Raw genomic sequence first — 112,863 nt, 5'->3', positions numbered from 1 at the left:
TCTTTATCGGCGCTTGGGTGAAAGGAGGAGGGGCGAAATCTCCCACGGATCTGTACTGCGTCAACAGTCAGAAGCCAGCCTAGTCCCTTCTCCTCCCTTCAAGTACTAAGCATACAAGCCAGCCTGCTGGCAATGGCAATCTCACAGTTGCCGATGCAACTGCAGACGTCCCCCAAACCTGTGGGAGCTGGCTTGCCAGCGATGGCGGCCTATGAGCCGACCAGTCTCTTGCAGATGTACTCAGTTCCCACTGTGAGCCAGCCTGCTGGCGATGACGCCCTGCCAACCAACCAACATCTACCGGCTGCACTCAATCCCTGTGGGAGCCTGGCTTGCCAGCGATGACGCCCTGCCAGCCAACCAATCCCCAACTGAATTCACACAAACCACCTGTGTGAGCCAGCCTGCTGGCGATGACACCCTGATATCCGACCAATCTCTCTCATGGATACTCAAACCCAATATAAAACCCGCCGAAGGTAAAGCCATTGCGCAGACACCTGGGTAACAGCCGAATATCACTCCAACGGCCCCATCACCTGCCGATATTTCTCCACCCCCTGCGCCGTCTGCCGCGTCAGCCGAATCTCCAACCCCAGCGGATCCTCCCGCCGATTCCCACTCAACTGTCGCCAACCCTTATCCGTCTCCCAAATCCGCACCTGCGCATCACTGACCTCATTCAACACCGCCACCCCCGCAGTCGGCGCCGGCAGCGGATAACGACTGCGACTCGGCGCCACCGCGCGATAGAGCGTGTCGCCCTTGAGCCACCAACGCACCCGCTGCAACGCCCCCGGCTGATCCGCAGCACTGCGAATAATATCCAGCCGAAACCCCGCACTATCGCTGCTACGCACAGTAATCGCAGGCGGCGCAGTCGAAGGCTCATCATCAACCCCAGCCTTCCTCGGCTCGCTCAACTCAATCCCCGCGCGCATCTCCACATCGCGCTGCAACTGATTCATCGCCCGCAACAAACTGTCACTCTGCTCACCGCTAGCCTGCAAATGACCATCCGCCCGCGTCACACTGTCCAGCCCACGCCAGGCAATCAAACTGACCACCGCCATCAACAGAATCGCCACCATCACTTCAATCAAGGTGAACCCACGCTGACTGTTCATTGCACACTAATCCGGCCAGTCGCATCCCGCAGCACACTCAGCCGATTCAGCCCGTCAGACAACGTCAATTGCAGCGGTGGATTAATCCACTCCGCGTTAAGCACGACTTTCTGTTTCGGCTCCACCCGCACCTCCATGTTCGGACTCTGCCAAGTGCGCGGCCGCAATTGCGCGTCCTCCGCGAAATGCTCAAAACCACGCCCGCTGTCACTGCGCCGACTGAAACGAAAACCCTTGGCATCACTCAGCCAGGCAATCGCCCGACCATCCGCCCGCGCTTCCGCCTGCGCCACCTGCAGCAACTGCGCCACACGCTCGGCGTCCTTGCGCAGCAATTGCAGCGGGTCAGGCTTGATACTCAAACTGATCGCCGCACTCGCGATGCCGATGATCACCAGCACCACCATCAACTCAATCAGCGTGAAGCCCTGTTGCTTGAAGGACTGTTGAAAAACCGTCATCAGATGCGCGCTCCTTTGCGTCAACGTTCATCCTGCACGGCCAACATGTAAGGCGTGTGAAATAAAACCGTGAGAATTGCCGCGTAGTCTGTCAGCAGGGACTAAAAGGAGATTCAGCCCATGAAATTCACCGCACGCTTTTCCCCACCGCAAATGCTCCAGGCAGCGGCACTTCTGGCCGGACTGGTCGGCATCGCGACCTGGTCGTCGCTGCTGCTGACCACCGCTGAATCACGCACTCCGGACGCGGCGCCGCAACTGCTTGCGGCGCGCAGTGACAGTCCGGCGTTGCAGTGGTTTTCCAATGAGACTGCGCCGGTGGAGATCAAGGTCAGCGGGGTGTTGGCGGGAAGTCGGGGGGCGGTGGCGATACTTAGCCTGAATGACGGGCCGCCGATGAGTTTTTTGCAAGGGGAGCGGGTGAGTGCGGGGGTGAAGTTGTTGTCGGTGGAGGGGGATGCGGTGGTGATAGAGCAGGGTGGGGAGCGGGTGCGGTTGGAGGTGGAGAAGTTGGAGGGGGTGGAGTTGCCTAGGTTGGTGAGGCCTTGAATTGTGGGATTGGAGTCAGTCACATTGATGTAGCAAATGTGATATCGGCTCACGCTCCTCGACGCACGACGAGGATGGATTTGCGAAGAATTTTCGCGATCGCTGTTCTGCCAAGAGCAGCCATTTACGACAGACCGCTATCGGCCAGAAGCGGACTTCCAGATAACTTGCTCCAGGTATCACTGCCCTTCAGAAGCTATGCTTGTTGTTTTTTCGAAAGGAGTGGGAGCAGTGTCAGACGAGTATTCGTTATCGGATGCGCTGGAAAGGATGTACCAGAATCAGCTCGGTTTGGAAGCGGCCCTGATGGTTGACGCTTCACGCAGAACAGCAAGGTTTGGCCGGCGTTGGTGAAAACGTCCGTGCCGCCTTGTAGACGATCGGCGAGAGCGCTGGTCACATCAAGCAGGGCTTGGCCAAGTTGAGGGGAAAGAGCGAGGGCTAGATTGAGTGTAGACGTCTGCCCAGATTATTCTCACTGGAATGAAGGTGCAAAATCATCAAAGCCATTTTCTCCAGACTTACGTACAGATCTTATAGGTTAAAGTGTTGGTCTCTACCACGTTCTTTAGCTATGTAAAGAGCTCTGTCGGCTCGGGCTAGCAGATCGTTACATGGGTGCAGAGGACTAAATATATGCACTGAAAAACCAACGCTTATAGTTAAGTATCCTGTCTTAGAAGCACACTGCGGTATTCTCAAATCTCGCACTAGCTGGCATAGAGTTTCGACGTGCCGAGCTGATTGCTCGATTGTCATTCCGCTGAAAAGAACTACAAATTCTTCACCGCCATACCTAGCTGCAAAATCTGAGCCTCGCTGGAAAGACTTATTCAAACTATCCGCGACACGCTTCAATACTTCGTCGCCAACTTGATGCCCGTAAACATCATTAAATAACTTAAAGTGATCAACATCAATCATGGCGAGAGTCAATGAATCACTGGTACGGCACGCGATTCTGCATTGAACTTCAAACTGCGTATCAAAAAAACGACGATTATAAATACCTGTCAACCCATCTTTTATAGATAATTGTTCGAAGTGCGCCTTCATCTCTTCAAGAGACTGATGCTCGTCGCGAAGCTGCTGCAATATCAGCATGCGAGGCGTTACATCTTTCTGTATACCCAAAAAATTTGTCACAACACCATTTTCATCATGAATTGGAGATATGCTCAGCTCATTCCAAAACATCGTCCCATCCTTGCGATAGTTACGCAATGTTACAAGGCAGTACTCTCCATTTTTAACGGCACTGGAAACAATTTCAAGCTCAGGCTGTTCTCGATCGTCTTTTTGTAGATATCGACAGTTAACATTCGTGATTTCTTCAAACGAGTAACCGGTCATGCGCTCAAAAGCAGGATTTACAAAAATCAGCGGATTGTCGTCAATACCATTGTCAGAGATGGTGATGCCGTCTCGTGAATCCATAACTGCCTGTTTAAGAATTTCAATTTTCATGCAAATTCCTTTGATAGGATTGGATGGAGGAGAGCTGTCTTAAAAGGGCATACCATCTAGACTAGAAAGTTAATTAACTTGACGAATGTATAAGTGTAGTCGTTGAAAAAATACAATGTCTGTTTTTTATGCTTTCGATAGCCGCTGCGCTTGACTTCAGTCAAAAGCTCCGCAGAAACAGCCCTGGCTGGCTGACTGCGACAGAAATGAACTGCATTAGGGCATCAGATAAAGGCTTAATTGGTCACTTCATTTTGCGCGCGGCCGCTTGGTGACCGGCAGCTTCTGGCCGATAGCTGCCGTTCACGATCGGTAGTTTCGGCCGAAGCACCTCGGCGAGTACCTGCGAGAGACGATTGAAATTATCTTGTCGCCGAGGTTGTCGGTTACAGCTGACAACCTCGGCCATTTTCCTTCCGCCTGTTGATCTACCGCGATGAGCCAATCACGTCTTCACCTCAACATTATCCAACGCCTGATTCACCGCTATTTCCCCCAGCATCACAATCTGTGCAATTCCCAGCGCGGTTTTGCGATGGGCGGGTTCGAGGGTTGCGGCGAAGTTCTGCAGCATTTCGCTGGCAGAACCAAGCGATTCGCTGGCGTTGGCCAGGAGGGATTCGGTGTCGTAGGCGGTGTTGGCGATGAACATGGGGTCGTGTTTGTGGTGGCTGCCCATGACTCGTTGTTGTGGGGTGAGGTAGTGGTCGAGGGCGCGTTCTGCGGCTTCGTTGAGGGTTCGCGAGTCGGGGAATTTGTAGGGGGAGACTGGATCGGTTTTTGTTTCTGGTGGATTCGGTGTTGGCTTGATCATGATGTAACTCCAGATGAAAAGTGGAGCCATCACCTTCGCGCTACCAAACGGAGGGTGGTGGCCATACGGAGGTTGGTAGACCGGTCACCTGGATACCCGGCGCGTCCGAGGACGCCCTACGCATGGCCACCATAAACAGAGGACGAAACGATCCCTGCAAAGGTTTGCTATGCGTCAGGTGAACCGGGCTACCAAACCCGATCGCTGCGTTTTACAGCGACCGGCCAACGATAGAACCCACGCCAAAAGCGCACAAGCCGGCGGATTCTGGCGTAGTCGTAGGCAATGACGCAAGGCGTTGTAGGCTTGGTGAAGTAACGGTGGGTGTCTTTAAACGTTGTGTGAGGAATTGGTTAAACGGGTGGATCAAAGGCTGGCCCTCACCCCAGCCCTCTCCCGGTGGGAGAGGGGGCCGACCGAGTTGTCTGGCGTTGTACATCGACCTGAGGAACCGAGTCGATTATGGATTCAACGCATCAGGACAGTCATCGGTCCATCGCGTAACCGTCATGGCATTGAACGGTTCGCGCCCGAAAAACCAGCGGTGAATCTATTTAAGCAGGGACGTAGCCGACCATCACCCTCGCGGGTGATGGGTTCGACGCATAACGCGGATTAGAAATTCGGCGTGTAGGAGAAGCTTTGTGACGCTTCGGTATCGGAGAACGGGATAACCGGCGTTTTCTTGTTGAACAGGCCATTGACGACTGAGCCTGGGAACATCTCGATGGAGTTGTTGAACAGTTCGACGTTGCGGTTGTAGATGGTGATGGCCGCGCCGACGTTCTCTTGTTGTTCGGCAATCTCACGCATCATGTTGTTCGCCGCTTCGGATGCTTTCAGATCCGGGTAAGCCTCGAAGGTGACGCGCAAGCCACCCATCAGCTCCCTTGAGGCGGTCTCTACGGTCGCGAGGGCATTGCCGTCCGCTCCAGCAGGCAGGCTGTGGATCGCGCTGCGCAGGCCGGTGATTTTTTCGAGCAGGCTGGACTCGAAGACCATGAAGTCTGCGAGCACCTTTTGCAGCTGATCGAGCACCTTTGTCTTCTGGCGTTCGTAAACGAGGACGTCCGACCAGGCACGTTGTACTCGGTTGTATCCCCCGATAATGCCGTTGTAGATGACGACGGCCGCTACGATGATGACGACAGCGATAACAACGGCGAGGGTGAGTGTGATGTCCATGGCTTACTTCTCTTGGCGGCTTGTCAGGGGGGAGGAGGCAAAGTTGTCATCGTGCAGTTCACTGAGTGCGTGGCTCCAATGGAGCACAGACACCAGGCGCGGCAGTTCGATACCCGCAGCAATCTCTGCGTAAAACTCGTTGGGTGAAGACAGCGAATATTGCGTACCGAACGTGAGTAGGTCGCTGCTGGCGAAGCTGAGGCACAGTTTTCCACTTTCGGCGAACTCCAGGTTCGGAACCTTGAGTACGTTGAATACTTTCAGCAAGTGCAGCACCGTCGAAGGTTTGATGAACTTCGCACAGGTCATCTCGCTGCGCCCGGTCAAACGGAACGCTTTATTGAAATCCGGAGAAGCGGTGTCCATGCGGCTCGGATAGTCGTTTTTTGATTGCCCATCAGTTCTGACCGATACGCCGGTGACCCATGGAAAGTCGATGACCAGACTGTAGCGGTCGTAGTGGTCATACACCACTCGAGTCTGTGTTTTGGTGCCTCCCTTGCCGTCGCTAACGGTGGTTTGTTCCGTTCGTTTGTCGACGTAGTGCAGGCGGTGGTACTCGTAAGGGAGGTTGTGCAGCGGGCCGGTAAATACACCCTGCATCGACTGTTGCAACTCGCGGCTGTAGTTACCCCGCCGGTAATCAGAAAATTGCGCATCCAGCTTGTTGAGGGTATAGCGCGGGTCTGCTTCCAGGCGGGTCAATCCGTTGTGGAAGTAGGATGACAGTCGAGCCATTTTGCTGCTGAGCGAAGGCAAGCGATCAGCTTTGGATTTCATCCATGCCAGACTGCCGCCGGTACACACGATGCCGAACACACAAACGGCTGTGCCGAACAAGTCGGGGTCAATTTGCAGACGGTAAAAAAAAGCAGCGACGGTATAGCTATGCACATACTTGGGAAAGGCCACGGTGCTCGCAATCAATAACAGGCCCGCGCCGAAAAACCACCATGCGCGTGCAAAACTGTATTTGAGCGGGCCATTGTATGAGACGAACTCATGGATCGTCTTTAACAGGTCGGCATTCGATTCAGCCGTGGCAAGACTGGCTTCGCTGTCAGCCAGCAACTTGTTTAATCTCGCGTTCTGCGATGTGTTGGCCATGTCAGGTATCCATTGTTTCAGGGATGCCTGGTGCGGGAGCAACGGCCCGGATTGAGGATTTGGCTTTGTTTATAAACTGTCAGAAATGTTGAAAAGGAGTGGACGATACCATTGTTGTGCCATCACCGCTTCTGGTGGATAGCAGGCTTTGGCAGTGGTCGAGCGGATGTCGGGATCGCCTGGTGATTGATTGGGTGTTCTTTCCTGGTACTCCGGAAGCGGAAGCGAGCCCTCACCCCAGCCCTCCCGAAACGTCGGACCGCCCGGAGGGAGAGGGGCCGACCGAGGTGTCTGGCGTTTTACATCGACCTGAGCGACCGAGTTGATTATGGATTCAACGCAGTTAGACGGGTTACCACAAGTGAGTGACTAACCCGCGTCGTCTGTAGCTGGTTTTGGAGGCGCATCAGGACACTCATCGGTCCATCGCGTAACCGTCATGTCATTGAGTTCTTCACCAATGGTGTCGACGCGCAGGCAGGCGCCTTTCTTTGAATAGAACAAGATGCAGCGCGAGCTATCAAAAGAGCAGGTATCGAGCTCCAGGAAATTGCGTGCAGCCAATTCCCGTTCCACGCCACTGTATTCATAGCCATCGCTGATGTGCATCGGGGTTGGGTTCCATCCTTGTTTGATCAACTTGGACCTGGCCGCCATCAAACGCTCGCCGACGGCGATACCTGCTGTCGCGCGCTTGTCGTTTGACGGCTGTGAGCCGTCGGCAAACGCGACGGTGGTACTCACGCAGTAAATCGCGACGAGCATGAGGATCGAAGCCTTCATGTGACAGTTTCTCCAGGTGGTTTATAGCTTGCCTTATGCGTCGCGCAGGATGCCTGAGGCGACTGGAGCGCTCGACAATTCTGACGTTCTCCAGCCGCCATAACCATTGATGATTTGAGCGCGAAGCCCGCAACTCAGAAAACCGGATTTCCCCTACAGCAAACACCGATCCATCCTGCATTCAAACCAGAGTCCGTTCGCCAAAGTCCCCCGTTTTCAGAACGGGACACGGACGTGACCAGACTCATCCCGCAAAGCGAGTTGCATGGCCAACGTGAGCAGATCCTCGATTCCTGCCAAGCCATGGAGGACTTCCGACAGGCAATGAATCGCCCGGACGATCTGCCCGGATTCGACGACCTGTTAAACGCCATGGGCCTGCATCGTTCCAACTACATGCAAAGCGCGAATCAGCGAAAACTCATCGATGCGGTGCGTAACGGTGATTGGGCACTGGTGAAACCTCGCGTCGCTGCGGATAACGGCGGCGCCTCCTGGAACGGCTTGAAGCCCAAACCCGAACCACCTCCTGCACAACATCTGGTGGAGGAACACGCCTACACCTTGCCGCAACCTGCTGAGTCGGGTTTCCACATCGTTCAGAAATCCATGACGCTCGAAGCACTCGAGCGGGAGCTTTACGAAATCAGGCCCGGCGACGCACTGCGTCGCGAATTCCGCTCACTCAATCGACATCTCGGTGAGCAGGTCAAGCCTGGGCAAATGGTCTTGTTCAGCGACTCACGCAACTACATGTGCCGGCGCGAAGAAGCACAGATGATGTCCGCTGCGGAAAAGGCCAACGAGGCGCTGGAAGAACTAACGGATGAAGAGGCTGCGTTCATGGTTGAGCACCATGAGGTGATTGAGCCGTTTCTGGAGGTGTCGGCGGGCGCGTTGGGCGTTGCGTCATTCATGATCGGCCACCATTTGGAAGGATTGAAAAACACCCTCAAAGAGTTGGAGCAACTGCATCAGCAGCAATACACCCAGCATCGCCATCTGCAATCCCCAGAGTTCTTTGCCAAACGCAAACGTCTGATGGCGAAACTGGATGCCAGCCTTGGCCCGCTGGTACGCAAGGGCACCGGTCTGCCAGATCATCCAAAACTCAAACGTGCACTGGGATTATCCAGCCGCCGAATTGTTCACCGATGGGGCAAAGCAGGTTCATCGGCGCAATTGCCCGGATATGCAACGAACATCACAGGCGTTGCCAGAGCAGCGAAGTACATGAAGGGGGGTGGCTATCTCGGCATTGGTCTGCAACTGGGCGCATCCAGCTCAAAAATCTACGAGGTATGCGCTTCCGACCGCGAGGCGGAATGCAGGCAAGTGAAGTTTGTCGAAGGAGGGAAAATGGTCGGCGGTACAGCTGGGGCTCTCGGCGGTGGATATATAGGAGGGAAAGTAGGTATGGCGGTTTGCGCGAAGCTGAAGGGAGTAGGGAAGCTTGTGTGTGTGCTTGTGGTCGGCGCGGCGGGATCAGTGGAAACAGGAACAAAGATGACCGAGCTAGGCGAGTTAGTGGGGCAAGAAATTCATGAGTATTCCGAATAATGGAGATCACCAGCACAGTATTCGCCTGGGGCTGTGGGGCGTTGATCCTGCTGGCCATAATCAACTGCGCAATGATTCTCTACGCCGTCTATACAAAACTCGACGCCCTGGAAAATCACTTTGATGAGTGGCTTCACCTGACCACGGACTGGCGGTCTTCAGGGGGGAGTTTTAACTGGAGAGCTCTACGAATGGCAGAAGTCAGCAGGTTGATAACATCCAAAAGTATCCAACGCCAGGAACCGCTGTTGATTGACGCCGTTCAACGCCTTCCCAAAGGTCTTAAGTTCTGGGCGACGCGTCCATTTCATGTCGGCTATTTCGTGTTCGGTGGGTCGACGGTGCTTTGGCATTATGGGAAATACAGAGGTTTTTTGTAGGAGGGCTAGGGTGAGGGGCTTTCCGCCCGCATCAACAAAGTCTCCAACCGCGCCAACGCCGGCCCATCCTGCCCCCGATCAAACACCTGGACCCCAACCCTCAACAACCGCCCATTCTGCGCCGCCCCAATCACCTGCTCACAGCGCAACAACAGCCGCCCCTGATCACACTCCATCGCCTTCATCCCCAACGGCAATCGCCCCTCAAGCCGCAACTCGGCCATACGACTCTGCGCCGCAATCAAGGCTATCGAGCGGTCGCGCAGCAGGCCGCTGCTCTGGGTCATGATTCCTGCCACGCGTACGGCGGCCGACATGGCCACGGCAATAATCGCCAGTGCCACCAGCACTTCAATCAGGGTGAAGCCCGCTTCTCGGGTACGCGCACGCATAAAAGGCCCAAAACCCAAACACAGCCCTCGACGCTAACCCGCGCGCTTGACGGCTTGACGACGAAAACACCCGAGGATTTTCAACATCCCTGACATATCTTCTTGCAACACTGCGCGTCGAATCGAATCAAGCCAGGGAATGTCGAGATGGATATCGCACCGTTCAAACAGCCTGCCCGACCGCCACGGATGCCGCGCGCCCAGCAGGGTTTTACGCTGATCGAGATCATGGTCGTGGTGGTGATCCTCGGGATTCTTGCGGCGATGGTCGTGCCCAAAGTGCTGGATCGACCGGATCAGGCGCGGGCCACGGCAGCCAAGCAGGACATCGGCGGGTTGATGCAGGCGCTCAAGCTGTATCGCCTCGATCACGGCAGTTATCCGAGCATGACCCAAGGGCTGAAAGTGTTGGTGGAACGTCCGGCTGACGCGAAAAACAGCAACTGGCGCTCGTACCTCGAACGCTTGCCGAATGACCCGTGGGGCCGTCCGTATCAGTACCTCAACCCCGGCGCTAACGGTGAGATCGACATCTTTTCCCTCGGCGCCGATGGCCAGCCCGACGGCGACGGCGTGAATGCCGATATCGGTTCCTGGCAGCTGTAAGGCCGGCCATGAATAACCATTCGAACCAGCAGGGGATGGCGATCATCAGTGCGCTGTTGATTGCTGCCGTGGTCGCGGTGATTGCGGCGGGCATGTTGACGCGGCAGAGCATTTCGAGCCGTGCGCTTGAGGCTGAACAACTGCGTGTGCAGGGGCGCTGGATCTTGCAGGGTGGGCTGGAATTGAGCCGGCAGATTTTGTGGGATGCGCGGCAGCGCGATCCGTTGACCCGGCTCGATCAGCCGTGGGCGCAGCGCTTGAATGCGCAAGGTTTTGAAGGTCGGCTTGAGGACGAGCAGGGTAAGTTCAACCTGCGCAATCTGGTGGCCAACGAGCGTGTAGATGAGGCGCAGGTGCAGGCGTTTCAGCGTTTGTGCGAGTTGATCGGAGTCAGCGCGGCGTTGAGTCAGCGCATCAGCCAGCGGGTGATTGCTTCTTATCCGAGATTGATCAGTCCGTCATCGGCGAACACCAACGTTGCAAAAAACACGTTCGACAGTGGCCGCAGCACCTCTCCCGATGCCGCACGAAAAGCGCAATCGCCGACGCTGCCGATGCTGCGCAACCTCGACGATCTGCGCAGTGTCGACGGGGTCAATGACGCGCTGATCCTCAAGCTCGCGCCGTACCTGACGGTGATCCCGGCGACCACTTGGCTCAACGGCAATACCGCCACCGCGCCAGTGCTGGCGGCGTATGTGCCGGGGTTGTCGCTGGAGCGCGCGCAGGCGTTGATCAATGAGCGTGACGCCGGGCGCTGGTTCATCAATCGCGGCGATTTCGTTAACCGCTTGCGTCAGCCCGAGCTGGATGTCACCAGCATCAAGGTCGGCATCACCAGTGACTGGTTTCGCCTGCGTGGCGAGGCGCGGCGTGATCAGCGGCGGGTCAATCTCGATGCGTTGTTGCATCGCAGTCAGGATCGACTGCCGCAGGTGATTTGGTCGCGGGTGGGCGTATGAGTCAGTTGCGCGTGAGTCTGCCGCCGCTGGCGCAATTGAGTGCGGACAGTCAGCTGGAATGTGTGTGGCTGGATCGGCAAAGTCAGTTCGTGCGCCAGGAATCAAAAAGCTTTGAGCAACTGCCGAAGCAGTCTGCGCTGCTGTGTTTTCTGCACCCGGCGGACAGTCTGCTGGCGAGCATCGAGTTGCCGCCGTTGCCTGCAAACAAAGTCGCAGCAGCCGTGCAGTGCGCGGCGCAGGCGTTGATGCTGGCCGACAGCGCTGACATGCACATCGCCCACGGCCCTCGCGGAGAAACGGGCCAAGTACAAATGGCCTGGCTGACAAGAAAGGATCTGCAACACCTCGGTCAGTTACTGCGCGAGACCGGCCTGGGCCTTAAAGGTCTGTACCCGGCGGCCTACAGTTTGCCGGTAATCGAGGGCGGGGTCGGCTGCCTGCACGACGATCATCTCTTGTTGCGCGAGAGCGTCCATGCGGCGCAAGTGCAGCCGCTGATTGATGACGACTGGCAGATGCAAACCGGTCTGCCTGCGCACTGGATCGGTGATCCGGCGCCGCAGACCGGGCAGTCGCTATTAGCCGATTCGCAGCGCTGGGCCGGGCCGCTACCAGGTTGGGGTTTGCATGGCGGCATCCAGCAACAACGTCGCGAACACCGAGGTTGGGGCAGGGCGGTCGGTTGCTGCGCTCTGGCGCTGGCGGTGTGGGTGATCGGCCTCAATCTGTATGCCGCGCGTGAGGCCGGGCAGGGCCAGCAGCTCAAGGCGCAGATGAGTCAGCGAGTGAAGCAGGCGTTCCCGCAAATTCCGGTGATCCTCAATCCGCTGCAACAGGCGCGTCAGCAGATCGCGGCGCAGAAGCAAGGCGCGGCGGACGAGCCGGGGCAGGATTTCAATCGGCTGGTGTTGCAGGCCGGCATTGGCATGCCGTTCATGGCCGGCAGCGTGCAGCGCCTGACATTCGCTGACGGCGCTTTGCAGTTGAGTCTGCTGGCCGAAGCGCGGCGCGGCGACAAGGAATGGCAAACCACCTTGGCCCAGGCCGGGATCAGCGTCAGCGCCAATGACGACGGCTGGACCTTGCGTCCAACCGGTGAAGCCACCGCGACCGAAGCCGAAGACAGCAGCGGAGCCGAAGATGAATAGCGCAGCGCGGACGAAATACCGCGCCTCCTGGCAACGCTTCGCCAGTCAATTACAGGCACGCTGGCAGCCTCTGGCATTGCGCGAAAAACGCATGGTTGGCGGCGTGGCCGTGCTGGTGATCGGCTGGCTGGTGTGGATCGCGTTGATTCAGCCACCGTTGAAAAAAATCAGTTACTGGCAAGCCGAAACGCCGAAGTTGCGCGCGCAGACAGAAGCGTTGGAAGTCTTGCTGCGTGAAGTGAGCGTGCGTCCGCAGGGGCAAAGCGTTGAGCAATCGCTACAACAAACCCTGCAAGCCAGCGGCCTCGGCGGGCATTTCCAGTTGGAAGCCACGCCATCCGGCGCCTGGCTGCTGACCTTCGACGCCGCACCCGCTGACGCCGCAATCGATTGGCTGTTGGCCAACCCTCGGCAATTTTCACTGCAAGTGGTCGAGGCCCGTTTGCAACGCGCAGACGAGGCCAAAACCGATGACACCGCCGGCACTTTGTCGGGCACCGTTCGCATGGATCAGGCGCTGGGCGCTAAGGAAGCTTCATGAGTGGGTCAGGATCCAACGCGAAACGTATGTCGCTGTCGCTGCTGTTTCTGGCATTGAGCGCGTGCAGCAACACCACGCCATCGAATCAACCGCCACTGCTGGTCGACAGCGAGCTCGGCCGACCGCTGGCCAACACCCAGCGCAGCGGCGATGCGGTGCTCGACCGTGAGCGGGCGCAAGCTCAGGCCCGGCCTGCACCGAAGCAGTTGCACAACATCAGCGAGCGCGGCCGCACCGGTGGATCAAGCCGTGGCGCGGCGCTGCCGAGCAACCCACTGGGCGATCAGCCGGTGACGCTGAATTTTGTCGATGCGGACATTCAAGCGGTGGTGCGGGCGCTGTCGCGTTCCACCGGCCAGCAGTTTCTGGTCGATCCGCGGGTCAAGGGCACTCTGACGCTGGTGTCGGAAGGTCAGGTGCCGGCGCGGCAGGCGTACGACATGCTGCTGGCGGCGTTGCGCATGCAGGGTTTCAGCGTGGTCGATGTCGGCGGTGTGGCGCAGGTGGTGCCGGAGGCCGATGCGAAACTGCTCGGCGGACCGATTTACAGTGCCGACAAACCGGGCGGCAACGGCATGCTCACGCGCACTTTTCGTTTGCAATACGAGAACGCGGTGAACCTGATTCCGGTGCTGCGTCCAATCGTCTCGCCGAACAATCCGATCAACGCCTATCCCGGCAACAACACCATCGTTGTCACCGATTACGCCGAGAACCTGACGCGGGTTGCGCAGTTGATCGAAGGCATAGACACGCCAAGCGCTATCGACACCGACGTGGTGCAGATCCAGAACGGCATCGCTGCCGACATCGCACCGATGGTTGCCGACTTGCTCGACGCACCGGGCAATGATCCGACGCAGAAAATCGCCGTGATTGGTGATCCGCGCTCGAACACCATCATCATCCGCGCCGGCAGCCCCGAGCGCACCGAGCTGGCGCGTAACCTGATTTACAAACTCGACAACGCGCAGAGCAATCCGAGCAATCTGCATGTGGTTTATCTGCGCAACGCCCAAGCGGCAAAACTGGCCCAGGCACTGCGCGGTTTGCTCACTGGCGAAAGCGACAGCGGCACCAGCGACAGTGCGCGTTCGGTGCTCAGTGCGATGGGTAGCACCAGCAATTCCGGCGGTGGGCAGAATGGCCAGAGTGGTACGCAGACCAATGGCGCCACCTCGACCACATCTACTTCGGGCAGCACCGGCGGCAGCTATGCGCAAGGCAGCACCAATGGCAGCAGCACCACCCAAAGCACAGAACAGAACGTCGCCTTCAGCGCTGGCGGCGTAACCATTCAGGCCGACGCTACCACCAACACCTTGCTGATTTCCGCGCCGGAACCGGTGTACCGCAACCTGCGAGAAGTCATCGACCTGCTCGACCAGCGCCGCGCGCAAGTGGTGATCGAAAGCCTGATCGTCGAAGTCGGCGAGGACGATGCCAGCGAATTCGGCGTGCAATGGCAGACCGGCAATCTCGGTGGCAACGGCGTGATCGGCGGCGCCAACCTGGGCGGCTCGGGGATCAATCTGAATGGCAAGACCAGCCTCGACGTGCTGCCGCAAGGGCTGAACCTCGGTTACGTCAACGGCACCGTGGATATTCCGGGGATCGGCAAGATTCTCGACCTGAAAGTGCTGGCCCGCGCATTGAAGAGCAAGGGCGGCACCAACGTGCTGTCGACGCCAAACCTGCTGACCCTGGACAACGAAGCGGCGAGCATTTTTGTCGGCCAGACCATTCCGTTTGTCAGCGGCAGCTACGTGACTGGTGGCGGTGGCACCAGCAACAATCCGTTCCAGACTGTCACCCGTGAAGAGGTGGGGCTGAAGCTCAACGTGCGGCCGCAGATTTCAGAGGGCGGCACGGTCAAGCTCGACATTTATCAGGAGGTCAGCAGCATCGACGAACGCGCCTCCAACAGCGCAACGGCGGCGGGCATCGTCACCAACAAACGCGCGATCGACACCAGCATTTTGCTCGACGACGGGCAGATCATGGTCCTTGGCGGATTGCTGCAGGATGGTTACAGCCAGAGCAATGACGCGGTGCCGTGGCTGTCGACCATTCCGGGGATCGGCGCGCTGTTTCGCAACGAGCGCCGAGCGATCACCAAGACCAATCTGATGGTGTTCCTGCGCCCGTACATCATCCGCGACAGCGCGGCGGGGCGCAGCATCACCCTCAACCGCTACGACTTCATGCGTCGTGCGCAGGGCGGGCTGCAACCAGAACGCAGCTGGGCGATGCCCGACATGCAGGCACCGCAATTGCCGACCGCTGCGCAGGGTGTGCCAATGCCGACTTCGGGGCCGCGCGCGACCATCAAAGCAGTGCCGATTCAATGAAGCTCCCGATGCTGAATCCAGTCTTCATACCTGTGGCGAGGGAGCTTGCTCCCGCTGGGCTGCGCAGCAGACCCAAACCCTGCAACCGAATGTTTGCAGGCACACCGAGCATGCTGGATTTACGGGTGCTTCGCCCCCGAGCGGGAGCAAGCTCCCTCGCCACAGGGGATTGTCTGGAGATTGGAGGATGAGTGTTTTGCCTTATGTCTGGGCCAAGGCGCAGCGCATTCTGTTGCGGGACGGGGTGTTGACGGTGTGCCCGTCCACGCCCGGCTGGTCGATCAGCGAGGTGCGCCGCCAGTTCGGCGCGGCGCCGGTCGAGCGGGTGCGGGATGACGAACTCGACGGCCTGCTCGCGGCGGCTTACGCTGACACCGGCAGTGCGGCAGCGGTGGTCGGCGCGGCGGAAAACGAGGTCGATCTCGACCGTATGCTGCAGGACATGCCGGAAATCACCGATCTGCTCGACACCCAGGACGGCGCCCCGGTGATTCGCATGATCAACGCCTTGCTTACGCAAGCAGCGCGCGATGAGGCGAGTGACATTCATATCGAACCGTTCGAAACCCATTCGGTTGTGCGCTACCGGGTCGATGGCACCCTGCGCGATGTGGTCTCGCCGCGCAAGGCGCTGCACGGTGCGCTGGTGTCGCGGATCAAGATCATGGCGCAACTCGACATTGCCGAAAAACGTCTGCCGCAGGATGGTCGCATCGCGTTGCGGGTGGCGGGGCGGCCGATCGATATTCGTGTTTCCACCGTGCCCACCGGCCACGGCGAACGTGTGGTGATGCGCCTGCTCGACAAGCAGGCCGGCCGCCTGCACCTCGAAACTCTGGGCATGGACGCGCAGGTGCTGGCCAAACTCGATCACCTGATCCGCCAGCCCCACGGCATCGTGCTGGTCACCGGCCCGACCGGCAGCGGCAAAACCACCAGCCTTTACGCCGCACTGGCGCGACTCGATGCAAGCACCAGCAACATCCTCACCGTCGAAGATCCGGTCGAATATGACCTGCCGGGGATCAGCCAGATTCAGGTCAACGCCAAGATCGACATGACCTTCGCCTTGGCGCTGCGGGCGATTCTGCGACAAGACCCGGACATCATCATGATCGGCGAAATCCGCGATCTGGAAACCGCGCAGATCGCGGTGCAGGCCTCGCTGACCGGTCACTTGGTGCTGGCGACCTTGCACACCAACGACGCGGTGTCGGCGGTCAATCGCCTGATCGACATGGGCGTTGAGCCGTTTCTGCTTGCGTCTTCCATGCTTGGGGTTTTGGCCCAACGGCTGGTGCGACGGCTGTGCAATCAGTGCAAACAGGAAGACCCTGTCGCGCCCGGAACCTGGCGCCCGGTCGGCTGCGCGTCGTGCAATCAAACCGGTTACAGCGGCCGCACCGGCATCCACGAATTGTTCTGCATCGACGACGACATCCGCACCCTGATTCACCAAGGGGCAGGGGAGCAGGCCTTGCGTGCGGCGGCGAACAAGGCCGGGATGTTCAGCCTGCGCGAGGACGGTGAGCGCTGGATTCGCAGTGGCGCCACCGCTCCCGAAGAAATCCTGCGCGTGACACGAGACGCCTGATGAATCGCTATCGTTTTGAAGCGGCCGACGCCAACGGCAAGATCGAATCCGGGCATCTGGAGGCCGACAGCCAGAGCGCCGCGTTCGGCGTGTTGCGCGGCCGGGGTTTGACCGCGTTATCGGTCGCCAAGGAGAGCAATGTCTCCAACCACAGTGGCGGCGGATTGTTCAGCGCCAAGCTCTCGGATAACGATCTGGCCTGGGCCACGCGGCAGCTGTCGAGCCTGCTCGGCGCCAGTCTGCCGCTGGAAGCCGCGCTGAGCGCCACGGTTGAGCAAGCCGAGAAAAAACACATCGCGCATACCCTTAGCGGCGTGCGGGCAGATGTGCGCAGCGGGATGCGTCTGGCCGAAGCGCTGGCGGCGCGGCCACGGGATTTTCCCGAGATCTATCGGGCGTTGATTGCGGCGGGAGAGGAGTCTGGCGATCTGGCGCAGGTCATGGAACGACTGGCGGATTACATCGAGGAGCGCAACAACCTGCGCGGCAAGATTCTCACCGCGTTTATCTACCCCGGCGTGGTCGGGCTGGTGTCGATCGGTATTGTGATTTTTCTGTTGAGCTACGTGGTGCCGCAGGTGGTCAGTGCGTTTTCCCAAGCGCGGCAGGATCTGCCGGGGTTGACGCTGGCGATGCTCACCGCGAGTGACTTCATTCGTAGTTGGGGCTGGTTGTGTGCGGCGGTCATGGCGGGGGCTTTCTGGAGTTGGCGCTTGTATCTGCGTAACCCGGCGGCGCGCTTGGCCTGGCATCATCGGGTGCTCAAGTTGCCTTTGATCGGGCGTTTCATATTGGGCCTGAACACTGCGCGTTTTGCCTCGACCCTGGCGATTCTCGGCGGCGCTGGTGTGCCTTTGTTAAGAGCATTGGAAGCGGCGCGACAAACCTTGTCTAACGACCGCCTGAGCCTGAGCGTGAGCGAGGCCACGGCCAAAGTGCGCGAGGGCGTTAATCTCGCGGCGGCGCTGCGCGTGGAGAACGTGTTTCCGCCGGTGCTGATCCACCTGATTGCAAGCGGCGAGAAAACCGGTGCGCTTCCGCCGATGCTGGAGCGGGCGGCGCTAACCTTGTCGCGCGATATCGAACGGCGGGCGATGGGCATGACCGCGCTGCTTGAACCGCTGATGATTGTGGTGATGGGCGCGGTGGTGCTGGTGATTGTGATGGCGGTGTTGTTGCCGATCATCGAGATCAATCAACTCGTCCAATAGTGGTGTGTCTGTTTACTTGATGTTGCCTGGGCTGACGCCATCGCTGGCAAGCCAGCTCCCACAGGTTTTTGTGTTGTGTAGGAGATTGCATTAACAGCGCTGACCACTGTGGGAGCTGGCAAGCCAGCTCCCACAGGTTTTTGTGTTGTGTAGGAGATTGCATTAACAGCGCTGGCCACTGTGGGAGCTGGCTTGCCAGCGATAGCGCCAGTTTGAGCAATAAAAAATTCAGGTTTATTTCACCAGCCTGAGCATCACCCGAGCGCCGATCCGGCCATCCTCGGGTTCACCTTTGTGTCATCTGCAACGGCCCTTCAAGGCCTGTGGCTGATCTGCGCGAAAACATTGCGACAGACCCAGCGAAGATCCCCACAAACACCCGAGAAACCCCCTCGAAAATCACCTCGCAGCTCCCGAGGTTTTTTCCTTTATCTGTCACCGGAAACTGCGAATTTCTCAGTGCGACGCAACCATCCCTGTGTTCCAAAAAACCGAGTTGAAAAGGAGATTCTTCATGTTCAAGCGCACTCTGATCGCAGCCTCACTGACTGTCGCCGCTCTGGCATCCGCCCAGGCCATGGCCGTAACCGGTGGTGGCGCTTCACTGCCTGCCGCTCTGTACAAAGGCTCTGCCAACAGCATTCTGCCTGCCAACTTCAGCTACGCCGTAACCGGTAGCGGCATCGGCAAAAGTGCTTTCCTGACCAACACCGCTTCGCAGTTCGGCACCACCGGTACTGTGCACTTCGCCGCCAGCGACTCGATTCTCAGCACTAACGAACTGAGCACCTACGCCACTAACTTTGGTGCCTCGTTCGGTCCGCTGATCCAGCTGCCATCGGTAGCGACTTCGGTGGCCATCCCTTACAAAAAAGCCGGCAACACCACCCTCAACCTGACCAGTGCTCAGCTGTGTGACGCCTTGTCGGGCACCAAGGTTACCTGGGGCGCGCTGTTGGGTACCTCCGACACCACCCCAATCCGCGTTGTTTATCGCACCGCTTCGAGCGGTACCACCGAAATCCTCAGCCGTCACCTGAACTCGATCTGCCCGACCAAATTCGCGGTCAACACCACGTTCACCAACGCACGTCTGCCAGCGGGTTCCGCTGTGCCGTCCAACTGGGTAGGCGTGGTCAACACCTCTGACGTTGCCACTGCGGTGAACGCGGTTGACGGCTCCATCGGTTATGTCGGTCCGGACGGTGTCAACGCTTCGAGCAACGCTGTGGTTGCCCGCATCAACGGCGTTCAGCCAACCAGCGCCAACGTCAACGCTGCACTGGCATCGGTCCCGGTACCGGCCACCGCAGTCAACGCTGCCGACCCGTCCAAGTGGTCTCCGGTAGTTGCCAACCCTACCAGCGGTTATGCAATGGCCGCTTACACCAACCTCATCTTCGGCCAATGCTACAAGGACGCAGCCGTGGCCGCTGATGTCAAAGCGTTCCTGACCCAGCACTACAGCACTCCGGGTAACGCTGCGGCCACCGCCGCTCACGGTTTCATCCCGGTTCCAACTGGCTGGAAAACTGCAGTGACCGCCAACTTCGTCACCAACTCCACCGGCTTCAACCTGGACATCAACAACACCAGCGTGTGCAACGCTGTTGGTCGTCCTTTGTAAGCATTGTTTCAAGCTGGACCCAAAGACAGCAGCCCTCGGGCTGCTGTCTTTTTTTCGCCGATTTACACCCCGATCATGAAGATTGTGTGACATCCGTTCGGTCGCGCACCTCGCCAACTGCCTATGTCGTAACAGCAGGTTTTTGCTTGGCCTGCAGCTTCGTGTGGCAATCAAAAAGGATCTCGTAGTGATGCTCGCTCGCCCATCCCGTCGCAGTACCCGTGCCCAGATGCTCAAGCGTGAGCTCGCCGACCCGGCGCTGTGGCTGCTCAAGCCACTGGCGCACGCGGTGGCGTTGTGTCTGGTGGCGGGCAGTGCGCAGGCGCAAACGGCGTTTAATTCGGGATGGTTTGCCGCCAAGGGTGCCGCACAACAGGCAGCCGCCGCGCGGCCAAGTGTTGGCGGATTGCCGGGGATGACGCCACCGCTGGCCCAGCAACAGAGAGCCAATCAGCAATTGCAGCGCTCATTGCAGACCCTTAACAACACCGTGGCGGCGATTGCGGCGCAGCAGGCCGCACAAGCCGCCGGGCGTGCGGCAGCCTTGGGTTCAGTCCAGTTGGTGCCGGATGGTCTGGGCGCGGGTGGTTTGCAGGTCGATAACAGCCTGGCGCAGGGTTGGCAGAACGCCAAAGGCCCGCAGCAAACCCAGGCTGACGGCAAGACCACGGTGAAGATCGAGCAGACCGCGGACAAAGCGATTCTCAACTGGGAAACCTTCAACGTCGGGCGTAACACCACGGTCGAATTCGCTCAACAAGCAAACTGGGCGGTGCTCAACCGGGTCAACGATCCGGGCGCGCGCGCCAGTCAGATCCAGGGCCAGATCAAGGGCGACGGCACGGTGATGCTGATCAACCGCAACGGCATCGTGTTCAGCGGCAGCAGCCAGGTCAACGTGCGCAATCTGGTGGCCGCTGCGGCCAATATCACCGACATCCAGTTCCGCGACCGTGGTCTGTACTTCGACAGCAACGCCAGCCAGCCGACCTTCACCGACGCCGCCGGCAAAGTGCTGGTGGAGCGTGGTGCCTCCATCCAGACGCATAAGCCGGCGCTGTCCACCGACGCGGGTGGATATGCCTTGCTGTTGGGCAACGAAGTGCACAACGACGGCAGCATCAGCACACCCAAGGGCCAGACCGTACTTGGCGCCGGTGATCGCTTCTACATCCGCAAAGGTTCGGGCACCGAAGGCAATGCGCTGTCCAGCACCTTCGGCAACGAAGTCAGACCTGGCTTCAAGGCCGGGGCGGTAGCCGGCAAAGTCAGCAACAGCGGCTTGATTCAGGCCGCGACCGGTGACATCACCCTGACCGGTCATGAGGTGCTGCAGAACGGCGTGTTGCTGGCCAGCACTTCGGTGGCGACGCGTGGCACCGTGCACTTGCTCAACCCTGCATCCGACGCTGATGGCAGCGTGACGCTCGGCCAGGCCAGCGTCACCGCAATCCTGCTCGACAGCAGCGATCTGACCGCCCTCGACAGCCAGCGCGACGCCGCGTTGAGCGCCGTCAGCGCGAACAACCGGATTCGCAGTGACCAGTCGCGTGTGGAGATCGGCAGCGGTGGCAGTGTCGAGTTTCAGAACGGCTCGATCACGCTGGCCACCGGTGGCCAGGTGGCGGTGGCGGCGGGGCGCCGCAGTCTGGTGCGCGACGGCGCGGTGATTGATGTGTCGGGCGCGGTTGGCGTGAAAGTCGCGATGGAAGCCAACAACATCAAGATCAATGTGCAGGGCAACGAGCAACGCGATGCGCCGCTCAACCGTGAGGGCGGTGCGCTCAACAGCAACGATATCTGGGTCGATGTGCGGGAGCTGGTGTACGTGCCGGCCGGCACTAATGGTTACGCGACAGACCGTTGGTACACCGCCGGCGGATTGCTCGAAGTCGGTGGTTATCTCGGCACCCAAAGCCACCGCATCGGAGAGTGGATGGCGCAGGGCGGCACCGTGAATTTCAGCGGCAACGACGTGGTGAGCGAGAAAGGTTCGCTGATCAACCTGTCCGGCGGCACCCTCGATGTGCAGAGCGGCGAGATTCGCCAGAGCTGGTTGCGTGGCGCCGATGGGCATTTATATGAAGTGTCGCGAGCACCGGGGGATCTGCTCTACACCGGGCTGTACAAAGGCTATGAAGACAGCAGCGAGCGCTGGGGCCAGACGCAGGTGTTCTACAACCCGCTGATCGCCCCGCGATCGCGTCGGGAATCGGGCTATACCGTCGGCCGCGATGCCGGGCAACTGGTGATTGGCACGCGCAACGCGCTGGTGGATGGCCAAGTCGTCGGCGAAGTGTTCCAGGGCGAACGCCAGACGCAAACCCCGCGCGCCGTGCTCGACGGCTATGAGCAGAGTCAGACCGCACTGGCGCGCCGGGCGCAGTTGATCGTCGGTCAGTACGATCCGGCCTGGTCGGCGACGGCTGGCGGTCTGCTGTACGAATTCGCGCCAGTGCTTGATCAGGTGCAGATCGGTGGCGAGCACGCTGCCGCACTCACGGTTCCCGGCCTGAGCGATGCCGTGGCCCAGGCGCGTCTCGGCAAGCTGTTTCTCGACAGTGATCTGGTCAACGGCTTTCGCCTTGGCGCGCTGAAGGTTTCGGCCAGGCAATCCATCGACGTCAACCAGACCGTGACGGTTGATGCGGGTGGCGATATCACCCTGTTCGGGCCGCAAGTTCAGGTCAATGCTGACCTGATCGCGCGGGGTGGCAGCCTGCATCTGGGCGATGTCCTGGCAGGCAATGCCGGGATCACTGTGCCGAGCGGAACCCGCGCCAGTGTGGCGGTTGCAGAAGGTGTGCAACTGGATACTCGCGGTCTGTGGAGCAATCTGCGCAGCAACCCGAATGACGTGAACAGCCTCGCCTATCTCAACGGCGGGCTGGTGTCGCTGCGCAGCAGCGGTGACATCAGCCTGGCCGCGAGGAGTCTGGTGGACGTGTCCTCGGGCGGCGCGGTGTTGGCCAATGGCAAGACCCGTGGTGGCAAGGGCGGCGATGTGACCCTCGAATCCAGCGCACTCACAGCGCCGGGGCAGGCGCAATTAAGCCTTGACGGTGAGGTGCGTGGTTACGGCGTGACGGGCGGTGGCAGCCTGACGCTGCAGGCCAACAGCGTACGCATCGGTGAGTCCAGCGATGCACTGGCCGAGCGCACTCTGCAACTGGCGCCGAGTCTGTTCAGCAAGGGTTTTTCCGCGTACAGCGTCACCGGTCTGAATGGACTGCGAGTGACTGACGGTACGCAAGTCGATGTAGTGATGCCGGTCTACCGTTTTGGCGACGCGGCGGCGAGTCAGGCCAGTGGCGTCGATCCACACACCGCGCTGCAGTTGTGGACGCCAAGCCTGGTTCAGGAAAACCCGATCAAAGGCGTTCTGACTCAGCGCGGCGGTGCCAGTCTGTCGCTGCAAGCCGGGCCGAGCGTAGCCAGCCTGATCGATCCTGCCCATAGCGCGCTGTCGGTCGGCCAGGGCGCGCGGATCAGCGTCGATCCCGGTCAACGCATCACGTTGCGCGGTGCCGGACAGATCACCGTTGACGGTGAATTGAACGCGTGGGGCGGCACCATTGATATCCGCCAGCAACAATTTGGTTCGATGGACGTGGCCAGCGTCTTGCAGAACGCCGACCCGATCGCCCACAACCGTTCGATCTGGATCGGTGAGCACGCGGTGCTGGATGTCGCCGGACGCGCGTTCACTGCCAGCGATACGCTGGGCCGGGTTTACGGTCAGGTGGGCAAGGGCGGCAGCATCATTGTCGGCGGCGAGATCGACTCGAAGAAGATCACCGCGACCTCTGCCGATGCCTACGTCATCGTGCGCGACGGTGCGCGTCTGGATGCCTCCGGGACGCAAGCGACGCTGGATATCGCCGGCGTCGGGCCGACCGTCGTCGCCACCGATGGCGGCCGCATCGCCTTGAGTTCTTACAATGGCTTGTTCATTGACGGCCAGTTGAAAGCGACTGCGGGAGGCGCAGGCAAGTCGGGTGGGCGCCTCGAAATCGCCCTGGAAGCGCCGTTGTACAACCGCAACCTGGCGAGTAACGAGGTGCGTGCTCCGCGTGAAATCATCATTGGCCAAGGGCCGGGCGGCGCGTTGTTGCCAGCGGATTTGCAACCCGGTGAAAGTGCTGCGTTGCTGCGCTATGGCCAGACTCGCTTGATCGCGGACAACTTGATGTCAGGTGGTTTTGACCACCTGAGCCTGTTGAGCAATGGCTTGCTGACGTTTGCCGGCGATGTCGATCTGCGCATGAATCAAAGTCTGAATCTGTACGCTGGCTCAATCTCTCTGGCCGAGGCATCCAGCGACACGGCCCGTGTCAATCTGGCGGCGCCTTACATGCGCCTTTCGGGGTTGGGTTTGTATCTGGCTTCGGATGTCGCCATCCGCCCAAGGGTCATGGCCAACCCGACCACGCAGGTGGCAAACGCCCAATTCACCGCCACGGCCGATCTGCTCGATTTGAGCAACACCCTGTCGTTCGGCACCGCAGGCTCGATTGCCCAGCTCGACGCGCCGACCAGTCTGGTCACCCGGAGCGGTTTTGATCAGGTCACCCTCGACAGCCGTGGCGACATGCGCTTCCTCGCGCCGACGGACAACGAACGCAGCTCGCGCTTGTGGACCGCTGGCGATCTGAATCTGCGCGCCACGCAGATTTACCCTGCGACCGGCGTTTCCGCCGACATCCGCGCCGGTTATCAAGGGCCGATCCAGGTTGCCGGTTTCGAGCGCACCTTGCGCATCAGCGGTCACGGCCCGGCGCCGCAAGCGCTGCCTTATTCGGCGTTTGGCAGCCTGCTGCTGGCGGCCGGGACAATCGAGCAGGGCGGTGTCATTCGTGCCCCGCTGGGTTTGATCACGCTCGGTGAAAACCTGCTGATGAACACCCACGAACTGCATCTGTTGCCTGGCAGCGTCACCTCCGTCAGCGGCGCTGGCCTGGTGATGCCGTATGGCGGCACCACCGACGGCATCGACTATCGCTATAACGGCAAGTCGGTGGCGCTCAACGGGGTGGCCGGAGACTTGAATGGCGTGACGCTCACCGGCCAGTACGTCGATGTGCAAAGCGGCGCGCTGATTGATTTGTCCGGTGGCGGCGATTTGCGCGGCAGCGGATTTGTCTCCGGGCGTGGCGGCTCTACCGATGCCCGCTTCAGTCCGTTGGTGCGCAATGCCAGCGACGGCACTTTCAGTTTGCCGGGGCTGAGCAGCAATCCGGTGTACGCCATTGTGCCGGGCAATCAGAGTGCCTTTGCTCCGGTGCTCGCAGAGGCCGGTGCCAGCGATCCGCGGCTCGGCCAACAGATCACCATCGGTGCCGGCGTTCCGGGTCTGGCCGCTGGCACCTACACCTTGCTGCCCTCGACCTTTGCCTTGTTGCCGGGAGCGTTCCGGGTCGAAGTCAACGCTCAGGCGACACCGGGCGCGACTGGCGCTGCGCTGAAAATGCGCGATGGCTCGTGGGCCGGTTCGGGGTTGATGTCGATCGCCAACAGCGGTCTGCGCGACAGTCTGGCCAGTCAAGTGATCCTGACGTCGGCCGATGTGTTACGCCGCTATTCGCAGTACAACGAAACCAGTTTCACCCAGTTCGTGCAGAGCGATGCCGCCCGGCGTGGCGTGCCGCGTGCCTTGGCACCGATGGATGCGAAGATGCTCAAGCTGCAACTGGTTGCCGGCGATCAGCACGCCATTGGCCTGAATTTCCAGGGCCAGGCACTGTTTGCCCCGAGCGCAGGCGGCGTGGCCGGGACCGCTGTTGTGACCGGAGGGGAATTTGAAATACTCGCTCAGGGCCAGTCGCGCACGCCAGACTTTGCCGGCATTTCGCTGTATGCCGACAGCCTCAATCGGCTGAATGCGGGTCGTCTGACCCTCGGCGCGACGCCGACGGTTGAATACGGCTCGACGGGTAACTTCATCCGGTTTGTCGGTGATGCTTCCAACATCATCCTGCGCAACGGGGCAATGTTGTCCGCACCGGAAGTGATATTGCGCACCACCAGCGCGAGCGGCGGTATCACCCTTGAAGCGGGGGCGGGCATCAACACGCTCGGCCGCGGTGACGCGCCTTACGACTCCACGGATGGCTTCATTTATGAGCCGGGCGCCGCCAGTCTGTTGATGGTGTCCAATGGCTGGACCAACATGCTCGCACCCGCGGTCGGGAACGATATCGACGGGGCCGGCAGCATCCGCATCGGCACTTGCGCAGCACAGGCGTGCACCTCGTCAACACAGCTCTATTCCAATGGCAGCATTACCGCCGCCACCGACAAACAGTTCGAACTGAACGAATCCGTGCGCTTCGGTACTCGTCACCTGTCCCTCGCGGTGGGCGCAGTCAATGCGGGCAGCGCAGACGCGCTGGCGGCGGCCGGTCGCGTGCCGAGTGGCCTGACCCTGAACCAGAACGTGCTGGACCGTCTGTTGCGCGGCGACACGCAATTCGCTGCCCCGGCTCTGGAAACCCTGAGCCTGACCACTCGCGACTCGTTCAACTTCTTCGGTAACGTCACCCTCGATACGCTCGACCCACAGACCGGCGTCAGTCGTCTGCAAAACCTGGTACTTGCCACTCCAGCCATTTATGGCATGGGCGAAGCCAGCGATGTGGCGACCATTCGTACTGCCAACCTGATCTGGAACGGCGCGACTCAGGCGCCGGGGGCAGTAGCCAGCGGTGGTGCCGGTACAGGCCGCGGCACGCTGAATGTCGAGGCGCAACGCATCGAGTTCGGCTATGGCCCGAACCCGCAACCCAACGGGCTGGATCAGAACAATCGTCTGGCACTGGGTTTCAGCAACGTCAATCTCATCGCCAGCGAGCGTATCACCGCCAATCACAAGGGCAGCCTGGCGGTGTATCAGACGCAAGGCGTTTACGATCCGCTGACCGGCTACGCCTACAGCGGCGGCAACCTCAACCTGCGCACGCCGTTGCTCACCGGTGAAGCGGCCTCGGTCAATCTGCTCAAGGCGGGCGGCAACCTGACGTTGAGCGGCGCGGCGAATTCGGCATTGGCCGACGCCCTCGGCGCGGAGCTGACGCTTGAAGCGCGCAACGTGTTGCTCGACGGCCGCATTGCACTGGCCAGCGGCAAACTGGTAGTCAAGTCCGAGGACGATCTGACCTTGACCGCTGCCGCGCAGTTGGACATGGCCGGGCGCACCTTGCCGTTCAACGACATCAGCAAGTACAGCTGGGGCGGCGACGTGGCGCTGTACAGCAGCGGTGGCAACATTCGTCAGGCCAGTGGCTCGCGCATAGACCTGTCGGCGCGCAACAACCAGGCCGGCAATCTGAGCGCCGTGGCGCTGGCGGCGGATGCGGGCGTGGTCGATCTGCAAGGCGAGATCCTTGGCGCCAGCAGTGGTTATTACGATGCCGGTGGCACGCTGGTGCCGTACAAATCTGCGGGCGTGGACATTCGTGCGCAGCGCTTGGGCAGTGAGTTGAACGAGGCGTTTGCCGCGCTCAATCAGCGTTTGAACGCCGGGCAGGTGTTTGGCAGCCGCAGCTTCCAGCTCAAACAGGGCGATCTGCTGATCGGTGACGGGCTCAAGGCCGGCGAGGTAAATGTCTCGCTGGACAACGGCAGCCTGAGCGTGAACGGCTTGATCGACGCCAGTGGCGAACGGGTCGGCAGCATTCGCCTGTCCGGCAAAAACGGCCTGAGCGTGGCCGGCAATGCCGTGCTCGACGCACATGGCCGCGTATTGCGGGTCGACAGCTACGGCAAGATCATCGATGCGCCGAACCGGGCGATGGTTGAACTCAATTCCGGCGATGGCCTGCTGACGCTGGCGTCCGGAGCACGCTTCGATTTGCGCCACGGCACCGACGCGCCGCTGGGCACTCTGGCAGCACAAAACGATGGCTTGCCGCGCGGCACGCTGGAGCTGAATGCGCCACGCATCGGCAGCGCTGATATCGCCATCGACGCCAGCGGTGCGCTGGACATTCAGGGCGCACGCTCGATCGGCCTCAACGCCACTCGACGCTACACCGATGCCGCCGATGGTGGTGATCCGGTGGCCAGCGGTCGGCCGTATCAAGTGATCGATCAGGCGTATCTGGAGCGCATTCACGGCGATAGCAGCGCATTCATCGATGCCGCGCTGGCTAACAGCGATTTGCTGCAACGCAAACTGGCCGGACTGAACAACGCGACGTACGTCGATGCGTTCCATCTGCGGCCCGGCGTGGAAATCGCCAGTCACAGCGCTGATGGCGACCTCGTCGTGCAGGGCGATTTAGACCTCTCCGGCTACCGCTACGCCAGCCTCAATCCGCATACGCAGAAAACCGCGGTGTACGGTTCCGGCGAGTCCGGCAGCCTGGTGATCCGCGCTGGCGGCAATCTCGATATCTACGGCAGCATCAACGACGGTTTCGCACCGCCGCCGGAAACCGTCGACGACGCCGGATGGAAACTGGTGCCGGGCGTGCAGCCGTTTGGCGGCGATCTGATCGTGCCTGGCGCGGGAGTGACGCTCGCAGAAGGCACGCTGTTTCCTCAGGGCACGACGCTCAATTACGACTTGCCGATTCAAGCGACGACACTGGTCAGCGGCACACTGTTGCCGACCGAGAGTACTCTGGCCGGGCCTTACACCTTGAGCGCCGGAACGGTGTTGGCAGGTGCGGTGCACGACGCATCGGGCAATCTGCTGTACGCCGCCGGGACCTTGCTCGGCGACAGCGTGACGCTGCCGGCGGGCAGCCGCCTGGGTGCCGGCATCCGCCTGAACGCGGCGACCGAAATGCAAGCCATGCTCTGGCCCAAAGGCGTGCCACTGCCAGGCGCGTTCGCCGATAACAGTGTCATTGGCGTGAAGCTCAGCGGATCACTGGAGCTGCTGCGCGGCTCGCTGATTCCGTCGATGACTGACGTGGTGCTGGCCGACGGCACGGTATTCATCGACCTGCGCCCGTTGAACGGCACGCAACAGGGGCGCAACTGGGCGGTGGCGAGCATGCTGCCGGCTGGCAGCACGTCGTGGTCGATGCGTGTGGTGGCGGGGGCAGATCTTGACGCTGCCGACAGTCGCAGCGTGAAGCCGTTGACCAGCGAGGGTCACTTGCGTCTGGCGGACACTCACTACGGGATGCTGATCTCTACCAAAAAACTCGATACCGTCTGGGCCGAAAATAATGGGTTGGGGCAGACGCCCGGCGAGGTCGTCAAAGACGAAGATCTGTACAAGTGCGATCAAAACCCCGGTGCATGCATAGCGCCCGCCAAGTTCCTGTGGACGGATGGCAATCCGATGGGCGCGCCGGCCGGCTCGCCAGTCAGCGACGACGATCTGTACTGGTGTGATATTGACCCGGCGTATTGCGCTGCCAACGTAGGCGGCACCACGGTTGCCAGCCATACGCAAATGTTCAGTGTGTTGCGCACGGGCGCCGCTGATCTGGACGTGTTGGCCGCTGGCAATCTGAGCATGGCTTCGCCGTTCGGCGTATATACCGCCGGTACGCAGTCCAGCGACGTTGATGCGCGTTACAACCAGCCTCGCGGTCGTCTGTCGGACGATGGCTCGGTACTGGGCAGCGCTGGCAGTGACAACGAGAAGTGGGTCAATGGCGGCAGCGACAGCTTGTATCAAGCCTGGTATCCGCAACAGGGCGGCAATCTCACGATCGGCGCCGGTGGTTCGGTTTCGGGCGATGTCGTCGGGCAACGCCAGGCCGGCATCACCATGGATACCCGTGAGCAGGTTCCGAGCGTTGCGGTGGGCAACTGGCTGTGGCGCCAGGGCAGTGGTAACGATGATGTACCGACTGCCTGGTGGATCAACTTCGGCAGCTATGCAAGTCAGCCCCTGCCGGAGTCGGGCAAGAGTGCCGAGCCGTATCTGCTGGGTTTCACCGGTTTCGGTACCCTTGGCGGCGGTAACATCAGCCTGCGTGCCGGTGCGGACGGCGGCATGCTCAATGCGGTGGGTGATGGTCGTACCAATCGCTATCCGCGTGGCCAGGGTCTGATCGTTGCAGTCGGCAGCACTGGACGAGTGGGCAGTGATGGCAGCCTGCAATTGACCGGCGGCGGCGATATCGACATGCGCCTGGGAGGGTCGCTTAATCCGTCGCTGCAGGCCCGTGCCGGGGAAACCGGAACGGAAGTACCGCGCCACGATCTGCAAGGCGCCGTTATCAACCTGCGTGGTGCGGCACAAATCAGCGCCAGTGCCTTGGGCGGAGTCAATCTGCACTACGGCGCGTTTGCCAAGGATCAGGATCCGCGCGAGGCTCGCGCCTACGACCCGTTCAACTCGACTCTGAGCAGTGCCTCCGGCGGTCTGGTGCTGATTCCGGGTGATTCGGCGATGCGCCTGAGCACCCGTGGCGATCTGGTAGTGGGCGGCGCCGCAGACCCCGGGCGAGTGCGCTTGCAGAACTCCACGCCATTTACCGACGCCAGCGGGGTGGCCCATGCGGGTGGTGGCTTGAGCGGTTTCTCGCTGTGGACCGATCACACCGCGATCGATCTGTTTTCGGCCGGGGGCAACCTGACTCCAAGCACGCAATTGGCCGAACAACTGACTTCGCGATTCAATACATCGCCCACTGACGGTCGCTTCGTTTATCCGTCGATCCTGCGTGCGGTGGCGGCGCAAGGCTCGATTTATGCGGGGGCATCGGCCGTTTATAGCCCGGGCAATGCGCCGCCGTTGGTGGACTACTCGTTATTGCTGGCGCCGTCGAACTCGGGTCAGTTGGAACTGCTGGCAGGCCATTCGATTTACGCCGGCGGTTACGCGATCAATCAGTCCGGGGCCAGTCCTGCGGCGCTGGCCACGCCGTTTGCGCCGTCCTTCAACGGATTCGCCAGTCACACTGCCAGCCAACCAATCATCAGCAATAACAGTGCTGACGGCGTGACCACGGACCGCAACGTGCGTTACCCGTTGTTTGCTTTTGGCGCCAATAGCTACTCGGGTTCGAGTGGCGTGCAAGGGCCTGCGCGGTTCTATGCCTTGACCGGGGATCTGGTCGGGGTGCGCAGTGGCGAAACATTGACGTTCAGTCTGTTCGGCGTACCACAGCGCAACTGGTATGAAGCGGCCGGCCCGGTGTGGATGGTCGCCGGTCGCGATATCGTCGCCTCGGGCACCGATCTGGGCAAACCAACGGCTGTACCGAATGACGGGATGGGCCAAGGTAATCAAACGATCAGTTCCACCGGCAACTTGTTCATCCACGACCGGCCGACCGATGTGTCGCGGGTTTCGGCCGGCCGCGACATTCTCTACAGCAGCTTCGATATCGCCGGTCCGGGCGTTCTGGACATCAACGCCGGACGCAACATCCTGATGGAGGATCGCGCCGGTATCACCAGTCTCGGGCCGGTGTTGTCGGGCGACAGCCGTCCCGGTGCGAGCGTGGTATTGCAGGCTGGGGTGGGCGCGAAGGGGCCGGATTACGCTCGGTTCATCGAGCGTTATTTGCGTCCGGACAACGTGGCGCGTGCGGACGCTTCGCTGATCGGGCAACCAGGCAAAGTGGTGAAAAACTACCTCGCCGAACTGCAGAGCTGGCTGACCCTCGGCTACGGCTTCAGCGGTAATCAAGAACAGGCGCAGGCTTTCTTCGCCGCGCTGCCGAGCAGTGCGCAAGCGATCTTCGCCCGTCAGGTGTACTTCGCCGAATTGCGTGCCGGCGGCCTCGAATACAACGACGCCGACGGCCCGCGCAGCGGCAGTTATCTGCGCGGTCGTAACGCCATTGCGGCGCTGTTCCCGAGTACCGATGTGGCGGGCAATCCGATTCGCTACGACGGCGACATCACCCTATACGGTGGCGCCGGGGTCAAGACGCTGTTTGGCGGCGACATTCAGATGCTTACACCGGGCGGCGGTCAGGTGTTTGGCATCGAAGGCGCGGCACCACCGTCCACCGCGGGGATCATCACTCAAGGTTCGGGCAACATTCAGCTGTATTCGCAGGGCAGCATTTTGCTCGGCCAGAGCCGGATCATGACGACGTTCGGCGGCTCGATTTTGGGTTGGTCGGCCGAGGGCGACATCAACGCCGGTCGCGGCTCGAAAACCACCGTGGTCTACACCCCGCCGAAACGCGTATACGACACATGGGGCAACGTCACGCTGTCGCCGTCGGTGCCGAGCACCGGCGCCGGTATCGCCACGCTAAACCCGATTGCCGAAGTCGCGCCGGGCGACATCGACCTGATCGCGCCGCTCGGCACCATCGACGCGGGGGAGGCGGGGATTCGCGTCTCGGGCAACGTCAACATTGCGGCACTGACGGTGGTCAACGCGGCGAACATTTCGGTGCAGGGCAAAGCGACCGGCGTACCCGTGGTATCGGCGGTGAATACCGGTGCGATCACCTCGGCCAGTTCTGCTGCATCGTCGGCAACGCAAGCGGCAGAAGACGTCGCGCGTCAGCAGCAAGCGGCGGCGCGGCAGAATCAGGCTTCGGTGTTCAGCGTGCAGGTCTTGAGTTTTGGCAATGAGCAACTGGCACCATCGCGTGACGGCGCCAGCCGCGCGCCGACGCCGGGTTACAACCCGAACAGCCCGGTGCAAGTGCTGGGGGCAGGGGCGCTGGATGAACAGGCGAAACAGCAGTTGACCGAGGAGGAGCGCGGGCAACTGACGTTGTAAAGGACTCTCGTGTAGTACTTTTGGGCGACCTTTTGGTCGCCCTTTTTTTATGTTGATGAAGTTGGAGGGTATTTTTGTCGGGCGTGAAGTACCGCCAGTATTCTGATGCGTCCATTCACTCGATAGACCAGCAGATAGTTCGGATGAATCACCATTTCACGAGTGCCAGGTACTCGGCCAGGTCGGTAAGCATATGGTATTGATGAAAGTCGCTGTGCTGCTGTACCAACCTTGTGTCTTAGCGAAATTGAAGCGTTGGTGTTGCGTTGCTCGATGTATTTGAAGATGTCGGCCAGTTGACGTGAGGACTTGCTGCTCCATTCAAGCAGCAGCGCGGCGCTTCCTGCGCATCTCTTCCAGCATCTGGTCGAGCATTAACATAGCTTCATCATGGGGAATGCCAGGACTAGGATCATCCAGTGCCTCCTGCACCTTGGCACGAAACCAGCGATCGTAGCTCTCTGCCTCTTCTTCGGATTCGAAATCAGAGTAAAACGGGGAAAGTAATATGCTCATAGTGATCTCCGTGAGCAATCTCAGCAGTCTAAGGGGGGAATGGCCCATTGTCGTCACTGGCAGACGATGCACCCCATGAGCCGTTGAAGAACCATGGAGTAACGGAGCCCATTGTCTGCAAGCGCCCCCGTTAAATCTGCCGGACGTTTCCCTCAGTTGTCCGGCAATCTCGACCGCCGTTGTAGGCGTATTCCACGAATGCGTTTTTCAGGTTTTCAGCCTACAAATTCGGGTGCGCTTTCCTACAAATGCGCTCAAAAAGCATACGGAATACTCACCTTCGCCCACAACATTTCCCCCTCCGGCCGATTCTCCACATCAAATTCCTTCGCCCAGCGAATCTCCGCACTGGCGTACTTTAGAAAGGTGAAATGCAACGCCGGGCCAATCGCAAACACTTGCCCGCGTACGCCATCGTTCACATCCTCGCCAGCAAATTGCACGGTGTGGCCGAACTGTTTGTCGTCGGTGGTCTGCTTGAGGTAGTAGCCGTTGATGCCGAGCATCAGGTCGTCGGTGATCTTGTAGCTGGCCGAATAATCGAAGTGGAAAATCTGCCCGGACTTGTAGTCGGTGTCTTTGTTCTTTTCGTTGAAGCTGTAAGTGGTTTTCATCGACACCTCGCTGCGTTCGGTCGGCAGCCAGGTGAAGGAGATCAACGGCTTGTAGGTGTAGAAATTGTTGCTGGTATTGGCCAGCCGATCGACGCTGTATTCGCCAGTGGGCACGGTGATTTCCACGGCGGCGCCGAGGGTCAGGTTCTTGCCCATGTCCCACAGGATGATCGGCGCGATGGTGGTGTCGCCCATGCCTTCGCGGGTGTCGCTAAGGCCGAACACCGAGACTTCCTGTTTCAGCCACGGTTGGGCGATATAGCCAGCCAGGCGTCCGCCGAAAATCCGCACCGGACTCAGGTAATCGAGGCGCGGGATGACTGCTGTGGATTCGATTTCGACATTCGGCACCTTGCCGCCCAACGAGCTGATGTTGAGCTTCCGTGCCTTGTAATGGTTGTAGTAGAGGTTGAACGCGACCATGTTCTGCGGAAGGCTGTCGACTTCCAGCGGCAGCATGAAGAATCCGTCGGTGCCGGTGCCGATGTTGTCGACGCCGGCTTCGGTCGCCAGTGCCGGCAACGTCGCGGCGCTGGCAACCAGCATCAATCCAAGACGCAAAGGGAATGTCGCGCGGTTCGGGTTCATGTCCGTCCTCATTATTATTGTGTTTGGGCGCACCGCCGGCGCTCAGGACGCCCGGCCACTATACAAATAAGCCTTCGGCGCCCGACAGGGCAGGGTATTGGCGGACACTTGAGGGCACTTCTGCGGACAGCTGATAAACCCTGTGCTAACTTCCTTGGACATAACCGGTAACAAAAATAACAATTCAGCATGATCCGGAATGTCCATCCCCATGAATATGAAAGCCGTCGATCCGACCTATGAACTGGCGCTGGTGTCGCCATTTCTCCTGCAAACCCTGGCCGAAGTCGCCGAGCTCAAGGGTATTCAACCGGACACGCTGTGCCGTGGCCTGGGTTTCACCCTCGAAGATCTGCAGGATCCCGCGCAACGGATTTCCTATCGCCAAGCGGTGGCGATGATCCAGCGCGCGCTCAAGCTCTTGCCCAATCAGGGCCTGGGGTTGTGGGTCGGCGCGCAGAATGTGCTTGGTACTTTGGGTTTGCTCGGGCATGTGCTGTCACTGTGCAAGAACCTGCGCGATGCTTTTGCGCTGGGGATTCGTCATCAGCACACCTCCGGCGGGATCGTGGTCTCGAGCGTCGATGTGGTCGGTGATCAGGTATATCTCGACGCCGAATGTCGGCTGCCGTTTGCCGAGGTGCAGGTGTTTGCGGTGGAAGAATTTTTCGCCAGCCTGCTGGTGTATGGCCGGGCGTTGGTGGGCGAGGGGTTCAAGCCGATTGCCGTGGAGTTTGTGCACGCTGCACCGGATTACCTTGATGAATATCGGCGATTGCTCGGGCCGGATGTGCGTTTCGGCTGTCTGCACAATCGCATGCTCATCGATGTGCAGTGGCTGGATGTGAAGCTGCCCAATCATCATTCGCTGGCGTTGCGTCAGGCGCTCAAATTGCTCGAGCTGGAAGCGGCGCAGGTGCATCAGAAGCTCGATCTGATTCAGGCAGTGGAGCGCGCGATTGCGCGGGATCTGAGTTGCGGCAGTCATATCGAGAAGATTGCCGGCGATCTGAACATGAGCAGCCGTACGTTGCGCCGGCGTCTGACTGAGCATGCGCTGACGTTCGAAGCGTTGCTCGAGCAGGTGCGGCAGGCACGGACCATGAGTTTGCTGGGCAATCCGGAAATGGCCATCGAGCGCATCACCGAAGAGGTCGGCTACAGCGATGTGCGCAGTTTTCGCCGGGCGTTCAAGCGCTGGACGGGGAAGAGTCCGAGTGCGTGGCGCGATTGCCCTCACCCCAACCCTCTCCCAGAGGGAGAGGGGGCCGACCGAGGTGTCTTGCGTGATACATCGACCTGAAAGCTTTGTGTCGATTATGGATTCACCAAAGCAGATTCACGTCGGCGTAAATCTCCAATATCCCCGGATCGGTCCCCTCTACCTCCGGGCGGTCCGACGTTTCGGGAGGGTTAGGGTGAGGGGACGCTTCTGCCGCCATCCAAAACCCCACAAACCCTCCGCCTACAGTTAAACTCCGCGCTCTTTCCAAGGAGTCGACATGAGTTACTACCAGCCGGGCATTCTCGCCACCCCTGTTCCATCGCAAGCACGTCATCTCTTTTTCGCCCTGCAATCGGTTGAAGCGCTGCCGCAGGCGATCGACAACCTGATGAATCTGGTGGACGGCAAGTCGGCGGTGATCGGTTTCGGTGAATCCCTGACCAAGGCCCTGAACGTGGAAATCGCCGGCCTGCGCAGCTTCCCGGCCATGACCGGTGTCGGTGTGGAAAACCCGTCGACCCAGCACGCGCTGTGGGTGTGGCTGCACGGTGTCGACCGTGGCGAACTGCTCAACCGCAGCAGCGAATTGCAAGCTGCACTGGCACCGGCCCTGCGCCTGGTGCAGATGCAGGAAGCCTTCCGCCACAAGGACGGCCACGACCTCACCGGTTATGAAGACGGTACCGAAAACCCGCACGATGAAGCTGCCGTCGCTGCAGCTTTGCTGGGCGAGGGCGCCGAAGGTCTGGTCGGTGGCAGTTTCGCCGCGATTCAGCAGTGGCAGCACAACCTCAAGGGGTTCCACGCGCTGTCGGCTGAAGACAAAGACAACATCATGGGTCGCCGTCTGAGCGACAACGAAGAAATCGACGACGCCCCGGTATCGGCCCACGTCAAACGTACCGCCCAGGAAAGCTTCGCCCCGGAAGCATTCGTGGTGCGGCGTTCGATGCCGTGGATCGAAGGCGAGCGCGCCGGGCTGATGTTTCTCGCATTCGGTTTCTCCCTCGACGCTTTCGAAGCACAACTGCGGCGCATGAGCGGACTTGAAGACGGCATCGTCGATGGTCTGTATCGCATCAGCCGCCCGATCACTGGCGGCTACTACTGGTGCCCGCCGCTCAAGGACGGCCACCTCGACTTGCGCGCGTTGCGCATCGGCTAAGGACTGACGATGGACGTGGTGCGTTGGGGCATGATCGGTTGTGGCAGCGTCGCTGAGCGCAAGAGCGGGCCGGCCTTCTACAAGGCGCCCGGTTCGGCGCTGGTGGCTGTGATGGGCCGACGCCTTGAGGCGGTCACCGATTACGCTGCACGCCACGGCATCGCGCGGGTCTACACCGATGTCGATGCGCTGATCAACGATCCCGAGGTGGACGCGGTGTACATCGCCACGCCACCCGACAGTCACCACGAATACAGCCTCAAAGTCGCCGCCGCCGGCAAGCATTGCTGCGTGGAAAAACCCATGGCGCTCAACGCCGGGCAAAGCCGCGAGATGCAGCAAGTGTTTGCCGCTGCCGGTCTGCACCTGTTCGTTTCCTACTACCGCCGCTCGTTGCCGCGCTTTCAGCAAGTGCGGCAGTGGCTGGAGCAGGGGCGCATCGGTGAGGTGCGGCACCTTAGCTGGACGCTGACCAAGGCGCCGTCGCCCAAGGATCTGGACGGTGGCGACAATTGGCGCACCGACCCTGCGGTCGCGGGTGGTGGTTACTTTGCCGATCTGGCCAGCCATGGCTTTGATCTGTTCCAGTACCTGCTTGGCGACATCACCGAAGTCGCCGGCTTCACTGCGCGTCAGGCTGGGTTGTATGCAGCGGAAGATGCGGTGAGTGCCAGTTGGCGTTTTGCCTCCGGCGCGCTAGGCATGGGCTGCTGGAGCTTTGTCGCGGATCGGCGTGAGGATCGGGTCGAGATAATCGGCAGCCTGGGGCGCATCGGTTTTTCGGTGTTCGATGAGCATCCGGTTGAGCTGCGCGCGGATGAACAGCTGAGCCTGACCATCGATCATCACGAACACATCCAGTGGCATCACGTGCTTGGCATGAACGCGCACATTCGCGGCGAGTCGCAGCACCCGGCCACGGGCGCCGAAGCGCTCAAGACCGATTGGGTCATGGACCAGATCCTCAACCGCCACTAAAACCCCTCGCCACAGGGTCGCGTCACAGCGCGTATAAGGTTATGCGCATTCGGTATTTCTCAAGCTTGTCATAACGTCTCTAAGATCACGTCATAACTCGTTATGACAAGTGATCCCGCGATGACCGATAACGTTCTCTCCCTCAGCAGCGTTCCCCTGCACACCCAACTGCGCGACGTGCTGCGCGCGCGGATTCTCGACGGCGAATACCCCCAAGACAGCCAGATGCCATCCGAAAGCGAGCTCGGCACGCTGTTCAAAGTCAGCCGCATCACCGTGCGCCAGGCCTTGGGCGATCTGCAAAAAGAAGGGCTGATCTTCAAGATTCACGGCAAAGGCACCTTCGTCGCCAAGCCGAAAACCTTTCAAAACGTCAGCTCCCTGCAAGGCCTCGCCGAGTCGATGACCGGGCGTGGCTACGAGGTGATCAACCGGCTGCGCAGCTTCAAATTCATCGGCGCCGACAAACGGGTCGCCGAGCGTTTGCAAATCGCGGAAGGCGAGATCGTCACCCAGATCAAACGCGTGCGACTGATCAATCGTGAACCGATTTCGCTGGAAATCACCTACCTGCCCAAAGCCATTGGCGAGCGGCTGGAGAAGGCTGATCTGGTCACTCGCGACATCTTCCTGATCCTCGAAAACGACTGCGGCCTTGCCCTCGGTCATGCCGATCTGGCCATCGACGCGGTGTTGGCTGACAGCGATCTGACCCAGGCGCTGAACGTCGAGGCCGGCTCGCCGATCATGCGCATCGAGCGCTTGACCCACGACGCCAACGGCCAGCCGCTGGATTTCGAACACCTTTACTACCGTGGCGATGCGTTCCAGTACCGCCTGCGGATCGACCGGCAAAAAGGGGAGCAGGCATGACGCGCAGCACGTTGGAGCAGGAATACGACATCGTCGTGATCGGCGGCGGCACTGCCGGGCCGATGGCCGCAATCAAGGCCAAGGAAAAAAACAAGGATCTGCGCGTGTTGCTGATCGACAAGGCCAACGTCAAGCGCAGCGGCGCGATCAGCATGGGCATGGACGGCCTGAATAACGCGATCATTCCCGGCCACTCCACACCGGAGCAGTACACCAAGGAAATCACCATCGCCAACGACGGCATCGTCAATCAGGCGGCGGTCTACGCCTACGCGACCCACAGTTTCGAAACCATCGAACAACTGGATCGCTGGGGCGTGAAGTTCGAGAAGGATGAAACCGGCGATTACGCGGTGAAAAAAGTCCACCACATGGGCGCCTATGTGCTGCCGATGCCCGAAGGGCACGACATCAAAAAAGTCCTGTATCGCCAATTGAAACGCGCGCGAGTGAGCATCACCAATCGGCTGGTGTGCACGCGGTTGCTGACTGACGAGGAGGGCGCGGTCAACGGCGTGATGGGCTTCGATTGCCGTACTGCGGACTTCCATGTGATCAAGGCCAAGGCGGTGATTCTGGCGTGCGGTGCCGCCGGACGACTTGGTCTGCCGTCTTCGGGTTACCTGATGGGCACCTACGAAAACCCGACCAATGCCGGCGACGGCTACGCCATGGCGTATCACGCCGGGGCGGAACTGGCGAACCTCGAATGCTACCAGATCAACCCGCTGATCAAGGATTACAACGGCCCGGCCTGCGCCTACGTCACCGGCCCGCTGGGCGGCTACACCGCCAACAACAAGGGCGAACGCTTCATCGAGTGCGACTACTGGAGCGGGCAGATGATGTGGGAGTTCCACCAGGAACTGGAGAGCGGCAACGGCCCGGTGTTCCTCAAACTCGATCACCTGGCCGAGGAAACCATCCAGAACATCGAGGAAATCCTGCACAGCAACGAACGTCCGAGTCGTGGTCAATTCCACGCCAATCGCGGCACCGACTACCGCACGCAAATGGTCGAAATGCACATCTCCGAGATCGGTTTTTGCAGCGGGCATTCGGCGTCCGGAGTATGGGTCAACGAGCGTGCGGAGACCTCGGTAAAGGGTTTGTACTCGGCCGGTGACATGGCCGCTGTGCCGCATAACTACATGCTTGGTGCGTTCACCTACGGCTGGTTTGCCGGCCATAACGCGGCAGAGTTTGTCGCCGGCCGCGAGTTCACCGCGCTGGATGCCGAGCAGATCGAGAAAGAGAAAGCGCGGGTCTACGCACCGCTGGATCGCGAACAGGGTCTGCCACCAGCGCAAGTCGAGTACAAGCTGCGGCGCTTCGTCAACGACTACCTGCAACCGCCAAAAGTGACCAAGAAGATGCAGATTGGTCTGCAACGCTTCAGCGACATCGAACGCGATCTCGATCAAATGAAGGCCAACAACCCGCACGAGCTGATGCGTGCAATGGAAGTCAGCATGATCCGCGACTGCGCCGAAATGGCCGCGCGCGCCTCGCTGTTCCGCGCCGAAAGCCGCTGGGGCTTGTATCACTACCGCGTTGATCACCCGAAACGCGACGACCGCGAATGGTTCTGCCATTGCCATCTGAAGAAAGGCGAGGACGGCCGCATGACCAGCTTCAAGAAAGCCGTCGAGCCGTACATCATCCCGCTCGATGCCGAAGAAATGCAGGCTTACGATCGCTTGCGCGTCGGCGCCTTCGCGGCTTGAGAATCCACTGACAGAGAGTCCGAACCATGGCCTATCAAGCCCAGGAAATCTTCTTCCGCTCCAACGCCCCGGTCACCGTCGACGAGGACAAATGCATCGCCGAAAAGGGCTGCACCGTGTGCGTCGACGTCTGCCCGATGGACCTGCTGGCGATCAACCCAGCGACGCAAAAGGCCTACATGGCGTTCGATGAATGCTGGTACTGCATGCCATGCGAAAAGGACTGCCCGACGGGTGCGGTGAAAGTTGAAATTCCTTACCTCCTGCGGTGACTGCAAGGACGCCATCGCTGGCAAGCCAGCTCCCACAGAGATTTGTAGTGGGATGAAGAATTTGCAAACGCCATAGAACCTGTGGGAGCTGGCTTGCCAGCGATGAGGCCAGTACAGACAACACAAAAGCCATCCGGAAACACCGGACGCTGAATTCACCAAAAACCACCCCTCGTTTCCCACCGCGCCCTGATCGCGGCGGAGACGAACATCCAATAAATGATTCGAGGGGATTCAACCATGTTGCGTGCAGCAATCGCCGGTCTGGTACTGGCTTCGTTCACCTTGTCAGCCTCGGCCGAAACCATCCGCATCGCCATCGGCACCCAGGACACCACCATCAACTGCGCCGCCGGCGGTTTGTTGATCCGCGAACTGGGCCTGCTCGACAAATACCTGCCCCACGATGGCGCCTACAAGGACGCCAAGTACGAGGTGCAGTGGAAAAACTTCACCAGCGGCGCACCGCTGACCAACGAGATGGTCGCCGGCAAACTCGACTTCGGCGCCATGGCCGATTTCCCCGGCGCATTCAACGGTGTGGCGTTTGAAAGCGCCGGCAAGCACAGCCTGTTCATCAGCGTGCTGTCGGGCAGCATCAAAGGCAGCGGCAACGGCATCGTGGTGCCGAGCGCGTCTGGCGTGCAGTCGTTGAGCGAACTCAAGGGCAAGACCATTTCCGTGCCGTTCGCCTCGACCGCTCACGGCATGTTGCTGCGCGCCGTGGCCGAGCAGGGCTGGGATCCGCTCAAAGACGTGAACATCATCGCTCAGCCGCCGGAGGTTGCCGGCTCAGCGTTGCAGGCCGGCAAGATCGACGCTCACGCCGATTTCGTGCCGTTCGCCGAACTGTTCCCGAGCCGTGGATTCGCACGCAAGATCTACGACGGCGCCCAAGCCAATGCGCCAACTTTCCACGGCGCGCTGGTCGATCAGGCCTATGCGAAAAAGTACCCGGAAATCGTCGTCGCCTACCTGCGCGCGAGTATCGAAGCCAATCAATTGCTCGCCGCTGAACCTGAGAAGTACAGCGAGCTGATCGCCAAAGTCACTGGCGTCGATGCCGAGGTCAACTACCTGTTCCACGGCCCGCTCGGCGTGCAGACCCGCGACCTGAGCTGGAAGCCGGAATATCGCCAGGCCGTCGGTACGGCGATCGACACCCTGAAACTGTTAAAGAAGGCTGATCGTGGGCTGGATTTGAACAGCTTCATTGATGATCAGTACATCCGCGCAGCGTTCAAGGCTTCGAATCTCGACTACAGCGCGCAATTGGCCAACTACGCGCAGACGCCTTTGAAGTCACTGGATGCGGCGACGGGTAAGGCGATCACTGATTTCAGCCATGTCGCCGAGATTTGGGTGCGTGGGGAAGACAAGGTGCGCCGGTATGCCTCGGCGGAGTCAGCGTTCACTGCGTTTGCCGGGTTGAAGCAGGAAGGTAAAAGCGTTCGTGCGGTGTATGCGCAGGCGAGTGACAGCGGGATCAAGTTGCTGGCGGAGCAAGCGTGGTTTGCCAGTGATGGGAAGGGGCGGTTGAGTGCGTTTTTATTGAAAGGCCAGGCGCAGCAATATGCGGCGACGCAGGGCGGAAAGGTGTTTGATTTTGCTGGTGCCACCACCCAGGCCGTGGCTAGCCGCTAACGGGAGATCAACAGCAGATCAAGAGCCCCTCACCCTAGCCCTCCCGAGACGTCGGACCGCCCGGAGGGAGAGGGGACTGACCGAGGTGTTTGGGCTTGATACATCGACCTGAAAATTCCGAGGCGAACTTGCTTTCGAAAACAACCGAGATCGGCCCCCTTTCCCCCTCGCCCCCTTGGGGGCGGTCCGACGATTCGGGAGGGCTGGGGTGAGGGGGTTCGATCTAAGCCATCACACGGAAATCCGATCCATGAAAACCCCAAAACCCCGCTGGACCGCCAGAGCCACTTCACTACTAATCTGCCTGCTGTTCTGGCATCTAGCCGCCAGCCACCACTGGAACCTCGGCCTCGTCACCTTCGCCAACGTCCCCACCCCCATGGCCGTCATCGAAGCCGCACTGGGCCTGGGCGACTCCGGCAAGCTCATGCAACACCTGACCAGCAGCCTCAGCCGCGTGTTCGTCGGCTACCTCGCCGCGCTGGTCATCGGCATCGCTTTGGGCCTGGCCATCGGTCGTTCGAAATGGGCCGAAGATCTGCTGTTACCACCACTGGAAGTCCTGCGCCCGATCCCCGCCGTCGCATGGATTCCACTGGCGATCCTGATGTTCCCGTCCTCAGAACTGTCGATGGTGTTCATCACCTTCACCGGGGCGCTGTTTCCGATTTTGCTCAACACCGTGCACGGCGTCGAAGGCGTCGATCCGCGCCTGATCGCGTCCGCCAAAAGCCTCGGCGCCGGACGCCGCGCGATCCTGCTGGAAGTGATTCTGCCGGGTGCTGCGCCGAGCATCATCACTGGCCTCGCCATCGGCATGGGCACCTCGTGGTTCTGCCTGGTCACCGCCGAAATGATCTCCGGCCAGTTCGGCATCGGTTACTACACCTGGGAGTCCTACACCATTCAGAACTACGCCGACATCGTGGTTGGCATGTTGCTGATCGGCGTATTGGGCATGGGCAGCAGCCTGCTGATCAAACGCCTCGGCGGGCTGTTCACGCCGTGGCATCGACCACGAGGGAAAGCCTGATGAGTGCCATGCAAACCCCGGAAGGGCGGATCGATATCCGTCAGTTATCCATCGTCCTCGGCGAAGGCCACGAGGCATTCGAAGCGGTGCAAGGGCTGGATTGCCAGATCGAGCCGGGCCAGTTCGTATGCATCCTCGGGCCGTCCGGTTGCGGCAAATCGACCTTGCTTGGCGCGCTCGCCGGGCACTTGCAGCCGCGTGGCGGGCAACTGAAAGTCGATGGCGCCGAAGTCTCCGGGCCGTCGCCACAGCGCGGCATGGTGTTCCAGCATCACACGCTGTTCCCGTGGCGCACGGTGCGCGACAACGTCGCGTTCGGCCTGAAGATGCGCGGCATCGGCAAGGCTGAACGGCATCGTGCGGCGGATGAAATCCTCGCGCTGGTCGGTCTCGACGGCTTCGCCGAGCGCTGGCCGGATCAGCTCTCCGGCGGCATGCAGCAGCGGGTGGAAATCGCCCGCGTGCTGGTCAACCGGCCGCGCCTGTTGCTGATGGACGAGCCGTTCGGCGCGCTGGATGCGCTGACCCGGCTGAACATGCAGGAACTGCTGCTCGACATCTGGACGCGCATCCGTACCACCGTGGTGTTCGTCACCCATGACATCGACGAAGCGCTGTTCCTCGCCGACCGCTTGCTGGTGATGAGCGCACGCCCGGGGCGGATCATCGAAGACTTGCATCTGGAATTCCCGCGTCCGCGTACCACCGAGCTGGTCACCAGCCCTGAATTTTCCCGGCTCAAGCGTCACTGCCTTGAGCTGCTGCGCCATGACGACAATCGACCGCTGCCACGCCTCAACCCGCTCGGTTTGCCTCCCGAAAACCCTTTGCCACGGTTTGCCCTATGAGCTCATTTTTTGCTGTGACCGATAACGACGAAATTCTTGCTCTGCAACCGCGCCTTACCGCCGAAGATTCCGGTGTGCGGCGGATTGCGCTGATCGACTTGGCTGACCTTGAAGAGCCCGAGGGTCTGCTCTGGCTGGTCGAGCGACTGGCTGAAGATCGGGCCGAAGAAGTGCGCGCCGAAGCTGCGCGTCTGCTGGAAGCCTGGGAGGATGAGCCGGTGGTTGAGGCGTTGTGTCAGGCGCTGACCGATCCTGCTTTGGCAGTACAGGCCGCCGCCGCACAAAGTCTGAGCCTGCTGAAAACCGAAGCGGCGGGGCGGGTGATTCTGCCGTGGACTGCGCATGCCGACATCAACGTACGCATTGCCGCGTTTCGCGCGCTGCGTGAATTGCGATTCCCCGACGCCGCACCTGCAGCTGTCCTGGCGCTGAACGATACCGACGCCAACGTGCGACGCGAAGCCGTGGGCGTGCTCGGCTGGCTCAAGCAGCTCGATGCTTTACCGGCACTGGCACGCCTGGCCAGTGCTGATCCCGACACCGAAGTACGCCGCGCCGCGACCGGCGCCCTCGGCCTTGCATCCGGCGCCGAAGTGCTGCCGGCGTTGCGTCAGGCTTTGCAGGATTCGGCCTGGCAAGTACGCGAAGAAGCCGCCACCACACTGGGCAAAGTCGGCCAATCCGACGCCGGTCCGGCGCTGATCGAAGCCCTGAGCGATGACTACTGGCAAGTCCGCCTGCGCGCCACCCGCAGCCTCGGGCGGCTCAAGTACGCCGCTGCCCTCGATGCGCTGATCGAAACCCTCGGCCACCGCATCAGTAACCTGCGCAAGGAGGCCGCGCTGGCCCTCGGCGAACTGCATGATCGCGGTGCCGTGGCCGCGTTGCAGGCCGCCCAGGATGACGGCGACCCGGAAGTACGCAAAGCCGTGCGCATCGCGCTGAGTCAGTTGCAATGAACCCGGTCGCCATCGGCAACTCGCAAACTGCGCAGACGCTGCGCCTGAACTGGCCGGATGGCCGCGAATCGCTGCTCAGTCATGCCGAATTGCGTCGCCAGTGCCCGTGCTCGCAATGCCGGGCGTTTCGTTTGCAAGGCACACCGCCGATGGTCGACCCGCGCGTACGCGTCATCGAAATAAACGCCCAGGGCTACGGCCTGCAACTGGTATTCAGCGACGGCCATCAGCGCGGCATCTACCCCTGGCCCTACCTGCAACAATTAATTTCCTGAAAACACCTTCGCCCCTGTAGGAGCTGCCGAAGGCTGCGATCTTTTGATCTTGCTTCTAAAAAACAAGATCAAAAGATCGCAGCCTCGTTGCACTCGTCAGCTCCTACAGGGGGATTGTTGGTGGTCAGAAAGATTTGCTGAGGCTGGCGACGACGGTCGCGCTGCACACATCCTTGAATCCCCAGTTGCTCAAGCACTGGGTTTGCGACAGGTCGGTGTCCAGGTAGCTCAACCCCAGCACCACGCCGGCCAGATCGTGGGTCAGTTTGACTTCCCACTCGCGGTAGGATTCGTCGCCATGACCGGACGCCGAATACAGATGTGGATCCTTGAAATCCATAGTGCCGTAACGCAATTTCAGGCCGGAATCGAACGGCAATTCGGTCTCGTAACTGACATAGCTGTAAAGCGAACTCTGCTGGCTGTCGATCCCCGGCGCATCGCTGGAATAGTAGGCCGCAAGCTTCACTCCGTAAGCGCCGAGAATCGCGTAGACCTCGCTTTGATTGAACTGGCTTTCCTTGGGATAGGCGTACTTGATGTACCCCAGATCCAGACTGACGACCTCGCTGGCCTGCCATAGCCAACCGGCGTAGTAATCGACTTCATGACGGGCTTTCAAGCCGCCGCCGAAATCGACATTGGAACTCCAGGCGCCTGCATAGAGGCCGCTGTTGTGCGCGAGGGTCAGACCGGCCTGTGCAGCTGGGTCGTTCTGGGTTTGCGAGATGCCGCGCGTGCGGTAGTCGCTGGCCAGCGTCAGGTCCACCAGCAGGTTGAAGTCGTCATTCAGCGGTACGCCGTGGCTGCTCAAGGGCAGCAGGCTCAAGGAACCGAGGGCGAGCAAAGGCAAGGCTTTCATGTGAAGTCCCGATGTTGTGATTGTTATGGGGCACAAGGAAAACTGTGGGGGCCAGCAGGCTGGCTCCCGCAGAGAAATTGTGTTGCTAGAGGGGCGAGGTGTAGATCTGACGTCCGGCGAACCAGGTTTGCAGCACTTGAGTGTCATGCAGGGCTTTGTCATCGACGCTGAACACGTCGCGATCGAGCACGATGAAGTCGGCTTGTTTGCCCGGACTCAGCGAGCCAATGGTTTTCTCCAGGCCAATGGTGCGCGCGGCGTTGGCGGTGTAGGCGTAGAACATGCTTTCGCGGTCCAGACGTTCGTCGGCGTTGAGTACGCCCAACGGCCCGACGCGGGTGATGGCCTGGGCCATGGCGTTCCACGGATTCGGCGAGGACACCGGCCAGTCGCTGGCGCCGGCAATTGTTGCGCCCTGTTTGAGCAACGAGTGCGCCGGGTATTGATAGCGAAAGGCGAGGGCGCTGACGTAAGGCTTGATCATCTCGGTGGTGTAGTCGTCGGCACTGGCCCACAGCAGTTGCATCGAAGCAATCACGTTGAGCGGTTTGAAGCGGGCGAACTCGCTCGGGTTGACCATCTGCAAGTGAGTGATCGAATGGCTGATGCCGCTCTGGCGATCCTTGCGCGCCTGGGCGATGCCGTTCAGCGCTTCACGCACCGCGCGGTCGCCGATGGCATGGATATGTACCAGCCAGCCGCGCTGGTCGATGGCGCTGACCAGTTCGCCGAAATGCTGGGGATCGATCAGCAATTCGCCTTGTTTGTGCGAATTGCTGTACGGCTCGATCATCGCTGCGCTCTGCGCCGGGTATTCGATCACACCGTCGGCGAAGATCTTGACTCCGGGCAAGGTCAGGTTGGGGATGCCCTGAAATTGCTGACGCACCTTGTCCAGCGTATCGAGATCGGCCGGTACGCTTTTTGAGTTGGCCACCAGCAGCGCGGCGACGTGGGCGCTCATGCCGCCGCTTTCTGAAAGAGCTTTATAGGCCGGCAGCACGCCTACGGTTTTCTCGGTGGGTTTGAGGGCGAATACCGGCTCGCCCGGCGCGGCGTTGGCGGCGGGGTCCATCCACGCGGTAATCCCCAGGCTGTTGTTGTAACGCACCGCCGATTGGGCGGCTTTGAGCATGTCTTCGGCGCTCGGCACCGGCATTTTCGAGGCGACCCGGTCCCAGCCGGCATCGACCACAAAGCCGTTTGGCTCACCGCTGGCGAATTTGCCGATGGTGTCTTTTTCGGCGTCGGGCAGGTTTTTCAGCAGTGCGGCGTCGATGCCCGCGCGCTTGAGCATCACGTTATTGGCCCATGCGGTGTGGTGATCGCTGCCGGTGAACACCACGGGCACCTCGGCCCACTCGCCGCTGTTGAAGGTTTTGCCCAAGGCTTCGGCCTGCGCCCAGTACATGGAACTCATGCCGGCGACGCTCAGCACGACCCCATGCCTTGCCTTGCCGTCATCGCGCCAGCCGCGCAGCCGGTTTGCCAGTTCATCGAGGCTGACCACTTCGTCTTCCATGTTGGCCGCGACCATTTCCAGTCCGCCGAAAATCGCGTGGGAATGGCTGTCGATCAGGCCGGGCATCAGCGCTTTGCCGCCGAGGTCGATGACTTGGGTGCCAGGTTCGATCAGGGCTTTGATCTGTGCGTCGGAGCCGACTTTCAGCACTTTGCCGTTTTCCACTGCCAGCGCCTGCACCTTCGGCTGAGCACGGTCGGCGGTGAAAATCTTGCCGTTGAGCAGCACCAGATCGGCGGCGGCCATGGCTTCCATCGAGGCAAAACTCACGGCGGCGGCCAATAGGCTCGGGATGAATCTTTTCATTGAAGATTTCCTTGTTATTGCGTCTGATGGCCAGATTAGTGGCTGGCAACGGCCGACAGAACGCCTCCCTCACGAAAAACGTTTTTGCCTGAATGGAAAAAGCATGGACAAGCTGGGTGCTTTGAAAATGTTTGTGGTCACTGCGCAACTTGGCAGTTTCAGCCGTGCCGCCGAGCAATTGGGCAAGACTCCGTCGGCGCTGACTAAAGCGGTGAATCATCTCGAATCAGAGCTGGGTGCGCGGCTGTTCGAGCGCAGCACGCGGCGGATTCTGCTGACTGAAATCGGTCGGCTGTATCTGGAAACCGCGCGGCAGGTGTTGCAGCGCCTTGACGAGGCAGGCGAGGAAATCGAGCAGTTGCAGCACGGCCTGCGCGGCAGCCTGAAAATCACCGCTCCACTGGCCTATGGGCGGGCGTTTCTCGATCAGGTGTGTGACGGCTTTTTGCAGCAATACCCGCAGATCAGCCTGCAAGTGGACCTGTGCGACGAGTTCGTCAATCTGCTGGAAAGCGGCTACGATCTGGCGCTGCGCGAAGGCCATGACGACTTGCCGGGGCTGATTGCGCGGGTGGTCGGCAGCAATCGCCTGGCCTTGTGCGCCAGCCCCGAATACCTGGCGCGCAAGGGTTTGCCGGTGACTCCGCAAACCCTCGATCAGCATGAATGGCTGTTGTATCGGCATCCGCTGCTCAGCCGCGAATTCTGGTGGGCCGAACGCGATGGTCAGCGCCTGAGTCTGCCTCAGCCGGTAGCACCACGCTTGCGCAGCGATAATTACGACCTGTTGCTGGCCAGTGCGCTGGCCGGGCGCGGCTTGCTGCACACGCCGCTGTGGAGCGCCGCGCCATACATCGCCGATGGGCGGCTGGTGCGGGTGATGGCGGACTACGAGATCGACCCGGACAGCTTTGGCCCGCACATTCTCGCGGTGTACCCGAGCCATCGGCGGGCCACGGCCAAAGTCGTGGCCTTCATCGACTACATCGCAGAGTTTCTAAAGGCGCCCCACCCACCGTCTCTGTAGGAGCTGACGAGTGCAACGAGGCTGCGATCTTTTGATCTTGTTTTTTTAGAAGCAAAGTCAAGAGCTCGCAGCCTTCGGCAGCTCCTACAGGGGGATTTCAGTGTCTTTGGGTGGGCCGACCTGCGGTGCTTGTCAGGAAATTCCCACAGGAGTACAAATGTACTCCATGACGACTCTGACTCCCCGCCGTACCGCCATCCTGACTTTTATCCGCGAACGCATCGCCGAACACGGTCAGCCCCCAAGCCTCGCTGAAATCAGCGAGGCTTTTGGTTTTGCCTCGCGCAGCGTGGCGCGCAAGCATGTGCTGGCGCTGACTGAAGCCGGGTTTATCGAGGTCAATCCGCATCAGGCACGTGGTATTCGCTTGCTCAATCAACCGCCGCGTGCCGAGTTGCTGGAGATCCCGGTGCTGGGTCGCGTGGCCGCCGGTGCACCCATTGGCGCCGATGCCGACATCCACAACCGGCTGATGCTCGACCCGGCGCTGTTTTCCAGAGTGCCGGACTACATGCTGCGGGTGCAGGGCGATTCGATGATCGGCGACGGCATCCTCGACGGTGATCTGGTCGGCGTACGGCGCAATCCTGAAGCGCTCAACGGCCAGATCGTGGTGGCGCGGCTCGACGGCGAAGTCACCATCAAACGTTTTGAGCGGGTCGGCGATCAGGTGCGTCTGCTGCCGCGCAACCCGGCGTATCAGCCGATTGTGGTGCGCGCCGATCAGGATCTGGCGATCGAAGGCGTGTTCTGTGGTCTGGTGAGGCAAGGCTGATGGGCGCCGTCGTTGCGTTGGATACGCTGTTCAATGGCGGCCAGGTCTGGAGAGGCCGGCCTGCGCCACCGGCTGCCAGCCCGCAACCGACCGGGCATGCAGCGCTGGACGCGGCATTGCCCAGTGGCGGCTGGCCGGAAGCGGCGCTGAGCGAAATCCTCTTGGCCGGGCCGGGTGTCGGCGAGCTGCAACTGGTGTGGCCGACGCTGGCGCGGCTGTCGGCGGCGGGCGAGCGCATTGTGCTGGTGGCGCCGCCGTTCGTGCCGTACCCGCAAGCCTGGGCGAATGCCGGGGTCGATCTGCGCCAGTTGTCGGTGATTCAAGCGAGTGAGCGCGATGCCTTGTGGGCGGCGGAACAATGCCTGCGTTCGGGCAGTTGCGGCGCGGTGCTGTGCTGGCCGCTTAAGGCCGATGACCGCGCATTGCGGCGTTTGCAGGTAGCGGCGGAAACCGGCCAGACCCTGGCGTTTGCGTGGCGACCGTTGAGCGAAGCGGTGAATCCGTCACCGGCCGCATTGCGAATTGCGATTGATGCCAAACCGGCCCAGCTGCGCGTACTCAAGTGCCGTGGCGGACTGGCGCGTACGGCGCCGATTGTTTACGCCGTAGGTCATTGAGGTCGTCATGCGCTGGGTATGTATTGTGTTCCCGCAATTGGCGCTCGACGCGGTATTGCGTCAGCGTTCCGATCCCGATGAGCCGTTGGTACTGCTCAGCGGACCGGCGCAGCGTCGAGTGCTGCAAGCGGTGAATGCATCAGCGCGCAAGCTCGGGCTGCGTCCCGGCCAGTCGATGACCGCCGCGCAAGCCATGAGCAAAGGTTTTGTCACCGCCGATTACGACATCGCCGAGGTCGGCCACTGGCAGCAGTTTCTTGCGGCATGGGCTTACGGTTTCAGCGCGCAGGTCAGCGTGCATTACCCGCGTGCGGTGGTGTTTGAAATCGAATCCAGCCTTGGGCTGTTTGGCTCGTGGGCGCAACTTGAAGCGCGGCTGCGCAGTGAGCTGAGCGCACTTGGCTTCCGTCATCGCATCGTCGCTGCGCCCAATCCTGTGGCGGCGCGGGTGCTGGCCAACGCCTATGACGGCTTGGTGGTGCCCGACGGCGAGGCCTTGCAGCATCACCTCGGGCAATTGCCGGTCGATCGCGTGGGGCTGGAGCCGAACGTGGCCACCGCGCTGTCGCGCATGGGCCTGCGCAACCTCAGCCAGGTACAGAACCTGCCGCGTCAGGCGCTGGCGCGGCGTTTCGAGGCACAGGTGCTCAAGCACCTCGACACGCTGTTTGGCGCGCGTCCCCAGGCTTTGGCGTTCTATCTGCCACCGGATCGTTTTGACGTGCGCATCGAACTGAATTTCGACGTGCAATCGCATCAGGCGCTGCTGTTCCCGCTGCGCCGCTTGACCTCGGATCTATCGACGTTCCTCTGCGGGCGCGACAGCGGGGTGCAGCGCTTCGACCTGCATCTGGAACACGCCGGGCTGCCGGACACGCTGATCAAGGTCGGGCTGCTCAGCGCCGAGCGTGATCCGGCGATGCTCTTCGAACTGGCGCGCGGACGCTTGGAGCAAGTGCAGGTCGAGGCGCCGGTACGCGGGTTTCGCTTGCGTGCGGAGGATCTGCCGAGTTTCGTGCCGCAGTTTCAGGAACTGTTCGATGACCGCCCGCAACAGACCTTGCCTTGGGAGCAACTGCGCGAACGCTTGCGTGCGCGGCTCGGAGATGAAGCGGTGCAGGGCTTGCGTTTTCAGGCGGATCATCGCCCCGAATGTGCGTGGCAGAGCGCCGACGACAAACAGCGCTGCAATCCGTTGCCGGGTGTTTATCGTCCGGGCTGGCTGCTCGGCGAGCCGAAAACCGTACCCGACGGTTCGGCGCGGATTCTCATGGGGCCGGAGCGTATCGAGTCCGGCTGGTGGGACGGTGACGATGTGCGCCGCGATTATTACCTGATCCAGAACCGCGCCGGCCAGCAAGGCTGGGCTTATAGAGCAGTGGGCGAGGGTGGCCCGTTGTGGCTGCAGGGCTGGTTCGCATGAATGACGGTTATGCCGAACTGCATTGCCTGTCGAACTTCAGTTTCCAGCGCGGCGCGTCCAGTGCGCTGGAGCTGTTTCAACGGGCGAAAAAGCATGGCTATCAAGCCTTGGCGATCACCGATGAATGCACCTTGGCCGGCATCGTTCGGGCTTGGCAGGCGGCGAAATCGGTGGAGTTGCCGCTGATCATCGGCAGTGAAATCCGCATCGAGAACGGCCCTAAACTGCTGCTATTGGTGGAAAACCTTGCGGGCTATCAGGCGCTGTGCGGCTTGATCACCCGCGCCCGGCGGCGCACGCAGAAGGGCCAGTATCAGGTGCTGCGCGAAGATTTCAGTCAGCCGTTGCCGGGGTTGCTGGTGTTGTGGGTGCCGGACACGGTCGATGACATTGAAGAAGGCCGCTGGCTGCAACAGACCTTCGGCGAACGCCTGTGGCTGGCGGTGCAGATGCATCGCGGGCAGGACGACCAGCGACGGCTGGCTGCACTGTTGAATCTGGCCAGCGAGTTGGGCATTCCTCCGGTGGCCAGCGGTGACGTGCACATGCATGCGCGAGGACGGCGCGCCTTGCAGGACACCATGACCGCGATCCGCCATCACTTGCCGGTGGCCGAGGCCGGATTGCGCCTGCACCCGAATGGCGAGCGGCATCTGCGCAGCCTTGAAGTATTGCAGGAGCTGTATCCGCCAGCGTTGCTCGCAGAGTCGGTGACGCTGGCGCGGCGCTGCACTTTCGATCTGAGCCAGTTGCGTTATCAATACCCCAAAGAACTGGTGCCTGAAGGCCACAGTGCCAGTTCGTGGTTGCGGCATCTGACGGAAGAGGGCATCGCCTGGCGCTGGGAGAAAGGCGTCAAAGCCGAGGTGCTGACGCAAATCGACAATGAACTGGCGCTGATCGCCGAGCTCGGCTACGAAAGCTACTTCCTCACCGTGCACGATGTGGTGCAGTTCGCTCGCAAGCAGAACATTCTCTGTCAGGGCCGCGGTTCGGCAGCCAACTCGGCGGTGTGTTTTGCCTTGGGCATCACCGAGATCGACCCGGATCGCACCACGCTGTTGTTCGAACGTTTCATGTCTAAAGAGCGCAATGAACCGCCGGACATCGACGTCGACTTCGAACACGAACGCCGCGAAGAAGTCCTGCAATACGTGTTTCGCCGGTATGGCCGGGGGCGCGCGGCGCTGACGGCGGTGGTCAGCACCTATCACGCCGCCGGTGCGGTGCGCGACGTGGCCAAGGCGCTGGGCCTGCCTCCGGATCAGATCAACGCGCTGGCCGATTGCTGCGGGCACTGGAGCGATGAAACCCCGCCCGTCGATCGCTTGATCGAGGGTGGCTTCGACCCGGACAGCCCGATTCTACGGCGGGTGCTGAGCCTGACCGGGCAATTGATCGGCTTCCCTCGGCATCTGTCGCAACATCCCGGCGGTTTCGTGATTTCCGAGCAGCCGCTGGACACGCTGGTGCCGGTGGAAAACGCCGCGATGGCCGAACGCACGATCATTCAATGGGACAAGGACGACCTCGACGCGGTCGGGCTGCTCAAAGTCGACATCCTTGCCCTCGGCATGCTCAGTGCGATCCGCCGCTGTTTCGATTTGCTGCGCCGGCATCGCAATCAGAACCTGACTCTGGCGACGATCCCGCCCGAAGACCGCCCTACCTACGAGATGATCAGTCGCGCCGACACGGTCGGCGTGTTCCAGATCGAGTCGCGGGCGCAGATGTCGATGCTGCCGCGCTTGCGCCCGCAAAAGTTCTACGACCTGGTGATTCAGGTGGCCATCGTCCGGCCGGGGCCGATTCAGGGCGGGATGGTGCATCCGTATCTGCGCCGACGCGACAAAATCGAGCCTGAAATCTATCCCTCGCCAGCACTCGAAGTGGTGCTCAAACGCACCCTCGGCGTGCCGCTGTTTCAGGAGCAGGTGATGCAGATCGCCATCGTCGCAGCGGACTACAGCCCCGGCGAGGCCGATCAGTTGCGTCGCTCGATGGCCGCGTGGAAGCGCCACGGCGGGCTGGAACCGCACAAAGCGCGACTGGCCGCGGGCATGCAGAAAAACGGTTATACGGCAGAGTTCGCCGCGCAGATCTTCGAGCAGATCAAGGGCTTTGGCAGTTATGGCTTTCCCGAATCCCACGCCGCCAGTTTCGCCTTGCTGACTTATGCCAGTTGCTGGCTCAAATGCCACGAACCGGCGGCGTTCGCCTGTGCGCTGATCAACAGTTGGCCGATGGGTTTTTACAGCCCGGATCAGATTCTGCAGGATGCGCGTCGGCATCATTTGCAGATTCGCGCGGTGGACGTGTGCGCCAGTGACTGGGATTGCAGCCTGGAACCGGTGCCTGGCGCACAACCGGCGATCCGCATGGGCCTGCGCATGATCAAAGGCTTTCGTGAGGACGATGCCTTGCGCATTGAAGCCGCACGGGCGCGCGGGGCGTTTGCCGATGTCGCCGATCTGGGCATGCGGGCCGCGCTGGACAGTCGGGCGCAGGCGTTGCTGGCAGACTCGGGTGCTTTGCGCGGGTTGGCCGGGCATCGCCATCGGGCGCGCTGGGAAGTGGCCGGGGTGCAGAAACAGCTCGGTCTGTTCGAAGGCTTGCCGAGTCAGGAAGAACCGGACGTGGCGCTGCCCAAGCCGAGTGTCGGCGAAGATCTGTATGCCGATTACGCGACCATCGGTACGACGCTGGGGCCGCATCCACTGGCGCTATTGCGCGAGCAGTTACGCAAACTGCGCTGTCGCAGTTCGCGCGAGTTGATGGAAGTCGAGCATGGGCGGCCGGTGAGCATCGCCGGGTTGGTCACCGGACGCCAACGGCCCGGGACTGCGAGTGGCGTGACTTTCGTGACGCTGGAGGACGAGTTCGGCAACGTCAATGTGGTGGTCTGGCGTGATCTGGCCGAGCGTCAGCGGCAGGTGCTGGTGGGGTCGCAATTGCTCAAGGTCGATGGGCGCTGGGAACGGCAGGGTGAAGTTCGGCACTTGATTGCCGGGCGCATGAGTGATTTGAGTTCGATGCTGGATGGCGTTCATGTGCGTAGTCGCGATTTTCACTGACGTGATCACTTCTTGAGTACATATCCGTTGTTGCGGTTATGGCTGCTTGGGGTTCCGCCCTTACGGCGGGTCACCTTTTTCAAACGCCAAAAAGGTAACCCAAAAGGCTTTGCCCTGACGTTCGGCCCTCGCTGTGGCTCGGGTTCCTTCGCTCCGGGATCGCTCCGGGGGCATCGCCTCCGGTTTGCTGCGCTGCACCTCCTCTCGATGTGTTTGGCTGCGCCAAACGGTCGCTGCGCTCCCACCCCCGGATCAATCCCTCCACTCAGCCTGCCGACGGGCGCTCGAGATCAAGAGCGGTACTCGAGCTTGCGCTCATTGTGTTGAGTGGGGCGGCTTTGCCGCATGGGTTGTACGCGAATCAAAACCTGTGGGAGCTGGCTTGCCAGCGATGGCGGCCTTATAGCCGACCAGTCTCTGCCAGATGTACCCAGTTCCCCCTGTGGGAGCAGCAGTTTCTTGCGGATGTATCTCAACAGAGGTATCTGCGATGCCAATCCACTGGCGTCAAAAAAAACTGTATTCAGTGGTGGCACTTTGGCATAATGCCGGCCGTTTCGCGTCCACCACCGCATTGCCGCGCCCGGATGCACAGAATTTTCAAAAGGAATGCACAGTGAGAATGATCTCCCGGATGTTGGTCTCGGGCGTTGCGATTGCCGTCCTCGGCACTCTGGCCGGTACACTTGCCGGTTGCGCCACCGAAAGCTCCCGCGCGCTGCCGATCGCCAAGGTCGAAAGCGCTTCTCAGGTCTGGACCGGTGTTCGCGTGCCGATGGCTGTGGGCAAGTTTGATAACCGTTCGAGCTATATGCGCGGGATCTTTTCCGATGGCGTCGACCGTCTCGGCGGGCAGGCCAAGACCATCCTGATCACGCATTTGCAGCAGACCAACCGGTTCTCGGTGCTGGATCGCGACAACATGGGCGAGATCCAGCAGGAAGCCGCGATCAAGGGCCAGGCCCAGCGTCTGAAGGGCGCCGATTACGTGGTGACCGGTGACGTCACCGAGTTCGGCCGCAAAGAGATCGGCGATCATCAGTTGTTCGGCATTCTCGGCCGTGGCAAGACCCAGATCGCTTACGCCAAGGTCAACCTGAACATCGTCAACATCAGCACTTCCGAAGTGGTGTATTCGACTCAGGGCGCCGGCGAATACGCCTTGTCCAACCGCGAAGTCATCGGCTTCGGCGGCACCGCTGCATACGACTCTACCCTCAACGGCAAAGTACTGGATCTGGCCATGCGCGAGGCGATCAATCGTCTGGTTGATGGTATGAACGCCGGTGCCTGGAAACCGGGCAACTGATCAACGCCCATCGCAAGGAGCAACTACCCATGAATTTCTCTCTGTCGCGGCCGCTTATGGCCATGACGCTGGCCGCCAGCGCCTTGCTGGCCGGTTGCAGCAGTCCGCAAACCCTGTATCAGTGGGAAGGCTACCAGCCGCAGGTCTACGAATACTTCAAAAGCGAAACGCCGAAAGAGGCCCAGGCCGAAGCACTCGAAGCCGATCTGCAAAAGATCCGCGCCAGTGGCAAAGCGGTGCCGCCGGGTTACCACGCGCACCTCGGTCTGCTGTACCTGAGCATGGGCAAGGACGATCAGATGGTGCAGCAGTTGCGCACCGAAAAGACCTTGTTCCCGGAGTCCGGCACGTACATGGATTTCCTGCTTAAAAACGCCAAGACCGGAGAAGCCAAATGATCCCGCGTGCAGTGAAACTGCTGGTCGGCGTTTTGGCGCTGGCGGTTCTGGGTGGCTGTGTCAAACCCAAGACCGTGGACTATTCGGCGTACAAGCAAGTGCGGCCGAAGAGCATTCTGGTGCTGCCACCGCTGAACACCTCGCCGGACGTCAAGGCGTCTTACAGCCTGCTGTCGCAAGTGACGTATCCGCTGGCCGAGGCTGGTTACTACGTGCTGCCGATCACGCTGGTTGACGAGACATTCCGCCAGAACGGTCTGACCACACCTGACGATATTCATCAGGCACCGGCCAACAAGTTGCAGGAAATCTTTGGTGCCGACGCCGCGCTGTACATCACCGTGAGTGAATACGGCACGCGCTATATGGTGATCAGCAGCGAAACGGCTGTGACCGCCACGGCCAAACTGGTCGACCTGAAAACCGGCACCACGCTGTGGACCGGTGCGGCCCGCGCTTCGAGCGAAGAGGGCGGCAACAACGGTGGTGGCGGCCTGATCGGCATGCTGATCACCGCAGCGGTGAAGCAGATCATCAACAGCTCCACCGATGCCGGTTACCCGATTGCCGGTGTGGCGAGCAATCGCCTGCTGTCGGCCGGGCATCCAGCGGGCCTGCTGTACGGGCCACGCTCGCCGAAGTACGGCACCGACTGACTGCTATCGAGGGGGGACAGACTCCCCCCTTTTTCACTGTGTGCCCACGCTCGCAATGAGCAAAGCCTCCAATCAAGCGCCGCATCTCTGACGGGCGATTCTCGACATCGCCGCCAAACTCCAGACCAGCTACCATCCACTCAAGCATCTGATCGACGCCTGCGCATCGGACGGTGCGAATTCGACTATGTCTGCGATGAAACCATTAGCGCGCTTGAAGCTCGAAACACACAGGCGCGGCGTCGCTGGGCGTAGCAATTGATCGGGCAAACCACAAGGCGTTGAATCAGTCGATGCAGTTTTTATCCGAAAGCCATGGGTGTGATGGCTGGAAAGGCGAGATGGCCGGGCGCATCCGTGCGTTCGACTGGAGCGGCACGGATCTTGGGCCGCTCGATAACTGGCCGGCGAGCTTGTGCAGCACGGTGCAGTTGATGCTCGCCTCGCCGCTGCCGATGGTCATGCTCTGGGGCCGCACCGGCTACATGATTTACAACGACGCCTATTCGGAATTCGCCGGTGGCCGTCACCCGTACCTGCTCGGTGTGCCGGTGGAATTGGGCTGGCCGGAAGTCGCCGAGTTCAACCGGCATGTGGTGGATACCTGTCTGGCCGGCGGCACGCTGTCTTTCCGCAGCAAAGAGTTGGTGTTGCTGCGCAACGGTGTTCCCGAAGACGTGTGGATGGATCTGTATTACAGCCCGGTGGCCAATGATCTCGGGCAACCGGCCGGGGTCATGGCGATGGTGGTGGAGACCACCGAACTGGTGTTGTCCGAGCGCCTGCGCCAGGCTGCCGAGGACGCCTATCGAGCGGACAATGAGCGAGTGCGGCTGGCGCTGAATGCCGGGGCCTTGATCGGTTCTTTCGTCTGGGACATCAGAAACAATGTGCTGTCGGCCGATGAACGTTTTGCGCGCACGTTCTCCTATCCTCCGGAGCAGGACCTGGCGAACCTGCCGCAACACATCGCCGAATCGCGGATTCATGCGGACGATCGAAATTGGGTGCAGGAATGCGTCGCGCGGTCGCTGCGCACCGCAGAGCCCTATAACGCCGAATACCGCGTGCTGCGCCCGGATGGCAGTTGTCGGTGGGTGCTTGCCAGTGGTGCCTGCGAGTTCGATGAGCAGGGGCGGGCGTTCCGGTTTCCCGGGGTCTTGATCGACATTCACGAACGGAAAAGCGCCGAAGAATCGCTGCTCAAATTCACCCGCAACCTCGAACAACGAGTTTCCGATGAGGTGACGGCGCGACTGGCCGCCGAAGAGCGCTTGCGTCAGTCGCAGAAACTCGAAGCCATCGGCGGCCTGACTGGCGGCGTCGCGCATGACTTCAATAATCTGCTGCAAGTGATCGCCGGAAACCTGCACCTGCTGGCGCGGCATGAGCCGGAGAACGTCAACGTGCAACGCCGGGTCAGCGCGTCGCTGGCGGCGGTCGAACGCGGCGCCAAACTGTCTTCGCAACTGCTGGCGTTTGCCCGGCGTCAGCCGTTGTCGCCGGCGGTGTGCAATCCCAGACAGATCTTCGACGGCGTCGGCGAACTGCTGCAACGGGCGCTGGGCGAGACCATTCAGATCGACGTGCAATTGCCGCACGAGCCGTGGCACATCAACGTTGATCGCAATCAATTGGAAAACGCCATTCTCAATCTGGCGATCAACGCCCGCGACGCGATGCAAGGCGAGGGCACGATTGTCCTCGGCGCTGCGAACACCACACTGGATCAAACTTTTTGTGCCGGCAAAGGCCTGGTACCGGGGGATTTCGTGCGGGTTTCAGTCAGCGATTCCGGAGTCGGCATTGCCGCGCATTTGCTTGAGCAAGTGTTCGAGCCGTTCTTCACCACCAAGGCGGACGGCCAGGGTACGGGCCTCGGTTTGAGCATGGTCTTTGGTTTCGTCAAGCAGAGCGGCGGGCACGTCGAGATCGACAGTCAGCTCGGTCAAGGCACGCGGGTGCAGCTGTATTTTCCGCGCAGTTTGCGCGCGGTGCTCGATGATGCCAGCAACGTTGAGTCTGCGCTGGGTGGCGGCAATGAAACCATCCTGGTGGTCGAGGACAACGACGCGGTGCGCGCGTCAGCCGTGGAGTTGTTGCGCGAAGAAGGCTATCAAGTGCTGACCGCCGGCCATGGCGATGCGGCGATGCAGATGTTGCTTGAGGGCACCGCAGTCGATTTGATTTTCACCGATGTAGTCATGCCCGGCCTGATCAAAAGCTCCGATCTGGCGGCATGGGCCAAAGTGCAAAAGCCGCCGGTACCGGTGCTGTTCACCTCCGGCCACACCCGCGACATCATCTCGCGCAACCACCAGCTCAGTCCTGACACGCATTTGCTCGGTAAACCCTATGGCCCGGAGGGCCTGCTGCAAATGATCCGCACGGTGTTGAGTAATTAATTTACACCGTCAGTGGGGGGCTTTTGTGGCGAGGGAGCAAGCTCCCTCGCCACAGTGATGTGCATCTCTGCAAATTGCTTTCATCCTCTTGAACAAGGCAGGGCCGATGACTTCCAAGCGCAGCTCCAATTCCGCCGCCGGCATGGTTCGGGTGCGCGGTGCCCGTGAACATAATCTGAAGAACGTCGATGTCGATATCCCCCGCGATGCACTGGTGGTGTTCACCGGGGTCTCGGGGTCGGGCAAGTCGTCGCTAGCGTTTTCGACGGTGTATGCCGAGGCGCAGCGCCGCTATTTCGAATCGGTGGCGCCGTACGCGCGGCGACTGATTGATCAGGTCGGTGTGCCGGATGTCGATTCCATCGATGGTCTGCCGCCAGCGGTAGCGTTGCAACAGCAACGCGGTACGCCGAGCACGCGCTCGTCGGTGGGCAGCGTCACCACGCTGTCGAGCCTGATCCGCATGCTCTACTCGCGCGCCGGCAGTTATCCGCCGGGCCAGCCGATGCTTTACGCCGAAGATTTTTCGCCGAACACGCCGCAGGGCGCGTGCCCGGATTGTCATGGGTTGGGCCGGGTGTATGAGGTTACCGAAGCACTGATGGTGCCCGATCCCGAACTGACCATCCGCCAACGCGCCGTGGCGTCCTGGCCATTGGCGTGGCAGGGCCAGAACCTGCGCGACATCCTTGTGACCATGGGCATCGACGTCGATATCCCGTGGCGCAAACTGCCGAAAAAGCAGCGCGACTGGATTCTGTTCACCGAAGAAACCCCGACCGTTCCGGTGTACGCCGGACTGACCCCGGAAGAAACCCGCGTCGCCCTCAAGCGCAAAATGGAACCGAGTTACCAAGGCACTTTCACCGGCGCCCGGCGCTACATCCTGCATACGTTTACCCATTCGCAAAGCGCGCTGATGAAGAAGCGCGTCTCGCAGTTCATGCTCGGCAGTCCGTGCCCGCTGTGTGACGGCAAGCGCCTGAAACGCGAGGCGCTGTCGGTGACCTTCGCCGGCTACGACATCGGCGAACTGTCGCAGATGCCGTTGCTGCAAGTGGCGCAGGTGTTGCAGCCGGTGGCCGATGAGCATTACCTCGATCACGCCGAAGAAACCGGTGAAACCCTCAGCCATCAGCAAACCCGCGCGGCCCGTCAGCAACGCGTGGCCCATGGCGCCAGCGCGCACGCGAATGCGCCGGACGTGCGCCATACGCCAAACCTGTCGCTGGAAAAACGCATTGCCGCGCAGCGTATCGCGCAAGATCTGCTGGAGCGCGTGAGCACTCTGACTGACTTGGGGCTGGGGTATCTGGCGCTGGAACGCAGCACGCCGACTTTATCGTCCGGCGAGTTGCAACGGCTGCGTCTGGCCACGCAATTGGGTTCGCAGTTGTTTGGCGTTATCTATGTGCTGGATGAACCTTCCGCCGGCCTGCATCCGGCCGATGGCGAAGCGTTGTTCGAGGCTCTGCAACGGTTGAAGTCCGAGGGTAACAGCGTGTTCGTGGTCGAGCACGATGTAGAAACCATGCGCCGCGCCGACTGGTTGATCGATGTTGGCCCGGCTGCCGGCGAACACGGCGGGCAGATTCTGTACAGCGGCCCGCCCGCCGGGTTGGCCGAGATCGAATCATCGCAAACTCGCGCCTACCTGTTCGCAGAAGCACAGCGCCAGCCACGCACCGCGCGCAAGGCTTCGGGCTGGCTGAAACTCGAGGGCGTGACGCGCAATAACCTCAACAACCTCAGTGCCGAATTCCCGCTGGGCTGTTTCACCTCGGTGACTGGCGTGTCGGGTTCGGGCAAGTCGAGTCTGGTCAGCCAGGCGTTGCTGGAGTTGGTGGGTGCGCACCTTGGCCGAGGCGCCAACCAACCAGAGCCGGAAGAACTCAATCTGGAAGACGATACCCCGCAGGCCAGCACTGGACAGGTCGCGGCGGGACTGGAGTCGATCAAACGGCTGGTGCAGGTCGATCAGAAACCGATTGGCCGCACACCGCGTTCCAATCTGGCGACCTACACCGGCCTGTTCGATAACGTGCGCAAGCTGTTCGCCGCCACGCCTGAAGCGCGTGAGGCGGGATATGACGCCGGGCAGTTTTCCTTCAACGTCGCCAAGGGTCGTTGCCCGACCTGTGAGGGCGAAGGTTTTGTCAGTGTCGAGTTGCTGTTCATGCCGAGCGTGTATGCGCCGTGTTCGACCTGTCACGGCGCACGCTACAACCCTGAGACGCTTGCGATTCAGTGGCAGGCTCTGAGCATTGCCCAAGTGCTACAACTGACCGTGGATCAAGCGGTGGAAGTGTTCGCCGAGCAACCGGGAATTCGCCGTTCGCTGGAAGTGCTGCGCGATATCGGCCTCGGGTATTTGCGTCTGGGACAACCGGCCACCGAGCTGTCCGGCGGCGAGGCGCAACGGATCAAACTGGCCACTGAGCTGCAACGCAATCAGCGTGGCGCAACTTTGTATGTGTTGGATGAGCCGACCACCGGATTGCATCCGCGCGATGTTGATCGGCTGCTGGAGCAACTCGATACGCTGGTCACGGCGGGACACACGGTGGTGGTGGTCGAGCATGAAATGCGCGTGGTTGCGCAGAGTGACTGGGTCATCGATATCGGCCCGGGGGCGGGGGATCAGGGCGGCAGGATTGTGGTGGCGGGGACGCCGCAGAAAGTGGCGGCGAGCAAGAACAGCCGGACTGCGCCGTTTCTTGCTCGTGCGTTGATATAAAGTCAAAAGATCGCAGCGTGCCGCAGCTCCTACAGGATTTGCATTACCCACGATCCCTGTAGGAGCTGCCGAAGGCTGCGATCTTTTGATCTTAGACGCCGTCGAGGGTGCGACGTACCTTGTCCGGCAGTTCGCTGATCTGAAACGGCTTGACCAGCATGTCCATCCCGCTGCCAAGAAACACCTGACGATTGATCGCCGTCTCGGCATACCCGGTCATGAACAGGATCGGCAACGCCTCGCGCCAGCCACGCGCCACGTCCGCCAGTTCACGGCCACTCATGCGCGGCAGTCCAACATCGGTCAGCAACAGGTTGATCGACGGGTCGTTCTGCAAGCGCTCAAGCGCAGTTTCAATGTCGCCCGCCTGAGTGCAGCGATAACCGGCATCCTCCAGCACTTCCGTCACAAACAGCCGCACCGACGGCATGTCCTCGACAATCAGAACATGTTCACCCGCACCTTGCGGATCGACAGATGCTGGCGTGACGTCTGCAGCAGTCGGGTCTGAGGTGGCCGGCAACATGATCGTCACTTCAGTACCGCGCCGGGCCACGCTGCGGATATGCGCATCGCCGCCGGACTGGCGGGCGAAACCGTAGATCGTTGACAAGCCCAGGCCAGTGCCCTGGCCCAGCGGTTTGGTGGTGAAAAACGGGTCGAATACCTTGTCGATCACGTTGTGTTCGATGCCGGTGCCGTCATCGCGTACAGACACCGCCACATAAGCGCCATCTGCCAGATTCGGGTCGCCGTGGGAGTAGGCGGCGTAGGTGCTGAGCCAGATATTGCCGCCCTGGGGCAATGCATCGCGGGCGTTGATCACCAGATTCAGCACGGCACTTTCCAGTTGCACCGGGTCGACGAGGGCAATCGCCGATTTACTGGTCAGCTCCAGTTTCAGCGCGATGCGTTCGCCAATCGTGCGTTCCAGCAACTCTTCCAGCGACCGGACGTGCTGGTTGATGTCCACCGGGCGGGTGTCGAGCGGTTGTTGCCGGGCGAACGCCAGCAAACGGTGAGTCAGAGAAGCGGCGCTGGTCGCTGAACTCAGGGCAGCCTTGGCGTAAAACCCGATCTTCTCGGTGCGCCCGTCGGCTGCACGCTTCTGGATCAGCTCCAGACTGGTGATGATCCCGGTCAGCATGTTGTTGAAGTCGTGGGCGATACCACCGGTAAGTTTGCCCAGCGCGTCCATTTTCTGCACTTGCAGCAACTGCGATTCGGCGCGCGCCAGTTGCGAAGTGGTGTCGTCCAGTCGCGCCAGGTGTGAGCGCTCGCGGTGACGATGTTCGGTCACGTCCTCAACAAACACCAGGCTCAGCTCAGGCGTGCGATAGGGGGAAATCTGCCACTCGGTTTCGCGGATCTCGCCCTGCACGCGCATGTTCAGCGTGCCTTTCCAGCGCTCGCCTTCGACCAGCCGCAGACGCAGCTCGTCGAGGATTGCCCCTTGATCCTCGGCAAAGCATTCGCTGAGTGTTTGCGAATCACGGTTGTCCTGAATCAGTTGCGCGAAGGCATGGTTGCACTCGTGCACCTTGAGGCTGGCGTCGAGCACGGCAATCGGTGCGGAGATGTTGGCGAAAATCTCGCGAAACCGTGCCTCACTCTCGCGCAGGGCATTTTCGGTGTCACGCACCCGCAGTAGCGTGCGCAGGGTGGCCAACAGCACTTCAGGGTCGATCGGGTGAATCAGGTAGGCATCGGCGCCTGCGTCAAGCCCGGTGATGATGTCGCCGGTCTGGATCGACGCCGCCGAGACATGAATCACCGGGAGCAGGGCAGTGGCGGGGTCGGCGCGCAACTTGCGCACGATGTCGAAACCGCTCATGTCCGGCAGATTGACGTCGAGGATCAGCGCGTCGATCTGTTCACTTTCAATCTGAGCCAGGCCTTCGCCACCGGTGCCGGCTTCCAGCACGACATAGCTGTGCCCTTCCAGGCGCCGGCGCAAGGCGTAGCGGGTGGCGACGTTGTCGTCGACGATCAACAGACGAATGTCACGTTTCATCGTCGGACTCCTTGGCGATGGCCAATGGAATGATCACAAAGAAAGTCGAACCGACGCCGGGCTGGCTGTTCAGCCCGACTTCGCCACCGAGCAGCTCGGCAAAGCGTTTGCACAGCGACAGGCCGAGGCCGGTGCCGCGCAGGCGTTTTTGCAACGGTGAGTCGACCTGAGAAAAGTCCTCGAACAATGCGCCGTGCAATTCGGGTGCGATGCCGATGCCGGTATCACTGACGGCAAAGCGAATCTTGCCCTCGCACTCCAGGCGCGCCGAAACCCGCACTTCGCCGCGCGTGGTGAATTTCAGCGAGTTGGAAATGAAGTTACGCAGGATCTGCGCGAGCTTCTTGTCATCGGTATAGAGGCGCGGCAGGCCGACCGGCTCTTCGAAAATCAGATCTACAGCGGTCGCGTCGACAATCGGCCGGAACATCCCGCGCAATGCGGCGAACAGGTCGAACATGTCGAACCAGGCTGGAGAAATACTGATGCGACCCGCCTCGATTTTCGCCAGATCGAGCAAGTCATCGACCATGTCGCTCAGCTCGCGGGCGGCGGTGCTGACGAACGCCACCTGCTTGTGCTGCTCGGGACTGAGCGGCCCGTCTATTTCATCTGCGAGCAGGCTGTTGATGCTGAGAATAGAGCCCAGCGGCGTGCGAAATTCGTGGCTCATGTACGACAGGAAACGGCTTTTCAGATCCGAAGCTTCACGCAGTTCGTCAGCCTGCGCGTCGAGTTCGGCATACAAGGCCAGTACGCCCTGATTGGTTTCATCGAGTTCCTCGCGCAATGACGCCGTCTCGGCCTGCAGCTGCGCGATCAGTGCCGTTTGCTCGGCACTGCTCAAGGTCGGCGATTCAGCCATGGGCGGCCTCCAGAGCAACCACCAGTACCGTCACATCGTCTCGCCCGCGACAAAAGTCGCGGTGCAAAACGCTGGCTACCACGGCGGGGTGGCGATGCACCAGGCCAGGGTAGTCTTGAAGATTCCAGCGGGACTGCAACCCGTCGCTGTACATGATCAATAAGTGTCCGTTCACGTGAGCATAATCAAAAGGCCGCGCTTTGCGGTATTGCCCGCCGACGATCCCCGGATGCGAGGCTAATCCTCGGGACTTGTCAGCGGCGATCAGGCTTGCACCAATGTTGCCGACGCCGGCGAAAATCAGTTGATCACGCGCGCCATCGAACTGGGCAAATGCCATCGCGCCGCCACGACTGCCGATCATCTCGCGGTGCATGTCTTCCATCAGCACCGTCGGTTCGGCAAACGGTGTCAGGGCAAAGGCACGCTCGCCGGCACGCGCGGCGCGTTCAGCGTCTTCGCCATGACCGAGACCGTCGACCACCAGAGCGCTGATGCTCCCGTTGTTATACGCCAAATGCCAGACATCACCGCATGCCGGATCGTCATGCAGCGAATGCTGACTGACACCATACGGCATATCCGGTTGGCGATCGCTGCGCGGATACAGACGCGCCAGCAGTACCGCGCCACGCTGGTCGGCGTAGACGTCGAACACTTCAGCCTGACGCGACACGGCGCCAAGGCCGATTCCTTGCGTGCCGCCCGTGGAAAAACCATCCGCAAGGCACGCGTCGAGATCGAACCCCTGGGCGCGATCGACAGCGAGCATTTCGATGCCGAATCCATCCAGGCGCTTTAAAGCCCGCAAGTGAATTTCGCCATGGCCGGCGTGTTTGATCAGATTGCTCGCGAGTTCCGTTGCTACCAGGGCCACGCGGCCGGCATCGCGTTCGTCGAAGCCATGCAACTCTGCAAGCTGCTGCGCGGTGCGCCGGGCGTAGCCAATCTGGCTGCTGTCTTCTATGCGCAAGACTTGCGTCAGGCTGCCGCTGATATTCATGTCCATCGGGTAATCGTTATCCGTGTGCCTTTGCCGGGCTCGGTCTCCAGTTCGAATTCATCGACCAGCCGCTTGGCGCCGGTCAACCCGAGGCCCATGCCGCTGCCGGAGGTCCAGCCGTCGGTCATTGCCAGTTTGATGTCGGCGATGCCCGGACCTTCGTCGCGAAAGGTCAGACGCAGGCCGACCTTGTGATCGTCCTCGCGATCATGAATCTCCCAATCCATATCGCCGCCGCCACCGTAGACCATGGTGTTACGCGCCAGCTCGCTGACGGCGGTAACCATTTTGGTCAGGTCGATCAAACGCATGCCGCACTCGGTCGCCAGTTTTCGTGCGGTCTGACGGGCAAGCACCACGTCCTGCTCGATGTGGATCGGTTGAGTGCCGCTGCTGCGCAGGGTCATTGCTGACGCACTCGTTCCTGTAGCAATTTCATCCCGCGCTCGACGTTCAACGCCGTGCTCACGCCGGGCAGGGTCAAGCCGAGTTCGACCAGCGTGATCGCCACCGCCGGCTGCATGCCGACCAGCATGGTTTGCGCGTCCATGATGCGCGACAGGCCAGAAATAGTGCTGATCATCCGCCCGATGAATGAATCGACCATGTCCAGCGCCGAAATGTCGATCAACACTCCGCGCGCCGAAGTTCGGCTGATGCGCTCTGACAGATCGTCCTGCAACGTGAGGGCGAGTTGGTCATGCATGTCGACCTGAATGGTCACCAGCAGAAACTCACCCATCTGAAGAATCGGAATACGTTCCATGGTTTAAACCGATTTGGTGACGCTGATACCCAATCGGGTCAGGGCCAGTTTCAATGCGTCAGCCAGGTTGGCTTTGGTTACTACGCCTTGCAGGTCGAGACCCAGGTGCACGATGGTCTGCGCGATCTGTGGACGCACGCCGCTGATGATGCAATCGGCACCCATCAGTCGAATCGCCGTCACGGTTTTCAGCAAGTGCTGTGCGACCAGGGTGTCGACGGTCGGCACGCCGGTAATATCGATGATGGCGATTTCCGAACCGGTGTCGACGATGCGTTGCAGCAGCGACTCCATCACCACTTGGGTGCGTTGCGAATCGAGGGTGCCGATCATCGGCAGCGCGAGCACGCCGTCCCACAGTTTGACCACCGGGGTCGACAGCTCCAGCAGTTCTTCCTGCTGACGCTTGATCACCGCTTCACGGGATTTCTGGAAAGTGCGGATGGTGTGCAGGCCGAATGCGTCGAGCAGCTCGGACATCTCCCACAATTGTTCACCGAGCAGGGCCGGTTGATCTTTGTAGTGATCTTGCAGCAGCGCAAACAGCGGGCCTTTCAACGAAAAAATGAAGCTCGCGGTCTGGTTGGCATCCTGGCCGAGCAGGGCGCGGCTGTGGGACAGTTTTTCGAGGAACTGACGCGTCACTTCCCAGCCTTGGGAATGGATGTTGGTGCCGTTGTCGTTTTCCAGTCCGCTGATCACCAGCTGCAGGAATTCGCTGGTTTGCAGCTGGATGTCATGTTCTTTCAGATTGCGCGTGGCGCCGCTGTCGCCAAGGCCTTTGGTCCATTCGCTGAGGAGTTGGGTCTGTTTGTTTTTCAACGCATCGAGTGTGCTGTTCTGCAGTGCTGCCATGTGCCTGTTGCTCCGTAGCGAATGGGGGGCCGGTTCGGTAAAAAATCACCGGCGCGAAGTGAATGACATTTGCCGCTCGAAATAGTTGTTCGTTCTCGCGAGGATATTTTTGATCTGCCGCAAGCAACGCCCGCTAACTTTAGTCGGCGTGGCTGCCGGTGATGATCTTTTGAACGTTTCAGCGGTATCAGGCTTCGAATCTTAACGGTGCGGCAGCTTTCAGTCGCGCCTGTTTTTTCGAATTGAGGTGGCCATGAACGAACAAACGCCGCAACAGCCGATCGACACTGAAGAGCCGCAAATCGCGGATCCGGCAGTGGACCAGAAAAACAAGCATACGGACAATGACAATGAGTTCAGTCCGGGATTCGAGCCGAAGCCTGATCGGGCCAAGCCTGGGGAGGAGACGGATGCGGATATTGATACGGATGGGGGTTAAGTCGGGTTGATCGGGCAGGGCCGCTCGTTTGGGGGCGGCTTTTTTGTGGGTGAAGGGTTCGGAATTTTTTGGCGTTCCTGAAATCCAGCCCCTCACCCCAGCCCTCTCCCAATGGGAGAAGGGGAAAGGGAGCCGATTCGTGTGTTTGTCAAAGCCTGAGCTCGCCTCGCAATTGCAGGTCGATGAATTTCGCCTGAACAACACGGTCAGTCCCCTCTACCTTTAAGAGAGGGTTAGGGTGAGGGCAAAAGGTCTCATTACTTGCTTGGATGTTTTGCCTGCAACTCTTTCGCATGCGCCAGATGCTTCTCCAGCGCCGGCAGCATTTTCTGAGCAAACGCTTTCAGCTCGGGAGCGCCCTTGACCTTGTCATCCGTCACGGTATTGGCTTGTTCCTTGAACAGCTTGATGGTTTCCTCGTGCGCCATGACCTGGTTGTTGGCATAGGCCGCATCGAAGGACTCGTCGCGCATATCCAGGATCTTTTCCTTGGCCTGCTTTACCAGAGTCGTTTCGTCCGGCACTTCAATGTCGTGCGCCTTGGCAATAGCTGCCAGTTCAGCGTTGGCCTTTTTGTGGTCGGTGATCATCTGATTGGCGAACGCTTTGATGTCCGCCGAGGCACTCTTTTCCAGTGCCAGTTTGCTGGTTTCGATTTCAGCAATACCACCAGCGGCAGCGTTGTCGACAAAGTCGTTGTCGGTGGCGGCGAAGGCACTGCCCATGCCGCAGCTCATGGCTACTGCAAGGGCGAGATGACGCAGGTTGAATCCGTCCATTAGTATTTCTCCACACAGGTTTTTGTGAGCGTTATTCAATGGAGGGATCGCCACGGACAAAGGTTTTATCGCATTTACGACAGGGCGACGAACGGCCACCGTCGGTCTGACAGGAGGTCGACAGAACCGGTCAACCGAGGCCATTCTCATAGGTGGCTGGCGCAATCGAGCGCGTTGGCCACCCGATCAACTGACGGAGGTGTCACATGCCGGTTCCCCATGACCTGTTTCAGGACTTGAGTTGCACGAAGGAAGAGATCCAGCAAAAACGCACCCAGGATCCACGACTGGATTCATTGCTCAACAAGTATTCCGAGGCCGACAAGAACGTCGTCGACGCCGAGAACGCCAAATCCGATGATGACGCGCTGAAAAAGCTCAAAGAGAAACGCCTGACGGTGAAGAACGAAATCGTCGAGCGATTGCAGGCTCAGGCCTGACCGCTGATTGATCCGCCGACCATCGGTGGCGAATTGATTGGAACGGCCCGCAATAACGGCACCTCGAATGTTCAGAGTCCGAAATTCTCGACTCCTTGCGAGGTGCCTCATGCTCCCACAGTGGTGGAGGTGCAACTCAAGTTTTGTATCCACCACAAGAAACTGTGGGAGCGGGCTTGCCCGCGATGGCGCCAGTCAACTCAACACAGAATCACCGGGTTCACTTCAGAGCACCAGCCAACGGCACCCGCGCCATATGCGTAGCCTTCAAAGACCCCAGATACAACCAGTCGCCATACTCACGAACAGTCGTGATCGGCGAATAATTGCCCTCGCCAGCGTCCTGCAGATTGGCAATCACCTTGCCCTGCAAATCCAGCCCCAACACAAACCCGCGCTTTTCCAGCGGTTTCGGCAACACGGTCATCGCCCGCACGATCATCTTGCGTACGAATGGATGCCCGGCCGTGCGATCCAGCAACGCGTTACGCGGCGTATACAGTGCCACCCAAAACCGGTCTCGACCATTGAACGCAAGGTTGTCCGGCAGCCCCGGCAGGTTGTCGATGAACAGATCTTGCGTCCCGGCTTTCGGCCCGGTCAGCCAATAGCGGCTGATGCGGTAGGCGCCGGTTTCGTTGACCAGCACATAAGCGTCCTCGGGGCCGAGGGTCACGCCGTTGGCGAACTCCAGCTTGTCCAGCAAGACCTTGGTTTTGCCGGTCTGAAAGTCGTAGCGCAGCAGTCGCCCGTCGCCGCCATGCTCGATGATAGCTTCGCCGTCATGCCCGTAACCCCAACGGCTCGATGCATCGCTGAAGTAGGCGTAATGACCGGGCTTGTCGATGGCCACATCATCGGTGAAACCGAACGGCACGCCATCGGCCTCTTTGGTCAATGCGATGACCTGGCCTTGGGCGTCGAGCGACAGCAAGCCTTTGACCCCGTCGGCGATCACCAGCAAACCGTTGGGATGCCGGGCCATGCCCAGCGGTCGCCCGCCAGTGTCGGCGAGCACTTTGCGTTGCGTGCCGTCAAGGCTGGTTTGCAGCACCCGGCCGTCATGCAAGCCGGTGATCAGCAAATCGCCTTCCAGCAGCAGCGCTTCCGGGCCTTCGATATCGCTGGGGCCGACCTTGGTCGCAGCCTTGAGCAGTTGATTTTCGGCATAAATGCCATCGGTCAGTGACGGCGCCGCTTGCGGCGTCCAGGCCACCGGCTCGACTTTGCTCGGCATCAGCAGCAGAAACCCCAGAATCACTACGAGCAGCAGCACCCATCCATGGCGTAATTTCATGCGCTGGCTCTCGCGCAGGCCAGATGCTGCGCCGCCATCTCGCGCAAGGCCAGCATCGACGCGCTGGATTCGCGCTCAATGCGCGTTTTCAGCAGCAGTCGATTGGCAATGCGCATCGTCAGTCCGTCGAATTGATAATCCAGCGTGCGCACGAATCGCGTGCCGCCGGCCTCGGCCGAACATTCGTAAGTCAGCAGCAGCGACAAGCCATGATCGCCTCTGGCCCGCGCGCACCAGCGGCGGCCGGGCAGATATTCGCTGACTTCCCAGCGCAAATGCCCATCGCGGCCACCGGCACGGATGTCTTCTTCGAAACGCGCGCCGGCATGCAGCGGGCCGGCGGGGCCGTCGATCTTCAGTGACGACGGATGCCACTGCGGCCAGCAACTGACGCTGGCGGCGTAAGCGAGCACGGCGGTCGGCTCGCCGGCGATGTCGATCTGGTGCTGCATGCGCGTCATGGGGGGTCTCGACAGGTTCAGGGGGGCGGGTTCCGGTTCCCAATACAGGGTGCCGAACAGGTAGTCCATCAGCGGGAAAACAATATTGAAGTTGCGCTCCTGCATGCACTCGCGCCGGTGATGCAGCTCGTGCAAACGACGCATCTGGCGAATCCACGGCAGGCGCGTCAGCGGGTTCTGCGGCGGCAGATGCTCACAGGCGTGAAACACCTCGTAAGTCAGGTAGCCAAGCACCATACAGCCGCCGAACAGCCCGGCTACATTGGCATTGACCTGCGCGAGCAGCCACCACAGCGGCAGGGTGATGACCAGTGTGTGCAGCACAATCAGCCACGCCGGGAACAGAATCACCCGCCAGTCGCGCGCACTGTCGTAGGTCATGTGACCGGGGGTGAAGAAGCTGTGATGGTCGCCGGCATGGCGCGCATAGAACAGTTTGGCGAAGGACTTCTTGTGATGGCCGAGATGGCGATGCACCACGTACACGCCGAAGTTGAACAACAGCAGAGTCAGCGGCACAGTCAGCCATTCCAGCGCCCGCACTTGCTGCACGCTGCTCCAGAACCCGCCAATCGCCAGCGCCCCGAACAGCAGCACGAACACGCCGTGCAGCCACGGGTTGTAGCGCGGATGGATCGCCGCGCGGTAGCGGCTGCGAAATGCCTCGGTGGTCTGCCTCACTGCGCTCACCTGCGGAGATTGTTGTTATCCCGGCAGAGTAGCCGATCCGCTCATTTGTGCAGGACCAACCTTGAGGCCAGCAGTGCCATAGTCCGGTTTGTGGCGACCGGATCAGCTCAGCGGATTCCAGCGCTGCGACCAGTCGTCATCGGTCTTGATCACCTCGCGCAGCAGATCGAACGCCTGTTGCAGGATCGCCGAATCACGGTCTCGGGAGTAGACGAGGTAGGTCGGGTAGCCGAATTCCGGGGCTTTGGTGACAGTTTCCAGTGCGCCGCTTTCCAGATAAGTGCGCACGACACGGGTACGAAAATAGCCGCTGCCGCCGTTCTCCAGAATGTATTGCAGGGCCAGCGGGCCGAGGTTGAAGCTCAAGGCTGCCTTGGCTTTTTCCGGCATTGCGGCGTCGTGCTGACGACGGAAGTCCGGGCCCCAGTCGATGTACACGTAGGGATCGGGACGATTCGGGGTTCGAACCAGAATCAGTTTCTCTTCCAGCACTTGCTCGACCTGCAGGCCCGGCCAGTATTCCGGCTGATACACCAGCGCTGCATCGAGTACGCCGAGTTCGAGCTGACGCAGCAGGTTTTCGCCGTCGCGCACTTCCATGCGCAGGGCGTGGCTGGGGATTTTTTCGCGCAGTTCGGCGGCCCAACTGAGCATCAACGGGTTGCACAGACTGACTTCGCCGCCGATGTGCAGCACGTTGTCGTAGCCCTCGGGCAGCGGCAGATCACGGCGTGCGGCTTCCCAGGTCTGTACCAACTGAGTGGCGTAGACCACGAACGCTTCGCCGTTGGGCGTCAGACGCGCGCCGGCACGGTTGCGCACGAACAGCGTGCTGCCTAACTGGCTTTCGAGTTTCTGCACCCGCGCGGTGATCGCGGTCTGGGTGACGAAGAGCTTTTCGGCGGCGGCGGCGAGGCTGCCGTGGCGGACGATTTCGAGGAAGGTGCGGGCGAGGTCGATGTCCATGGGGGCGGGCCGGTGTCTGGGGGTTGGGCATTGTAGGGCAAAAGCACCCTCACCCTAGCCCTCTCCCGGGGGGAGAGGGGACCGATCCGGGGATATTGAAGATTTACACCGACTTGAACGCTTGGCTCTGAATCCATAATCGACCGGTTTTCTCAGGTCGATGCATGGCGCAAGACACTTCGGTCGGTTCCCTCTCCCTTGGGAGAGGGCTAGGGTGAGGGGAAAAACTGCCACCGCCGATTAACTGGCCAACTCGGTCACATCCACCCGCGCCCAATCCTCCACCAACCGCGCCGGCGTCCCGCACACCTTGCGCTTGTGAACAAAGTGCCGGCACTTCTCGGCGAATTGATTGCGGTTGTACAGCATGTCCTCCTGCATCTCTTGCAGCTCGGCTTCCCGGCATTGCTCGATCAACGCCTGATCGACCCGCGTCTTGCGCTCGCGCACCGGCGCATACGTCGGGTCAGTCAACACCCCATTCGCCCGTTGCAGCAGCCACAAGGCAAACTCATCCGGGCAACGCGGGCCGATTTCCTGAACCATGCCCAGCAGTTGCGCCTGACTGGCACTCACTGGCAGACACGCCTGGGTCAACTGCTCGGCCATCACCGGGCCGACCGCGCGTGGCAGGCTGTAGGTCCAGTATTCCGAACCGTACAAGCCCATGCTCTTGTAGTGCGGGTTGAGCACGATATCGGCCCGGGCCAGCACGATGTCCGCGGCCAGCGCGAGCATCACGCCGCCAGCGCCGGCATTGCCGGTCACACCACTGACCACCAGTTGCCGCGCACTCAGCAGCTCTGCGCATACGTCGTCAATCGCCTGAATATTCGCCCAGGCTTCAGCACCCGGATCCTGCGCCGCTTGAATCACATTCAGATGTACGCCGTTGGAAAAGCTGCCACGCCCGCCCTTGATCAGCAGCACCTGGGTGTCGCGGGATTTGGCCCAGCGCAGCGCGTCAACCATGCGCCGGCATTGCTCGGTGCTCATGGCGCCGTTGTAGAACTCGAAGGTCAACTCACCGACCTTGCCGGATTCGCGATAGCGGATCGGTTGATACGCCTCGTCGCTGAACGGCTGACTGGCGATCGACCAGTCCAACACCGGCACGCCACACAAATGCCCGGCCAACACATGCCGCGCCGGTTGCTTGAAAGTTTCTTCGCCGGGTTGCGGTTTGCGCCGCAGTGAGCCGATCCACAGGCTGTGATCCCCGGTCGCCACCAGCACTGCATCGTCATGCACCGCGAGAATTTCGCCGGGCATGCCGGTGCGCTGATCAAGATGCGCGTCGTACAGGTAATACTGCCCGCCCGCGAGACTCGCCAGCACGCCCGGCTGACCATCCGCCGCATCGATGCAACGTTTGATGAAGCGCGAGCAGTCGTGCCAGCTGAAGCTGCGGTCATCCTGCTTCATGTTCGCCTGCAAACGTCCGCGCACTTTGGGATCGGTGTAATCGAGCGCCACCGGTACGAAGCCGTCGACAAACTTCTCTACCACTTCACGAATGCACAGCATCGCCGCGTCACTGACCCGGCCGTTGTACAGCTCGGATTTACGCAGACCCGACGGCAGATTGAATTCACAGGTCGCCCAGACCGGGCCAGCGTCCATTTCTTCCACGGCTTGCAGGGCGGTGACGCCCCAGCTTGGCAGTTCGCGGGTGATCGCCCAGTCCAGTGCGCTCGCGCCACGATCACCGACGATGCCCGGGTGGATGATCACCACCGGCCGCTGGGTGTTGCTCCACAACGCATGCGGCACGCGGTCCTTGAGGAACGGGCAGATCACCAGATCGGCGCCGCTGTGTTCAATCTGTTCGCACACCGAGGCTTCGTCGGTGAACAGCACCACGCTCGGCGAGTGTCCGGCCTGGCGCAGTTCCAGCCAGGCGCGTTGGGTCAGGCCGTTGAACGCCGAGGCCAGCAGAATAATGTTGAGTGGTCGCATGTTTGCTCTTCCTTGAGTGGGTCCGCCGCAGGCTCCGATGAGCCGTCCGTGGCATTCGATGGAAGCGCAAGGTTAGAGAGTGGCGCCGGGCGCGCCAGTGATCGAAGTCAACGTTGTGTCAGTCCATGTTTCCCCGGCGACGAGGTGCATTATTCTCAAAAGTTTGCTTATCCTGATTTTTTATTACTTCAAATGTCTGCATGGGTATTGCACAGTCGCCCTCTGACTTTGCCGGACGATCCCGGCAGTACCATGGATTTTCGCAGCGGGTGGAGCCCGTTCAGGGAGCAGGGCATGGGTGGCAGTCATAACCCGCATTACCAGGTCATCGGGCAGATGTTCCAAAAGGACTACCGATGGTTGTGCGCTGCGGTCAGCCGTACCCTCGGTTGCCCGCACAGTGCGCAGGACATTGCTTCGGAAACCTTTCTCAGGGTCTTGGCGTTGCCCGACCCGTTGGCCATTCGCGAGCCACGGGCGTTGCTAACCACCATTGCGCGGCGTCTGGTCTACGAAGGCTGGCGTCGGCAGGATCTGGAGCGCGCCTATCTGCAAAGCCTGGCACTGGCGCCGGAACCGGTGCATCCGTCACCGGAGGAACGCGCACTGGTCATCGAAGCGTTGCTGGCGGTGGATCGCTTGCTCAACGGCTTGTCGGCGAAGGCCAAAGCGGCGTTTCTCTATCATCAACTCGATGGCCTGACCTACAGCGAAATCGGCGAACGGCTCGGCGTGTCCACCAGCCGCGTGCAGCAATACATGGTCGAAGCGTTCAAGCGCTGCTATCAGGCGATGCAGGCATGAGGCCCGATGAAACGCTGATCGATGAGGCGGCGCAGTGGATGGCGCTGCTGCAATCGGGCGATGTCAGCCTGCAGGAGCGTGCGGCGTTCGACGCCTGGCGTGCGGCCGATCCTCGCCATCAGCAGATCATTGAACAGATGGCTGGCGGGTTGAATCTGCTGCGTCAATCGAACCTGCGCGGTGTATCCCGCGAGAGTCTGCTGCACAGCCTCAACGCACCTTCTTCGAGTCGCCGCCGGTTTATCAGTGGCAGTTTGAGCGTGCTGGGGATTGCCGTGCTCGCTGGCCTGCTGGGGCGGCGTTACGGCTGGCTGCCGGAGGCGGGTGAACTCGCGACCGGCACCGGCGAGCGCCGTGAATTTGCGCTGGAGGACGGCAGCACCGTGACCCTGAATGCGCGCAGCCGCGTGGTGCCGCGCTTCGACAACATCGAGCGCTTGCTGGAGTTGCGCAGCGGCGAACTGCTGGTCGATGTGGCGAAGAATCTGAGCCGGCCGTTTGTGGTTGAAACCGGGCACGGGCGGATGCGCGCACTCGGCACCCGATTTCTGGTGCAGCGCGGGGAGAATTCCACGCGTTTGGTGATGCTGCATTCGCAAGTCGAAGTGGTCACCGCCAGCGGCGCGCGGCAAGTGGTGGAAGCGGGCGAAAGCCTGGTGTTCGACGGGCAGACCATCCTCGCGCTGGGGCGCAGCAAAGGTCAGGACAGTGCCTGGGTGCAAGGGCGACTGGAAGTGCGTGACCGCCCGTTGAGCGAAGTCATCGACAGCCTGCGCAGCTACCGGCGCGGCATCATCCATGTAAGCCCGGATGTCGCCGGACTGCGCCTCAGCGGCCTGTATCCGCTGGACGACAGTGACCGCACTTTGCAGTTGCTGGAGCGCTCGCTGCCGATCCGCGTGACCTTCCACAATCCGTACTGGGTCAGCATCGAAACACGGTTATAGATTCATAACTACTCGGACTATTGCTCGCTCTATAAAAAGCGCCGGCCCGCTGCTCATTCCCTGCAGACGCCTTCAACAGGGAAGCCCCTCGATGTTCTCATTCAAACAACCATTACCTGGACTGACACTCGCTGCCGCACTGGTCATGGGAGTAGTTTCTATGCCTGTGCTCGCGCAGGAAACCATTGCTCAGGTGTACAGCTTCGACATCGCCAGCGGCGCGCTCGACGAGGTGCTGCTGGACATTTCGCGCCAGACCGGTGTGCCGATTTCCTTCAGCCAGAATCTGGTGCAAGGCAAACGCAGCAGCGCGGTGCGCGGGGCGTTGGGCAGTCACCAGGCGGTGGAAAAAGCCTTGCTCGGCAGCGGCCTGCAAGTCGAGCAAAGTGCCCAGGGGTTGAGTGTCAGGGAAGCCGAGGCGCCGACCGTTGTTCCGGCCAAAGCCACCGTTGTGGCACCGGTCACCAGCGCCGATTACCGCATGGAAAAAGTCACCGTCACGGGTTCGCGCATCGCCCGCGCGCAAAGCGACGGCGCGACCCCGGTCACCGTCATTACCCACGAAGAAATGCAGGCGCGCGGCTACAAGAATGTATACGACGCGCTCGCCACGCAGACGCAAAATACCGGCATGACCCAGGGCGAAGACTACGGCAACACCTGGCAACCGGCGGCCAGTGCCCTCAACCTGCGCGGCCTCGGCCCCAATCACACGCTGGTGCTGATCAACGGCCGGCGCGTGGCGGATTACCCGACGCCATACGACGGCAAGGTCAACTTCACCAATCTGGCGAACATTCCCTCGGCAATCATCGAGCGCATCGAAGTGCTCAGCAGCGGCGCCTCGGCCATCTACGGTTCGGATGCGATTGCCGGGGTGGTCAACATCATCCTCAAGGACAAAATCACTGGCGTCGACGTCAACCTCAAGGGCGGCACCAGTGAGCGCGGAGGTGGCGACAACCAGCGTTTGCAGATCAGTGGTGGCGGCAGTTGGGGGGATTTTGACGGCTTGTTTGGCATGGAACTGACCAACCGCGACCCGATCTGGGCCGATGATCGTGGCTTCATGCAAAGCGGCCCGTTGGCGGATGTCGGCTATCGACGCGATCTGAGCAACAGCCGCTACCTAGGCCCCGGCTGCGGCGCCTATCAGGGCACCTTCGACAACAAACTGGTCAACAGCGCTGGCCGCTGCCGCACCGATCAGATGTACAACGATTACTGGACGGTGCAAACGCAAAAGGAAAACTACGACGGCTACAGCCGAGGCACCTGGCATTTCAGCGACAGCGGCCAGGTGTTCGCCGACCTGATGTATGGCCTCGATCACATTCAGAACAACACCCGTGGTCCGACCTTCACCTCGCCGGATTTCATCAATCAGAACAGCGGTAATCTCGAGCGCTGGTACCGGCGGTTCGGCGAAGAAGAAATCGGCGGGCGCACCAGCAATAACAGCAAGTGGCGCGATACGTCGTGGACTGGCACTTTGGGGCTTTCGGACAAGATCGCCGACACTGGCTGGAACTACGAACTGGCGGCCAACCGCTCGGAGTACAAGAGCGTGCGCACCACGCGCTATACGCCTTTGTCCTCGATTGAGGATTTCTACCTCGGCCCGCAACTCGGCACCCGCGGTGGCTATCCGGTGTTCGCCCCGGACGCCTCGCGGCTTGACCGACCGTTGACGCCGCAGGAATGGCAGCAGTTTCGCGGCAATCAAACCCAGACCAGCAAATCGGTCTCGACCAGCTATAACGCCTCGGTCAACGGCGAATTGTTTGATCTGCCGGCCGGCCCGGTCGGATTCGCCGGCGTGCTGGAAGCGGGGAAACAGGAATACCGCATCGACCCGGACGACGGTCTTAATAACGGCACCTTCTATGGCTTGAGTCCGGCGCGAAGCTCCGGCGGCTCGCGCAAGCGTTATGCGGCGGGCGGAGAGTTCAGCATCCCGGTGACTGACACTGTGTTGGCGACCGCAGCGGGACGTTGGGATCAGTACAAATTCAGCGGCCGCACCGAGCAGCAGAAAACCTACAACCTCGGCCTCGAATGGCGCCCGCTCACCAGCCTGTTGTTGCGCGGCAGTTACGGCACCAGTTTCCGTGCGCCGGATCTGAACTACATCTATCAGTCCGACAGCAACGGCTACTACCCGGCGCAAATCGACTACTACGGTTGCAGTCAGGGGGTGGAGGGTGCCTGTGATCGGAGTCGCGTCGACTACACGCAAAGCGGCACGGCCAATCTGGAGTCCGAACGCGGCAAATCCTGGACCTATGGTTTCGTCTGGTCGCCGTCACGCAACTTCGATTTCTCCACGGATTTCTGGCGGGTCGAGATTGACGACCTGCTGACCACCGTCGATGAAAATCGTCTGTTGCAGCAAGAGAACGAGTGCCGCAATGGCACGCAGGACATTACTTCGGCCAACTGCCAATCGACCCTCGCGCGCGTCGACCGTAATGCGGGCAACACGGCCATCGACCCGAATCAGTTGCAGCGCGTGCGGGTCAACGCGATCAACGCTGCCAGCGAGCGGGTCAGCGGCCTCGATTTCAAGAGCAACATCCGCTGGGGCGCCGGCCAGTACGGCGCGTTCAGTTCGACGCTGGGCTACACCCTGGTGCTCTCGCATTTCTACAAGGAATCCGAAGAAGCGCCGACTCAAGACTGGCGTACCTCGCGTACCAACTACGACTGGCGCAGCAAGGTCAACGCCAGCCTGACCTGGGATTACCAGAAGGCCACGGCGACCTTGATGGGCATTCGTTATGGTTCGGTCACCAACGGCGCGGGCGATGGGCGTCTGTCGCCGTGGACGGTGTTCAACGCCAGCGCGCGCTACAAGCTCAACGATCGGGCAAGCGTCGGGTTGACCGTGAACAATGTGCTCAATCAGATCAAGCACGATGACTCGGCAGGCTGGCCGTATTACCCGACCGGCAACTATGACCCCTACGGCCGGCAGTGGTGGCTGGATGTGAGTTATCACTTCGGCAGTTGAGCGAATGGATCCGTTAAGAGGCGTCCTACGGAAAACAGATGGTTTTGCGTAAAAACGCCGATATTTCCGACGACTTTTTCAGGTTGGCTGTCGGAATCGCTGTCTATAGCATCGTCTGTGACATGAAGTCGCCGAGCGGCTTGATCGCTCGCAAATCAGACAATGGATGGATTATGCGAATCCCACATCTCGAGAATGAACCTGCTTTTTATCCCCCTCGTGATTCCTGGCGCGTCAATCGCGCCAGATGCCCAACGGAGGGTATCGCGATGCCGCAAACAAGAGCGCCCCGGCTGTCGGGGCTGAAAAAGGTCGAAGGCAAACCTGTGGAGGTGTTGCTGCACGGCCGGGAATGGGATCGAGACACCATGTACATCATCCGCTACACGCGGGAAGGTTTCGATCTGCGCGACGTGGTCAACATGATTTCAACGTCTGAGCTTTATCGGGAGAGCGAGCTTGTGCAGCTCATCACCGGGAAGTCCGTCAGAACCGTGCGGCGTTTGCTTAACAGCGGCGAGCCAACGCGCCTGAGCCGCCAACAGAGCATGATCGCCTTTCAATATGCGCACGCGCTGGAGTCCGCTACCGAGGTGTTCCACGATCAGGCGCGCGCCGAGGAGTGGTTGAACAAGGCCACCAAATGGCTGAACGGTTACAGGCCGGTGGAATTGATTGAAAGCTCGTTAGGTTACGAGTCGGTCGATTCATACCTGCACCGAATGAAATACGGGGTCTATCAATGAACCCGTTACCTTGGGACGACCGCTGGTATGCATGGCGCCTGGATCCTGAGATTTATCGGTGTACGTGGGACAGCGGTATCGGTTCAGAACTCAGGGGCGGCCGATGGAACCGGCCCGGTCGGCGCGTCGTGTATGCGTCGGTTGATCCATCCACGGCCATTCTGGAAGTGGCGGCTCATGAGAGTTTTGATGAGCTGGATAAAATGCCCCATGTGCTGACGTGCTTTGAGGTGACCAGCGAGGCAGTCGTCAGGATTGTGCAACCGGAAGAGGTGCCGAACCCTTATTGGCTCAGTCCGGCAAAGGCTTCGCGCAACCAGCAAGACTTCGCCGACGCCTTGCTCGCCGAACACCCGTTTGTACTGATTCCATCGGCGGCCACCCAGCACTCATGGAATTTACTGGTGAGCTGCGACTTGGCGCAGGGCCAGTTCAAAATGGTCTCGCAGGAGCGATTCGGGCTGGATACGCGGCTGCTGAGGGACATGGAATTGGTCTGAGTGTTATCGAACGCCTTTTTGCATAACCTCATCACCCAACGGTCTAACTGACGCCCTATAAAACCCGATCCGTCATCACACATCCCTGCATAAACCAAAACGCAGGGATGGCTGTTCATGATTCGATTTTCACCCGTCAAATCCCCTTTGAGCCTGGCCTTGCTGCTGGCGATCAACACCTTGTCGGCGATGGCCGCCGAGAGCACTGCAACCGAGCCGACCACCCAGTTGCAACGGATTGAAGTCACCGGCACAGCAATCCGCCGGGTTGATGCCGAGACAGCGGTGCCGGTTACCATTCTGCGGGTAGAAGAGTTGCGCAAGCAGGGTGTGAGTACCACTGAAGAACTGGTCAGTCGTATCTCTGCCAACCAGTCATCGGTCGGCTCTGGCCGTTCGGTGGGCTCGAGCAGTGGCGGGGCATCGTACGCGGATTTGCGCGGCATCGGTCCGAACAAAACCCTGGTGCTGCTTAACGGACGACGCTTGAGCAACAACGCCACTAACGCGATCAACGGCTCGGGCGTCGATCTGAATACCATTCCGTTCGCCGCCATCGACCGGGTCGAAGTGCTGCGTGACGGCGCTTCGGCGTTGTACGGCACTGACGCGATTGGCGGGGTGATCAATTTCATCACCAAGACCAGCCTCACCGAAGGTCAGATCAGCACCAACTACGACACGCCAACGCATTCCGGTGGCGGAGAAAGCCGCAATTTCAGCGGTAGCTGGGGCTTTGGTGATTTGCAGGACGATCGCTTCAACGTGTTTGGCGTGGTCAGTTACGACAAGCAGAATCGGCTGGCCGCCGATGATCGCGGCTACACCTACAACTACCAACCGAGTCGCGGCCTCGATTACACCTCCGGTACTGCTTCGCCGGCCAACTGGAGCCAGGGCAGCAACGCCACCAACCCGCTCGCCGGTTCTGGTTGCAACGCCCCGGGATTACAGTCGCGCAACGGCATCTGCCGTCAGAGCCTGTGGAATTATCTCGATCTGGTGCCGGAAACCGAGAAGACTTCAGCCTTCGCCAAAGCCACCGGCAAGCTTTCGGACGATCACAACGTCAGCCTCGAATACTTCTGGGCACGTAACGAAAATCGCACGCAGATCGGTCCCGGCACCCTGATGGGCAATCAGGTCAACCCCGGCACCGCGTTCTATCCCGGCAACGGTATCACCCCCGGTCCAAGCGGCTTCGCCCTCGATCCGACGCAACCGGTCGACGTCAACTGGCGCGAAACCACTGTCGGTGCCCGTCAACATGAAGACGACAACACCGGCCAGCGCCTGCTGCTGAGTTTCGACGGCAGCCTGGTTGGCTGGGATTACAACGTCGGCGCTTCGTATAACCAGAACAAAGTCACCAACGCGATCAGCAGCGGTTACGTCAACGACCGCGCGATCAGCCAGGGCATCGCCAACGGTGTGATCAACCCGTTCGGCCCGCAGACCGCGGCCGGTTCCGCTTTGCTCACCGCGAATGCGGTGGATGGCGACTACGCCACAGCAGTGGGTCGAGTCAAAGCCATCGACGGCCGCGTCAGCCGCGAGATTGGCGACTGGTTCGGCGCCGGCCCTTCGGCATTGGCACTGGGCGGCGAATACCGCAAGGAAGACTTCCATCAGGACTTCGCTGCGTTTGCCGGTGATGTGCAGAGTTTGGGAGTTGACCCGAATGGCAGTGTGGCGGGGGATCGCAGCGTCTCGGCTGAGTACGCCGAGGTCAACGTGCCGGTGCTCGACAGCCTCGAACTGTCAGCCGCCGTGCGTCACGATAAATACAGCGACTTTGGCAGCACAACCAACCCGAAATACTCGTTCCGCTTTCAGCCATTCAAGGAGTTGGTGGTACGTGGCGCTTACAGCGAAGGCTTCCGCGCACCGTCGTTGTATGAACTGTACAACCCGACTTTCACCTCGTTCACCAATGCCAACTACAACGACCCGCGCCTGTGTGCCGGTGGCAATCCGAGCAACGGCGGAATCGCCAACCGCGACTGCGCGCAGCAGTTCAACCGCAGCAGCGGCGGCAATACTGATCTGAGCCCGGAAACCGCGCGCAACGTCACCCTCGGTTTCGTCTATCAGCCGTTCAATCGCCTGACGGCGGGCCTGGATTTCTGGTGGATCGACATTGCCAACCAGATCGCCGAATTCCCCGAATCGGCCGTTTTCGAGAATCCGGAACTGTACCCGGAGCGCCTGATCCGCAAGCCTGATGGCTCGATCGATCACGTGGTCACGGGCTTGGCCAACCTCGGCAAGATCAAGACCAACGGCGTCGACGTCAGCTTCGACTATCGCCTGCCAAGCACTTCATTCGGCGATTTCGGCATCGGTCTGCAAGGCACTTACGTGACTCGCTATGACTATCAGCAACAGCAAAAGGGCGACTACATCGACAAGCTTGGTGACTTCCGTGGCGGCGACTTTTCCTCGGCCGGCGCGGTTGCTCGCTGGCGCCACAGCCTGACCGGTAGCTGGACCTACGGCGCGTACGGCGCCAGCCTGACCAATCGCTACACCAGCGGATATCACGACTCGGATCGCGACACCAACAACTACGTCGGCTCCTACAACGTCTGGGACCTGGCCGGCACCTACATCTGGCGCAAAACCTTGGGCGTGACCCTCGGCGTGAAGAATCTGTTCGACCGCGAGCCACCGTTCAGCAACCAGACCTACACCTTCCAGAGCGGCTACGACCCGAAGTACGCCGACCCGTTTGGGCGGACGCTGTACACGCGGGTCAATTACAAGTTCTGAGATCGGTTGGTCGGGGCGGGTTCTAGTAACTCATGGTTCTAAAGCCTGCCCTATAAAAATTGCCGGCCTGTTGCACATCACAGGTAGGCAGATGGTTTGGTGTTTGTGCTGGCCTAATCGCTGGCAAGCCAGCTCCCACAGGTCTTGTGGCGTACACAAATCCTGTGGGAGCTGGCTTGCCAGCGATTAGGCCGGTTGTAGCACCCCCGTGACAAGGATCTGCCAATGCTCTCCAGACTCATACTCTTCACCGTCATTGCCTGCGCATGCCCGTTGACCCTGGCTGCACCGCAACACGCACTCACGGTCTACGGCGAAACCCCGAAATACGCCCCGGACTTCCAGCACTTGGCCTACGCCAACCCCGACGCACCGAAGGGCGGCACCCTGCGTCGCTCGTCCCTGGAAAGCGGACCGTTCGATCACCTGATTCCTTACGTTGACAAAGGCACCGGCGTCGCCGATATCGACGGCTGGCTCTACGCGCCGCTGGCCTACCGCAGCAAGGACGAACCGTTCAGCGTTTACGGTCTGGTGGCGCAGCAAATGGAACTTGATCCGCAGCGACACTGGCTGCGTTTCTACCTCAACCCCAAGGCACGCTTCGATGACGGTACAGCGATCACCGCAGAGGACGTGCGTTACACCTTCGAGCTGCTCACCACGCAGGGCAGCCTCAAATACCGCCAGCAGTTTCGCGATGTTGCCGAAGTGCAGGTCGAGTCGCCGACTCAAGTGCGCTTCGTGTTCAAGAACAACGACAGCCGCACCTTGCCGCTGGATCTGGCAGTGCTGCCGGTGTTGCCCGAGCACTGGTGGCGCACGCGTAACTTCGCTGACGGCGGCGGCTTTGAAATCCCGCCGGGCAGCGGCCCATATCGGGTCAGCGCGGTGGATGCCGGGCGCAGCGTAAAATTCGAACGGGTCAAGGACTGGTGGGCCAAGGACTTGCCGATCACCCGAGGCCTGTACAACTTCGATCAATTGAGCGTGGAGTTCTTCGCCGACACCGACGTGTCACGCCAGGTGCTCAAGTCCGGTGGCTTCGATTACAACCGCGAATTCTCTGCGACCAGTTACATGATTGGCTACGCCGGGGCGGCACTGGAGCAGGGCAAACTGCTCCGTGAACATCTGGCTCCCGGCGCCGCCCAAGGTGCGCAGGGGTTTGTATTCAACCTGAAAAAACCACAGTTTCAGGATCGCCGTGTGCGCCAGGCGATCGCCATGCTCTGGGATTTCGAATGGAGCAACCGGCAGATGATGCGCAGCATGTACCTGCGCCAGCGCAGCTTCTTCTCGCACAGCGAATTGGCCGCCACCGAGTTGCCGGACGCCGAAGAGTTGAAAATCCTCGAACCGTTGCGCGGCAAAATTCCGGACGAAGTTTTCACTCAGGTGTTTCAGGCCCCGCGCACCGACGGCAGCGGCAACGTCCGCGCCCAGCAGAGGCAAGCGCTGAAACTGCTGGAAGCTGCGGGTTGGAAACCCGATGGCGATCAACTAGTGAATGCTGCAGGCGAGCCGCTGCACTTCACCTTCCTCAATGGTCAGAAGGGTTTCGAACGCCTGCTGCTGCCGTTCAAACGCAATCTGGCGCAGATCGGCATCGGCTTCGATATCCGCCAGGTCGATACCGCGCAATACACCAACCGCGTGCGCAATCGCGACTACGACATGATCGTCGCCGGTTATCCGGTGAGTCAGGCGCCGGGGCGCGAGATGTTCAATTACTACGGCTCGGACGGCGCCGATGACCCCGGCTCGAACAACTACATGGTGTTGCGCGATCCGGCGGTGGATGCGTTGCTCGAAGGGTTGGCGCAGGCCGACAGCCGCGAGAGTCTGTTGCGCCACGCGCATGCGCTGGATCGAGTGTTGCAGTGGGGCTACTACTGGGTTCCCAACTATTACCCGCCGGGAATTTCCACGGTGTGGTGGAACCGTTTCGGCCGTCCGCCGATTGCGCCGTTGTACGACGCCGGCCTCGACACCTGGTGGGAAATCAGCCCGACGGCGTTGACCGCCAAACAACAGCAAAAGGAGTCCGCCCATGTGGGGTTATAGCCTGCGGCGTCTGCTGCTGATCGTGCCGACTTTGCTGGCGATTTTGCTGGTGAATTTTGTGATTGTTCAAGCGGCGCCGGGTGGCCCGGTGGAGCAGGCGATTGCGCGTTTGCAGGGCATCGGCGTCGGTGGCGCAGTCGGTGCCAGCCACGTCGAAACCGTTGGCGGCGAGTCGCGTGCCACGCGAGGCCTGGAGCCGAAACTGCTGGCCGATATCGAGCGCCAATATGGCTTCGACAAATCCGCCAGCGAACGCCTGTGGCTGATGCTGAAAAGTTACGCGCAGCTGGATTTCGGCAAGAGCTTCTTCCGTGGTGCCAGTGTCACCGAACTGATCTGGCAGAAGCTGCCAGTCACTCTGTCACTGGGTTTATGGGCGACGCTGATTACCTATCTGGTGTCGATCCCGCTGGGCATCCGCAAAGCCGTGCATAACGGGTCGGCATTCGATGTCTGGAGCAGCGCGGCGATCATCATTGGCTATGCGATGCCAGGATTTCTTTTCGCGTTGCTGCTGATCGTGGTGTTTGCCGGCGGCACGGCGCTGGACTGGTTTCCGGTGCGCGGGCTGGTCTCGGACAACTTCGCCGCGCTGACGCTGTGGGGCAAGGTCGCCGATTACTTCTGGCATCTGGTGCTGCCGGTCAGCGCATTGGTGATCGGCGGTTTTGCGACCCTGACGATCCTGACCAAGAACAGCTTTCTCAATGAAATCTCGCGGCTGTATGTGGTTACCGCGAGGGCCAAGGGCCTGACTGAAAAACAGGTTCTGTACGGCCACGTTTTCCGCAACGCGATGCTGCTGGTGGTCGCCGGATTGCCGCAAGCGTTGGTCACGGTGTTCTTCGGCGGCTCGCTGCTGATCGAAGTGATCTTCTCGCTCGATGGCCTCGGACGCCTGAGTTACGAGGCGGCGGTATCGCGCGATTACCCGGTGGTGTTCGGCTCGCTGTTCATCTTCACCCTGTTCGGACTGCTGATAAAACTGCTCGGCGACCTGTGTTACACGCTGGTCGACCCGCGCATCGACTTCACCGCGAGGACTGCCTGATGCTGAGCTTATCTCCCATCGGCCAGCGGCGCTGGGCACGGTTCAAGGCGCATCGGCGCGGCTGGTGGTCGTTGTGGCTGTTTCTGGCGCTGTTCGGCCTGAGCCTTGGTGGCGAACTGGTCGCCAATGACAAACCGCTGCTGGTGAGCTATCAGGGCGACTGGTATTTCCCGGTGCTCAAACGCTACACCGAGCAGGACTTCGGCGGTGAATTCCCGTTTCAGCCGGATTACCGCAGCGTCCAGGTGCGTGAATTGATCGAAGGGCAGGGCGGGCGCATGTGGTTTGCGCCGATCCCGTTCGGCTTCGACACGGTCAACTACGACCTGACTGAACCGGCACCCAGCCCACCCACTGGCGACAACTGGCTGGGCACCGACGATCAGGCGCGTGATGTATTGGCGCGGGTGATTTTCGGCACGCGGGTGTCACTGTTGTTCGCGTTGGCGCTGACGGCGGTGAGTGCGCTGATCGGCATCGCGGCGGGTGCGTTGCAAGGTTACTACGGTGGCTGGATTGATCTGATCGGCCAGCGTTTGCTGGAGGTCTGGTCGGGGCTGCCGGTGTTGTATCTGCTGATCATCCTGTCGGGTTTTGTCGAACCGAATTTCTGGTGGCTACTGGGGATCATGGCGCTGTTTTCCTGGCTGAGCCTGGTCGACGTGGTGCGGGCCGAGTTTCTGCGCAGTCGCGGGCTGGAATACGTCAAAGCCGCGCGCGCGCTCGGTGTGGGCGATGCGCAAGTGATGCTGCGGCATATCCTGCCCAACGCGATGAGCGCGACCCTGACGTATCTGCCGTTCATCCTCACTGGGGCGATCGCCACCCTGTCGGCGCTGGATTTTCTCGGTTTCGGCATGCCCGCCGGCAGCGCTTCGCTGGGCGAATTGATCGGCCAGGGCAAGAACAATCTGCAAGCGCCGTGGCTTGGTCTGACGGCGTTTTTTGCCCTCGCGCTGATTCTTTCGCTGCTGGTGTTTATTGGCGAAGCCTGCCGTGACGCGTTTGACCCGCGATCTTGATCCGAGGACTTGATATGAACGAAAACCTGATCGAAATACGCGACCTGCGGGTGGCGTTCAAAGGACAAACAGTGGTGCACGGCATCGACCTCGACATTCGGCCGGGCGAGTGCCTGGCGTTGGTCGGCGAATCCGGCTCCGGCAAATCAGTCACCGCGCACAGCATCCTGCAACTACTCGACCCGGCAATCACGCAGATCGACGGCAGCATTCGCTATGCCGGCGAGGAACTGCTCGGCGTGCATGAACGCTATCTGCGGCAATTGCGCGGCAACCGCATCGCGATGATTTTTCAGGAGCCGATGAGTTCGCTCAATCCGTTGCACACGGTTGAGCGGCAACTCGGCGAAACCCTCGCGTTGCACAAAGGGTTGGCCGGCGTCGCGGCGCGCAAGCGCATTCTGCAGTTGCTGGAACTGGTCGGCATTCAGCGCCCGAGTGAACGCTTGAAGGCCTATCCGCATCAGCTCTCCGGCGGCCAACGGCAACGGGTGATGATCGCCATGGCGCTGGCTTGTGAACCGCAATTGCTGATCGCCGATGAACCGACCACCGCGCTGGATGTGACCGTGCAGCGCAAGATCCTGTTGCTGCTCAAAGATCTGCAACAACGTTTGGGGATGGCGTTGTTAATCATCAGCCACGACCTGAATCTGGTACGCACCATCGCCCAGCGGGTGGCGGTGATGCGCGGTGGATTGATCGTCGAACAGGCCTCGTGCGAGCAGTTGTTCCGCGCACCGCAGGATCCCTACAGCATCGAGTTACTCAATGCCGAGCCGGGTGGCGCGCCGCTGTGTCGGGGGGCGGCGGAGAATCTGCTGGAAGTGCGTGATCTCAATGTGAGCTTTCGCCTCGGTGGCGGCTGGCTGCGGCCCAAATCGTATCTGCACGCGGTGAATGCGATTGGACTGAACCTGCAACGCGGCAAAACCCTCGGGATCGTCGGCGAATCAGGTTCGGGAAAATCTACTTTGGGGCAGGCGATTTTGCGGTTGATCGATGCCGAGGGCAGCATTCGTTTTCAGGGCCAATCGCTAGAACATTTGAGCGGCAAGCATCTGCGACCGCTGCGCAAACGCCTGCAAGTGGTGTTTCAGGACCCGTTCGGCAGCCTCAGTCCGCGTTTGTCTGTGGAGCAGATCATCGCTGAAGGTTTGCAAGTTCACAGTGATTTGAATGCCGCCGAGCGCGAGCACGCGGTGATCGACGTACTGCGCGAAGTCGGCCTCGACCCGGCCACGCGTCATCGCTATCCGCACGAGTTTTCGGGCGGGCAGCGACAACGGATCGCCATCGCGCGGGCGTTGGTGCTCAAGCCGGATCTGATCCTGCTGGATGAACCGACCTCAGCGCTGGATCGCACCGTGCAAAAGCAGATCGTCACGCTGCTGCGGCGCTTGCAGGAGGAGCATGGGCTGACGTATCTGTTCATCAGCCATGATCTGGCAGTGGTGCGGGCGCTGGCCCATGACCTGATCGTGATGAAGGATGGCGAGGTGCTGGAGCGCGGGGAAACTGCCGAACTGTTTCGCTCGGCCCGGCATCCCTATACCCAGGAGTTGCTGGCAGCAGCGTTTGCCAGCTAAAACGCCGTTTCTCGAATCCCAGACGCACAAATCCCGCCACATGGGCGGGATTCGTTGGTAATCCGACAGGCCGCGCAATCGCGCAGTTGCGGGATTACGCAGGGAACAGCTCGGACAGTTTCATTGCCAGCATCATGTCGCCTTCAGCGCGCAGTTTGCCGCCCATGAATGCCTGCATGCCGTCGGTCGAACCGTCGACGATGCCTTGCAGGGTTTCGCCGTCCATCACCAGAGTGACCTGGGCGTCCGGGTTTTCGCCTTCCTGCAGTTCGCAGGTGCTGTCTTTGACGATCAGCGAGAAGTTCTTGGTGTCGTCGATGCGGAAACCGAAGACCAGATCCAGACCGGCAGCAGCGGCTGGGTTGAACTTGGCTTTCATTGCTTGTACGGCATCAGCTACGGAGGTCATGGTTCAATCCTTTCTTGGGTAATAGGAGCTGGGTGATTGCAGCAGGGTCACAAATATTCCGGACTCAACGAAAAGTGATGAGTTCCGGGGCCTTCAACAGTTGCAGGTGTGTATGACTGTTGAAGGAAGCCAGAGCCACCTCGCGACCGCGAAACTTCAGCTGGTTGAGCGAGGTGTTGACGATTTGCCAGTTCAACTCAAAGGCCTGGCGTGCAGGCATTTGCGTAATCAGATGGAGCAGGGCGGTGATGGTGCCGCCGGAGGTGAACACCGCGATTTTCCGGGTGTTGTCGGCTTGCTCGAGAATCCGTTGCAGCCCGGCCTGAACCCGTTCGACGAAACCCAGCCAGCTCTCCAGTCCCGGTGTGTCATAGGTGCCGGCCAGCCAGCGTTCGATGATCAGCGCGAAGATACGCTGGAACTCGCCACGGTTCTGTGCGGCGTTGCGCAGGATGTCGAGTGCTTCGGGCTCATCTTCGAGCATCGCCGGAAGCAGGGCGCGGATCACTGCGTCGGCATCGAACTCGTTGAAGGCAGAATCGATTTCCAGGGTTGGCACCGGCAGGCCCGCAGCAGTGAACTGCTCCAGCGCGCTGGTGGCTGTGTGCTGCTGGCGGCGCAGGTCACCGGACAGGCAGCGATCGAAGCAAATACCCAGCTCGGCGAGGTGCCGGCCGAGGATTTCTGCCTGGCGCACACCGGTCGGCGACAAGACGTCATAGTCGTCTGCACCAAAGGAGGCCTGGCCATGTCGAATCAAATAGATGCTGCCCACGTCCGCGTCATCCCGGTACGTTGAAGGTTTGGCGAGGTTATGAGGATGAGGGTGAGCTGTCAATGAAAAAACATACGCTTGTTTGAATGGCCGCTTGCAGCCTTGTTGCGAGAGGTTTCACGGCTGGCCGATGGGCCGGTGCATGGGTATGCTGGAGCTAATTCCCGCGCGCGTTTGAAAGCAGCGCATTGTTTGAAGGAGTCCCTGTGGATTTTTTTGTTGAATACGCCAGTTTTCTGGCCAAGACCGTCACGCTAGTGGTCGCGATTCTGATAGTGCTCGCCAGTTTTGCCGCATTGCGCAGCAAGGGGCGGCGCAAAGCGGCCGGCCAGTTGCAGGTCAGCAAGCTCAATGATTTCTATAAAGGCCTGCGTGAGCGACTGGAGCAGACCTTGCTCGACAAAGACCAACTCAAGGCGTTGCGCAAGGGCCAGGCCAAATCCGAGAAGAAGCAGAAAAAGAAGCCCGAGGCCAAGCCGCGGGTATTCGTGCTGGATTTCGACGGCGATATCAAGGCTTCGGCCACCGAAAGCCTGCGCCACGAAATTACCGCGCTGTTGACCCTCGCGACACCAAAAGACGAAGTGGTGCTGCGTCTGGAAAGCGGCGGCGGCATGGTCCACAGCTATGGCTTGGCCTCGTCGCAACTGGCGCGCATCCGCGATGCCGGTGTCCCGCTCACAGTCTGCATCGACAAGGTCGCGGCCAGCGGTGGCTACATGATGGCGTGCATCGGCGACAAGATCATCAGCGCGCCGTTTGCCATTCTCGGGTCGATCGGTGTGGTCGCGCAGCTACCCAACATCAACCGCCTGTTGAAAAAGCACGACATCGATTTCGAAGTGCTGACCGCCGGTGAATACAAACGCACCCTGACCGTGTTTGGCGAAAACACCGAGAAGGGCCGTGAGAAGTTCCAGGAAGATCTGGACATCACCCATCGGCTGTTCAAGAACTTCGTAGCGCGTTATCGCCCGCAATTGGCCATCGATGAAGTGGCGACTGGCGAAATCTGGCTGGGCATCGCCGCGCTGGAAAACCAACTGGTCGATGAACTCAAGACCAGTGATGAATACCTGGCTGATCGCGCCAGACACTCCGAGCTCTATCACCTGCACTACGCCGAGCGCAAAAGTCTGCAAGAACGCATCGGCATGGCCGCCAGCGGTTCGGTGGATCGCGTTCTACTGAGCTGGTGGAGTCGTCTGACTCAACAACGCTTCTGGTAATCGCTGAATACGCTCGGGTGGTTACAGCCACACGAGCGTAATTCATATTGCCCGGCGAGCTGTGCGGTATATACATATATTAAAGATTCGCATTGTTGCTGGATTTGCTGCAAACCTATCAACTAATGGCGATGTATTGAATGCTGTTTCAACTTTATTCTGAATGCTACTTTCAGAACAAGGTTGTTAAACATGGACGTTAAAAACAGTAAGTCGAAATTGTCAGAGATGACGCCCGCACAGCAGGGCGTTTTTTTTGAATTGTTTAAAAAACAGATTCCTGCCTGGGTGGTTGAATCATCGGACGCCGTTCGCGAAAGTCTGTATGAGAGCCTTAAGTCCAGTTACAAATCCCGCCATGCCGCGCTTGAAGAATTCAACAAGCTGAAATCTCCGGAAAGCTTTTGCAAGCCCCTGCTGGCCAAGGCCATGGCTGACAAGCTGGGGGCACCGTTCGAGGTCGAGGGAGTAATCTTTCAGCATGTGCGCTCTACTTCCAGCCTGTTGGGGCTGCGCAAAAAGCTGGTATTGCCAATTGATCGGGATCTGTTGACGGCAGCCTGCGAAAACTTCGAGCTGGCGGAAACCTTGTCCGGCAACTATCACGAGAGCTCCTTGCTTTATATTCCTGAACGCGTGACCGGGCGATCCAATCAGGTTCTGTCGATGCAACCCCATGAGTTCGCCAGGCTCTGCCGGTATCTGGATCTGGGCAAGCAGTATCAAAACCACGTGCAAAAATTTTTTGGCAGTGACACTCAAGTGGCGAGTTTGCAGGAAGTGTCTGTGGCCAGTTGCAGAGACCAGTTTGAAGTCGATCGGCATATTGCTTACATGCGCGGACATATAACTGCCGATGTTTACCAGATGCTTGAGTCGGTAAAGGACAAAGCGCCCTCGATCATGCTTGGCAGTAATACTCTCGGTTACCAGAGTCTTGAGTTATTGGGGGTGAGCCTCAAAGGGCCTATGTTCATCGGTCCGGTGAGCGAACATGCCGACGAGGATTATCGTTGCGTCGTGTATGTGCCGGATGATCCGGAGCACCCATTGAAGGAATACCCGTCGTTCGTGAAGTTCGAACTTGAGTTGAGCCGGCGCCTGCGAGACTTCAATTTCCGCAGTTTTTTCATGGGTTTCATCAATCTGCAGGATCGCTCGAGCTTCCTTGCGGAGTTGGAGCTACGTCTGTTAAGCAACAATATAAGTCCCTTTCCTGTCACATCAAACTACGTGCCGCTGACAGGCGTCGATCTCGACGGTGACGCCAGGCTCGACCTGTTTCTGGCGATCTTCCAGCAGCGCGCAGCGCAGGTGATTGCCGACAGTCGATTGTTGGTGGTGCCGACTGACGACGAGGACGAAAAAACCCGCCTGGCCAGGCTGGAAACGTACAAAAGCATTGGACTGAACACGGTGTTGTTCTTTGCGTCCTTCCTGCCTGTGCTCGGGCTGGTCATGTGTGCGGTTGCCGGGCTGCAGTTGCTCGGCAAGGTGTTCGAAGGCATCAATAGTTGGGCCCATGGCGATCAGGAGCATGCAACCGATTGCCTGTTCGACACCCTTGAGAATCTGATCCTGATGGCAGGCTTTGCCGCGGGCAGTGTTGCTGCGGGCAAGGCTTATAAAATCGTGCGTTCGTCGAGCTTCGTACAGGGACTCAGACGTGTGCCGTTTGATGCGCACTCGCACCGATTGTGGAATCCGGATATGGCGCCATACCGCTTGCGGGAAGCATTGCCGAGCGGTCTGGCCGCTAACGATCAGGGACTGGTCTGGCGTGGCGACAAGCGCTATCTGCCTTTGGGCCCGGACGCGTATGCCGTGCGTGAAATCGACGGTAGCGGATTATGGGAGGTGCGCAATCCGCAGTCACAAGAGCGTTATGCCCCGCAACTTGAGACCAACGGTGCAGGCGCCTGGCGTCACGACTCCGAACTGCCACACAATTGGAGTGCGCTTGCGCTGTTCCGCCGCCTGGGTTACCGCGAAGACATGGTTTCGGACACGCGGGCTTTGCAGATCATCGCGTCCAGCGGCATCGACGAGACGGCCATGCGGCAACAGTTCGTCGACCGCGGCAAACCCATGGCGATATTGACCGACTCAGTCAGACGCTTCCGTGCCGACGCTGACGTGTCAGCCTTCATGGAACAAATGGTCACGCCATTGTCCGCGCCACTGGCCGATGCCGACTTGCAGTTGTACCTGCTGACGGGAGCAGGGCGCTGGCCTGCGGACTTGGCGATCATTGTGACTGACATCGGCGGTGAAGAGGTCGCGCGCTATGGCGAGGGCAAAGCTCATCGGCGAGTGGAAATCAAACAGGATACGTTGCGCAAAGGCCAGTTCTACCCAGCGCTGTTGACTGCGCTCAACGAGGCGGAGCGCACGCGCTTGCTGGGCGCGGCCACCGTGGAGCTGAAAAACCAGACCACGCTGATGGGCAAGCACATCGCCGGGTTGGCACCGCGCATGCGCATGGCGTTGATGGAGCGCCTGTATCGGCGAGTCGATGTGTCAGCATTTTTTCGCAGCGAGCCGATCACCAAAGCGTTTCCGGGGCTGTCCGCCAGTGTCGCCGACGAACTGGTGCAACATGCCGATGTGCGTGAGTGGGAGCAACTGGAGTCTGACAAAGTCCCGCTGCGCCTGGCCGAAGAGGCGCGACGCTATCAACAGATCCAGCGGCTCAATCGCGCATACGAAGGACTGTATCTGGACGCCGCCAGCGGTCGCGATCCGGACATGCTGGTGCTCGACACGTTGACGCATTTGCCGGGGTGGCCCGGGGATGTATATATCGAAATTCTGGATTGGGGAGTGTATGCCGATCAACGCGCCACTGTCGGGCCGAGTGACGCCGCGTACAAGATTGTCATCGAAGCCTACGCCGAGCGTTATCAGGGCCTCGACACGCAGAACACCGTTGTATCGAGTCAGCCGGCGCGCACGCGTGCTAACTTTTTCCAGGCGCTATGGCAAAGCCTTCCCAAGCATGCTCGCAAAGCCATCGGCGTTGATGCGGACGCCGATGGCGCGGGGCTGCGCCAGAAAATCACGGCGCTGGCGTTACAGCGACGCGATGCATTTGCCAAGGTGCTGGGCGTGTCGGCCGCGCGCGCGGGCTACCGCTCGCCGATGGGCCTGGCGGATCGTCAGGTCGAACGACCCATTGTGCAGGGAACGCCGGGGCCGGATGCTGCAGCGCGTAAATCGTCGGCACAGATACGGCGCGCCAAGGAACTCTATCCGGCGCATTCAGCCGAGCAAATCGAACGCTTTGTCTCGACACTGGGCACTGACGAAGTGCTGGTTATCAGGACACTTGAGCGCATGCGCCAGGAATACCGGACACTGGTCGAAACCCTCGAGCGCTGGGTGCATCGCGATACCTGGTACCACGAGGACGATGGGAATCGACTCAAGGTGCCGCTCCACAGCAAGGCCCGTGCGGCGCGAGCGATATTGAGCGCGTGGCGCAAGGAGACCCGCAGTTCGGCGCATTCTGATCACCTTTCATACACTTTGGCTCTTGATACGCTGCCCTTGGGGGATCTGCCGGTACTGATTGCCGATTTCGCTCACGTTGACGTACTGCAGTTGAGCGGAATTGGTGCCAGCGCCGGATTGAATACCTTTCTGCGCAATTTCACTCGTCTGCGCGTGTTGAATCTGTCAGGCAACGGGCTGACACGCATTCCCCAGGCCATTGCGGACATGCCTGGCCTGACGGGACTGGATCTAAGTAACAACCGGATCCGCCTGACCGAGCGATCCATGCAAGAACTCGGCGCCAAGACGCATCTGCATATGCTCAACCTCAGTTTGAATACGACGTTGGGGCACGCCCCGGCTGTCGCCGCAATGAGCAATTTGCGCCATCTCGATTTGCGCGAAACCGGTATCACCGAGTGGCCCGCGGACCTTGCCGGGCTTAGCCATCTGGAAACCCTGGATCTGCGCAACAACAAGATCGTGGAAATACCCGATTCCGTGTTCAAGTCCCGCACGGTGCTCAATCGCGGCACCAGTATCGATGGCAACCCTTTGTCCGAGGCCAGCCTGCGAGCAATCGCGGCTTATCAGCAAGCGCAGGGCATCAGCCTGGGCGTCATCACCACCGAATACCTCGCCACCGCGCGAATGGCCGCCGACCGAACAGGTACCGGTTGGGTCAGTGGCTTGCCCACCGTGCGGCTCGCCCGGGCACAGGAAGTATTGACATCGTTGTCGGACGATCCGGACTCAAGGGCATTTTTTGAAGTATTGATGCAATTGCGGGGCACTGCCGATTACACACGAACCCGTACACAACTGGTCGAAAGGGTCTGGAACGTTCTGGAGGCGGCCTGTGACGACGACAGCCTGCGCCGCGCGCTGTTTCGCATGGCCAGGATTGGCCGGGTCAGTGCCGTCAATGCGCCCGCGCTGTTCAGCGATCTGGAGGTCAGGGTGCTGTGCGCTCGGGCAATGGCGGCTGCCCGCACCGGAACGCAGTCGCTGGAAGGCGATCTGATCCGTCTGCTGCGTGGGCTGTTCCGATTGCAACAGGTGGATAAGCAAGTCTTGCTGGAAACGGCACGGCGTGCGCGGACAGAATCGCTGAGCTTTCACCAGGCACTGGATATCAGTCTGATCTACCGCGTCAGGCTGGCGCAGCGACTGCAACTGCCGGCGCAACCCCACGAGCTGAATGTACAGCTGGATGCCGAGGTCTCCGACGCGCAGATCGACAGCGCCTATCTGGAGGTGGTCAAGGCCGAGCAGACTTCGCAACTGAACGATTCGATCAGTCGGCAGGAATTCTGGGCCGAATATCTGTTTACTACACGCCGTGAAGCATTTGCCGAAATCCTCGATCGCAGCGCCCAGTCTTTCGCGCGGCTGGACGCTCAGGTCGAGCTGTCGCGCGAATCCGCTACGCAGCAAATGACGACGATTTTCGACAACTTCAGGAATGAGAGCCAGGAGCTGCGCAAGCAGTTGACCATCGCGGCGTTGAACCGCCATCCGGGGCTGACCTTGCCAGTCACACCGAGGCCTAACCGATTGGAAGTAAGAGAAGGGTGAGTCTACGCCCCGAGTCCGTTGATACGGGCCCGGGGCGTTCGATCAACGGCGACGGAACAGCGGCAGCGGTTCGTCAGTGGCGGCCTGATAGGTCACCGAAAAGTCCTTGAGGCTCTCAAGGGCGTCATACGGGTCTTTGTCCGCGCGCAAGGCGAAGGCATCGAAACCGCAGCGGCGCAGGTAAAACAACTGGTCACGCAACACATCACCAATCGCCCGCAGTTCGCCTTTGAAACCATAACGGTCACGCAGTAGACGGGCGTTGGAGTAGTTGCGACCGTCGGTGAAGGCCGGGAAGTTCAGGGCAATGACCTGAAACTCGTTGGCGTCTTCACCGATTTCTTCGGCTTCTTCATCGGCGTCCAGCCACACACCCAGGCCGCCATCACGGGCCTTGAGCATACGGCTGTGTTCGCGCCATAGCTGCAATGGCACGATCAGGTCGTCGCAGTTGCTGATCTCGTCGATGTTGAAATCCTTGGGCAGCAAGTGCCAGGTTTCGTCGACGACCTCGTTGTTCTTAATGATTCGCTGCATAGACGCGTTCCTTGAAGAGGTCGATGCCAATACGCTGGTAGGTGTCGATGAAGCGCTCGTCTTCTGTACGTTGCTCAACGTAGACATCGATCAGCTTCGAGATCACGTCAGGCATGGCGTCCTGAGCGAAAGACGGGCCGAGGATCTTGCCCAGGCTCGCGTCACGGCTGGCGCTGCCGCCGAGCGAAACCTGATAGAACTCTTCACCTTTCTTGTCCACCCCGAGGATGCCGATGTGGCCGACGTGGTGGTGACCGCAGGCGTTCATGCAACCGGAGATGTTCAGGTCGAGTTCACCGATGTCGAACAGGTAATCCAGGTCGTCGAAACGGCGCTGGATCGATTCGGCAATCGGGATCGATTTGGCGTTGGCCAGCGAGCAGAAATCACCGCCAGGGCAGCAGATGATATCGGTCAGCAGGCCGATGTTCGGCGTGGCGAAACCACCTTCACGCAGCTCGCCCCACAGGGCGAACAACTGGCTCTGCTCGACGTCGGCAAGAATGATGTTCTGTTCGTGCGAAGTGCGCATTTGACCGAAGCTGTAACGGTCGGCCAGATCGGCCACGGCGTCGAGCTGCTTGTCAGTGATGTCGCCCGGCGCTACGCCGGTCGGCTTCAGCGACAGGGTCACAGCGACATACCCCGGCTTCTTGTGCGCCAGGGTGTTGCGTGCGCGCCAGCGAGCGAAACCCGGATGCTCCTTGTCGAGTGCGGCCAGCTCGGCGTCTTGATTGCTCAGCGCCTTGTAATCCGGGTCGACGAAGTGCTTGGCGACGCGATGTACTTCGGCTTCGGTCAGGGTGGTCTGGCCGCCGCGCAGGTGTTGCATTTCGGCATCGACTTTCTGTGCGAACACTTCAGGCGTCAGCGCCTTGACGAGGATCTTGATCCGCGCCTTGTATTTGTTGTCGCGACGGCCATAGCGGTTGTACACACGCAGGATGGCGTCGAGGTAGCTCAACAGATCTTGCCACGGCAGGAATTCGTTGATGAACGCGCCGATTACCGGGGTACGACCGAGGCCGCCACCGACCAGTACACGGAAGCCCAGTTCGCCAGCGGCGTTGTGCACCGGCTCGAGGCCGATGTCGTGGACTTCGATGGCTGCGCGGTCGGAGGTCGAACCGTTGACAGCGATCTTGAATTTACGCGGCAGGTAGGCGAATTCCGGGTGGAACGTGGTCCACTGACGGACGATCTCGCACCAAGGGCGCGGGTCGATCACTTCATCGAACGCGACACCGGCGAACTGGTCGGTGGTGACGTTGCGCAGGCAGTTGCCGCTGGTCTGGATCGCGTGCATCTGCACGGTGGCCAGTTCGGCAAGGATGTCCGGGATGTCTTCCAGCGCCGGCCAGTTGAACTGCACGTTCTGGCGGGTACTGATGTGCGCGTAGCCCTTGTCGTAGTCGCGGGCAATTTTGGCCATCATGCGCAACTGACGCGAGGTCAGTTGGCCGTAAGGCACAGCGACGCGCAACATCGGCGCGAAACGTTGAATGTACAGGCCATTCTGCAGGCGCAGGGGGCGGAATTCTTCTTCGCTCAGCTCGCCTGCCAGATAGCGTCGGGTCTGATCACGGAACTGCTTGACGCGGTCCTCGATGATCCGCTGATCGTACTCGTCGTATACGTACATATAAGTCCTGTTCTCAGGCTTGGGTCACTCGGAAGGGCGCTGCGTTTTCGTTTTGCCGGAGTCCGAAAGTGCCTCTGCAATTCTGCGCGCACGGCCGCGCACTCCCAACGGAGCCGGGGCAATATACCCGTTTGCAGTTATGCGCAAAAGTGATGTTTGAGTATATGGAAAGAACCAAATCGCCTAACGAGAACAGTTATTAACTAATCCACATTTGTAGTGCGGACAATCATCGTCTTAACTGTGCTCGAGTGTTACTGCAATCACCGATAAAACCGATAAGAGGCGATGCAATGAGCAATCCGACCAAAGCAAGGAAAAGCGATAGCAGCGTTGATGCCTGGGCGATTTTGTTCCTGATCATTCTGGTCGTGGGAACCGCCGTATTCTGGGTCAGTCACCAGTAAAACGACCCGTCCGGGCCCGCCTCCGAAGATTGTCGGACAAAAAGCGGGAACAAGCGTGAATGGCCGGGTTCTCGAGGGCTATACTGCGCGGCCATTTTTCCTTGGGCCCGGATGATTCATGTTCAAAATCTTGCACCTCAGTCTGCTGATGTTCGGCGCGGTTTTCGCAACCTGCGCGCGGGCGGAGTCGGTGCTGTTCCTCAATCCGGGTTCAACTCAGGAAGCCTTCTGGGTCAGCTATTCGCAATTCATGCAATCCGCCGCCCGGGATCTGGGGATTGATCTGCAAATCCTCTATTCGCAACGCCAACCCGAACTGACCCTGGCCCAGGCGCGCCTGGCACTTCAAGGCCCGAAGCGTCCGGATGCAATACGTGGCGCCGCAGATCCTGCGCATGGCCACCGACAGCGGCGTGAAGCTGTTTATGGTCAATGCGGCACTCACTGCCAATCAGCAAGCGCTGGTTGGCGAGCGTGCAGACCTCGTCGGCAGTTTGCTGCCCAACGACGAGGAGGGCGGTTACCTGATGATGAAGGAGTTGATCCGTCTGCATCCGCCGGTAGCACCGGGTGAGCGCATCGATCTGCTGGCCTTTTCCGGCCTGAAAATCACCCCGTCGGCGCAACTGCGCGAAAATGGCATGCAGCGCGCACTCGCCGAACATCCGCAAGTGCGTTTGCGCCAACTGGTTTACAGCGGCTGGACTCAGGACCGCGCCTATGAACAGGCGAAGTTGCTGCGCGTGCGGTATCCGAAAGCGTCACTGGTGTGGTCGGCCAACGACGAGATGGCGTTCGGCGCGATGCGCGCGTTCTCTGAAATCGGCAAAGTACCGGGTAAGGACCTGCTGTTCAGCGCGGTCAACACTTCGCCCGCGGCGCTGCAGGCATTGGTCGACGGGCGCTTGAGCGTATTGGTTGGCGGGCATTTCACTTTGGGCGGTTGGGCGCTGGTGGAGTTGCATGATGCGCAGATGGGCGTCGATTTGAACAAATACGGCGGCCGCAACCGGCAGATCCCACTGCTGCAACTGATCGACAAAACCCAGGCGCGACAAATGCTGACCATGGGCGCCTCGCCGGATTACGGCGTGCACTTTAAAAAGCTGTCGGCGAAGGGCCGACCAGCGTCTTATCGCTACCCGTTCAACCTGCAAACCCTGATGCGCTAAACGCCTGCCAGATGAACCACCAGTTTGACGATGCCGAACAGCGTCAAGGCGAACACCGCCGTGAAGCCGATCCCGAGTAACAGAAAGTGGCTGGGTTTGCCGTGAGTGAAGTCCCTTGCCCGGTTTTTGCCGCTCTGCACCCCGAACGCCGCAGCCATCACGCTGTGCAGCATCTGCCAGAAGGTCGGCGGTTTGTTGTCGACTGGATCGTCCATAAATCCCTCGTCTGCGTGTGTGTCAGACAAGCATAGCCAACCTTCTGAAGAACACTGCAAAACCCCCGTAGGAGTGAGCCTGCTCACCCAAGATGTTGGCTGACCCGACGCCATCGCTGGCAAGCCAGCTCCCACATGGGAGTGTGTGGAATTCAGATTATGTGAACGGCACAAACCTTGTGGGAGCTGGCCTGCCAGCGATGAGGCCGTCACTCGCTACACAAATGGCGACTGACCCGACGCCATCGCTGGCAAGCCAGCTCCCACAGGAGGCTGTGCAGGATTCAGATTATGTGACCGACACAAATCATGTGGGAGCTGGCTTGCCAGCGATGAGGCCGCCACTCGCTACACAAATGGTGGCTGACCCAATGCCATCGCTGGCAGGCCAGCACCCACAGGGGGCTGTGTAGAATTCAAATCAGGTGACCGACACAAACCTTGTGGGAGCTGGCTTGCCAGCGATGAGGCCGTCACTTGCTACACAAATGGTGACTGACCCAATGCCATCGCTGGCCTGCCAGCGATGAGGCCGTCACGTGCTACACAAATGGTGACTGACCCGACGCCATCGCCGGCAAGCCAGCTCCCACAGTGGGCTGTGCAGGATTCAGATTATGTGAACGACACAAACCTTGTGGGAGCTGGCTTGCCAGCGATGAGGCCGCCACTCGCTAAACAAATGGCGACTGACCCGACGCCATCGCTGGCAAGCCAGCTCCCACAGGAGGCTGCGCAGGATTCAGATTATGTGACCGACACAAACCATGTGGGAGCTGGCTTGCCAGCGATGAGGCCGTCACTCGCTACACAAATGATGACTGGCCCGGCGCCATCGCTGGCAAGCCAGCTCCCACAGGGACATGCTCTGAGCTGGATTAGTTGTCGTAGCCCAGATTCGGCGCCAGCCAGCGTTCAGTCACGCTCAGCTCTTGCCCCTTGCGCGAGGTGTAACTCGCGACCTGATCCTTATCGACCTTGCCTACCGCAAAATACTGTGCCTGCGGATGCGCGAAGTACCAGCCGCTGACTGCCGCCGCCGGGAACATCGCGTAGTGCTCGGTGAGGAACACGCCGCTACGACCGGCACGCATTTCCTCTGCTTCAGGATCGAGCAGCGCAAACAACGCAGCTTTCTCGGTGTGATCCGGGCAGGCCGGATAGCCCGGGGCAGGGCGGATGCCGCTGTATTGCTCTTTGATCAGCGCGTCGTTGTCGAGCACTTCGTCCTTGGCGTAACCCCAGTGTTCTTTACGCACTTGCTGGTGCAGCCATTCGGCACAGGCTTCGGCCAAGCGGTCGGCGAGGGCCTTGACCATGATCGAGTTGTAATCGTCGCCAGCGTCCTGATAAGCCTTGGCGACTTCTTCGGCGCCAATGCCGGCGGTGGTGATGAAGCCGCCGACGTAGTCGATGATTTCACTGTCCTTCGGCGCGACAAAATCGGCCAGCGAGAAATTCGGTTTGCCGTCGGTCTTGATGATCTGCTGACGCAGGTGATGCAGTTTGGCCAGTGGCTTGCCGTCATCGCCATACAGTTCGATGTCGTCGTTATGCACCTGATTGGCTGGCCAGAAGCCAAACACTGCGCGGGCGCTGATCAATTTCTCGTCGATCAGTTTGGCAAGCATTTCCTGGGCATCGGCGTACAGCGCGGTGGCGGCTTCACCGACCACTTCGTCTTCGAGGATGCGCGGGAACTTGCCGGCCAGATCCCACGAGATGAAAAACGGCGTCCAGTCGATGTACTCGGCCAGCACCTTGAGATCGATATTGTCCAGCACGCGCGCGCCAGTGAAGGTCGGTTTGACCGGCGTGTAGTTTGCCCAGTCGAACTGCGGCTTCTTGGCAATCGCTGCCGGGTAGCTCAAGCGCTCGGTACGCGCGCTGCGGTTGGCGGTGCGCTCGCGCACTTCGACGTATTCGGCACGGGTGCGCTCGACGAAACCAGCCTTGAGTTCTTTGGACAGCAACTGCGTTGCCACGCCCACCGCACGCGAGGCGTCGGTCACGTAAACCACTGCATCGTTGCTGTACTTCGGTTCGATCTTCACCGCCGTGTGCGCTTTGGAAGTGGTCGCGCCGCCGATCATCAACGGCAGGTGGAAGTCCTGACGCTGCATTTCACGCGCCACATGCACCATCTCGTCCAGCGAAGGCGTGATCAGACCGGACAGGCCGATGATGTCGCACTTCTGTTCTTTGGCGACCTGCAGAATCTTTTCCGCCGGGACCATCACGCCGAGGTCGACGATGTCGTAGCCGTTGCAACCCAGCACCACGCCGACAATGTTCTTGCCAATGTCGTGCACGTCACCTTTGACGGTGGCCATGAGAATCTTGCCCTTGGCTTCCGGTTTGTCGCCTTTTTCCAGTTCGATGAACGGAATCAAATGCGCCACGGCCTGTTTCATCACACGGGCGGATTTCACCACTTGCGGCAGGAACATTTTGCCAGCGCCGAACAGGTCGCCAACGATGTTCATGCCGGACATCAGCGGGCCTTCGATCACCTCGATCGGGCGGCTGAACGACTGGCGCGATTCTTCGGTGTCTTCAACGATGTGCGTGGTGATGCCTTTGACCAGCGCATGCTCCAGACGCTTGTTGACCTCCCAGCCACGCCACTCTTCGGTCTCGGCTTCCTTGACGCTGCCGTCGCCCTTGTACTTGTCGGCGATGGCGAGGAGGGCGTCGGTACCGTTCGGTGTGCGGTTGAGCACCACGTCTTCGACAGCGTCGCGCAGCTCGGCCGGGATCTGATCGTAGATCTCCAACTGACCGGCGTTGACGATGCCCATGGTCAGGCCGTTGCGGATCGCATACAGCAGGAATACCGAGTGGATCGCCTCACGCACCGGGTTGTTGCCACGGAACGAGAACGACACGTTGGATACGCCACCGGACGTCAGCGCATACGGCAGTTCGTCGCGGATGTAGGCGCAGGCGTTGATGAAGTCCACAGCGTAATTGTTGTGTTCTTCGATGCCGGTGGCCACGGCGAAAATGTTCGGGTCGAAGATGATGTCTTCCGGCGGGAAACCGACTTCGTTCACCAGAATGTCGTAGGAGCGTTTGCAGATTTCTTTCTTGCGCGCTTCGGTGTCGGCCTGGCCGGCTTCGTCGAACGCCATGACCACGACCGCGGCGCCGTAGCGCTTGCACAGTTTGGCGTGATGGATGAACTGCTCGACGCCTTCTTTCATGCTGATCGAGTTGACGATGCCCTTGCCTTGAATACATTTCAGGCCGGCTTCGATCACTTCCCATTTCGAGGAGTCGATCATGATCGGTACGCGCGAGATGTCCGGTTCACCGGCAATCAGATTGAGGAAGGTCACCATGGCCTTCTTCGAATCGAGCATGCCTTCGTCCATGTTGATATCGATCACCTGCGCGCCGGCCTCGACCTGTTGCAGGGCGACTTCCAGCGCTTCGGTGTAGTTGTCTTCACGGATCAAACGGGCGAATTTCGCCGAGCCGGTGATGTTGGTGCGCTCACCGACGTTGACGAACAGCGAGCTGCGATCGATGGTGAACGGCTCCAGACCGGCCAGTCGGCAGGCCTTGGGAATGTCCGGAATCTGCCGTGGCGCGTAACCGGCCACCGCTTTGGCGATGGCTTCGATGTGGCCCGGCGTGGTGCCGCAGCAGCCGCCGACGATGTTCAGGAATCCGCTTTGGGCGAATTCTTCGATGACCTTGGCGGTCTCCGACGGCAGTTCGTCGTACTCGCCGAATTCGTTCGGCAGACCGGCGTTCGGGTGCGCGGAAACGTGAGTGCCGGCCTTGTCCGACAGCTCTTCCAGATACGGGCGCAGCTCACGGGCGCCGAGTGCGCAGTTGAGACCAACGGAAATCGGCTTGGCGTGTGCCACCGAGTTCCAGAACGCTTCGGTGGTCTGCCCCGACAACGTGCGCCCGGAGGCGTCGGTGATGGTCCCGGAAATCATGATCGGCAGTTCGAAACCGACTTCCTCGAACACACCTTGCACGGCGAAGATCGCGGCTTTGGCGTTGAGGGTATCGAAGATGGTTTCGATCAGGATCAGGTCGGCGCCGCCCTCGATCAGGCCTTTGGTGGCCTCGGTGTAGTTCTCCACCAGATCATCAAAAGTGACGTTGCGGTAGCCGGGGTTGTTGACGTCTGGCGACAGCGAGCAGGTGCGGCTGGTCGGGCCGAGCACGCCGGCGACGAAGCGCGGCTTGTCCGGATTCTCGGCGGTCTTGGCGTCGGCGACCTTGCGCGCCAGACGTGCGCCTTCTACGTTGAGTTCGTAGGCCAGCTCTTCCATGCCGTAATCGGCCATGGAAATCCGCGTGGCGTTGAAGGTGTTGGTTTCAAGGATGTCGGCACCGGCATCCAGGTAGGCTTTTTCGATACCGCCGATCACGTCCGGGCGGGTGATCACCAGCAGGTCGTTGTTACCCTTGACGTCGCTCGGCCAGTCGGCGAAGCGTTTGCCGCGATAATCCTGCTCTTCGAGCTTATAGCTCTGGATCATCGTGCCCATGCCGCCGTCCAGAATCAGGATGCGCTCTTTGAGAGCTTGCTTGAGAGCTTGAAGACGGACGCTGCGATCGGACATTGGGACTACTCGAAAAAGACCATGACGAAGGGCCGGGATCATAACAAACCTGTGCGCTTTTGGAGCATGCGGCTGTTTTGCATGAATATCGCTCATGTTGGTACGAGCGTCATAACGGTAGAATCGCGAACTTTTTTTCTCAACACCGGACCCGCCACATGTCGCACCGCATCATCAGCATTGCATTGCTGTTATTGAGCTGGGGCGCTGCGGCGCAAGATCCGGCTATCTCGTCTGCGGTTTCCTACACCCGAGACATTCAACCAATCTTCACCGAGAAGTGCGTGGCCTGCCATGCGTGCTACGACTCTGCCTGCCAGCTCAACCTGGGCAGCGGCGAAGGTGTGGCGCGCGGTGCGAGCAAGTTGCCGGTCTACGACGGTGAGCGCAGTCAAGCGGCGCCGACCACCCGACTGTTCTATGACGCTTTCGGCAAGCGTGCCTGGCAACAGAAGGGCTTCTATTCGGTGCTCGATACCCAAGGCAGCCAGGCAAACCTGATGGCGCGCATGTTGGAACTTGGGCACAGCGTGCCGTTGCAGCCCAACGCCAAACTCCCGCCAGAGATCGTGCTGGGACTCAATCGCGCCAATACCTGTGCAATGCCGGGCGAATTCGAGGGTTATGCCGGTGCGCATCCGAAGGAGGGCATGCCGCTGGCGGTCACCGGTCTGACCGATCAGCAATACCAGACCCTGCAACGCTGGCTCGCCTCGGGGGCGCCGATCGACGAACAAGGCCTGGCGCCGAGCGCACAGGAAGCACTGCAGATCGTGCAATGGGAAAATCTGCTGAACCGCCCCGGTGCGCGGGAAAGTCTGGTCGGACGCTGGTTGTTCGAGCACTTGTATCTCGCCCACATCTACTTCAAGGATGGCGAGCCGGGGCATTACTTTCAGTGGGTGCGCTCGCGCACGCCGAGCGGTCAGCCGATTGACCTGATCGCCACCCGCCGTCCGAACGACGATCCCGGCACGCAGGTTTACTACCGCTTGTGGCCGGTGCAGGGCGTGATCGTGCACAAGACCCACATCACTTATCCGCTGAGCGCGGCGAAGATGGCGCGGATCAAAAGCCTGTTCTACAGCGGCAAGTGGCAGGTCAACGCGTTGCCCGGTTACGGGCCGCAGAGCCGGGCCAATCCCTTTGCCACGTTTGAGGCGATTCCGGCGCAGGCGCGCTATCAGTTCATGCTCGATAACGCCGAATACTTCGTACGCACCTTTATTCGCGGGCCAGTGTGTCGCGGGCAGATTGCGACGGATGTGATCCGCGACAACTTCTGGGCGCTGTTCCAGGCACCGGAACATGACTTGTATATCACCGACCCTAACTATCGCGGCCAAGCCACGCCGTTGCTGGCGATGCCGGGTCAGAACGACGATGTCGGCAGCGTTCTCGGGCTGTGGCGCGACTACCGTGACAAGCGCAACGAGTACGAAGCCTTGCGCCGCGATAGCTACGCCGATTTGCCGGCGCCGGGCTGGTCGACGTTGTGGGCCGGAAACGACAACGCGCTGCTGAGCGTCTTCCGCCACTTCGACAGCGCTTCGGTGACCAAAGGCCTGATCGGCGATGTACCGCAGACGATGTGGTTGTTCGATTACCCGTTGCTGGAACGCACCTATTATCAACTGGCGGTCAACTTCGACGTGTTCGGCAATGTCTCGCATCAGGCGCAAACCCGCTTGTATTTCGACTTGATCCGCAACGGCGCCGAGCAGAATTTCCTGCGGCTGATGCCCGCCGATTCGCGCGAAGACTACCTCAACGATTGGTACCAAAGTGGCGGTCAGTTCAAGATGTGGCTGGATTACGAGGCCATCGACGACGACAAACCGACCGGGCTGAAACTCAACGAAAACGACCCGAAACGTGATTTCGCCCTGCAGTTGCTGAACCGTTATGGCGACCTGAATGCGCGGCCCGACCCGATCAACCGTTGCGCAAACGCCTACTGCTCGCGGCCGAACATCGATCCGGCGCTGCAAAATGCCGAGCAGGCGCTGAGCCGCCTGACTTCGCGCCCGGCCGCTGGCCTCAAGGTCATCGATCAACTGCCGGAAGCAAGCATGCTGCGCATCGAAACCCGCAGCGGCAAACGCGAGGTGTATAGCCTGATGCGCAACCGTGCGCACAGCAACGTGGCGTTTTTGCTCGGCGAATCGTTGCGCTATCAACCGGGGCTGGACACCTTGACGATTTATCCCGGCGTGCTCAGCAGTTATCCGAATTTCATTTTCAACATCCCGACGGATCAGGTACCGGCGTTTGTCGATGCCATGGAAGGCGCTCGTGATCAGGCGCAGTTCGAACGCATCGTCGAGCGCTGGGGGATTCGCCGCAGTCATCCACAATTCTGGTTTTACTTCCACGACTTGAGTCAGTACATCCACGAAACCGAGCCGGTGGAAGAGGGTGTGCTGGACATGAACCGCTACGAGAATCTTTGATCTTTTGCACGAGGCCCGCTGTCCCACGTCCAGGCAACACCGCAAATCCCCCCTGTGGGAGCTAGCAGGCTAGCTCCTACATTGGATTTTTGGTGATTTTCGAGGAGTGGACGGGAGGGCAATCGATGTTGATTTCAGTGCAAGCCCTGCGTGCGCTCGCGGCCTGGACCGTGGTTTGCCATCACTTCATGCAGATTTTCTTCGACTTCAATGCGCGTGGGCCGATTGGCCAGTTGTTCATCGACAAAGGCGCGGTGGGCGTCGATATCTTCTTTGTCATCAGCGGGCTGGTGATTTTTCTGTCGACCGAAGGCAAGACGCTGCCGCCGGCGCGCTTTCTGCTGTATCGACTGTTTCGCATTGTCCCGGCGTATTGGCTGTACACGCTGCTGATGGCGCTGCTGGTGGTGGTCGCCCAGCCGCTGCTGCCGGATCAGTCGGTGGACTGGAGTCACGTGCTGGCGTCGTTGCTGTTCATTCCGACTGAAAACCCCGGCGGCTATGGGATTTATCCGACGCTGAATGTCGGCTGGACACTGAATTACGAAATGCTCTTTTATGTGCTGTTTGCCTGGGCGCTGTTGTTTCGCTTGCAGGTGCGGCTGTTGGTGGTGGCGGCGCTGTTGTTTGCGGTGTGTCAGGCGTGGACCGGGTTTGGCTGGGTCAGCGAGTTTTATCGCTCGGACATCGTTTATGAATTCTTGCTCGGGATCGGTATCGGTATGCTTTATCGCCGGGGCTGGATTGGCGCGGGGCTGTGGTTGCCGTTGATCGGGATTGGCGCAGCGTTGATCGCGATTTACCAGCTGCCACCAGCGCCGAGATTATTCAATTGGGGCGTGCCGAGCGCGGTGTTGGTCATGGCGTGTATTGCGCTGGAGCGTTACGTCGAAGGCAATCGGGTACTCAAACTGCTCGGTGATTGCTCCTATTCGGTGTACCTGATGCATGTGCTGGTATTGTCGGCCGGCGGATTTATCGCCAGCCGCTATGGGATCAACCCGTATCTGATGTTCATTGTGTGTGCGCTGGCGATTGGTGTCGGTTCGTGGCTGAGCTACGAATGGGTGGAAAAACGCAGCTATCAGTGGCTTAAAGCGCGAGTCGACGACAAATCAGCGACTTAGGCGATTGCGAACTATTCCTACGTAAATACTAGGACTTTGTGCCGCGCGCCGATTGGCGTAAACTCCGCCCAAGCCTGCGAGGAGTTTCCATGACCGCTATTACCATTACTGACGCCGCCCACGATTACCTGGCCGATCTGCTCTCCAAGCAGAACACCCCAGGCATCGGCATCCGCGTCTTCATCACCCAGCCTGGCACCCAGTACGCCGAAACCTGCATTGCCTATTGCAAGCCGGGCGAAGAAAAACCTGAAGACACCGCGCTGGGGCTGAAAAGCTTCACCGCTTACATCGACAACTTCAGCGAAGCGTTTCTCGACGACGCGGTTGTCGATTACGCCACCGACCGCATGGGCGGCCAACTGACCATCAAGGCGCCAAACGCCAAAGTCCCGATGGTCAACGCCGACAGCCCGGTCAACGAGCGCATCAACTACTACCTGCAAACCGAGATCAATCCGGGGCTGGCCAGCCACGGCGGTCAGGTCAGCCTGATCGATGTGGTCGAAGACGGCATCGCCGTGTTGCAGTTCGGTGGCGGTTGCCAGGGTTGCGGCCAGGCTGACGTGACCTTGAAGGAAGGCATCGAGCGCACCTTGCTTGAGCGTATTCCGGAGCTCAAAGGTGTGCGTGACGTGACTGACCATACGCAGAAAGAAAACGCCTACTACTAAGGCGTTCGCTGCAGACATAAAAAACGGTGCTGTGGCGAGGGAGCTTGCTCCCGCTTGACTGCGAAGCAGTCACAATCCAGGCGATGCATTTTCCCGTGATGAATGCGCCGTCTGAATTTGGGATCGCTTCGCGATCCAGCGGGAGCAAGCTCCCTCGCCACAGTTGTTTTCAAGGTCTGTAAAGATGGGCATGCCCGGCACGATATAGCGACGACTCGCTGAAATGATCGCTGCCCAACACGCGACCGACCAGAATCAGCGCCGTACGTCGAAACCCTTTGGCTGCTACTTTCCCGGCGATATCGTCCAGCGTTCCCACCACCCAATCCTGATCCGGCCAAGTCGCCCGGTGAATCACCGCAATCGGGCAGTCAGCGCCGTAATGCGGGAGCAATTCAACCAGGATCTTCTCCAGATGATTGACCCCAAGATGAATCGCCATGGTCGCGCCATGCTGCGCCAGGCTGGCCAACTCTTCACCCGCCGGCATGGCAGTCTTGTCCGCATAGCGCGTCAGAATCACGCTCTGCGAAACATCCGGCAAGGTCAGCTCAGCGCCCAATAACGCCGCGCAAGCCGCCGTGGCTGTCACCCCGGGAACGATCTCGAACGGGATCGATAACTCGCGCAAGTAGCGAATCTGCTCACCAATCGCGCCATACAGACTCGGATCACCCGAATGGACCCGCGCCACGTCCTGGCCCTTGGCATGCGCAATCTTGATCAGATCAATGATCTGCTCCAGATGCAGCTCCGCGCTGTTGACCACCGTTTCCGCCTGATGCCCCTCCAGTACCGCCTCGGGTACCAGCGAGCCTGCATAGATGATCACCGGGCAATTGCGGATCAGCCGCTGGCCTTTGACGGTGATCAATTCCGGGTCGCCGGGGCCGGCGCCGATGAAGTAGACGGTCATCGTTGAATCCTGTGAAAAGGGCAGGGTGACGCTGCACGAGCAGTCTTCAGATGAAGATTGCTCATGATCGAAAGCGTGGATTATCGGGAATTTACGCGGCGCCGGCCAATGCCAGTGTTGCCTGCGCGTATTTTTGCCGGGAAATCAGCAGTTTTGCCGGGGCGCTGATTAGCTGTTCGGCGAGCGCCAACGCGGCACTTTCCGCCACGCCGTAGCAGCCGGTGCGTTCAAAAGCGATTTGCGAATGGTGACTCAAGCGTTGCTGATAACTCGCCAGTTCCTCGCTGCTGAAATACAGCAACGGCAACGCCAGTTGTGCCGCCAGTTCTTGCAGGCCAGGTTCATCGCGTTTCAGGTCGATGCTGGCCAAGGCTTTGACTGCGTCGAGTTCGATGCGATGGGCCTGCAAGGCCTGGTCAAGCAACGCGCGCAGCGTACTGGCCGGGCAGCCGCGCTGGCAGCCGAGGCCGACCACCAAGGTCGGCGCTGCGCGGGTTTCGGTCATGCCTGGTATTGACCTTCGCTCTTGCGACGGAACAACCAGGCGCTGATCAGGCCCAAGGCCAGCCAGAACACGACGTTGGTCAGTTGCGAGGCGATTTTGAACTGTGCTTCCAGTGCTTCCGGGGCGAGCATCGAATGCACTTCCGGTTGCGGCGCGCCGATCACGTGTGGCACTGCGAGGATCGCCACGCCAAGAACCTTCATCAACCAGGGACGGCTGAACGCGATCAGCGATAGACCGACAGCGGTGGACGCCGCGGTGCCGATCCACCACATCTGCCGCGAAGCCAGATCTGCCGCCGCAGTGCCCGGCAATTCAGGTGGCAGGCCCATGGTCGGCGCCAGCACGAAAGTCGCGTAACCGGCCAGACCCCAGAGCAAGCCCTGCGAAGTTTTGGTCGGCGCACGCAGGGTGTACAGACCGGCGAGCATCAGCGCGAAACCGACTGCAACCACCAGATTGCCGCCAGTGGTCGAAACCACGCGCTGCCAGCCGTCAGCCGGCTCCCAGGCTTCGCCATCGTGGGTGTGCGCGGCGGTGCCGGCGGCGTGTTCGTGAACTTCCGCCACAGGCTCGGACTTCTCGTAAGTCTCTGCCTGCAGAATCAGCGGCGAAACCCAGAAGCTTTGCAGCAGGGTGAGGAGCAGGGCGGCCAGCAGACCGGTGAAACCTGCGGTTTGCGCAATACGCTTGATCATGTCGTCAGGTCTCAGTGGCACGGGAACGCGGCGCTGTGGCGGGTATCGTGCGCGGCGTTGTGCACCGCTTCGATGTGTGAGAAACCGGCGAAGTAGACCAGGCACGCACCGAGGATCGACGCGCAGATGGCGGCGGTCAGGCGTTGGCTCAAAGTGTTGGTGCTGGCGAAACTCTTGTCAGTGCTGCCGCTGCTGCTGATGATCGACATGGCGCGTCCCTCTGGAATGTCAGCGGGGTGACAGAGCGCGTGAAAACCCCTGCGAGCCGGGCACGCAGAGGTTCAAACAGCGCCCGCCCACCGCGGGTTGTTATGTTCAGTGGCGCAAAATGCGTACTGTGTGTTGCGGGCCGGTCTCCGGGCTCACGAGGGGTTGGCAGTTGGCCGACCGGCAAGCGTCACCTTCCCATGCCAATCGCACAGTGGATCTGACGCTTCGCTCGCTTACCGTTGCGGGGGCAGCACCGGACTGACATGGCTTTGGAGTAAAGCACATGATTCACCGGTTTCCCGTTTCACCCTGTGAAGGGCACCCGTAACAAGGTGTGTAGGAGAGCATGGGTTGGGGTTTTTAGTCAATTTTGTGGGGGCATATCCGTTGCTGCGGTTGTGGCTGCTTAGGGTTCCGCCCTGACGGCGGGTCACTTTTTCCAGACGCCGAAAAAGTAACCAAAAAGGCTTTACCCTGACGTTCGGCCCTCGCTGTGGCTCGGGTTCCTTCGCTCCGGGATCGATCCGGGAGCATCGCCTCCGGTTTGCTGCGCTGCACCTCCTCTCGATGTGTTCGACTTCGTCGAACGGTCGCTGCGCTCCCACCCCCCGGATCAATCCCTCCACTCAGCCTGCCGACGGGCGATCGAGATCAAAAGCGGTACTCGAGCTAACGCTCATTGTGTTGAGTGGTGAGGGGCGGGGGTTCGGCTTTGGTTGCAGTGGTCTAATTTCCCCGGACACCCCGATAGGTGGAAAATGCATCTATCGAGGAGTTATTCATGACCAAAAAACGCAGGGCATTCGACGACAGCTTCAAGCTGCAAGTCGTGAAGA

84 protein-coding genes, 1 pseudogene and 1 riboswitch are annotated in these 112,863 nt (G+C 60.2%); of the genes and pseudogenes, 51 read left to right on the top strand and 34 right to left on the bottom strand.

Translation table 11 applies throughout. The features are described 5' to 3' along the window. Nucleotides 1-518: 518 nt before the first annotated feature. Nucleotides 519-1,127, bottom strand: a complete 609-nt coding sequence (locus ACP7EE_RS20985; RefSeq protein WP_426236435.1) for a prepilin-type N-terminal cleavage/methylation domain-containing protein — start codon at nt 1,125-1,127, stop codon at nt 519-521. Beyond that, on the bottom strand, nt 1,124-1,588 hold the full coding sequence (gene gspH / locus ACP7EE_RS20980) for a type II secretion system minor pseudopilin GspH (RefSeq protein WP_426236433.1): 465 nt from the start codon (nt 1,586-1,588) through the stop codon (nt 1,124-1,126). The genes ACP7EE_RS20985 and gspH overlap by 4 nt, the downstream gene beginning before the upstream one ends. A 120-nt stretch (nt 1,589-1,708) precedes the next feature. Here gspH and ACP7EE_RS20975 point away from each other — a divergent pair, with 120 nt between their 5' ends. Further along, nucleotides 1,709-2,137 (top strand): type II secretion system protein N, encoded by a 429-nt coding sequence (locus ACP7EE_RS20975; protein WP_426236431.1) that lies wholly within the window; start codon nt 1,709-1,711, stop codon nt 2,135-2,137. 534 nt (nt 2,138-2,671) lie between these two features. Here ACP7EE_RS20975 and ACP7EE_RS20970 read toward each other — a convergent pair. The 5 genes from ACP7EE_RS20970 to ACP7EE_RS20950 all read right to left on the bottom strand — a co-directional run bounded on the left by ACP7EE_RS20970 (nt 2,672) and on the right by ACP7EE_RS20950 (nt 7,493). Then, nucleotides 2,672-3,604, bottom strand: a complete 933-nt coding sequence (locus ACP7EE_RS20970) for a diguanylate cyclase (protein WP_426236428.1) — start codon at nt 3,602-3,604, stop codon at nt 2,672-2,674. Nucleotides 3,605-4,049: 445 nt separating this feature from the next. Further along, nucleotides 4,050-4,418, bottom strand: coding sequence for a DUF6124 family protein (locus ACP7EE_RS20965; RefSeq protein ID WP_426236426.1), 369 nt, complete (start codon nt 4,416-4,418; stop codon nt 4,050-4,052). Between the two features lie 615 nt (nt 4,419-5,033). After that, nucleotides 5,034-5,603, bottom strand: coding sequence for a LemA family protein (locus tag ACP7EE_RS20960; RefSeq protein ID WP_426236424.1), 570 nt, complete (start codon nt 5,601-5,603; stop codon nt 5,034-5,036). 3 nt (nt 5,604-5,606) lie between these two features. Next, the gene (locus ACP7EE_RS20955) at nt 5,607-6,710 is read right to left on the bottom strand and encodes a hypothetical protein (RefSeq protein ID WP_426236422.1); all 1,104 of its coding nucleotides are present in this window, start codon (nt 6,708-6,710) and stop codon (nt 5,607-5,609) included. Between the two features lie 369 nt (nt 6,711-7,079). Then, nucleotides 7,080-7,493, bottom strand: coding sequence for a hypothetical protein (locus tag ACP7EE_RS20950; protein ID WP_426206467.1), 414 nt, complete (start codon nt 7,491-7,493; stop codon nt 7,080-7,082). A gap of 234 nt (nt 7,494-7,727) precedes the next feature. On the opposite strand from ACP7EE_RS20950, the gene ACP7EE_RS20945 reads away from it, so the two are divergent. Both ACP7EE_RS20945 and ACP7EE_RS20940 read left to right on the top strand, forming a co-directional pair. Continuing rightward, complete coding sequence (locus ACP7EE_RS20945) at nt 7,728-9,053, top strand: hypothetical protein (protein ID WP_426236420.1); 1,326 nt, start codon at nt 7,728-7,730, stop codon at nt 9,051-9,053. Then, complete coding sequence (locus tag ACP7EE_RS20940) at nt 9,053-9,433, top strand: hypothetical protein (RefSeq protein ID WP_426236418.1); 381 nt, start codon at nt 9,053-9,055, stop codon at nt 9,431-9,433. Before ACP7EE_RS20945 ends, ACP7EE_RS20940 begins: the two co-directional genes overlap by 1 nt. Nucleotides 9,434-9,438: 5 nt before the next feature. Here the strand turns inward: ACP7EE_RS20940 and gspI are convergent, their stop codons facing one another. Next, entirely contained in the window at nt 9,439-9,825 is a 387-nt protein-coding gene (gene gspI / locus ACP7EE_RS20935) for a type II secretion system minor pseudopilin GspI (RefSeq protein ID WP_426236416.1), read from the bottom strand. 147 nt (nt 9,826-9,972) lie between these two features. On the opposite strand from gspI, the gene gspG reads away from it, so the two are divergent. The 9 genes from gspG (at nt 9,973) to ACP7EE_RS20890 (ending at nt 32,523) form a co-directional block, all read left to right on the top strand. After that, nucleotides 9,973-10,431 (top strand): type II secretion system major pseudopilin GspG, encoded by a 459-nt coding sequence (gspG, locus tag ACP7EE_RS20930; RefSeq protein WP_426236414.1) that lies wholly within the window; start codon nt 9,973-9,975, stop codon nt 10,429-10,431. An 8-nt stretch (nt 10,432-10,439) separates the two neighbouring features. Then, on the top strand, nt 10,440-11,393 hold the full coding sequence (gene gspK, locus ACP7EE_RS20925) for a type II secretion system minor pseudopilin GspK (RefSeq protein WP_426236412.1): 954 nt from the start codon (nt 10,440-10,442) through the stop codon (nt 11,391-11,393). Further along, entirely contained in the window at nt 11,390-12,541 is a 1,152-nt protein-coding gene (gene gspL / locus ACP7EE_RS20920; RefSeq protein ID WP_426236410.1) for a type II secretion system protein GspL, read from the top strand. Before gspK ends, gspL begins: the two co-directional genes overlap by 4 nt. Next, a complete protein-coding gene (gene gspM / locus ACP7EE_RS20915; RefSeq protein ID WP_426236408.1) occupies nt 12,534-13,082 on the top strand; it encodes a type II secretion system protein GspM in 549 nt (182 codons plus the stop codon). Before gspL ends, gspM begins: the two co-directional genes overlap by 8 nt. Continuing rightward, nucleotides 13,079-15,433 (top strand): type II secretion system secretin GspD, encoded by a 2,355-nt coding sequence (gene gspD, locus ACP7EE_RS20910; protein ID WP_426236406.1) that lies wholly within the window; start codon nt 13,079-13,081, stop codon nt 15,431-15,433. The genes gspM and gspD overlap by 4 nt, the downstream gene beginning before the upstream one ends. A gap of 187 nt (nt 15,434-15,620) precedes the next feature. Next, nucleotides 15,621-17,027 (top strand): type II secretion system ATPase GspE, encoded by a 1,407-nt coding sequence (gene gspE, locus ACP7EE_RS20905; RefSeq protein ID WP_426236404.1) that lies wholly within the window; start codon nt 15,621-15,623, stop codon nt 17,025-17,027. Further along, entirely contained in the window at nt 17,027-18,238 is a 1,212-nt protein-coding gene (gspF, locus tag ACP7EE_RS20900) for a type II secretion system inner membrane protein GspF (RefSeq protein ID WP_426236402.1), read from the top strand. The genes gspE and gspF overlap by 1 nt, the downstream gene beginning before the upstream one ends. Nucleotides 18,239-18,752: 514 nt before the next feature. Continuing rightward, nucleotides 18,753-19,865 carry a substrate-binding domain-containing protein gene (locus ACP7EE_RS20895; protein WP_426236400.1) on the top strand — a complete coding sequence of 371 codons (1,113 nt, stop codon included), beginning with the start codon at nt 18,753-18,755 and terminating at the stop codon, nt 19,863-19,865. 190 nt (nt 19,866-20,055) lie between these two features. Next, nucleotides 20,056-32,523, top strand: coding sequence for a filamentous haemagglutinin family protein (locus tag ACP7EE_RS20890; RefSeq protein ID WP_426236398.1), 12,468 nt, complete (start codon nt 20,056-20,058; stop codon nt 32,521-32,523). 47 nt (nt 32,524-32,570) lie between these two features. Here the strand turns inward: ACP7EE_RS20890 and ACP7EE_RS20885 are convergent, their stop codons facing one another. The 3 genes from ACP7EE_RS20885 to ACP7EE_RS20875 all read right to left on the bottom strand — a co-directional run bounded on the left by ACP7EE_RS20885 (nt 32,571) and on the right by ACP7EE_RS20875 (nt 34,241). Next, nucleotides 32,571-32,798: a type II toxin-antitoxin system RelE/ParE family toxin gene (locus ACP7EE_RS20885; protein ID WP_426206477.1), complete on the bottom strand. Its 228-nt coding sequence runs from the start codon at nt 32,796-32,798 to the stop codon at nt 32,571-32,573. Nucleotides 32,799-32,844: 46 nt separating this feature from the next. After that, the gene (locus tag ACP7EE_RS20880; protein WP_426206446.1) at nt 32,845-33,039 is read right to left on the bottom strand and encodes a stability determinant; all 195 of its coding nucleotides are present in this window, start codon (nt 33,037-33,039) and stop codon (nt 32,845-32,847) included. A gap of 254 nt (nt 33,040-33,293) precedes the next feature. Beyond that, on the bottom strand, nt 33,294-34,241 hold the full coding sequence (locus tag ACP7EE_RS20875) for a SphA family protein (protein ID WP_426236396.1): 948 nt from the start codon (nt 34,239-34,241) through the stop codon (nt 33,294-33,296). 211 nt (nt 34,242-34,452) lie between these two features. Here ACP7EE_RS20875 and ACP7EE_RS20870 point away from each other — a divergent pair, with 211 nt between their 5' ends. The 11 genes from ACP7EE_RS20870 to ACP7EE_RS20820 all read left to right on the top strand — a co-directional run bounded on the left by ACP7EE_RS20870 (nt 34,453) and on the right by ACP7EE_RS20820 (nt 45,240). Then, nucleotides 34,453-35,544 (top strand): AraC family transcriptional regulator, encoded by a 1,092-nt coding sequence (locus tag ACP7EE_RS20870; RefSeq protein ID WP_426236393.1) that lies wholly within the window; start codon nt 34,453-34,455, stop codon nt 35,542-35,544. A gap of 199 nt (nt 35,545-35,743) precedes the next feature. After that, a complete protein-coding gene (locus ACP7EE_RS20865; RefSeq protein WP_426236391.1) occupies nt 35,744-36,631 on the top strand; it encodes a Dyp-type peroxidase in 888 nt (295 codons plus the stop codon). Nucleotides 36,632-36,640: 9 nt separating this feature from the next. Continuing rightward, the gene (locus ACP7EE_RS20860; protein WP_426236389.1) at nt 36,641-37,609 is read left to right on the top strand and encodes a Gfo/Idh/MocA family protein; all 969 of its coding nucleotides are present in this window, start codon (nt 36,641-36,643) and stop codon (nt 37,607-37,609) included. A gap of 120 nt (nt 37,610-37,729) precedes the next feature. Then, on the top strand, nt 37,730-38,482 hold the full coding sequence (locus ACP7EE_RS20855; RefSeq protein WP_426236386.1) for a GntR family transcriptional regulator: 753 nt from the start codon (nt 37,730-37,732) through the stop codon (nt 38,480-38,482). Continuing rightward, nucleotides 38,479-40,209: a fumarate reductase/succinate dehydrogenase flavoprotein subunit gene (locus tag ACP7EE_RS20850; protein ID WP_426236384.1), complete on the top strand. Its 1,731-nt coding sequence runs from the start codon at nt 38,479-38,481 to the stop codon at nt 40,207-40,209. Before ACP7EE_RS20855 ends, ACP7EE_RS20850 begins: the two co-directional genes overlap by 4 nt. A 26-nt stretch (nt 40,210-40,235) precedes the next feature. Further along, the gene (locus ACP7EE_RS20845; protein ID WP_007959413.1) at nt 40,236-40,481 is read left to right on the top strand and encodes a 4Fe-4S dicluster domain-containing protein; all 246 of its coding nucleotides are present in this window, start codon (nt 40,236-40,238) and stop codon (nt 40,479-40,481) included. Between the two features lie 240 nt (nt 40,482-40,721). Further along, nucleotides 40,722-42,125, top strand: coding sequence for an ABC transporter substrate-binding protein (locus ACP7EE_RS20840; protein WP_426236382.1), 1,404 nt, complete (start codon nt 40,722-40,724; stop codon nt 42,123-42,125). Between the two features lie 250 nt (nt 42,126-42,375). After that, nucleotides 42,376-43,158, top strand: a complete 783-nt coding sequence (locus ACP7EE_RS20835; RefSeq protein ID WP_426236380.1) for an ABC transporter permease — start codon at nt 42,376-42,378, stop codon at nt 43,156-43,158. Then, entirely contained in the window at nt 43,158-44,006 is an 849-nt protein-coding gene (locus ACP7EE_RS20830) for an ABC transporter ATP-binding protein (protein WP_426236378.1), read from the top strand. Before ACP7EE_RS20835 ends, ACP7EE_RS20830 begins: the two co-directional genes overlap by 1 nt. Further along, nucleotides 44,003-44,965: a HEAT repeat domain-containing protein gene (locus tag ACP7EE_RS20825; RefSeq protein ID WP_426236376.1), complete on the top strand. Its 963-nt coding sequence runs from the start codon at nt 44,003-44,005 to the stop codon at nt 44,963-44,965. The genes ACP7EE_RS20830 and ACP7EE_RS20825 overlap by 4 nt, the downstream gene beginning before the upstream one ends. Beyond that, nucleotides 44,962-45,240, top strand: a complete 279-nt coding sequence (locus ACP7EE_RS20820) for a DUF971 domain-containing protein (RefSeq protein ID WP_426236374.1) — start codon at nt 44,962-44,964, stop codon at nt 45,238-45,240. The genes ACP7EE_RS20825 and ACP7EE_RS20820 overlap by 4 nt, the downstream gene beginning before the upstream one ends. 124 nt (nt 45,241-45,364) lie before the next feature. Here ACP7EE_RS20820 and ACP7EE_RS20815 read toward each other — a convergent pair whose 3' ends face one another. Both ACP7EE_RS20815 and ACP7EE_RS20810 read right to left on the bottom strand, forming a co-directional pair. Beyond that, nucleotides 45,365-46,102, bottom strand: coding sequence for a TorF family putative porin (locus ACP7EE_RS20815; RefSeq protein WP_426236372.1), 738 nt, complete (start codon nt 46,100-46,102; stop codon nt 45,365-45,367). 85 nt (nt 46,103-46,187) lie between these two features. Continuing rightward, nucleotides 46,188-47,930, bottom strand: coding sequence for an amidohydrolase (locus ACP7EE_RS20810; RefSeq protein ID WP_426236370.1), 1,743 nt, complete (start codon nt 47,928-47,930; stop codon nt 46,188-46,190). Between the two features lie 103 nt (nt 47,931-48,033). On the opposite strand from ACP7EE_RS20810, the gene ACP7EE_RS20805 reads away from it, so the two are divergent. From ACP7EE_RS20805 to ACP7EE_RS20760, 10 genes are all read left to right on the top strand, one after another. Further along, nucleotides 48,034-48,957 carry a LysR substrate-binding domain-containing protein gene (locus tag ACP7EE_RS20805; RefSeq protein WP_426236368.1) on the top strand — a complete coding sequence of 308 codons (924 nt, stop codon included), beginning with the start codon at nt 48,034-48,036 and terminating at the stop codon, nt 48,955-48,957. Nucleotides 48,958-49,114: 157 nt separating this feature from the next. Beyond that, nucleotides 49,115-49,732, top strand: a complete 618-nt coding sequence (gene lexA / locus ACP7EE_RS20800; protein ID WP_426236366.1) for a transcriptional repressor LexA — start codon at nt 49,115-49,117, stop codon at nt 49,730-49,732. Then, nucleotides 49,732-50,349 (top strand): translesion DNA synthesis-associated protein ImuA, encoded by a 618-nt coding sequence (gene imuA / locus ACP7EE_RS20795; RefSeq protein WP_426236364.1) that lies wholly within the window; start codon nt 49,732-49,734, stop codon nt 50,347-50,349. The genes lexA and imuA overlap by 1 nt, the downstream gene beginning before the upstream one ends. A 7-nt stretch (nt 50,350-50,356) precedes the next feature. Further along, nucleotides 50,357-51,772: a Y-family DNA polymerase gene (locus ACP7EE_RS20790; RefSeq protein ID WP_426236362.1), complete on the top strand. Its 1,416-nt coding sequence runs from the start codon at nt 50,357-50,359 to the stop codon at nt 51,770-51,772. Beyond that, a complete protein-coding gene (locus ACP7EE_RS20785) occupies nt 51,769-54,846 on the top strand; it encodes an error-prone DNA polymerase (protein ID WP_426236360.1) in 3,078 nt (1,025 codons plus the stop codon). Before ACP7EE_RS20790 ends, ACP7EE_RS20785 begins: the two co-directional genes overlap by 4 nt. Nucleotides 54,847-55,468: 622 nt before the next feature. Continuing rightward, nucleotides 55,469-56,155, top strand: coding sequence for a CsgG/HfaB family protein (locus tag ACP7EE_RS20780; protein ID WP_426236439.1), 687 nt, complete (start codon nt 55,469-55,471; stop codon nt 56,153-56,155). A 29-nt stretch (nt 56,156-56,184) separates the two neighbouring features. Continuing rightward, complete coding sequence (locus ACP7EE_RS20775; protein WP_426236358.1) at nt 56,185-56,553, top strand: DUF4810 domain-containing protein; 369 nt, start codon at nt 56,185-56,187, stop codon at nt 56,551-56,553. Beyond that, nucleotides 56,550-57,209, top strand: a complete 660-nt coding sequence (locus tag ACP7EE_RS20770; protein ID WP_420649190.1) for a DUF799 domain-containing protein — start codon at nt 56,550-56,552, stop codon at nt 57,207-57,209. Before ACP7EE_RS20775 ends, ACP7EE_RS20770 begins: the two co-directional genes overlap by 4 nt. Before the next feature lie 293 nt (nt 57,210-57,502). Further along, on the top strand, nt 57,503-59,614 hold the full coding sequence (locus ACP7EE_RS20765; RefSeq protein ID WP_426236356.1) for an ATP-binding protein: 2,112 nt from the start codon (nt 57,503-57,505) through the stop codon (nt 59,612-59,614). 106 nt (nt 59,615-59,720) lie between these two features. Further along, nucleotides 59,721-62,351, top strand: coding sequence for an excinuclease ABC subunit A (locus ACP7EE_RS20760; RefSeq protein WP_426236354.1), 2,631 nt, complete (start codon nt 59,721-59,723; stop codon nt 62,349-62,351). A 91-nt stretch (nt 62,352-62,442) separates the two neighbouring features. Here ACP7EE_RS20760 and ACP7EE_RS20755 read toward each other — a convergent pair whose 3' ends face one another. Genes ACP7EE_RS20755 through ACP7EE_RS20730 form a run of 6 tightly spaced genes read right to left on the bottom strand, consistent with a single transcriptional unit; the run spans nt 62,443 to nt 67,854 of the window. Then, a complete protein-coding gene (locus tag ACP7EE_RS20755) occupies nt 62,443-64,365 on the bottom strand; it encodes a response regulator (RefSeq protein ID WP_426236352.1) in 1,923 nt (640 codons plus the stop codon). Further along, a complete protein-coding gene (locus ACP7EE_RS20750; RefSeq protein WP_426236350.1) occupies nt 64,355-65,230 on the bottom strand; it encodes a sensor histidine kinase in 876 nt (291 codons plus the stop codon). The genes ACP7EE_RS20755 and ACP7EE_RS20750 overlap by 11 nt, the downstream gene beginning before the upstream one ends. Next, nucleotides 65,223-66,233: an ATP-binding protein gene (locus tag ACP7EE_RS20745; RefSeq protein WP_426236437.1), complete on the bottom strand. Its 1,011-nt coding sequence runs from the start codon at nt 66,231-66,233 to the stop codon at nt 65,223-65,225. Before ACP7EE_RS20745 ends, ACP7EE_RS20750 begins: the two co-directional genes overlap by 8 nt. Next, nucleotides 66,230-66,640 (bottom strand): anti-sigma regulatory factor, encoded by a 411-nt coding sequence (locus ACP7EE_RS20740; protein ID WP_426236348.1) that lies wholly within the window; start codon nt 66,638-66,640, stop codon nt 66,230-66,232. Before ACP7EE_RS20740 ends, ACP7EE_RS20745 begins: the two co-directional genes overlap by 4 nt. After that, entirely contained in the window at nt 66,637-66,999 is a 363-nt protein-coding gene (locus ACP7EE_RS20735; RefSeq protein ID WP_426236346.1) for an STAS domain-containing protein, read from the bottom strand. Before ACP7EE_RS20735 ends, ACP7EE_RS20740 begins: the two co-directional genes overlap by 4 nt. 3 nt (nt 67,000-67,002) lie before the next feature. Further along, a complete protein-coding gene (locus ACP7EE_RS20730) occupies nt 67,003-67,854 on the bottom strand; it encodes an STAS domain-containing protein (RefSeq protein ID WP_420651244.1) in 852 nt (283 codons plus the stop codon). A 253-nt stretch (nt 67,855-68,107) separates the two neighbouring features. Between ACP7EE_RS20730 and ACP7EE_RS20725 the strand changes: the two genes are divergently transcribed. Continuing rightward, complete coding sequence (locus tag ACP7EE_RS20725) at nt 68,108-68,293, top strand: hypothetical protein (protein WP_420649182.1); 186 nt, start codon at nt 68,108-68,110, stop codon at nt 68,291-68,293. Nucleotides 68,294-68,550: 257 nt separating this feature from the next. Here ACP7EE_RS20725 and ACP7EE_RS20720 read toward each other — a convergent pair whose 3' ends face one another. Further along, the gene (locus tag ACP7EE_RS20720) at nt 68,551-69,072 is read right to left on the bottom strand and encodes a DUF4142 domain-containing protein (RefSeq protein ID WP_420649181.1); all 522 of its coding nucleotides are present in this window, start codon (nt 69,070-69,072) and stop codon (nt 68,551-68,553) included. A 206-nt stretch (nt 69,073-69,278) separates the two neighbouring features. Here ACP7EE_RS20720 and ACP7EE_RS20715 point away from each other — a divergent pair, with 206 nt between their 5' ends. Further along, nucleotides 69,279-69,512: a hypothetical protein gene (locus ACP7EE_RS20715; RefSeq protein WP_420649180.1), complete on the top strand. Its 234-nt coding sequence runs from the start codon at nt 69,279-69,281 to the stop codon at nt 69,510-69,512. Between the two features lie 220 nt (nt 69,513-69,732). Here ACP7EE_RS20715 and ACP7EE_RS20710 read toward each other — a convergent pair whose 3' ends face one another. The 4 genes from ACP7EE_RS20710 to ACP7EE_RS20695 all read right to left on the bottom strand — a co-directional run bounded on the left by ACP7EE_RS20710 (nt 69,733) and on the right by ACP7EE_RS20695 (nt 74,885). Beyond that, nucleotides 69,733-70,809, bottom strand: a complete 1,077-nt coding sequence (locus tag ACP7EE_RS20710) for an SMP-30/gluconolactonase/LRE family protein (RefSeq protein ID WP_426236344.1) — start codon at nt 70,807-70,809, stop codon at nt 69,733-69,735. After that, complete coding sequence (locus tag ACP7EE_RS20705; protein WP_426236342.1) at nt 70,806-71,951, bottom strand: sterol desaturase/SRPBCC family protein; 1,146 nt, start codon at nt 71,949-71,951, stop codon at nt 70,806-70,808. Before ACP7EE_RS20705 ends, ACP7EE_RS20710 begins: the two co-directional genes overlap by 4 nt. A 111-nt stretch (nt 71,952-72,062) precedes the next feature. Then, nucleotides 72,063-72,926, bottom strand: coding sequence for a LysR family transcriptional regulator (locus ACP7EE_RS20700; RefSeq protein WP_426236340.1), 864 nt, complete (start codon nt 72,924-72,926; stop codon nt 72,063-72,065). A 240-nt stretch (nt 72,927-73,166) separates the two neighbouring features. Beyond that, nucleotides 73,167-74,885: an enoyl-CoA hydratase-related protein gene (locus ACP7EE_RS20695; RefSeq protein ID WP_426236338.1), complete on the bottom strand. Its 1,719-nt coding sequence runs from the start codon at nt 74,883-74,885 to the stop codon at nt 73,167-73,169. 294 nt (nt 74,886-75,179) lie between these two features. Between ACP7EE_RS20695 and ACP7EE_RS20690 the strand changes: the two genes are divergently transcribed. The 10 genes from ACP7EE_RS20690 to ACP7EE_RS20645 all read left to right on the top strand — a co-directional run bounded on the left by ACP7EE_RS20690 (nt 75,180) and on the right by ACP7EE_RS20645 (nt 89,396). Beyond that, complete coding sequence (locus tag ACP7EE_RS20690) at nt 75,180-75,689, top strand: sigma-70 family RNA polymerase sigma factor (RefSeq protein WP_426205822.1); 510 nt, start codon at nt 75,180-75,182, stop codon at nt 75,687-75,689. Next, the gene (locus tag ACP7EE_RS20685) at nt 75,686-76,636 is read left to right on the top strand and encodes a FecR domain-containing protein (RefSeq protein ID WP_426236336.1); all 951 of its coding nucleotides are present in this window, start codon (nt 75,686-75,688) and stop codon (nt 76,634-76,636) included. Before ACP7EE_RS20690 ends, ACP7EE_RS20685 begins: the two co-directional genes overlap by 4 nt. A gap of 91 nt (nt 76,637-76,727) precedes the next feature. Then, complete coding sequence (locus ACP7EE_RS20680; RefSeq protein WP_426236334.1) at nt 76,728-79,649, top strand: TonB-dependent receptor domain-containing protein; 2,922 nt, start codon at nt 76,728-76,730, stop codon at nt 79,647-79,649. A 38-nt stretch (nt 79,650-79,687) separates the two neighbouring features. Beyond that, nucleotides 79,688-80,395: an antitoxin Xre/MbcA/ParS toxin-binding domain-containing protein gene (locus tag ACP7EE_RS20675; RefSeq protein WP_426236331.1), complete on the top strand. Its 708-nt coding sequence runs from the start codon at nt 79,688-79,690 to the stop codon at nt 80,393-80,395. Then, the gene (locus tag ACP7EE_RS20670; RefSeq protein WP_426236329.1) at nt 80,392-80,895 is read left to right on the top strand and encodes an RES family NAD+ phosphorylase; all 504 of its coding nucleotides are present in this window, start codon (nt 80,392-80,394) and stop codon (nt 80,893-80,895) included. Before ACP7EE_RS20675 ends, ACP7EE_RS20670 begins: the two co-directional genes overlap by 4 nt. 117 nt (nt 80,896-81,012) lie before the next feature. Next, entirely contained in the window at nt 81,013-83,667 is a 2,655-nt protein-coding gene (locus ACP7EE_RS20665) for a TonB-dependent receptor (RefSeq protein ID WP_426236327.1), read from the top strand. A 225-nt stretch (nt 83,668-83,892) separates the two neighbouring features. Next, the gene (locus ACP7EE_RS20660; protein WP_426236325.1) at nt 83,893-85,734 is read left to right on the top strand and encodes an extracellular solute-binding protein; all 1,842 of its coding nucleotides are present in this window, start codon (nt 83,893-83,895) and stop codon (nt 85,732-85,734) included. After that, nucleotides 85,721-86,785, top strand: a complete 1,065-nt coding sequence (locus ACP7EE_RS20655) for a microcin C ABC transporter permease YejB (RefSeq protein ID WP_426236323.1) — start codon at nt 85,721-85,723, stop codon at nt 86,783-86,785. The genes ACP7EE_RS20660 and ACP7EE_RS20655 overlap by 14 nt, the downstream gene beginning before the upstream one ends. Beyond that, nucleotides 86,785-87,807, top strand: coding sequence for an ABC transporter permease (locus ACP7EE_RS20650; RefSeq protein WP_426236321.1), 1,023 nt, complete (start codon nt 86,785-86,787; stop codon nt 87,805-87,807). Before ACP7EE_RS20655 ends, ACP7EE_RS20650 begins: the two co-directional genes overlap by 1 nt. Before the next feature lie 14 nt (nt 87,808-87,821). Next, nucleotides 87,822-89,396: an ABC transporter ATP-binding protein gene (locus tag ACP7EE_RS20645; RefSeq protein WP_426236319.1), complete on the top strand. Its 1,575-nt coding sequence runs from the start codon at nt 87,822-87,824 to the stop codon at nt 89,394-89,396. A 94-nt stretch (nt 89,397-89,490) separates the two neighbouring features. Here ACP7EE_RS20645 and ACP7EE_RS20640 read toward each other — a convergent pair whose 3' ends face one another. Together ACP7EE_RS20640 and ACP7EE_RS20635 are read right to left on the bottom strand one after the other, a co-directional pair. Next, the gene (locus ACP7EE_RS20640; RefSeq protein WP_426205832.1) at nt 89,491-89,805 is read right to left on the bottom strand and encodes an SCP2 sterol-binding domain-containing protein; all 315 of its coding nucleotides are present in this window, start codon (nt 89,803-89,805) and stop codon (nt 89,491-89,493) included. 64 nt (nt 89,806-89,869) lie between these two features. Continuing rightward, nucleotides 89,870-90,580, bottom strand: coding sequence for a histidine phosphatase family protein (locus ACP7EE_RS20635; RefSeq protein ID WP_426236317.1), 711 nt, complete (start codon nt 90,578-90,580; stop codon nt 89,870-89,872). A 206-nt stretch (nt 90,581-90,786) separates the two neighbouring features. Here ACP7EE_RS20635 and sohB point away from each other — a divergent pair, with 206 nt between their 5' ends. Both sohB and ACP7EE_RS20625 read left to right on the top strand, forming a co-directional pair. Then, complete coding sequence (gene sohB, locus ACP7EE_RS20630; RefSeq protein WP_426205833.1) at nt 90,787-91,809, top strand: protease SohB; 1,023 nt, start codon at nt 90,787-90,789, stop codon at nt 91,807-91,809. A gap of 288 nt (nt 91,810-92,097) precedes the next feature. Further along, nucleotides 92,098-96,882 (top strand): dermonecrotic toxin domain-containing protein, encoded by a 4,785-nt coding sequence (locus ACP7EE_RS20625; RefSeq protein WP_426236315.1) that lies wholly within the window; start codon nt 92,098-92,100, stop codon nt 96,880-96,882. 42 nt (nt 96,883-96,924) lie between these two features. Here the strand turns inward: ACP7EE_RS20625 and ACP7EE_RS20620 are convergent, their stop codons facing one another. Continuing rightward, nucleotides 96,925-97,419 (bottom strand): DUF934 domain-containing protein, encoded by a 495-nt coding sequence (locus ACP7EE_RS20620; protein WP_420649159.1) that lies wholly within the window; start codon nt 97,417-97,419, stop codon nt 96,925-96,927. Continuing rightward, nucleotides 97,403-99,061: a nitrite/sulfite reductase gene (locus ACP7EE_RS20615; RefSeq protein ID WP_426236313.1), complete on the bottom strand. Its 1,659-nt coding sequence runs from the start codon at nt 99,059-99,061 to the stop codon at nt 97,403-97,405. Before ACP7EE_RS20615 ends, ACP7EE_RS20620 begins: the two co-directional genes overlap by 17 nt. A 525-nt stretch (nt 99,062-99,586) precedes the next feature. Here ACP7EE_RS20615 and ACP7EE_RS20610 point away from each other — a divergent pair. Next, nucleotides 99,587-100,640: pseudogene (locus tag ACP7EE_RS20610) on the top strand (ABC transporter substrate-binding protein). On the opposite strand, the gene ACP7EE_RS20605 reads toward ACP7EE_RS20610, so the two are convergent. Then, nucleotides 100,637-100,855 (bottom strand): DUF2970 domain-containing protein, encoded by a 219-nt coding sequence (locus tag ACP7EE_RS20605; protein ID WP_420649156.1) that lies wholly within the window; start codon nt 100,853-100,855, stop codon nt 100,637-100,639. The pseudogene ACP7EE_RS20610 and the gene ACP7EE_RS20605 overlap by 4 nt on opposite strands. Before the next feature lie 878 nt (nt 100,856-101,733). Then, nucleotides 101,734-105,444 (bottom strand): methionine synthase, encoded by a 3,711-nt coding sequence (gene metH, locus ACP7EE_RS20600; protein ID WP_426236311.1) that lies wholly within the window; start codon nt 105,442-105,444, stop codon nt 101,734-101,736. Between the two features lie 158 nt (nt 105,445-105,602). Here metH and ACP7EE_RS20595 point away from each other — a divergent pair, with 158 nt between their 5' ends. The 3 genes from ACP7EE_RS20595 (at nt 105,603) to nfuA (ending at nt 109,698) form a co-directional block, all read left to right on the top strand. Further along, nucleotides 105,603-107,897: a fatty acid cis/trans isomerase gene (locus ACP7EE_RS20595; protein WP_426236309.1), complete on the top strand. Its 2,295-nt coding sequence runs from the start codon at nt 105,603-105,605 to the stop codon at nt 107,895-107,897. A 125-nt stretch (nt 107,898-108,022) separates the two neighbouring features. Further along, nucleotides 108,023-109,024, top strand: a complete 1,002-nt coding sequence (locus tag ACP7EE_RS20590) for an acyltransferase family protein (protein ID WP_426236307.1) — start codon at nt 108,023-108,025, stop codon at nt 109,022-109,024. Nucleotides 109,025-109,113: 89 nt separating this feature from the next. Beyond that, nucleotides 109,114-109,698 (top strand): Fe-S biogenesis protein NfuA, encoded by a 585-nt coding sequence (gene nfuA / locus ACP7EE_RS20585; protein WP_420649152.1) that lies wholly within the window; start codon nt 109,114-109,116, stop codon nt 109,696-109,698. A 169-nt stretch (nt 109,699-109,867) separates the two neighbouring features. Here the strand turns inward: nfuA and cobM are convergent, their stop codons facing one another. The 4 genes from cobM to ACP7EE_RS20565 all read right to left on the bottom strand — a co-directional run bounded on the left by cobM (nt 109,868) and on the right by ACP7EE_RS20565 (nt 112,026). Continuing rightward, nucleotides 109,868-110,614, bottom strand: a complete 747-nt coding sequence (gene cobM, locus ACP7EE_RS20580; RefSeq protein WP_426205840.1) for a precorrin-4 C(11)-methyltransferase — start codon at nt 110,612-110,614, stop codon at nt 109,868-109,870. 91 nt (nt 110,615-110,705) lie between these two features. Next, nucleotides 110,706-111,119: a cobalamin biosynthesis protein gene (locus tag ACP7EE_RS20575; protein WP_426236305.1), complete on the bottom strand. Its 414-nt coding sequence runs from the start codon at nt 111,117-111,119 to the stop codon at nt 110,706-110,708. Next, a complete protein-coding gene (locus ACP7EE_RS20570) occupies nt 111,116-111,817 on the bottom strand; it encodes a CbtA family protein (protein WP_426236303.1) in 702 nt (233 codons plus the stop codon). The genes ACP7EE_RS20575 and ACP7EE_RS20570 overlap by 4 nt, the downstream gene beginning before the upstream one ends. An 11-nt stretch (nt 111,818-111,828) precedes the next feature. Continuing rightward, a complete protein-coding gene (locus tag ACP7EE_RS20565; RefSeq protein WP_426236301.1) occupies nt 111,829-112,026 on the bottom strand; it encodes a CbtB domain-containing protein in 198 nt (65 codons plus the stop codon). Nucleotides 112,027-112,147: 121 nt separating this feature from the next. Further along, a riboswitch (cobalamin riboswitch) is annotated at nt 112,148-112,368 on the bottom strand. Between the last annotated feature and the right edge of the window lie 495 nt (nt 112,369-112,863).

Source organism: Pseudomonas sp. TWP3-2, from assembly GCF_049897765.1.
Lineage (GTDB): Bacteria > Pseudomonadota > Gammaproteobacteria > Pseudomonadales > Pseudomonadaceae > Aquipseudomonas.
This window is presented reverse-complemented; position numbering and strand designations above follow the sequence as displayed.

Bases quoted from the DNA above. Each gene is read 5' to 3' on its own strand.
- ACP7EE_RS20985 (WP_426236435.1), bottom strand. From the start codon at position 1,127: ATGAACAGTCAGCGTGGGTTCACCTTGATTGAAGTGATGGTGGCGATT.
- gspH (WP_426236433.1), bottom strand. From the start codon at position 1,588: ATGACGGTTTTTCAACAGTCCTTCAAGCAACAGGGCTTCACGCTGATT.
- ACP7EE_RS20975 (WP_426236431.1), top strand. From the start codon at position 1,709: ATGAAATTCACCGCACGCTTTTCCCCACCGCAAATGCTCCAGGCAGCG.
- ACP7EE_RS20970 (WP_426236428.1), bottom strand. From the start codon at position 3,604: ATGAAAATTGAAATTCTTAAACAGGCAGTTATGGATTCACGAGACGGC.
- ACP7EE_RS20965 (WP_426236426.1), bottom strand. From the start codon at position 4,418: ATGATCAAGCCAACACCGAATCCACCAGAAACAAAAACCGATCCAGTC.
- ACP7EE_RS20960 (WP_426236424.1), bottom strand. From the start codon at position 5,603: ATGGACATCACACTCACCCTCGCCGTTGTTATCGCTGTCGTCATCATC.
- ACP7EE_RS20955 (WP_426236422.1), bottom strand. From the start codon at position 6,710: ATGGCCAACACATCGCAGAACGCGAGATTAAACAAGTTGCTGGCTGAC.
- ACP7EE_RS20950 (WP_426206467.1), bottom strand. From the start codon at position 7,493: ATGAAGGCTTCGATCCTCATGCTCGTCGCGATTTACTGCGTGAGTACC.
- ACP7EE_RS20940 (WP_426236418.1), top strand. From the start codon at position 9,053: ATGGAGATCACCAGCACAGTATTCGCCTGGGGCTGTGGGGCGTTGATC.
- gspI (WP_426236416.1), bottom strand. From the start codon at position 9,825: ATGCGTGCGCGTACCCGAGAAGCGGGCTTCACCCTGATTGAAGTGCTG.
- gspG (WP_426236414.1), top strand. From the start codon at position 9,973: ATGGATATCGCACCGTTCAAACAGCCTGCCCGACCGCCACGGATGCCG.
- gspK (WP_426236412.1), top strand. From the start codon at position 10,440: ATGAATAACCATTCGAACCAGCAGGGGATGGCGATCATCAGTGCGCTG.
- gspL (WP_426236410.1), top strand. From the start codon at position 11,390: ATGAGTCAGTTGCGCGTGAGTCTGCCGCCGCTGGCGCAATTGAGTGCG.
- gspM (WP_426236408.1), top strand. From the start codon at position 12,534: ATGAATAGCGCAGCGCGGACGAAATACCGCGCCTCCTGGCAACGCTTC.
- gspD (WP_426236406.1), top strand. From the start codon at position 13,079: ATGAGTGGGTCAGGATCCAACGCGAAACGTATGTCGCTGTCGCTGCTG.
- gspE (WP_426236404.1), top strand. From the start codon at position 15,621: ATGAGTGTTTTGCCTTATGTCTGGGCCAAGGCGCAGCGCATTCTGTTG.
- gspF (WP_426236402.1), top strand. From the start codon at position 17,027: ATGAATCGCTATCGTTTTGAAGCGGCCGACGCCAACGGCAAGATCGAA.
- ACP7EE_RS20895 (WP_426236400.1), top strand. From the start codon at position 18,753: ATGTTCAAGCGCACTCTGATCGCAGCCTCACTGACTGTCGCCGCTCTG.
- ACP7EE_RS20890 (WP_426236398.1), top strand. From the start codon at position 20,056: ATGCTCGCTCGCCCATCCCGTCGCAGTACCCGTGCCCAGATGCTCAAG.
- ACP7EE_RS20880 (WP_426206446.1), bottom strand. From the start codon at position 33,039: ATGAGCATATTACTTTCCCCGTTTTACTCTGATTTCGAATCCGAAGAA.
- ACP7EE_RS20875 (WP_426236396.1), bottom strand. From the start codon at position 34,241: ATGAACCCGAACCGCGCGACATTCCCTTTGCGTCTTGGATTGATGCTG.
- ACP7EE_RS20870 (WP_426236393.1), top strand. From the start codon at position 34,453: ATGAATATGAAAGCCGTCGATCCGACCTATGAACTGGCGCTGGTGTCG.
- ACP7EE_RS20865 (WP_426236391.1), top strand. From the start codon at position 35,744: ATGAGTTACTACCAGCCGGGCATTCTCGCCACCCCTGTTCCATCGCAA.
- ACP7EE_RS20860 (WP_426236389.1), top strand. From the start codon at position 36,641: ATGGACGTGGTGCGTTGGGGCATGATCGGTTGTGGCAGCGTCGCTGAG.
- ACP7EE_RS20855 (WP_426236386.1), top strand. From the start codon at position 37,730: ATGACCGATAACGTTCTCTCCCTCAGCAGCGTTCCCCTGCACACCCAA.
- ACP7EE_RS20850 (WP_426236384.1), top strand. From the start codon at position 38,479: ATGACGCGCAGCACGTTGGAGCAGGAATACGACATCGTCGTGATCGGC.
- ACP7EE_RS20845 (WP_007959413.1), top strand. From the start codon at position 40,236: ATGGCCTATCAAGCCCAGGAAATCTTCTTCCGCTCCAACGCCCCGGTC.
- ACP7EE_RS20840 (WP_426236382.1), top strand. From the start codon at position 40,722: ATGTTGCGTGCAGCAATCGCCGGTCTGGTACTGGCTTCGTTCACCTTG.
- ACP7EE_RS20835 (WP_426236380.1), top strand. From the start codon at position 42,376: ATGAAAACCCCAAAACCCCGCTGGACCGCCAGAGCCACTTCACTACTA.
- ACP7EE_RS20830 (WP_426236378.1), top strand. From the start codon at position 43,158: ATGAGTGCCATGCAAACCCCGGAAGGGCGGATCGATATCCGTCAGTTA.
- ACP7EE_RS20825 (WP_426236376.1), top strand. From the start codon at position 44,003: ATGAGCTCATTTTTTGCTGTGACCGATAACGACGAAATTCTTGCTCTG.
- ACP7EE_RS20820 (WP_426236374.1), top strand. From the start codon at position 44,962: ATGAACCCGGTCGCCATCGGCAACTCGCAAACTGCGCAGACGCTGCGC.
- ACP7EE_RS20815 (WP_426236372.1), bottom strand. From the start codon at position 46,102: ATGAAAGCCTTGCCTTTGCTCGCCCTCGGTTCCTTGAGCCTGCTGCCC.
- ACP7EE_RS20810 (WP_426236370.1), bottom strand. From the start codon at position 47,930: ATGAAAAGATTCATCCCGAGCCTATTGGCCGCCGCCGTGAGTTTTGCC.
- ACP7EE_RS20805 (WP_426236368.1), top strand. From the start codon at position 48,034: ATGGACAAGCTGGGTGCTTTGAAAATGTTTGTGGTCACTGCGCAACTT.
- lexA (WP_426236366.1), top strand. From the start codon at position 49,115: ATGTACTCCATGACGACTCTGACTCCCCGCCGTACCGCCATCCTGACT.
- imuA (WP_426236364.1), top strand. From the start codon at position 49,732: ATGGGCGCCGTCGTTGCGTTGGATACGCTGTTCAATGGCGGCCAGGTC.
- ACP7EE_RS20790 (WP_426236362.1), top strand. From the start codon at position 50,357: ATGCGCTGGGTATGTATTGTGTTCCCGCAATTGGCGCTCGACGCGGTA.
- ACP7EE_RS20785 (WP_426236360.1), top strand. From the start codon at position 51,769: ATGAATGACGGTTATGCCGAACTGCATTGCCTGTCGAACTTCAGTTTC.
- ACP7EE_RS20780 (WP_426236439.1), top strand. From the start codon at position 55,469: ATGATCTCCCGGATGTTGGTCTCGGGCGTTGCGATTGCCGTCCTCGGC.
- ACP7EE_RS20775 (WP_426236358.1), top strand. From the start codon at position 56,185: ATGAATTTCTCTCTGTCGCGGCCGCTTATGGCCATGACGCTGGCCGCC.
- ACP7EE_RS20770 (WP_420649190.1), top strand. From the start codon at position 56,550: ATGATCCCGCGTGCAGTGAAACTGCTGGTCGGCGTTTTGGCGCTGGCG.
- ACP7EE_RS20765 (WP_426236356.1), top strand. From the start codon at position 57,503: ATGCAGTTTTTATCCGAAAGCCATGGGTGTGATGGCTGGAAAGGCGAG.
- ACP7EE_RS20760 (WP_426236354.1), top strand. From the start codon at position 59,721: ATGACTTCCAAGCGCAGCTCCAATTCCGCCGCCGGCATGGTTCGGGTG.
- ACP7EE_RS20755 (WP_426236352.1), bottom strand. From the start codon at position 64,365: ATGAAACGTGACATTCGTCTGTTGATCGTCGACGACAACGTCGCCACC.
- ACP7EE_RS20750 (WP_426236350.1), bottom strand. From the start codon at position 65,230: ATGGCTGAATCGCCGACCTTGAGCAGTGCCGAGCAAACGGCACTGATC.
- ACP7EE_RS20745 (WP_426236437.1), bottom strand. From the start codon at position 66,233: ATGAATATCAGCGGCAGCCTGACGCAAGTCTTGCGCATAGAAGACAGC.
- ACP7EE_RS20740 (WP_426236348.1), bottom strand. From the start codon at position 66,640: ATGACCCTGCGCAGCAGCGGCACTCAACCGATCCACATCGAGCAGGAC.
- ACP7EE_RS20735 (WP_426236346.1), bottom strand. From the start codon at position 66,999: ATGGAACGTATTCCGATTCTTCAGATGGGTGAGTTTCTGCTGGTGACC.
- ACP7EE_RS20730 (WP_420651244.1), bottom strand. From the start codon at position 67,854: ATGGCAGCACTGCAGAACAGCACACTCGATGCGTTGAAAAACAAACAG.
- ACP7EE_RS20725 (WP_420649182.1), top strand. From the start codon at position 68,108: ATGAACGAACAAACGCCGCAACAGCCGATCGACACTGAAGAGCCGCAA.
- ACP7EE_RS20720 (WP_420649181.1), bottom strand. From the start codon at position 69,072: ATGGACGGATTCAACCTGCGTCATCTCGCCCTTGCAGTAGCCATGAGC.
- ACP7EE_RS20715 (WP_420649180.1), top strand. From the start codon at position 69,279: ATGCCGGTTCCCCATGACCTGTTTCAGGACTTGAGTTGCACGAAGGAA.
- ACP7EE_RS20710 (WP_426236344.1), bottom strand. From the start codon at position 70,809: ATGAAATTACGCCATGGATGGGTGCTGCTGCTCGTAGTGATTCTGGGG.
- ACP7EE_RS20700 (WP_426236340.1), bottom strand. From the start codon at position 72,926: ATGGACATCGACCTCGCCCGCACCTTCCTCGAAATCGTCCGCCACGGC.
- ACP7EE_RS20695 (WP_426236338.1), bottom strand. From the start codon at position 74,885: ATGCGACCACTCAACATTATTCTGCTGGCCTCGGCGTTCAACGGCCTG.
- ACP7EE_RS20690 (WP_426205822.1), top strand. From the start codon at position 75,180: ATGGGTGGCAGTCATAACCCGCATTACCAGGTCATCGGGCAGATGTTC.
- ACP7EE_RS20685 (WP_426236336.1), top strand. From the start codon at position 75,686: ATGAGGCCCGATGAAACGCTGATCGATGAGGCGGCGCAGTGGATGGCG.
- ACP7EE_RS20680 (WP_426236334.1), top strand. From the start codon at position 76,728: ATGTTCTCATTCAAACAACCATTACCTGGACTGACACTCGCTGCCGCA.
- ACP7EE_RS20675 (WP_426236331.1), top strand. From the start codon at position 79,688: ATGGTTTTGCGTAAAAACGCCGATATTTCCGACGACTTTTTCAGGTTG.
- ACP7EE_RS20670 (WP_426236329.1), top strand. From the start codon at position 80,392: ATGAACCCGTTACCTTGGGACGACCGCTGGTATGCATGGCGCCTGGAT.
- ACP7EE_RS20665 (WP_426236327.1), top strand. From the start codon at position 81,013: ATGATTCGATTTTCACCCGTCAAATCCCCTTTGAGCCTGGCCTTGCTG.
- ACP7EE_RS20660 (WP_426236325.1), top strand. From the start codon at position 83,893: ATGCTCTCCAGACTCATACTCTTCACCGTCATTGCCTGCGCATGCCCG.
- ACP7EE_RS20655 (WP_426236323.1), top strand. From the start codon at position 85,721: ATGTGGGGTTATAGCCTGCGGCGTCTGCTGCTGATCGTGCCGACTTTG.
- ACP7EE_RS20650 (WP_426236321.1), top strand. From the start codon at position 86,785: ATGCTGAGCTTATCTCCCATCGGCCAGCGGCGCTGGGCACGGTTCAAG.
- ACP7EE_RS20645 (WP_426236319.1), top strand. From the start codon at position 87,822: ATGAACGAAAACCTGATCGAAATACGCGACCTGCGGGTGGCGTTCAAA.
- ACP7EE_RS20640 (WP_426205832.1), bottom strand. From the start codon at position 89,805: ATGACCTCCGTAGCTGATGCCGTACAAGCAATGAAAGCCAAGTTCAAC.
- ACP7EE_RS20620 (WP_420649159.1), bottom strand. From the start codon at position 97,419: ATGCAGCGAATCATTAAGAACAACGAGGTCGTCGACGAAACCTGGCAC.
- ACP7EE_RS20615 (WP_426236313.1), bottom strand. From the start codon at position 99,061: ATGTACGTATACGACGAGTACGATCAGCGGATCATCGAGGACCGCGTC.
- ACP7EE_RS20605 (WP_420649156.1), bottom strand. From the start codon at position 100,855: ATGGACGATCCAGTCGACAACAAACCGCCGACCTTCTGGCAGATGCTG.
- metH (WP_426236311.1), bottom strand. From the start codon at position 105,444: ATGTCCGATCGCAGCGTCCGTCTTCAAGCTCTCAAGCAAGCTCTCAAA.
- ACP7EE_RS20595 (WP_426236309.1), top strand. From the start codon at position 105,603: ATGTCGCACCGCATCATCAGCATTGCATTGCTGTTATTGAGCTGGGGC.
- ACP7EE_RS20590 (WP_426236307.1), top strand. From the start codon at position 108,023: ATGTTGATTTCAGTGCAAGCCCTGCGTGCGCTCGCGGCCTGGACCGTG.
- nfuA (WP_420649152.1), top strand. From the start codon at position 109,114: ATGACCGCTATTACCATTACTGACGCCGCCCACGATTACCTGGCCGAT.
- cobM (WP_426205840.1), bottom strand. From the start codon at position 110,614: ATGACCGTCTACTTCATCGGCGCCGGCCCCGGCGACCCGGAATTGATC.
- ACP7EE_RS20575 (WP_426236305.1), bottom strand. From the start codon at position 111,119: ATGACCGAAACCCGCGCAGCGCCGACCTTGGTGGTCGGCCTCGGCTGC.
- ACP7EE_RS20570 (WP_426236303.1), bottom strand. From the start codon at position 111,817: ATGATCAAGCGTATTGCGCAAACCGCAGGTTTCACCGGTCTGCTGGCC.
- ACP7EE_RS20565 (WP_426236301.1), bottom strand. From the start codon at position 112,026: ATGTCGATCATCAGCAGCAGCGGCAGCACTGACAAGAGTTTCGCCAGC.